The sequence below is a fragment of the Pseudonocardia sp. CA-142604 genome, assembly GCF_050948475.1.
Classification (GTDB): Bacteria; Actinomycetota; Actinomycetes; order Mycobacteriales; family Pseudonocardiaceae; genus Pseudonocardia; species Pseudonocardia alaniniphila.
Genome location: NZ_CP192045.1, coordinates 2,563,779 through 2,677,884, shown reverse-complemented (window position 1 = coordinate 2,677,884; position 114,106 = coordinate 2,563,779). Strand labels below are relative to the sequence as shown.

The 114,106-nt window shown below is 72.3% G+C and carries 108 protein-coding genes (2 of these 108 only partly in view); 30 read left to right on the top strand and 78 right to left on the bottom strand.

All coding sequences use genetic code 11. The features are described 5' to 3' along the window. The 3 genes from glgX to treZ all read left to right on the top strand — a co-directional run. Positions 1-334 carry the 3' end of a glycogen debranching protein GlgX gene (glgX, locus tag ACQPZQ_RS12260; protein ID WP_433295115.1) on the top strand. Its footprint begins 1,835 nt before the window's first position, so 334 of the gene's 2,169 nt are visible here — the last part of the coding sequence; the start codon falls outside the window, past its left edge; it ends in the stop codon at positions 332-334. Continuing rightward, positions 331-2,700 carry a malto-oligosyltrehalose synthase gene (gene treY, locus ACQPZQ_RS12255; protein WP_433295113.1) on the top strand — a complete coding sequence of 790 codons (2,370 nt, stop codon included), beginning with the start codon at positions 331-333 and terminating at the stop codon, positions 2,698-2,700. Before glgX ends, treY begins: the two co-directional genes overlap by 4 nt. 78 nt (positions 2,701-2,778) lie before the next feature. Next, complete coding sequence (treZ, locus tag ACQPZQ_RS12250) at positions 2,779-4,518, top strand: malto-oligosyltrehalose trehalohydrolase (RefSeq protein WP_433295111.1); 1,740 nt, start codon at positions 2,779-2,781, stop codon at positions 4,516-4,518. A gap of 34 nt (positions 4,519-4,552) precedes the next feature. On the opposite strand, the gene ACQPZQ_RS12245 is transcribed toward treZ, so the two are convergent. Next, the gene (locus ACQPZQ_RS12245; protein WP_433295109.1) at positions 4,553-5,149 is read right to left on the bottom strand and encodes a TetR/AcrR family transcriptional regulator; all 597 of its coding nucleotides are present in this window, start codon (positions 5,147-5,149) and stop codon (positions 4,553-4,555) included. Between the two features lie 97 nt (positions 5,150-5,246). Here ACQPZQ_RS12245 and ACQPZQ_RS12240 point away from each other — a divergent pair, with 97 nt between their 5' ends. Continuing rightward, positions 5,247-5,705, top strand: a complete 459-nt coding sequence (locus ACQPZQ_RS12240) for a nuclear transport factor 2 family protein (protein ID WP_433295107.1) — start codon at positions 5,247-5,249, stop codon at positions 5,703-5,705. A 55-nt stretch (positions 5,706-5,760) separates the two neighbouring features. Here the strand turns inward: ACQPZQ_RS12240 and ACQPZQ_RS12235 are convergent, their stop codons facing one another. Then, positions 5,761-6,756, bottom strand: a complete 996-nt coding sequence (locus ACQPZQ_RS12235) for a malate dehydrogenase (protein WP_433295105.1) — start codon at positions 6,754-6,756, stop codon at positions 5,761-5,763. 163 nt (positions 6,757-6,919) lie between these two features. On the opposite strand from ACQPZQ_RS12235, the gene ACQPZQ_RS12230 reads away from it, so the two are divergent. Together ACQPZQ_RS12230 and ACQPZQ_RS12225 are read left to right on the top strand one after the other, a co-directional pair. After that, positions 6,920-8,125, top strand: a complete 1,206-nt coding sequence (locus ACQPZQ_RS12230) for a DUF418 domain-containing protein (RefSeq protein WP_433295103.1) — start codon at positions 6,920-6,922, stop codon at positions 8,123-8,125. A gap of 91 nt (positions 8,126-8,216) precedes the next feature. Continuing rightward, on the top strand, positions 8,217-8,669 hold the full coding sequence (locus tag ACQPZQ_RS12225) for a hypothetical protein (protein ID WP_433295101.1): 453 nt from the start codon (positions 8,217-8,219) through the stop codon (positions 8,667-8,669). A gap of 7 nt (positions 8,670-8,676) precedes the next feature. Here the strand turns inward: ACQPZQ_RS12225 and ACQPZQ_RS12220 are convergent, their stop codons facing one another. Next, a complete protein-coding gene (locus tag ACQPZQ_RS12220) occupies positions 8,677-9,324 on the bottom strand; it encodes a TetR/AcrR family transcriptional regulator (RefSeq protein WP_433295099.1) in 648 nt (215 codons plus the stop codon). Between the two features lie 54 nt (positions 9,325-9,378). On the opposite strand from ACQPZQ_RS12220, the gene ACQPZQ_RS12215 reads away from it, so the two are divergent. After that, a complete protein-coding gene (locus tag ACQPZQ_RS12215) occupies positions 9,379-10,962 on the top strand; it encodes an FAD-dependent oxidoreductase (RefSeq protein ID WP_433295097.1) in 1,584 nt (527 codons plus the stop codon). Here the strand turns inward: ACQPZQ_RS12215 and ACQPZQ_RS12210 are convergent. The 16 genes from ACQPZQ_RS12210 to ACQPZQ_RS12135 all read right to left on the bottom strand — a co-directional run bounded on the left by ACQPZQ_RS12210 (position 10,937) and on the right by ACQPZQ_RS12135 (position 26,134). Next, positions 10,937-11,416, bottom strand: a complete 480-nt coding sequence (locus tag ACQPZQ_RS12210; RefSeq protein WP_433295095.1) for a CoA-binding protein — start codon at positions 11,414-11,416, stop codon at positions 10,937-10,939. The two genes, ACQPZQ_RS12215 and ACQPZQ_RS12210, sit on opposite strands and share 26 nt — an antisense overlap. After that, positions 11,413-12,714, bottom strand: a complete 1,302-nt coding sequence (locus tag ACQPZQ_RS12205; RefSeq protein WP_433295093.1) for an O-acetylhomoserine aminocarboxypropyltransferase/cysteine synthase family protein — start codon at positions 12,712-12,714, stop codon at positions 11,413-11,415. The genes ACQPZQ_RS12210 and ACQPZQ_RS12205 overlap by 4 nt, the downstream gene beginning before the upstream one ends. A 29-nt stretch (positions 12,715-12,743) precedes the next feature. Then, entirely contained in the window at positions 12,744-13,448 is a 705-nt protein-coding gene (locus tag ACQPZQ_RS12200) for a dienelactone hydrolase family protein (RefSeq protein WP_433295091.1), read from the bottom strand. A 17-nt stretch (positions 13,449-13,465) separates the two neighbouring features. Then, positions 13,466-14,659 carry a hypothetical protein gene (locus tag ACQPZQ_RS12195; protein ID WP_433295089.1) on the bottom strand — a complete coding sequence of 398 codons (1,194 nt, stop codon included), beginning with the start codon at positions 14,657-14,659 and terminating at the stop codon, positions 13,466-13,468. Between the two features lie 149 nt (positions 14,660-14,808). Further along, a complete protein-coding gene (locus tag ACQPZQ_RS12190) occupies positions 14,809-15,144 on the bottom strand; it encodes a hypothetical protein (protein ID WP_433295087.1) in 336 nt (111 codons plus the stop codon). A gap of 128 nt (positions 15,145-15,272) precedes the next feature. Then, positions 15,273-15,848 (bottom strand): DUF3558 domain-containing protein, encoded by a 576-nt coding sequence (locus tag ACQPZQ_RS12185; RefSeq protein WP_433295085.1) that lies wholly within the window; start codon positions 15,846-15,848, stop codon positions 15,273-15,275. 116 nt (positions 15,849-15,964) lie between these two features. Beyond that, a complete protein-coding gene (locus ACQPZQ_RS12180) occupies positions 15,965-16,870 on the bottom strand; it encodes an acyl-CoA thioesterase (protein WP_433295083.1) in 906 nt (301 codons plus the stop codon). A gap of 12 nt (positions 16,871-16,882) precedes the next feature. Next, positions 16,883-17,356 carry a GNAT family N-acetyltransferase gene (locus tag ACQPZQ_RS12175; RefSeq protein ID WP_433295081.1) on the bottom strand — a complete coding sequence of 158 codons (474 nt, stop codon included), beginning with the start codon at positions 17,354-17,356 and terminating at the stop codon, positions 16,883-16,885. A gap of 53 nt (positions 17,357-17,409) precedes the next feature. Next, positions 17,410-18,831: a pyruvate kinase gene (gene pyk / locus ACQPZQ_RS12170; protein ID WP_241039153.1), complete on the bottom strand. Its 1,422-nt coding sequence runs from the start codon at positions 18,829-18,831 to the stop codon at positions 17,410-17,412. A 62-nt stretch (positions 18,832-18,893) separates the two neighbouring features. Then, on the bottom strand, positions 18,894-19,532 hold the full coding sequence (locus tag ACQPZQ_RS12165; protein ID WP_433295079.1) for a DUF2461 domain-containing protein: 639 nt from the start codon (positions 19,530-19,532) through the stop codon (positions 18,894-18,896). Continuing rightward, entirely contained in the window at positions 19,529-20,470 is a 942-nt protein-coding gene (lgt, locus tag ACQPZQ_RS12160; RefSeq protein WP_433299150.1) for a prolipoprotein diacylglyceryl transferase, read from the bottom strand. Before lgt ends, ACQPZQ_RS12165 begins: the two co-directional genes overlap by 4 nt. A 402-nt stretch (positions 20,471-20,872) precedes the next feature. Next, positions 20,873-21,682, bottom strand: a complete 810-nt coding sequence (trpA, locus tag ACQPZQ_RS12155) for a tryptophan synthase subunit alpha (protein ID WP_433295077.1) — start codon at positions 21,680-21,682, stop codon at positions 20,873-20,875. Beyond that, positions 21,679-23,007 carry a tryptophan synthase subunit beta gene (gene trpB / locus ACQPZQ_RS12150; RefSeq protein ID WP_433299148.1) on the bottom strand — a complete coding sequence of 443 codons (1,329 nt, stop codon included), beginning with the start codon at positions 23,005-23,007 and terminating at the stop codon, positions 21,679-21,681. Before trpB ends, trpA begins: the two co-directional genes overlap by 4 nt. A gap of 89 nt (positions 23,008-23,096) precedes the next feature. Beyond that, a complete protein-coding gene (trpC, locus tag ACQPZQ_RS12145; protein ID WP_433295075.1) occupies positions 23,097-23,921 on the bottom strand; it encodes an indole-3-glycerol phosphate synthase TrpC in 825 nt (274 codons plus the stop codon). Positions 23,922-23,963: 42 nt separating this feature from the next. Beyond that, positions 23,964-24,545 (bottom strand): Trp biosynthesis-associated membrane protein, encoded by a 582-nt coding sequence (locus ACQPZQ_RS12140; RefSeq protein WP_433295073.1) that lies wholly within the window; start codon positions 24,543-24,545, stop codon positions 23,964-23,966. After that, complete coding sequence (locus tag ACQPZQ_RS12135) at positions 24,542-26,134, bottom strand: anthranilate synthase component I (RefSeq protein ID WP_433295071.1); 1,593 nt, start codon at positions 26,132-26,134, stop codon at positions 24,542-24,544. The genes ACQPZQ_RS12140 and ACQPZQ_RS12135 overlap by 4 nt, the downstream gene beginning before the upstream one ends. Before the next feature lie 76 nt (positions 26,135-26,210). Here ACQPZQ_RS12135 and ACQPZQ_RS12130 point away from each other — a divergent pair, with 76 nt between their 5' ends. After that, positions 26,211-26,873 carry a TetR family transcriptional regulator gene (locus ACQPZQ_RS12130; RefSeq protein WP_433295069.1) on the top strand — a complete coding sequence of 221 codons (663 nt, stop codon included), beginning with the start codon at positions 26,211-26,213 and terminating at the stop codon, positions 26,871-26,873. Positions 26,874-26,876: 3 nt separating this feature from the next. On the opposite strand, the gene ACQPZQ_RS12125 is transcribed toward ACQPZQ_RS12130, so the two are convergent. The 7 genes from ACQPZQ_RS12125 to hisH all read right to left on the bottom strand — a co-directional run bounded on the left by ACQPZQ_RS12125 (position 26,877) and on the right by hisH (position 33,421). Then, a complete protein-coding gene (locus ACQPZQ_RS12125; protein ID WP_241043215.1) occupies positions 26,877-27,536 on the bottom strand; it encodes a response regulator in 660 nt (219 codons plus the stop codon). Continuing rightward, positions 27,533-28,780: a sensor histidine kinase gene (locus tag ACQPZQ_RS12120; RefSeq protein WP_433295067.1), complete on the bottom strand. Its 1,248-nt coding sequence runs from the start codon at positions 28,778-28,780 to the stop codon at positions 27,533-27,535. The genes ACQPZQ_RS12125 and ACQPZQ_RS12120 overlap by 4 nt, the downstream gene beginning before the upstream one ends. Before the next feature lie 1,222 nt (positions 28,781-30,002). After that, positions 30,003-30,737: an alanyl-tRNA editing protein gene (locus ACQPZQ_RS12115; protein ID WP_433295065.1), complete on the bottom strand. Its 735-nt coding sequence runs from the start codon at positions 30,735-30,737 to the stop codon at positions 30,003-30,005. Positions 30,738-30,760: 23 nt separating this feature from the next. Continuing rightward, positions 30,761-31,132 carry a phosphoribosyl-AMP cyclohydrolase gene (gene hisI / locus ACQPZQ_RS12110; RefSeq protein WP_241043218.1) on the bottom strand — a complete coding sequence of 124 codons (372 nt, stop codon included), beginning with the start codon at positions 31,130-31,132 and terminating at the stop codon, positions 30,761-30,763. Then, entirely contained in the window at positions 31,129-31,902 is a 774-nt protein-coding gene (hisF, locus tag ACQPZQ_RS12105; RefSeq protein WP_433295062.1) for an imidazole glycerol phosphate synthase subunit HisF, read from the bottom strand. Before hisF ends, hisI begins: the two co-directional genes overlap by 4 nt. Further along, positions 31,902-32,669, bottom strand: coding sequence for a bifunctional 1-(5-phosphoribosyl)-5-((5-phosphoribosylamino)methylideneamino)imidazole-4-carboxamide isomerase/phosphoribosylanthranilate isomerase PriA (gene priA, locus ACQPZQ_RS12100; protein WP_433295060.1), 768 nt, complete (start codon positions 32,667-32,669; stop codon positions 31,902-31,904). The genes hisF and priA overlap by 1 nt, the downstream gene beginning before the upstream one ends. Before the next feature lie 116 nt (positions 32,670-32,785). Beyond that, positions 32,786-33,421: an imidazole glycerol phosphate synthase subunit HisH gene (gene hisH / locus ACQPZQ_RS12095; protein WP_241043221.1), complete on the bottom strand. Its 636-nt coding sequence runs from the start codon at positions 33,419-33,421 to the stop codon at positions 32,786-32,788. 62 nt (positions 33,422-33,483) lie between these two features. Here hisH and ACQPZQ_RS12090 point away from each other — a divergent pair, with 62 nt between their 5' ends. Continuing rightward, a complete protein-coding gene (locus ACQPZQ_RS12090) occupies positions 33,484-34,845 on the top strand; it encodes an MFS transporter (RefSeq protein ID WP_433295058.1) in 1,362 nt (453 codons plus the stop codon). Between the two features lie 28 nt (positions 34,846-34,873). On the opposite strand, the gene hisB is transcribed toward ACQPZQ_RS12090, so the two are convergent. The 7 genes from hisB to nadA form a co-directional block, all read right to left on the bottom strand. After that, complete coding sequence (gene hisB / locus ACQPZQ_RS12085) at positions 34,874-35,476, bottom strand: imidazoleglycerol-phosphate dehydratase HisB (RefSeq protein WP_433295056.1); 603 nt, start codon at positions 35,474-35,476, stop codon at positions 34,874-34,876. After that, complete coding sequence (locus ACQPZQ_RS12080; RefSeq protein WP_433284162.1) at positions 35,473-36,603, bottom strand: histidinol-phosphate transaminase; 1,131 nt, start codon at positions 36,601-36,603, stop codon at positions 35,473-35,475. Before ACQPZQ_RS12080 ends, hisB begins: the two co-directional genes overlap by 4 nt. Beyond that, the gene (gene hisD, locus ACQPZQ_RS12075; protein WP_433295054.1) at positions 36,600-37,919 is read right to left on the bottom strand and encodes a histidinol dehydrogenase; all 1,320 of its coding nucleotides are present in this window, start codon (positions 37,917-37,919) and stop codon (positions 36,600-36,602) included. Before hisD ends, ACQPZQ_RS12080 begins: the two co-directional genes overlap by 4 nt. Before the next feature lie 70 nt (positions 37,920-37,989). Beyond that, positions 37,990-39,522, bottom strand: coding sequence for a serine/threonine-protein kinase (locus ACQPZQ_RS12070; RefSeq protein ID WP_433295052.1), 1,533 nt, complete (start codon positions 39,520-39,522; stop codon positions 37,990-37,992). A 64-nt stretch (positions 39,523-39,586) separates the two neighbouring features. Next, positions 39,587-40,480 (bottom strand): carboxylating nicotinate-nucleotide diphosphorylase, encoded by an 894-nt coding sequence (gene nadC / locus ACQPZQ_RS12065; RefSeq protein WP_433295050.1) that lies wholly within the window; start codon positions 40,478-40,480, stop codon positions 39,587-39,589. After that, on the bottom strand, positions 40,477-42,090 hold the full coding sequence (locus ACQPZQ_RS12060; protein WP_433295048.1) for an L-aspartate oxidase: 1,614 nt from the start codon (positions 42,088-42,090) through the stop codon (positions 40,477-40,479). Before ACQPZQ_RS12060 ends, nadC begins: the two co-directional genes overlap by 4 nt. 70 nt (positions 42,091-42,160) lie before the next feature. After that, complete coding sequence (nadA, locus tag ACQPZQ_RS12055; protein WP_433295046.1) at positions 42,161-43,168, bottom strand: quinolinate synthase NadA; 1,008 nt, start codon at positions 43,166-43,168, stop codon at positions 42,161-42,163. A 165-nt stretch (positions 43,169-43,333) separates the two neighbouring features. Between nadA and ACQPZQ_RS12050 the strand changes: the two genes are divergently transcribed. Both ACQPZQ_RS12050 and ACQPZQ_RS12045 read left to right on the top strand, forming a co-directional pair. After that, positions 43,334-44,032, top strand: coding sequence for an NUDIX hydrolase (locus ACQPZQ_RS12050; protein ID WP_433295044.1), 699 nt, complete (start codon positions 43,334-43,336; stop codon positions 44,030-44,032). Positions 44,033-44,036: 4 nt separating this feature from the next. Beyond that, complete coding sequence (locus tag ACQPZQ_RS12045) at positions 44,037-44,714, top strand: LON peptidase substrate-binding domain-containing protein (protein ID WP_241039389.1); 678 nt, start codon at positions 44,037-44,039, stop codon at positions 44,712-44,714. A 38-nt stretch (positions 44,715-44,752) separates the two neighbouring features. Here ACQPZQ_RS12045 and ACQPZQ_RS12040 read toward each other — a convergent pair whose 3' ends face one another. From ACQPZQ_RS12040 to ACQPZQ_RS12010, 7 genes are all read right to left on the bottom strand, one after another. Further along, entirely contained in the window at positions 44,753-45,244 is a 492-nt protein-coding gene (locus ACQPZQ_RS12040) for a type II toxin-antitoxin system PemK/MazF family toxin (RefSeq protein ID WP_433295042.1), read from the bottom strand. Between the two features lie 80 nt (positions 45,245-45,324). Continuing rightward, positions 45,325-45,549: a hypothetical protein gene (locus ACQPZQ_RS12035; RefSeq protein ID WP_433295040.1), complete on the bottom strand. Its 225-nt coding sequence runs from the start codon at positions 45,547-45,549 to the stop codon at positions 45,325-45,327. Continuing rightward, entirely contained in the window at positions 45,546-46,571 is a 1,026-nt protein-coding gene (bioB, locus tag ACQPZQ_RS12030; RefSeq protein WP_433295038.1) for a biotin synthase BioB, read from the bottom strand. The genes ACQPZQ_RS12035 and bioB overlap by 4 nt, the downstream gene beginning before the upstream one ends. After that, on the bottom strand, positions 46,550-47,254 hold the full coding sequence (gene bioD / locus ACQPZQ_RS12025) for a dethiobiotin synthase (protein ID WP_433295036.1): 705 nt from the start codon (positions 47,252-47,254) through the stop codon (positions 46,550-46,552). Before bioD ends, bioB begins: the two co-directional genes overlap by 22 nt. Beyond that, complete coding sequence (locus tag ACQPZQ_RS12020) at positions 47,251-48,402, bottom strand: 8-amino-7-oxononanoate synthase (RefSeq protein WP_433295034.1); 1,152 nt, start codon at positions 48,400-48,402, stop codon at positions 47,251-47,253. The genes bioD and ACQPZQ_RS12020 overlap by 4 nt, the downstream gene beginning before the upstream one ends. Before the next feature lie 85 nt (positions 48,403-48,487). Further along, positions 48,488-49,495, bottom strand: a complete 1,008-nt coding sequence (locus ACQPZQ_RS12015; RefSeq protein ID WP_433295032.1) for a GNAT family N-acetyltransferase — start codon at positions 49,493-49,495, stop codon at positions 48,488-48,490. 95 nt (positions 49,496-49,590) lie between these two features. Then, complete coding sequence (locus ACQPZQ_RS12010) at positions 49,591-50,874, bottom strand: adenosylmethionine--8-amino-7-oxononanoate transaminase (protein ID WP_433295030.1); 1,284 nt, start codon at positions 50,872-50,874, stop codon at positions 49,591-49,593. A 54-nt stretch (positions 50,875-50,928) separates the two neighbouring features. Between ACQPZQ_RS12010 and ACQPZQ_RS12005 the strand changes: the two genes are divergently transcribed. Beyond that, positions 50,929-51,792 (top strand): PaaX family transcriptional regulator, encoded by an 864-nt coding sequence (locus tag ACQPZQ_RS12005; protein WP_433295028.1) that lies wholly within the window; start codon positions 50,929-50,931, stop codon positions 51,790-51,792. A 5-nt stretch (positions 51,793-51,797) separates the two neighbouring features. Here the strand turns inward: ACQPZQ_RS12005 and ACQPZQ_RS12000 are convergent, their stop codons facing one another. The 3 genes from ACQPZQ_RS12000 to ACQPZQ_RS11990 form a co-directional block, all read right to left on the bottom strand. After that, positions 51,798-52,130: a GYD domain-containing protein gene (locus ACQPZQ_RS12000; protein ID WP_433295026.1), complete on the bottom strand. Its 333-nt coding sequence runs from the start codon at positions 52,128-52,130 to the stop codon at positions 51,798-51,800. 91 nt (positions 52,131-52,221) lie between these two features. Beyond that, positions 52,222-55,767: a DNA polymerase III subunit alpha gene (gene dnaE / locus ACQPZQ_RS11995; RefSeq protein WP_433299146.1), complete on the bottom strand. Its 3,546-nt coding sequence runs from the start codon at positions 55,765-55,767 to the stop codon at positions 52,222-52,224. A gap of 315 nt (positions 55,768-56,082) precedes the next feature. Then, the gene (locus ACQPZQ_RS11990) at positions 56,083-56,781 is read right to left on the bottom strand and encodes a winged helix-turn-helix transcriptional regulator (protein WP_433295024.1); all 699 of its coding nucleotides are present in this window, start codon (positions 56,779-56,781) and stop codon (positions 56,083-56,085) included. Positions 56,782-56,938: 157 nt separating this feature from the next. On the opposite strand from ACQPZQ_RS11990, the gene ACQPZQ_RS11985 reads away from it, so the two are divergent. The 3 genes from ACQPZQ_RS11985 to ACQPZQ_RS11975 all read left to right on the top strand — a co-directional run bounded on the left by ACQPZQ_RS11985 (position 56,939) and on the right by ACQPZQ_RS11975 (position 60,558). Further along, positions 56,939-58,306, top strand: coding sequence for an FAD-binding oxidoreductase (locus ACQPZQ_RS11985; protein ID WP_433295022.1), 1,368 nt, complete (start codon positions 56,939-56,941; stop codon positions 58,304-58,306). A 108-nt stretch (positions 58,307-58,414) separates the two neighbouring features. Further along, entirely contained in the window at positions 58,415-59,347 is a 933-nt protein-coding gene (locus ACQPZQ_RS11980; RefSeq protein WP_433295021.1) for an alpha/beta fold hydrolase, read from the top strand. Continuing rightward, on the top strand, positions 59,344-60,558 hold the full coding sequence (locus tag ACQPZQ_RS11975) for a glycosyltransferase family 4 protein (protein WP_433295019.1): 1,215 nt from the start codon (positions 59,344-59,346) through the stop codon (positions 60,556-60,558). The genes ACQPZQ_RS11980 and ACQPZQ_RS11975 overlap by 4 nt, the downstream gene beginning before the upstream one ends. 7 nt (positions 60,559-60,565) lie before the next feature. On the opposite strand, the gene ACQPZQ_RS11970 is transcribed toward ACQPZQ_RS11975, so the two are convergent. The 7 genes from ACQPZQ_RS11970 to ACQPZQ_RS11940 form a co-directional block, all read right to left on the bottom strand. Next, a complete protein-coding gene (locus tag ACQPZQ_RS11970) occupies positions 60,566-61,756 on the bottom strand; it encodes a glycosyltransferase (protein ID WP_433295017.1) in 1,191 nt (396 codons plus the stop codon). A gap of 55 nt (positions 61,757-61,811) precedes the next feature. After that, positions 61,812-62,804, bottom strand: coding sequence for a hypothetical protein (locus tag ACQPZQ_RS11965; protein ID WP_433295015.1), 993 nt, complete (start codon positions 62,802-62,804; stop codon positions 61,812-61,814). Then, positions 62,801-63,517: a DUF998 domain-containing protein gene (locus ACQPZQ_RS11960; protein WP_433295013.1), complete on the bottom strand. Its 717-nt coding sequence runs from the start codon at positions 63,515-63,517 to the stop codon at positions 62,801-62,803. The genes ACQPZQ_RS11965 and ACQPZQ_RS11960 overlap by 4 nt, the downstream gene beginning before the upstream one ends. Before the next feature lie 97 nt (positions 63,518-63,614). Continuing rightward, entirely contained in the window at positions 63,615-64,295 is a 681-nt protein-coding gene (locus ACQPZQ_RS11955; protein WP_433295011.1) for a hypothetical protein, read from the bottom strand. An 8-nt stretch (positions 64,296-64,303) separates the two neighbouring features. After that, complete coding sequence (locus ACQPZQ_RS11950) at positions 64,304-65,188, bottom strand: RluA family pseudouridine synthase (protein ID WP_433299144.1); 885 nt, start codon at positions 65,186-65,188, stop codon at positions 64,304-64,306. Positions 65,189-65,225: 37 nt separating this feature from the next. Then, on the bottom strand, positions 65,226-65,819 hold the full coding sequence (gene lspA / locus ACQPZQ_RS11945) for a signal peptidase II (RefSeq protein ID WP_433299142.1): 594 nt from the start codon (positions 65,817-65,819) through the stop codon (positions 65,226-65,228). Then, positions 65,819-67,312, bottom strand: a complete 1,494-nt coding sequence (locus ACQPZQ_RS11940) for a potassium/proton antiporter (protein ID WP_433295009.1) — start codon at positions 67,310-67,312, stop codon at positions 65,819-65,821. Before ACQPZQ_RS11940 ends, lspA begins: the two co-directional genes overlap by 1 nt. A gap of 147 nt (positions 67,313-67,459) precedes the next feature. On the opposite strand from ACQPZQ_RS11940, the gene ACQPZQ_RS11935 reads away from it, so the two are divergent. From ACQPZQ_RS11935 to ACQPZQ_RS11925, 3 genes are read left to right on the top strand one after another with little or no spacing between them, the layout of a single operon-like run. Next, a complete protein-coding gene (locus ACQPZQ_RS11935; protein WP_433295007.1) occupies positions 67,460-68,749 on the top strand; it encodes a sensor domain-containing protein in 1,290 nt (429 codons plus the stop codon). Next, positions 68,746-69,429 carry a response regulator gene (locus ACQPZQ_RS11930; RefSeq protein ID WP_433295005.1) on the top strand — a complete coding sequence of 228 codons (684 nt, stop codon included), beginning with the start codon at positions 68,746-68,748 and terminating at the stop codon, positions 69,427-69,429. Before ACQPZQ_RS11935 ends, ACQPZQ_RS11930 begins: the two co-directional genes overlap by 4 nt. 2 nt (positions 69,430-69,431) lie before the next feature. Beyond that, on the top strand, positions 69,432-70,247 hold the full coding sequence (locus tag ACQPZQ_RS11925; RefSeq protein WP_433295003.1) for a DUF4097 family beta strand repeat-containing protein: 816 nt from the start codon (positions 69,432-69,434) through the stop codon (positions 70,245-70,247). Positions 70,248-70,263: 16 nt separating this feature from the next. Here ACQPZQ_RS11925 and ACQPZQ_RS11920 read toward each other — a convergent pair whose 3' ends face one another. Together ACQPZQ_RS11920 and ACQPZQ_RS11915 are read right to left on the bottom strand one after the other, a co-directional pair. Further along, positions 70,264-71,019 (bottom strand): class I SAM-dependent methyltransferase, encoded by a 756-nt coding sequence (locus ACQPZQ_RS11920; RefSeq protein WP_433295001.1) that lies wholly within the window; start codon positions 71,017-71,019, stop codon positions 70,264-70,266. A 52-nt stretch (positions 71,020-71,071) separates the two neighbouring features. Further along, positions 71,072-71,653 (bottom strand): TetR/AcrR family transcriptional regulator, encoded by a 582-nt coding sequence (locus ACQPZQ_RS11915; protein WP_433294999.1) that lies wholly within the window; start codon positions 71,651-71,653, stop codon positions 71,072-71,074. Between the two features lie 95 nt (positions 71,654-71,748). Between ACQPZQ_RS11915 and ACQPZQ_RS11910 the strand changes: the two genes are divergently transcribed. Both ACQPZQ_RS11910 and ACQPZQ_RS11905 read left to right on the top strand, forming a co-directional pair. Continuing rightward, positions 71,749-72,129, top strand: a complete 381-nt coding sequence (locus ACQPZQ_RS11910) for a DUF4267 domain-containing protein (protein ID WP_433294997.1) — start codon at positions 71,749-71,751, stop codon at positions 72,127-72,129. A gap of 2 nt (positions 72,130-72,131) precedes the next feature. After that, positions 72,132-72,350, top strand: coding sequence for a hypothetical protein (locus ACQPZQ_RS11905; protein ID WP_433294995.1), 219 nt, complete (start codon positions 72,132-72,134; stop codon positions 72,348-72,350). Positions 72,351-72,356: 6 nt separating this feature from the next. On the opposite strand, the gene ACQPZQ_RS11900 is transcribed toward ACQPZQ_RS11905, so the two are convergent. The 21 genes from ACQPZQ_RS11900 to mraZ form a co-directional block, all read right to left on the bottom strand. Beyond that, positions 72,357-72,632: a DUF167 domain-containing protein gene (locus ACQPZQ_RS11900; protein WP_433294993.1), complete on the bottom strand. Its 276-nt coding sequence runs from the start codon at positions 72,630-72,632 to the stop codon at positions 72,357-72,359. 11 nt (positions 72,633-72,643) lie between these two features. Continuing rightward, the gene (ileS, locus tag ACQPZQ_RS11895) at positions 72,644-75,829 is read right to left on the bottom strand and encodes an isoleucine--tRNA ligase (protein ID WP_433294991.1); all 3,186 of its coding nucleotides are present in this window, start codon (positions 75,827-75,829) and stop codon (positions 72,644-72,646) included. A 268-nt stretch (positions 75,830-76,097) separates the two neighbouring features. After that, on the bottom strand, positions 76,098-77,498 hold the full coding sequence (locus ACQPZQ_RS11890) for a hypothetical protein (RefSeq protein ID WP_433294989.1): 1,401 nt from the start codon (positions 77,496-77,498) through the stop codon (positions 76,098-76,100). 59 nt (positions 77,499-77,557) lie between these two features. Beyond that, positions 77,558-78,421: a DivIVA-like cell division protein Wag31 gene (wag31, locus tag ACQPZQ_RS11885; RefSeq protein WP_433294987.1), complete on the bottom strand. Its 864-nt coding sequence runs from the start codon at positions 78,419-78,421 to the stop codon at positions 77,558-77,560. Between the two features lie 49 nt (positions 78,422-78,470). Beyond that, entirely contained in the window at positions 78,471-78,764 is a 294-nt protein-coding gene (locus ACQPZQ_RS11880; protein ID WP_241039419.1) for a YggT family protein, read from the bottom strand. A 4-nt stretch (positions 78,765-78,768) separates the two neighbouring features. Next, positions 78,769-79,479: a cell division protein SepF gene (locus tag ACQPZQ_RS11875; RefSeq protein ID WP_433294985.1), complete on the bottom strand. Its 711-nt coding sequence runs from the start codon at positions 79,477-79,479 to the stop codon at positions 78,769-78,771. Positions 79,480-79,538: 59 nt separating this feature from the next. Further along, entirely contained in the window at positions 79,539-80,282 is a 744-nt protein-coding gene (locus ACQPZQ_RS11870) for a YggS family pyridoxal phosphate-dependent enzyme (protein ID WP_433294983.1), read from the bottom strand. Between the two features lie 73 nt (positions 80,283-80,355). Further along, positions 80,356-81,072 carry a peptidoglycan editing factor PgeF gene (gene pgeF / locus ACQPZQ_RS11865; protein ID WP_433299140.1) on the bottom strand — a complete coding sequence of 239 codons (717 nt, stop codon included), beginning with the start codon at positions 81,070-81,072 and terminating at the stop codon, positions 80,356-80,358. A gap of 2 nt (positions 81,073-81,074) precedes the next feature. After that, complete coding sequence (gene ftsZ / locus ACQPZQ_RS11860; protein ID WP_433294981.1) at positions 81,075-82,448, bottom strand: cell division protein FtsZ; 1,374 nt, start codon at positions 82,446-82,448, stop codon at positions 81,075-81,077. Positions 82,449-82,598: 150 nt separating this feature from the next. Further along, entirely contained in the window at positions 82,599-83,435 is an 837-nt protein-coding gene (locus ACQPZQ_RS11855) for a cell division protein FtsQ/DivIB (protein ID WP_433294979.1), read from the bottom strand. A gap of 137 nt (positions 83,436-83,572) precedes the next feature. Then, positions 83,573-85,006 carry a UDP-N-acetylmuramate--L-alanine ligase gene (murC, locus tag ACQPZQ_RS11850; RefSeq protein WP_433294977.1) on the bottom strand — a complete coding sequence of 478 codons (1,434 nt, stop codon included), beginning with the start codon at positions 85,004-85,006 and terminating at the stop codon, positions 83,573-83,575. Further along, positions 84,991-86,160 (bottom strand): undecaprenyldiphospho-muramoylpentapeptide beta-N-acetylglucosaminyltransferase, encoded by a 1,170-nt coding sequence (murG, locus tag ACQPZQ_RS11845; RefSeq protein ID WP_433294975.1) that lies wholly within the window; start codon positions 86,158-86,160, stop codon positions 84,991-84,993. The genes murC and murG overlap by 16 nt, the downstream gene beginning before the upstream one ends. Further along, positions 86,157-87,482 carry a putative lipid II flippase FtsW gene (gene ftsW / locus ACQPZQ_RS11840; protein ID WP_433294973.1) on the bottom strand — a complete coding sequence of 442 codons (1,326 nt, stop codon included), beginning with the start codon at positions 87,480-87,482 and terminating at the stop codon, positions 86,157-86,159. The genes murG and ftsW overlap by 4 nt, the downstream gene beginning before the upstream one ends. Then, on the bottom strand, positions 87,479-88,891 hold the full coding sequence (gene murD / locus ACQPZQ_RS11835) for a UDP-N-acetylmuramoyl-L-alanine--D-glutamate ligase (protein ID WP_433299138.1): 1,413 nt from the start codon (positions 88,889-88,891) through the stop codon (positions 87,479-87,481). The genes ftsW and murD overlap by 4 nt, the downstream gene beginning before the upstream one ends. Further along, positions 88,891-89,961 (bottom strand): phospho-N-acetylmuramoyl-pentapeptide-transferase, encoded by a 1,071-nt coding sequence (gene mraY / locus ACQPZQ_RS11830; protein WP_241039431.1) that lies wholly within the window; start codon positions 89,959-89,961, stop codon positions 88,891-88,893. Before mraY ends, murD begins: the two co-directional genes overlap by 1 nt. Then, on the bottom strand, positions 89,958-91,388 hold the full coding sequence (locus tag ACQPZQ_RS11825) for a UDP-N-acetylmuramoyl-tripeptide--D-alanyl-D-alanine ligase (protein WP_433294971.1): 1,431 nt from the start codon (positions 91,386-91,388) through the stop codon (positions 89,958-89,960). Before ACQPZQ_RS11825 ends, mraY begins: the two co-directional genes overlap by 4 nt. Positions 91,389-91,433: 45 nt before the next feature. Beyond that, a complete protein-coding gene (locus tag ACQPZQ_RS11820) occupies positions 91,434-92,984 on the bottom strand; it encodes a UDP-N-acetylmuramoyl-L-alanyl-D-glutamate--2,6-diaminopimelate ligase (RefSeq protein WP_433294969.1) in 1,551 nt (516 codons plus the stop codon). 338 nt (positions 92,985-93,322) lie between these two features. Further along, a complete protein-coding gene (locus ACQPZQ_RS11815; RefSeq protein ID WP_433294967.1) occupies positions 93,323-95,236 on the bottom strand; it encodes a peptidoglycan D,D-transpeptidase FtsI family protein in 1,914 nt (637 codons plus the stop codon). Next, the gene (locus tag ACQPZQ_RS11810) at positions 95,236-96,261 is read right to left on the bottom strand and encodes a hypothetical protein (protein WP_433294965.1); all 1,026 of its coding nucleotides are present in this window, start codon (positions 96,259-96,261) and stop codon (positions 95,236-95,238) included. The genes ACQPZQ_RS11815 and ACQPZQ_RS11810 overlap by 1 nt, the downstream gene beginning before the upstream one ends. A 176-nt stretch (positions 96,262-96,437) precedes the next feature. Next, positions 96,438-97,421, bottom strand: coding sequence for a 16S rRNA (cytosine(1402)-N(4))-methyltransferase RsmH (gene rsmH / locus ACQPZQ_RS11805; RefSeq protein ID WP_433294963.1), 984 nt, complete (start codon positions 97,419-97,421; stop codon positions 96,438-96,440). Between the two features lie 165 nt (positions 97,422-97,586). Then, a complete protein-coding gene (mraZ, locus tag ACQPZQ_RS11800; RefSeq protein WP_433294961.1) occupies positions 97,587-98,018 on the bottom strand; it encodes a division/cell wall cluster transcriptional repressor MraZ in 432 nt (143 codons plus the stop codon). 442 nt (positions 98,019-98,460) lie between these two features. Here mraZ and ACQPZQ_RS11795 point away from each other — a divergent pair, with 442 nt between their 5' ends. From ACQPZQ_RS11795 to ACQPZQ_RS11785, 3 genes are read left to right on the top strand one after another with little or no spacing between them, the layout of a single operon-like run. Continuing rightward, a complete protein-coding gene (locus ACQPZQ_RS11795; protein ID WP_433299136.1) occupies positions 98,461-99,432 on the top strand; it encodes an AAA family ATPase in 972 nt (323 codons plus the stop codon). 44 nt (positions 99,433-99,476) lie between these two features. Continuing rightward, positions 99,477-100,715 carry a DUF58 domain-containing protein gene (locus ACQPZQ_RS11790; RefSeq protein ID WP_433294960.1) on the top strand — a complete coding sequence of 413 codons (1,239 nt, stop codon included), beginning with the start codon at positions 99,477-99,479 and terminating at the stop codon, positions 100,713-100,715. Further along, positions 100,712-103,003, top strand: a complete 2,292-nt coding sequence (locus ACQPZQ_RS11785) for a transglutaminase TgpA family protein (RefSeq protein ID WP_433294958.1) — start codon at positions 100,712-100,714, stop codon at positions 103,001-103,003. Before ACQPZQ_RS11790 ends, ACQPZQ_RS11785 begins: the two co-directional genes overlap by 4 nt. Before the next feature lie 544 nt (positions 103,004-103,547). Here the strand turns inward: ACQPZQ_RS11785 and ACQPZQ_RS11780 are convergent. Continuing rightward, positions 103,548-103,931 (bottom strand): DUF3040 domain-containing protein, encoded by a 384-nt coding sequence (locus tag ACQPZQ_RS11780; RefSeq protein ID WP_241039439.1) that lies wholly within the window; start codon positions 103,929-103,931, stop codon positions 103,548-103,550. Between the two features lie 390 nt (positions 103,932-104,321). Then, positions 104,322-105,089: an SAM-dependent methyltransferase gene (locus tag ACQPZQ_RS11775; RefSeq protein WP_433294956.1), complete on the bottom strand. Its 768-nt coding sequence runs from the start codon at positions 105,087-105,089 to the stop codon at positions 104,322-104,324. 54 nt (positions 105,090-105,143) lie between these two features. Here ACQPZQ_RS11775 and ACQPZQ_RS11770 point away from each other — a divergent pair, with 54 nt between their 5' ends. Then, on the top strand, positions 105,144-106,031 hold the full coding sequence (locus ACQPZQ_RS11770; RefSeq protein ID WP_433294954.1) for a ParA family protein: 888 nt from the start codon (positions 105,144-105,146) through the stop codon (positions 106,029-106,031). Between the two features lie 42 nt (positions 106,032-106,073). Here the strand turns inward: ACQPZQ_RS11770 and ACQPZQ_RS11765 are convergent, their stop codons facing one another. Both ACQPZQ_RS11765 and ACQPZQ_RS11760 read right to left on the bottom strand, forming a co-directional pair. Further along, entirely contained in the window at positions 106,074-106,520 is a 447-nt protein-coding gene (locus ACQPZQ_RS11765; RefSeq protein ID WP_433294952.1) for an SAV_6107 family HEPN domain-containing protein, read from the bottom strand. A 38-nt stretch (positions 106,521-106,558) separates the two neighbouring features. Next, positions 106,559-106,876 (bottom strand): hypothetical protein, encoded by a 318-nt coding sequence (locus ACQPZQ_RS11760; RefSeq protein WP_241039443.1) that lies wholly within the window; start codon positions 106,874-106,876, stop codon positions 106,559-106,561. A 192-nt stretch (positions 106,877-107,068) separates the two neighbouring features. On the opposite strand from ACQPZQ_RS11760, the gene ACQPZQ_RS11755 reads away from it, so the two are divergent. Further along, positions 107,069-107,644, top strand: a complete 576-nt coding sequence (locus ACQPZQ_RS11755; RefSeq protein WP_433294950.1) for a GNAT family N-acetyltransferase — start codon at positions 107,069-107,071, stop codon at positions 107,642-107,644. 44 nt (positions 107,645-107,688) lie between these two features. Further along, positions 107,689-108,372: an LppM family (lipo)protein gene (locus ACQPZQ_RS11750; RefSeq protein WP_433294948.1), complete on the top strand. Its 684-nt coding sequence runs from the start codon at positions 107,689-107,691 to the stop codon at positions 108,370-108,372. On the opposite strand, the gene metF is transcribed toward ACQPZQ_RS11750, so the two are convergent. Further along, positions 108,356-109,255 (bottom strand): methylenetetrahydrofolate reductase [NAD(P)H], encoded by a 900-nt coding sequence (gene metF / locus ACQPZQ_RS11745; protein WP_433294946.1) that lies wholly within the window; start codon positions 109,253-109,255, stop codon positions 108,356-108,358. The genes ACQPZQ_RS11750 and metF overlap by 17 nt on opposite strands. 210 nt (positions 109,256-109,465) lie before the next feature. Here metF and ACQPZQ_RS11740 point away from each other — a divergent pair, with 210 nt between their 5' ends. The 4 genes in view from ACQPZQ_RS11740 to ACQPZQ_RS11725 are tightly spaced (at most 28 nt apart) and all read left to right on the top strand, a layout consistent with a single transcriptional unit that may run on beyond the window. Continuing rightward, the gene (locus tag ACQPZQ_RS11740; RefSeq protein ID WP_433299134.1) at positions 109,466-110,548 is read left to right on the top strand and encodes a polyprenyl synthetase family protein; all 1,083 of its coding nucleotides are present in this window, start codon (positions 109,466-109,468) and stop codon (positions 110,546-110,548) included. Further along, a complete protein-coding gene (gene crtI, locus ACQPZQ_RS11735) occupies positions 110,545-112,098 on the top strand; it encodes a phytoene desaturase family protein (RefSeq protein ID WP_433294944.1) in 1,554 nt (517 codons plus the stop codon). Before ACQPZQ_RS11740 ends, crtI begins: the two co-directional genes overlap by 4 nt. Before the next feature lie 28 nt (positions 112,099-112,126). Continuing rightward, the gene (gene mptB / locus ACQPZQ_RS11730; protein ID WP_433294943.1) at positions 112,127-113,845 is read left to right on the top strand and encodes a polyprenol phosphomannose-dependent alpha 1,6 mannosyltransferase MptB; all 1,719 of its coding nucleotides are present in this window, start codon (positions 112,127-112,129) and stop codon (positions 113,843-113,845) included. After that, a protein-coding gene (locus ACQPZQ_RS11725; RefSeq protein ID WP_433294941.1) for a phytoene/squalene synthase family protein crosses the window boundary here: on the top strand, positions 113,823-114,106 show its start. Its footprint extends 658 nt past the window's final position; 284 of the gene's 942 nt are visible here — the first part of the coding sequence; the start codon lies at positions 113,823-113,825; its stop codon lies beyond the right edge, outside the window. Before mptB ends, ACQPZQ_RS11725 begins: the two co-directional genes overlap by 23 nt.

Genomic DNA, 114,106 nt, shown 5'->3' with positions numbered 1-114,106 from the left:
GGACTGGGACTCCGGCTTCGGCAAGTGCGTCACCGCGTTCCTCAACGGCGACGGCATCACCGAGGTGGACACGCGCGGCAACCGGGTCACCGACGACTCGTTCCTGCTCTGCCTCAACGCACACCACGAGGACATCGACGCCACCCTGCCGGGCCCCGAGTACGGCTCGCGCTGGGCGGTCGTGGTCGACACGGCCGAAGGCGAGGTCACCACCCTGTCCACCGCTCCCGGCATCGTGGCGGCCGATCCGCGCACGGTCGATGGCGGGGCGGTGCTCACGGTGCCTGCCCGGTCGGTTCTGGTCCTGCAGCGGACGGAGCACGCACGCGCATGACGGGCCCGGCTGTGCCTTTACCGACCGTTCCCTCGGCCACCTACCGGCTGCAGTTCTCCAAGGACACCACCTTCAGCGACGCCGTGGAGCTGCTGCCCTACCTCGAGGCGCTCGGCGTCGGCGGGCTCTACGCCTCGCCGCTGCTCGAGTCCGGGGCGGGCTCCAACCACGGGTACGACGTGGTCGACCCCACGCGGGTCTCGCAGGAGCGGGGCGGCGAGGAGGGCCGCCGCGCGCTCGTGGCGGCGGTACGGGAGCGGGGCCTGCAGTTCGTCCTGGACATCGTGCCCAACCACCTCGGCGTCGATGTCGCGAAGGCCAACCCCTGGTGGTGGGACGTCCTCACGCACGGCCGCGCGTCCCGCTACGCCGGCCACTTCGACATCGACTGGGATGCCGGGCCGGTGCTCCTGCCGATCCTCGACGCCGACGAGGAGAAGGCGCTCTCGGAGCTGTCGTTGTCCGATGACCGCTCGGAGCTGCGCTACTACGAGCACGCGTTCCCGGTGGCACCCGGCACGGGCGACACCGGCGCGCCGCAGGAGGTCCACGAGCGCCAGCACTACCGGCTCGTGTCCTGGAAGCGCGGCGCGGCGGAGCTCACCTACCGCCGGTTCTTCGACGTCTCCACCCTCGCCGCCGTGCGCGTCGAGATCCCGGAGATCTTCGAGGACACACACCGGGAGATCCTGCGCTGGGTGCACGCCGGAGAGGTCGACGGCATCCGGGTCGACCACCCGGACGGACTGTCCGACCCCGGCGGCTACGTCCGGCGGCTGCGAGCGGCGATCGGGCCGCGCCGGTGGCTTCTCGTCGAGAAGATCCTCGGTGTCGGCGAGGAGCTGCCTCCGTCGTGGCCCGTGAACGGCACCTCGGGCTACGAGGCGTTGCGCGAGATCCAGGGCGTGCTCGTCGATGCGTCCGGGGCCGGGCTGCTCACCCAGTTCGCCGCCGAGCACGTGGGCCGCAAGGAGTCGCTGCACGCGGCGGAGCACACGGCGCGCCGCCAGGTGGCCGACACGATCCTCGCGGCGGAGGTGCGCCGTATCGCCTCGTCGGTGCCCGTGCCCGAGACGGCGCCGGCCACCGAGGAGGAGCCCGGAGAGGCGGCCGAGCGCGTGCGCGCCGCCGTGGCCGAACTGCTCTGCGGCTTCCCGGTGTATCGCAGCTACCTGCCCGAGGGCCGCTCCGCGCTCGAGATCGCGGTCTCGGTGGCCCGCACCCACCGGCCCGACCTCGCCGACGTGCTGAGCACCATCCGCTCGGCGATGCTCGCCGAGCCGCACGGCCTGCTCGCCACCCGGGTGCAGCAGACGTCGGGCATGGTGATGGCCAAGGGCGTGGAGGACACCACGTTCTACCGCTGGAACCGGTTCGTCGCGCTCAACGAGGTGGGCGGCGACCCGTCCCGCTTCGGCGTGTCGGCCGACGAGTTCCACACCGCCATGGCGGCCAGGGAGGCCTCCTGGCCTGCCACGATGACCACCCTGTCCACCCACGACACCAAGCGCTCCGAGGACGTACGGGCCCGGCTCGCGGTGATCGCGGAGATCCCCGGTGAGTGGATCGAGCGGATGCGCCGCTGGGCCGCCGCGCACCCGCTGCCCGACCGGTCGTTCGAGCTGCTCGCCTGGCAGAACCTCGTCGGCGCCTGGCCGATCTCCCCCGAGCGGTTCGCGAGCTATCTCACCAAGGCCTCGAAGGAGGCCAAGCTCGTCACCAGCCACGTCGACGCGGTCGCGGAGGTGGACGAGGCGATCGCGGCCTGGCCCGCGCAGGTGCTGGCGGACGCCGACGTGGTGGCCGAGATCGAGGAGTTCGTCGCGCGGATCTCCGCGCCCGGCTGGTCGAACTCGCTGGGCCAGAAGCTGCTGCAGATCGCGGGGCCGGGCGTGCCCGACGTCTACCAGGGCACCGAGCTGTTCGAGTACTCGCTGGTCGACCCCGACAACCGCCGGCCGGTCGACTGGGCACAGCGCCGGGAGCTCCTCGCCCGTCTGGACGAGGGCTGGCTGCCGGACGTCGACGTGTCGGGGGCGGCGAAGTTGCTGGTCACGGCGAGCGCGCTGCGGCTGCGCCGCTTCCGGCCGGAGGTGTTCACCGGGTACCGCCCGCTGCATGCCGAGGGGCCGGCCGCCCATCACGCAATCGCGTTCGCCCGCTCCGCGTCGCTGGTGGCTGTCGCCACGCGGCTCCCATTGGGGCTCGCGGAGCGCGGCGGCTGGGAGGACACCGTCCTCCCGCTCCCGGAGGGCGCCACCGACTGGCACGACGTGATCACGGGAGCCGCCGTCGCCGGCTCCGCGCCGTCACTGGCGCGGGTGCTGGAGCGGTACCCGGTCGCGCTGCTCGTGCGGCCGGCATAGCGGCCCGTTGATCACGATGCGATACGTCACACCCCTGGACCGGGCGAGGCGCCACGGCGCCGGGAAGGATCATGCGGCGTGACCGATTTCGCCGTATGGGCACCGCAGTGTGCCCAGGTCAGAGTGCTGGTCGACGGCACCGTGCACCCGATGGCCGTCGACGGGGCCTGGTGGTGGCGCGCCACCGTCGAGGACGCGAGCCCGGGCAGCGCCTACGCCTTCCTGCTCGACGACGACGAGACGCCGCTGCCCGATCCGCGTTCGCGCTGGCAGCCCGACGGGGTCCACGGCGCGTCCCGCGTGTACGACGACTCGGCGTTCTACTGGACCGACCACGACTGGACCGGCCGCCAGCTGGCCGGCAGCGTGATCTACGAGCTGCACATCGGCACGTTCACCCCGCACGGCTCGTTCGACGCTGCGGTCGAGCGGCTCGACCACCTCGTCGAGCTGGGCGTCGACCTCGTGGAGGTACTGCCGGTCAACGCGGTCGACGGCCCGCGCAACTGGGGCTACGACGGCGTCGGTTGGTACGCCGTCACCGAGAACTACGGCGGCCCGGACGCCTTCAAGCGGTTCGTCGACGCCTGCCACGCCCGTGGGCTGGGCGTGGTGCTCGACGCCGTCTACAACCACCTCGGCCCGTCCGGGGCGTATCTCGACCGGTTCGGCCCGTACTTCGCCGGCAGCAACCTCTGGGGCCCGTCGCTGAACCTCGACGGTCCGCATTCGGAGCCGGTGCGCCGGTACGTGATCGACAACGCACTGATGTGGCTGCGTGACTTCCACGTCGACGGGCTGCGTCTCGACGCCGTCCACGCGCTGCGCGACACGCGCGCCACGCACGTGCTCGAGCAGCTCGCGGCCGAGGTGGAGGCGCTCTCCACCCACGTGGGCAGGCCGCTGTCGCTGATAGCCGAGTCCGACCTCAACGACCCGCGGCTGATCACCGCGCGGGAGGCAGGCGGCTACGGCCTGCACGGGCAGTGGACCGACGACATCCACCACAGCCTCCACACCGCGCTCACCGGCGAGTCGCAGGGCTACTACGCCGATTTCGCCGCGGCCGGGCTCACCGGCCTGGCACACGTGTTCACCCGGGCCTTCCTCCACGAGGGCACGTGGTCGAGCTTCCGGCAGCGCCGCCACGGCGCCGGCGTCGACACCCGGCGCATCCCCGGCCACCGCTTCGTCGCGTACCTGCAGAACCACGACCAGATCGGCAACCGCGCCACGGGCGACCGGCTCACCCAGACGCTCTCCCCCGGTCTGCTCGCCTGCGGTGCAGCGCTGGTGTTCGGCTCGCCGTTCACCCCGATGCTGTTCATGGGCGAGGAGTGGGGAGCACGGACGCCCTGGCAGTTCTTCTCCTACTTCCCCGACCCGGCGCTGCGAGAAGCGGTGCGCAACGGCCGCACCGCCGAGTTCGCCGAGCACGGCTGGGGCGACGTCGAGGTACCCGACCCCAACGCGGAGAGCACCTTCCTCGACTCCAAGCTGGAGTGGGACGAGGCCACGCTCGAACCGCACGCCACGCTGCTGCGGGTGTACAAGGAGCTGATCGCGCTGCGCAAGGCGTGGCCGGAGCTCTCCGACCCGTGGCTGGACGACGTGGAGGTGGACGTCGACGAGGAGGTGCGCACCGTCGTGCTGCACCGCGGGCGGCTGCGGGTGGCGTGCAACCTCGGCAGCGACGTGGTCACGATCGCGCTCGGCGCCCCCCTCGCGCGGATCCTGCTGGCCTCGGAGCCGGTGGAGGGTGAGGCCGACACCGTCAGTCTGCCGCCGGAGTCGTTCGCGATCGTGCAGCTCGCCTGACCCGTGCGTTGATCGCGCCCGGACACACCACTCGTCAGACAGCGGCCTCGACGCTGCGCGGCGGCTCGCCCGCAGTGGCGGCGTCGAGCAGCGCCGCCGCTGCCCGCTGAGCCTGCTGTGCCGCTCGTGGCTCCGGCAGCACCGCCGCAGCCGTCATGGCCCCTTCTGCCAGGAGCAGCAGGTGCTCGCCGACGCCCGTGGGGTCGGGGACGTCGAGATCGCGCGCGAGGCCCAGCAGGTACTCCCGGAATAGCTCCTTGTGCCGGCGTACGGCCGCGAGGACCAGTGGCGCGCTTCCGCCCATCTCGCCGAAGGCGTTGACGAAGGCGCAGCCCCGGAAGTCCGGCTCGGCGAACCAGAGACCCAGCCAGTCGAAGACGGCGAGCATCCGCTCCCGGGGGCTCCCGCCGTGGCGGGCGACATGGTCGGCGAGCCAGCCGCGCCACCGTTCGTCGCGCGCGTCGAGATAGGCCGCGACCAGGTGCTCCTTGGACGGATAGAGCTGGTAGATCCGCTTGAGCGAGACACCTGCGGCGGTGCGGACCTCGTCGATGCCGACGGCCCGGATGCCGCGGGCGTAGTACAGGGCCTCGGCCGCCTCTAGCAGTCGTTCGGCGTCAGTGCGACCCACGCCACTCCCCCTCCACTTCGAGAACGTGCGTTCTCTAAGCTACTCGCACCGAGCGGGAACGAGCGTTCTCGCCCCCGGAAGCGAGGAGTGTTGAGCCATGACCGGTCGCCCACCCTTCCCTCCGTTCGACGCCGAGACTGCCGCCAAGAAGGTGCAGGCCGCCGAGGACGCCTGGAACACCTGCGACCCCGAGAAGGTCTCGCTCGCCTACACCGAGGACTCGGAGTGGCGTAACCGCGACCAGCACGTCACGGGGCGGGACGAGATCGTCGCGTTCCTCACAGAGAAATGGAAGCGCGAGCTCGACTACGCCCTGCGCAAGGAGCTGTGGTCGTTCACCGGCAACCGGATCGCCGTGCGGTTCCAGTACGAGAGCCACGACGCGTCCGGCCAGTGGTTCCGCAGCTACGGCAACGAGCTCTGGGAGTTCACCGACGACGGTCTGATGCGCCGCCGCGAGGCGAGCATCAACGACCGCCCGATCGACGAGTCGGAGCGCCGAATCTTCGGACCGCGCCCGGAGGACGAGCGCGGGGTACCGTTCCCCTTGTGGTGACCCACCGTCGGTGGGCGGTGCCGTCGGGGGACCGCCCACCGACGTCACGCCACCGTCAGATGAGCCCGAGCTTCTTCACGGCGTCGCGCTCCTCCACCAGCTCGGCCACGGAGGCGTCGATCCGGCCGCGGGAGAACTCGTTGATCTCGAGCCCCTGCACGATCTCCCAAGCGCCGTTCTTCGCGGTCACCGGGAAGGACGAGATGATCCCCTCGGCCACGCCGTAGGAGCCGTCCGACGGGATCGCCGCCGAGGTCCAGTCGCCCTCCACGGTGCCGTTGACCCAGTCGTAGACATGGTCGATGGCCGCGTTGGCAGCCGATGCGGCCGAGGATGCACCGCGGGCCTCGATGATCGCCGCGCCGCGCTTGGCGACGGTGGGAATGAAGTCGTCGCGCAGCCAGGCGTCGTCCACCTGCTCGGCGGCGATCTTGCCGTTGACCTCGGCGTGGTAGAGGTCCGGGTACTGGGTGGCCGAGTGGTTGCCCCAGATCGTCAGCTTGACGATGTCCTCGACCGACACCGACAGCTTCTTCGCGAGCTGCGCGACGGCACGGTTGTGGTCGAGGCGGGTCATGGCGCTGAAACGCTCGGCAGGCACGTCGGGGGCGGCGGCCTGGGCGATGAGGGCGTTGGTGTTGGCCGGGTTGCCGACCACGAGCACGCGCACGTCGTCGGCGGCGCCGGCGTTGATGGCCCGGCCCTGCGGCGCGAAGATCCCGCCGTTGGCCTCGAGAAGGTCGCCGCGCTCCATGCCCTTCGTGCGCGGGCGGGCACCCACCAGCAGCGCGATGTTCACACCGTCGAAGGCCGCGGTGGGGTCGTCGGTGATGTCGATGCCTGTGAGCAGCGGGAACGCACAGTCGTCGAGTTCCATCGCGGTGCCCTCGGCGGCCTTGACCGCCTGCGGGATCTCCAGCAGGCGCAGCCGAACGGGCTTGTCCGGCCCGAGAAGCTGCCCGGAGGCGATCCGGAAGAGCAGCGCGTAGCCGATCTGGCCTGCGGCTCCGGTGACAGTGACGGTGACAGGTGACGAGGTCGACGAAGACACGCAGGCAGGCTAGCCCTCCGACCCGCCCGTCGCCGTCATGGGGAGCACGTTCCGGGCCCGGAGTGGGCAGCGGCACAACGACTTCCGCCGGCGCAAAGGAAACGGATCCAGATCGGTCATCCGATGGATCCGCGGACCGTTCCGTCCTCATTATCCTTTTCGCATGACCGCCGCCGCGTCCTCACCCACCGACCCCGGCGCCACCCCCACCATCGCACGCTCTCTCGCCCCGGACCTGGCGCGCGGCGGCATGCTCCTGCTCATCGCGCTCGCCAACGTGCACGTCTACGTCTACGGGCACCCGCTCGGTCCCCGGGGCTACCCGACGGCCCTCGACAGCGCCGACCAGGCCGTTGCCCTGCTTCAGATGACCCTCGTCGACGGGCGGGCCTATCCGCTCTTCGGACTGCTCTTCGGCTACGGGATCGTGCAACTCGCGTGGCGGCGCAGTGCGGTGGGCCTGCCGGCGCCCGCCGTCACGAAGCTCGTGCGGCGGCGCGGCGCCTGGATGATCGTCATCGGCCTGGCCCACGGTGTGTTGCTCTGGCCCGGCGACATCATCGGCTGTTACGGGCTGCTGGCCGTGCTGATGGCCGGCATGCTCGTGCGCGGCACCGATCGCGCGCTGATCACCACCGCCATCGTCGGCGTCGTCGTGGTGACGCTGCTGAACGCGGGGAGCGGGGTCCCAATGCCCGGCGAACAGAACTCCTTCCTGCCCTCGATGTCCATCGAGAACCCCCTTGCCGCCATGGCTGTCCGGTCCGTGGAGTGGCTCGGAATCGGCCTGCTGTTCCAGTCCATCGGCGTGTTCGCTGCGGTGGCGTTGGGCGCCTGGGCCGCCCGGCGGCGGCTGCTCGACGAGCCGGAGCGGCACCGCCCACTCCTGGTGCGCCTGGCCGTGGCCGGGATCGCGGCAGCGGTGGTGCTGGGGCTGCCCATGGCCCTGATGGCCGCGGAGCTGTGGACCGCACCGCCGATCGGCCTCATCGTGCTCGCCGGGGCGCTGCACACCGTCGGCGGTTACGCGGGCGGGATCGGGTACGCGGCAGCCTTCGGGCTTCTCGCGATCCGGCTCGCGCAGCGTGGTGGCCCCGGACCGGTCGCCCACGCCCTGCAGGCCTGCGGGCAGCGGTCGCTCTCGTGCTACCTCGCCCAGTCCGTCGCGTTCGTGGCGCTGCTGCCGGCCTGGACGCTCGGTCTCGGCAACGACGCCCACCTGTGGCAGACCGCGCTTCTCGCGATCGGGACGTGGCTGGTGATCCTTCTGGTTGCTGACGCGTCGGAGCGTGCCGGCTACCGCGGGCCTGCGGAGATCCTGCTGCGCAGGCTGACCTACGGCCCGCGCCGCACTCCCCAGCCGGCGTGAGCGTCGTGAGACGGACGTGAGCGCGGCCGGTTCGTGATCAACCAGCGCTCCTGTCCATCTCACGACACGTCTACGGGATACCGTCTCTCCGGTGAGCCGCGCTCAGCCGTCGTCCGAACCCTCCGGCGGCGACGGGTCCGATCGTCCCCCGTCGTGGATGGGTGCCCCGGGCTACTCGCCCTACCGGGACGACCTGCCGCCGCACGCCCCCATGCCGGGCGCCCCGCCCTACCCCGCGGCGCCGGAGCCCCCGCCGCCCCCGGTCGGACGGCCTGCGTCCGGCACGAAGTTCCTGACGGCGCTCGGAGCAGCGGCGATCTGGGCCGCGGTCAACGTCGTGCTGGTTCTGATCGTCGCCGGGGCGCCTCCCGCGGGCTCGGACGTTGCCCGACTCCTCGGTGCACTGGTCGTCCCCACCGTGCTGGCCGCGCTGGCGGTGTGGCTGATCGCCCGTCACCGGGGATGGGCGTTCTGGATGCTGGTGGTGACCGCCGCGCCCTTCTTCTGGGTGCTGCGCGCGCTGGCCACGCTGGTAGGAGGGTGAGCCTTGCTCATCCCCGGTAGGGGGCGAGCCCGCCGCTGAGCAGCGCGAAGGCGTGGTCGACCTCCGCCAGTGCGTCCGGCTCACGTTCCTCGACGCTCATGCCGCGGGCGAGGCAGGCCTGGTTGGTCTCCGCCAGGTCTCGCTGTACAAGGAGGATCTGCCCGGCGGCGAGACGTGCTGTGACCTCAGCGAACCGCCGCTCTCCCGGCGTGGTCTCCCGGAGGGCGGCTGCCAGTGCGGCCTCACCGCTCGTCACGTAGCGCGCCTTCGCAGACTGCAGCGCCGGCGTACCGATGACGAGCCGGTAGAACGCAACGACCTGGGGATGGTCACAGAGCCCGGTGATCGGGTCGTGCTCCGCAAGGCGGGCTCGCAGGTGCCGGTGCAGCGCGCCGAGCGGTGCCTCACCATCCCCTCTTCCGCGGACGACCCGCGCGGCCTCGATCTCGTGGTCGGCGATGCGGTGCAGGACCAGGTCGTCCTTCGTGGGGAAGTACGCGAACAGCGTGCGCTTGGACACCTCCGCCGCGGCGGCGATGTCGGCGACGGACACCTGGTCGTAGCCGCGCTCCAGGAAGAGCGCGATCGCCGCCTCCGAGATGGCCTGCCGCGTGCGGAGCTTCTTGCGCTCCCGCAGCCCACCCGTTGATTCCACGCGGCGATAGTACACCGGGTTGATACTTGCACTCGGTCTACTTATGCTCCCGGTGTGAAAAACGACGCGACACTCGACACGGACGTCCTCGTGGTCGGGGCCGGCCCGACCGGACTGACCCTTGCCGGTGAGCTCGCCCTCGCCGGCGCCGCCGTCACCGTCATCGAGCGGCAGGAGATCCCGAGCGGACAGAGCCGGGGTGGCGGAATCTCGGCCAGGACGTGCGAGGTCCTGGCCATGCGGGGGCTGATCGACGCCGCCACCGCGGTGTCCGTCGAGCGGGGGGCCGGGGGCGGGCACTTCGCCGGGTTGCCGGTGCCGCTCGACGCGCGGCCGTGGCGCACCCGCCACCCCGACGGCCTGATGATCCCGCAGGACCGTCTGGAGCAGGTCCTCGAATCGCACGTCCGGGAGCTCGGCGCCGTCGTCCACCACGGCACCGAGCTCACCGCCCTGACCCTCGGCGATGGCGAGGTGAGCGCGACCGTCACCGGACCCGACGTCCCGGCCGTGCTCCGCAGCCGCTACCTGGTCGCCTGCGACGGCGGGCACAGCACCGTCCGGAGGCTGACCGGCGTCCCGTTCCCCGGGCGAGCCGGCACGATGGCCGCGGTGACCGCCGACATCGAGCTGTCCGCGGCGTCCGAGACGGTGCCGCAGACGGTGGGTCACATCAGCGAGCACACCCGCCGTGGTGGCGGCTACTGGATGCTGATGCACCCCCTCGGCGACACGACCGACCCGTCCACGCCGCATCGAGTGGTGTTCGGCGGCCCGGAACAGGCCACGCTGCCGAGGGACGCGCCGGTCACGGAGGCCGAGGTGGCTGCGGCGCTGACGGCGGTGCACGGCCCGGAGACGCAGCTGCGACAGCTGCGCTGGGGCACCCGGTTCAGCGATGCCACCCGGCAAGTCACCAACTACCGGCACGGACCCGTCCTGTTCGCCGGCGATGCCGCCCACATCCACCCGCCGATGGGCGGTCAAGGGCTCAACCTGGGCGTGCAGGACGCGATGAACCTCGGTTGGAAGCTCGCCGCACAGCTACGGGGTGACGCACCAGCGGGGCTGCTCGACAGCTACCACGCCGAACGGCACCCGGTGGCCGCCCGCGTCCTCGCGATGACGCGGGCGCAGAGCGTGCTGATGAGCCCACCACCCGACGCCGACGACGTCCGAGCGCTGCGCGACATCATGACCGACCTGGCCCGGCTGCCCGACGCCAACCGCTACCTGGCCGGGATGATGTCGGGCCTGGACCTGCGCTACGAGACGAGCATCGAACCTCTCGACGATCACCCGCTGGTCGGCACCCGCATGGTCGATCTGTCGCTCCAGACCGCGCACGGGCCGACCACCGTCAGCACGTTGTTGCACTCGGGGCGCGGCCTGCTCCTCGAGCTCGACGCGGCGGACGTGGGCGAGGCAGCCGATGCCGTGCATCCTCGCGTCGATCGGGTCGCCGCCCACGTCGTCGACTCGCCGGTGGGCACCACCGTGGGAGCCGACCGGGTGCTGGTCCGCCCGGACGGCTACGTCTGCTGGGCCGGCAGCGATCCTGCCGACTCGCCGGAGGCCACGCTCCGCCGCTGGTTCGGCGCGGCCGTGCCCGTCAGCTCGTCCGCCGCCGCGCGCTGATCACGCCCGTGTCGAAGCCCGCGACGTGCAGACCGCCGTGGAAGCGCGCGTGCTCCACCTTCAGGCACCTGTCCATCACCACCTCGAGCCCGGCCGCCTCCGCACGCCGCGCGACCTCCTCGTCGAACAGCCCGAACTGGAGCCACAACGTGCGCACGCCATCGAGCGCGAGCACGTCGTCGAGGACGCCCTGGAGATCCTCCCGGCGCCGGAACACGTCGACGAGGTCGGGAACGACGGGGAGATCCGCGAGCTTCTTGTAGACGGGGCGGCCGAGGATCTCGCTGGCGTTCGGGTTGACGAAGTAGACGTCGAAGTCGGTGCTGGCCAGCAGGTAGGTGGCCACGAAGTTGCTGGCCCTCGCCGGGTTCGGCGATGCCCCCACAACGGCGACGGTGCGCGTGGCGCGCAGGATCTGCTGCCGCCGCGTGGCCGACGGGTTCTCCCAGGTCATGAGTCCACCTTCGCGGCCGCGGCGAGAGCCTGGTCCAGATCCCAGAGTATGTCGTCGGGGTCCTCCAGCCCGACGCTGATGCGCACGAGATCCGGCGGCACCCCGGCGTCGCGGAGCTGCTCGTCGGTCAGCTGCTGGTGGGTGGTGGAGCCGGGGTGGATCACGAGCGTCCGGGCGTCGCCGATGTTGGCCAGATGGCTGCACAGCTGCACCGACTCGATGAACCGCTGCCCGGCCTCGCGCCCGCCCTGCACGCCGAACGAGAAGACCGCGCCGGGCCCGAGCGGCAGGTAGCGGGCGGCCCGGTCGTGGTGGGGATGGCCGGGCAGCCCGGCCCAGCGGACGTAGGACACGCGCGGGTCGGCGTCGAGCCACTCGGCCACGACTCGGGCGCCCGCGACGTGCGCCTCCATGCGCTGCGGCAGCGTCTCCACCCCCTGGATCAGCAGGAACGCGCTGTGCGCCGACAACGAGGCGCCGACGTCACGCAGCTGCTCCGCGCGCAGCTTGGTGAGGAACCCATACTCCTGGAAGTTGCCCCACCAGGTGAGCCCGCCGTAGGACGGCACCGGCTCCGTCATCTGCGGGAAGTTGCCGTTGCCCCAGTTGAAGCGGCCCGACTCGATCACCACACCGCCCAGCGTGGTGCCGTGGCCGCCGAGGAACTTCGTGGCCGAGTGGATCACGATGTCGGCGCCGTGCTCGATCGGGCGGCACAGGTACGGGGTGGCGATCGTGGCGTCGACGACCAGCGGGATCCCCGCGGCATGGGCGACTTCGGCCAGCGCGGCGATGTCGGCGATCTCCCCGCCGGGGTTCGACACGACCTCGCAGAACAGCAGCTTCGTGCGCGGCGTGATCGCCGCTGCGAACGCCTCGGCCGCATCGCCGGGGACGAACGTCGTGTCCACCCCGAACCGGCGCAGCGTCACGTCGAGCTGCGTGATCGTGCCGCCGTAGAGCCCAGCAGCGGCCACGATGTGGTCGCCCGCCCCGGCGAGGCAGGCGAACGTCAGGAACTCGGCCGCCTGCCCGCTGGACGTGGCGACCGCGCCGATCCCCCCGTCCAGGCTGGCGAGCCGTTCCTCCAGGGTGGCCACCGTGGGGTTGGCGATTCGGCTGTAGATCAGCCCGTACTTCTGCAGCGCGAACAGGCTCGCAGCGTCGGTGGTGTCCTCGAAGACGAAGCTCGTGGACTGGTATATCGGCACGGCCCGGGCGCCGGTAGCCGAGTCGGGCACGTGCCCCGCATGCACCGCCCGGGTGCGGAAGCCCCAGTTGCGGTCCTGATCGCTCATGTCGTTCATCCTGCCTCGCGGGGCCGGACTCAGCCGAGGTGCTCCCGGAAGAACTCGACGATCCGCCGGTGCGCGTCCTCGGCGCTGGGCGCGTGGTACTCGGCGTGCAGCGGCGAGCGCGCCACGAGGGAACCCATCACACCGGATGTGCGGGTGAAGAACGAATGACCGGCCTCGGGGTAGGTGACGACGTCGTGCGGCACGTCCATCGCCTCGAGACGGGCTTCGAGCAGTTCCGGGTAGCCACGAGTGGTGATGTCCCGCCCGCCGTAGCTGGCGACGACCGGGCACGAACGGGGAAGGTCGACGCGGCCGCTGTAGAAGGGGGCGCTCACCTTGTAGCGGCCGGTGCGCGCGAGCAGCAGCGCGAAGCTGCCACCGAGGCAGAACCCGATGGTGCCGATCCGGTCGCCGTCGACGTCGGGGAGCTCCGCCAGCCAGCGACGTGCTGCCTCGAGGTCGTCGAGCTCCCGGCCTTCGCCACGCTGCGCGGTGCGCATGGCGCGGGCGACGCAGATCGGCTTGATCGGTCCGCGGGCGAACAGGTCGGGGATGAGCACCGTGTAGCCGTCGGCGGCGAGGTCGCGGGCAACCCGACGCATCTCGTCGGTCATGCCGAACGCTTCGTAGATCATCACGAGCGCGGGCCCGGGGCCTGTGACGTCAGTGGGCACGGTGAGCACACCGGGGACGGTCGTCCCGTCGCTCGCGGTGAACGTGACCTCGGTCTGCATCCCGGTGACGGTATCGGTCAACGAGGAGGAAGGGGATCATCGGCGCCGATCACGGCCGTCGTGAACCAGCGATCGTCGGCGAACGCGTCGGTGTCGTCGACGAGGTAGTCGGGCCTGCGGCGTTCCTGACCATTTCCCGCGACAGGCCCCGCCGTCATCGGCGGATAGAGGCCGGGATGCCCCATGGTGGTGCCGCGGCCGGCCGCGCCGGTGCGCCCTCCCGATTCGGCAGCGGCCGCGGGCCGTTCGGCCCCGGGTCCCCGCCCCGTTGGCTCACTCACCGTCCGACTGCCGGCCGGTGGGGGCATCCGGCGCTCCTCGTCGCCGCGGGGCCACGGCCTCGCCGCGCCTGGTTCGGACCCCGGCCGCGCCGGCACCAGATCGCGCCAGCTCGGCTGTGTACCGGTGCGTGGCGGCAGGCCGGGAAGGACAGGACGGACGCCGGGTCGCGCGCCTGGGGTGACCGGCACACGGCTCCCACCGCCGGTTGAGCGATCCCCAGGCAGACCAGCGCCAAGGCGCCCTGCCCCTCCCTGACCGGAGGGAGGTCGCACCGGTATGCCGCCCGCCGGCGGAGCGATCGGTGGTGGCACCAGTCCCGAGCCGACACCACTGCCGCTTGCCCCGACCACCGCCCCGGGCGGCGGTCCTCCGGCCCCGGTGCCGCTCGGCGCGGCGGCACCGACCGTAGGCACCGCCGTCGTCCCGCCTGCCACAGCCGGCGCACCGGCCGGCGCGATCTCCGCCGCCGCCAGAGCCCCGGCTCCCCCACCGAACCCGCCGCCTCCGGAACCAGCCGCCCCGCCGGCCGGAGCAGGCCCAGACGCCTCCACGGTGACCTGCGGAGGGAGGGTCCAGTAATCCATGTGGCGGCGGTTCTCGTAGGAGTTGTTGGTGTAGCCGTTCATCAGGTCGACGGCCCGAGCCGCGCGGTTGGCGCTCTCCTGCTCGGCAGCCTGCAGATCGTCGAGCCCATGAAAGATGTAGGTGGGGTCGGTCAAAGCACGCTCGTACTCGGCATCGAGCTGCGCGGCGTTCGGCTCCGGCATGGCGTTGCGCAGCTCCCGGGCCTGCTCCCCTTGCGACGTCACCGCCTGCGCCGTGATCTTCGCGTCGTTGGCGGCGTCGAGGGCCCACTGCCCGAGCGGCGTCATGGCCGTGCGGCTGGCGTCGGCAGCACTCCCCTCCCAGCCGCCGGCGGACTGGGCCATCGCGGCGGCGATGCGCTCGTCAATTCGCAGAATGGCTTCACTAGTCGAGGCCCAAAGCTCCTCGACGCCCGTAGAGATCGACCGACCGGGCCCCTGGTGTACTGCGGCGTAGATCTCCTCGTGGCTGTACCCCTCCCACCGGATCTCGCTCACACACGCCCCCACAGAGCTGCGTTGTCGCCCTCGGTGCGGCGGTAGTGGTCCTCCAGGATCTGGAGGTTGTCGCGCACCTTGAGCATCTCTGCCTGATAAGCACGCAACGCCGCGTACGGTCCCTCGGCAGCCTCCATTACCTGCGTGTTGTAGTAGTTGACGACCTGGGCACTCACCGGATCGCCGAGCCACGGTTCGGGGATGAACCCGTCTCTCTGCAATCGCAGCAGCTTCTGACCGAGCTCGCTCAGCGCCTCCTCGAAGGAGGCCCTCATGGCTGGGATCATGTGTGGCTCCAGCCGGAGCGTGACGGGCGGGGTCGTACCGGGCATCGAAACGCTCCTCGACTCACGGGAAGGCTCATTGCCCACGCTAGGCACCCAGCCTGCCCATGCGGGAGGAAAGACCGACGATCATGTGCAATTGCAAACGGCCCCAGCCACCCGCCTCCCGAAGCTGATCAGCGTGAGGCCAGCAGCGTCTCCATCACCGCATCTGCCGTCTGCTCCGCATTCTGGCAGAGCTGAGGCTGCGGAATAGGCGGCTGCCGACCGCCATCGGCGAACTGCACGTCGAGCAACTGGCCCGGCGCCACGTCGACGACCACCGTGCAATAGCTGGTGAACCGGGTTGGAACCGCAACGACGGCCGGGAAGCCGTGCGTCTGCACCGGCCGAACCGCCGCTGCCAACCCGCCCGATGTGAACAACTCGATGCCTGCGATCGTGACGATGCTCAGGCCAACCGAAACTGCGCGAGGCTCATAACCCTGAATGAGGCACGCCGGGATGTCGGCGCCGGGGTACAGAAGCGATGGCCCAAGGTCGAAGACAGGCGGCCTGTCCAAACCCAGCCTGGTCCGCTGCTCTTCCGTCAGCAGCGAGCAGGGATCCACCCCGTCGATCCGCACGTCCCGCGGACGCGGCGGAAGCTCAATCCCGCTCGGTTCCACCGGCGCGGCCGCCTGGCCCCCATCCGAACAACCCCCGACAAGCACCGCCGCGGCAACCAGCAGCGCCCCCCACACCCGTCGCACGGGAGGACCGTAGCGGCTTGATCACTCATCCCGACCCGATATGGACACGTAACGCGGAATGCATGCGCTGAAGATCAGCGATATGTGTCCATGTCGCGGCCCGGCCGCCGCCCCGCCTACTTTCGCGGCAGCCGCAGCAGGCCCTCCTGCACCGTGGTGGCGACCAGTTGGCCGTCGCGGCTGGTGAAGCGGCCGGTGGCGAGGCCGCGGGAGCCGGAGGCGGTGGGTGAGTAGCAGGTGTAGAGCAGCCACTCGTCGGCACGGAACGGGCGGTGGAACCACATTGCGTGGTCCAGGCTCGCCATCTGCACCCTGACCGAGGCGAGGTCGTGGCGGGCGACCACCGAGCCGAGGAGGGTCATGTCGCTGGCGTAGGTCAGCAGGCAGACGTGCAGCAGGGGGTCATCGGGGAGTTCGCCGTCGGCGCGCATCCACACCCGCACCGGTTCGTCCGACGGGCGGCGGCGGGACGACCAGACCGGCTCGTCGACGAACCGCATGTCGATCGGGCGGGGGACGCGGCCCACCCAGCCCGCGTTCTCGCCGCGGGCGGTGCGGTCCGCGATGTCCGGCAGGGACTCCGGGTCCGGGACGCCGGACGGAGCGGGGTCGCTGTGCTCCAGGCCCTCCTGCGGCAGCTGGAACGACGCCGACAGCGAGAAGATCGGTTCGCCGTGCTGGATCGCGAGCACCCGGCGGGTGGTGAACGAGCGGCCGTCGCGGACGCGTTCGGCCTCGTAGATGATCGGGACGCGGGGGTCGCCCGGCCGGATGAAGTAGGCCTGCAACGAGTGGACGCCCCGGTCCGGGGGCACCGTGCGCCCCGCCGCGACCAAGGCCTGACCGGCCACCTGGCCGCCGAAGACGCGGGTGGGGCTCTGCGGCGGGCTCACCCCGCGGAAGAGGTTGACCTCGAGCTGTTCGAGGTCGAGCAGCTTCACCAGCTCGTCCAGCACGACCTGGCCGCGCATCGCGCTGTCGTCGGCCGTCTCGGGCGCGGGGGTCGTGGAGGATCTGGTCATCCCGGCATCCTCTCAGCCGGGATTCTCAGCCGCTTCGTGTGGTTGCGCACGGTGGGCCGTGGTGATGTCCAGCACCCACATCTCCTCGCCGACAGCGGGGTTGCTCGGCAGCGGCTGGCGCCTGCCGGTGGGGACGAAGCCCGCGCTCGCGTACGTCCTGACCGCCGCGTCGTTGCCGTCGGCGACCCACAGCTCCAGCTCGTGGGCACCTGCGTCGGCTGCCCAGTCACGGACGGCCACGATCAGCTGCGCCGCGATACCGAGACCCCGGTGGGACGGCCGCACCCACATCGAGATCAGGTGTCGCCGGTTCGGATCCTCATCGGGCCAGCTGGTGCCGGCCACGAGACCGGCCGGCTGGTCATCGACGTAAGCGACGAACCAAGCGCCCCAGCCAAGCCGCTCGAGCCACTGCTCCGGCGAGTTGTCGCGCTCCCGCTCGACGGAGGATGCGAACGCGTAGGGGGCCTCGCCCAGTGCCGCCAACCGAAGGTCGCGCAGGCACTCCCAGTGGTCGGGGGCGAGACGGCGGACGGTGATCAGGCGTGGTCCTCCTCACCCAGGCGGTGGACCCGGATGAGGTTGGTGGAGCCGACGGTGCCGGGAGGCGAGCCGGCGACGATGACGACGAGGTCGCCGGGCTGGAAGCGCTCGATCGACAGCATGGCCTGGTCGACCTGGCGGACCATCGCGTCGGTGGACTCGACGTAGTCGACGAGGAAGGTCTCGACGCCCCAGCTCATCGCCAGCTGGCTGCGCACCTCCGGGGCGGGGGTGAACGCGAGCAGCGGCAGCCGCGTGTGCAGGCGGGCGAGCCGCCGCACGGTGTCGCCGGACTGCGTGAAGGCCACCAGAGCCCGCGCCGACAACCGCTCCCCGATGTCGCGGGCGGCGTAGGAGAGCACGCCCCGCTTGGTGCGCGGCACGTGGTTGAGCGGCGGGACGTTGACCGGCCCGTCCTCCACCGCCTCGACGATCTGGGCCATCGTGCGCACCGACTTGATCGGGTAGCGCCCGACGCTCGTCTCACCGGAGAGCATCACGCAGTCGGCGCCGTCGAGAACGGCGTTGGCGACGTCGGACGCCTCCGCGCGGGTGGGGCGCGAGTTGGTGATCATCGACTCGAGCATCTGCGTGGCGACGATGACCGGCTTGGCGTTCTCGCGAGCGATCTGGATGGCGCGCTTCTGGACGAGCGGCACGTGCTCCAGGGGCAGCTCGACGCCGAGGTCGCCGCGCGCGACCATCACGGCGTCGAAGGCGAGCACGATGGCCTCGAGGTTGTCGACGGCCTCCGGCTTCTCGAGCTTGGCGATCACCGGGAGGCGCGCCCCGCGGCTGTCCATGATCTTGTGGGCGAGGTCGATGTCTGCCGGGCTCCGCACGAAGGACAGCGCGATCGAGTCGACGCGCAGGTCGAGCGCGAACTCCAGATCGGAACAGTCCTTGTCGGTGAGCGCCGGCACCGACACGTTCATGCCGGGCAGCGAGATGCCCTTGTTGTCGCTGACGGGGCCACCCTCGGTGACGCGGCAGACGACGTCGAGGCCGTCCACGCCCACGACCCGCAGACCGACCTTGCCGTCGTCGACGAGCAGGCGGTCGTCCGGCCGCGCGTCGTTGGCGAGGCCCTTGTAGGTGGTGGAGACGCGGTCGTGGGTGCCTGCAACCTCGTCGACCGTGATCCGCACCTCCTCGCCGGTGCGCCACTCGACCGGACCGGTGGCGAAGCGACCGAGGCGGATCTTGGGGCCCTGTAGGTCGCCCATGATGCCGACGGCATGGCCCTCGGCGTCCGCGGCCTCCCGCACCATCTCGTAGACCCGCTTGTGGTCGTCCCGGTTGCCGTGACTGAAGTTCAACCGGGCGACGTCCATACCGGCCTGCACGAGCTCCCGTATGCGATCGGGAGTTGCGGTCGCGGGCCCGATGGTGCAGACGATCTTGGTGCGACGGCTCACGTCGGGAGTCTAGCGCGCGTTCTGGAACGATCAGGAAGCGCGGGGAAGAACAGGAGGGTGTGTCAGCGCCGAGGTTGGTCGCTGGGCCCGACGTGATCGGCCAGCCACTCGCTGAGTGGCCGGAGCGCCCGCCATGCGGAGGTCACCCGCTCCAGGGTGCCGGACTCGTGCAGCACGTCGTCCGGGGGCCAGCTGCGCCAGCCGTAGAGGGATTTGTGGCGCAGCAGCTCGATCCTCGGGTGATCCGGGTCGAAGCCCCGCGGCCTGGTCTTGAGCATCTGCCCCGCGATCGTGATCCCGTCGGCGCGCAGCGCGGCGAGTCGCTTCTCCAGGTCGGTGCCGCGCCGCTCGTCGTCGATGGCGGTGCGCAGGCGCGCCACCTGGTCCGACGCCATCTGGTACTGCCCACCAGCGACCATCAGCCCGTCGGCGCCGATCTGCACGTAGAACGGGCCTGCTGTGGCGCCGCAGTGGGTCTTGTACGGGGTCTTGTCGTTGGAGAACCGGATGTCGCGGTACGGCCGGAAGATCTTGCCCGGACCGAACTCGGGTTCCAGGTCGGCGAGCAGCGCCAGCATGGGCGCCCGGATATCGGCCTCGTAGAGCGCGCGCTGGTCGCTCCAGTAGGCCTTGCTGTTGTCGACGATGAGCCCGTCGTAGAACTCGACGGCGCCCTCCCCGAACCCGGTGAACGCCGTCATGTCGAGCGATCCCCGGGTTCGGCCACCACCCTGTTGCGGTCGCCGGGCTCGTCCTCGTCGGCGTCCGAGGGCGCGGGAGCGGTGTCCTTGGGCTTGTCCTCGCCGTCCGGGCCGTCCGGCGTGTCGCCGGCGGGCACGGCAAGCACCTCACGCGGCTTGCGGACGAGCGCGATGTAGAGCACCGCCCCGATGAAGACCACCCCGGCGACGACGACGTTGATGCGGATGTCGCCGAACACGCGGGTGGCCGGGTCGGTGCGCGCCATCTCGATGAAGAACCTGCCCAGCGTGTAGCCGGCGACGTACGTCGCGAAGGCGCGGCCGTGCCCGAGCCGGAAGCGGCGGTCGGCCCACACCACGAAGGCGGCGACGAGCAGGTTCCACAGGAGCTCGTAGAGGAACGTCGGGTGCACGATCTCGATCGGAGTGTGGTCCAGGGCCACACCGCCGAGGCTGTCGGGGGCACCGGTGGCCGGGTCGACCCGGTTGTAGATCTCCAGGCCCCAGGGCAACGTGGTCGGCCCGCCGTAGAGCTCCTGGTTGAAGTAGTTGCCCAGCCGGCCGATCGCCTGCGCGACGACGATCCCGGGCGCTACTGCGTCGGCGAAGAACGGAAGGGGCACCCCGCGCCGTCGGCAGCCGATCCAGGCGCCCACCGCCCCGAGCGCGACGGCACCCCAGATCCCGAGCCCGCCCTGCCAGATCTTCAGGGCGCCGATCGGGTCGCCGCCGGGACCGAAATAGGTCTCCCAGTCGGTGGCCACGTGGTAGAGCCGGCCGCCCACGAGCCCGAACGGAACGGCGTACACCGCCACGTCCGTGACCGTGCCGGGCTGGCCTCCGCGGGCGACGAGGCGACGCTCGCCCCACATCACCGCGACGATGATTCCGGCGATGATGCAGATCGCGTAGGCGCGGATCGGGATCGGTCCGAGCATCCACACCCCGCGGTCCGGACTCGGGATGTAGGCCAGCAGGGCGGTCGCCACGGCAGAGCTCACCCCGCCACGGTATCGCCAGGTGCGGGAGGCTGGTCGGCGCGGGCCGGACGGGCCCCGCACGAGTGACACTCGTCAAGTGGGCGACGCCCGCCCCGAAGGCGTCCGGGACCCGCTGGGAACGGCCGACTCGCGCAATCGGCGCCCGCAACTCACCAGCCCGAAACCGGCGACTCGCGGGAGCGAGGTCGGCAACTCGCCGGCCGAAGCGCGCGACGCGCAGGAACCGGACCCGCGATCGGCCGGTTCGGAACGGGCGGCTCGCAGGGTGCGACGACGTGACTCGCCCCGCCGCAGCCCGTGGCTCACCAGCGCAAACGGGCGACTCGCGAGGTGCGGGTGTCAGGCGGGGGTGGGCACTGCCGGGCTGCCGGTGCGGCGGACGCCACCGGCCAGTTCCGCGGCCAGTGCGCGGACCTGTTCGGCCCCGCCCTGCTCGGCGGCCGTGACGAACGCCGACCCGACGATCACCCCATCGGCGAACGAGGCGACCTGCGCAGCCTGCTCGGCCGAGCGGACACCCAGACCCACACCGATCGGCAACGCGGTGTGCGCACGACACCGCGCAACCAACTCCGGAGCCACCGAAGCGACACTGTCCCGCGCGCCCGTGACACCCATCGTGGACGTGGCGTAAAGAAACCCACTGCCCGCCGCGGCGGTCAGCGCGATGCGCTCCTCGGTGGACGAGGGCGCGACCAGGAAAATCCGGTCCAGCCCGTGGGCCTCCGACGCGGCCAACCAGTCCTCGGCCTCATCCGGGATCAGATCGGGAGTGATCATCCCCAAGCCACCGGCCGAAGCGAGGTCACGAGCGAACGCCTCGACCCCGTAGCGCAACACCGGATTGAAATACGTCATGACCACCGCACGACCACCCGCGGCCGACACCCGCTCCACGACGGAGAGCACGTCGCGCAGCTTCGTGCCGGCCCGCAACGCGGTGTCTGCGGCCGCCTGGATCGTGGGTCCGTCCATCACCGGGTCGGAGTACGGGATACCGATCTCGAGCAGGTCACACCCGCCCTCGACCAACGCACCCAGCAACTCCACCGAGCCGTCCACGGTCGGGTAACCGGCCGGCAGATAGCCGACCAGCGTGCCGCGGCCCTGCTCCCGGCAGTCGCGGAAGATCTCCTCCACCGCACTCATCGCTGCACGCCCTCTACGTCGGTGCTCGCCCGGGTGCCCCCGACGGGTGCTTGGCCGCCCGGCCCGGTGAGGGAGGCCTCCGCGATGGCCGTGCCGCTCGCGTCCTCCGCGCTCTCCCGGTCCGAGATCATGCCGAACCACTTCGCGGCGGTGTCGACGTCCTTGTCGCCGCGGCCGGAGAGGTTGACGAGGATGACCGCGTCCGGGCCGAGCTCACGCCCGAGCCGCAGCGCGCCCGCGACGGCGTGGGCCGACTCGATGGCCGGGATGATGCCCTCGGTGCGCGAGAGCAGCGCGAAGGCGTCCATCGCCTCCGCGTCGGTGATCGGCCGGTACTCGGCGCGGCCGAGGTCCTTCAGCAGCGCGTGCTCCGGACCGACGCCGGGGTAGTCGAGTCCGGCGGAGATCGAGTGGGACTCCTTCGTCTGCCCGTCCTCGTCCTGCAACAGGTAGGACATCGCGCCGTGCAGCGCACCCGGCGAGCCCTCGGTGAGGGTGGCGCCGTGGCGTCCGGTCTCCACCCCGTCACCGCCAGGCTCGAAACCCACCAGCCGCACCGACGGATCGTCCAGGAAGGCGTGGAAGATCCCGATCGCGTTGGACCCCCCACCCACACACGCAGCCACCGCGTCGGGGAGACGGCCGGTGCGGGCAAGCACCTGCTCACGCGCCTCTAGGCCGATGATCCGGTGGAAGTCGCGCACCATCGTCGGGAACGGGTGCGGGCCGGCGACGGTGCCGAGCAGGTAGTGCGTGTGGTCGACGTTGGTGACCCAGTCGCGCAAGGCCTCGTTGATGGCGTCCTTCAAGGTGCGGGACCCGGTTTTGACCGGCACGACCTGCGCCCCGAGCAGCCGCATCCGCGCGACGTTCAGGGCCTGCCGCTCGGTGTCGACCTCGCCCATGTAGACGAGGCAGTCGAGACCGAGCAACGCGCACGCGGTGGCCGTGGCCACCCCGTGCTGACCCGCGCCGGTCTCCGCGATGACCCGTGTCTTGCCCATCCGCTTGGTCAGCAGCGCCTGACCCAACACATTGTTGATCTTGTGGGATCCGGTGTGGTTGAGATCCTCACGCTTGAGCAGGATCCGCGCCCCGCCCGCGTGCTCGCTCAGCTTGGGCACGTCCGTGAGCGGGGACGGACGCCCCGAGTAGTCACGGTGCAAGCGATCCAGCTCATCGAGGAAGTCCCGGTCACCCCGCGCCTTGTCGTATGCGGCGGCCAGCTCGTCAAGCGCCGCGATCAACGCCTCCGGGACGAAACGGCCACCGTAACGGCCGAAATGACCGCGCTCGTCCGGCTCGTGACCCGACGGGGTCGCGATCCCATCACTGGCCTTGCTGGTGGTGCCCGAACCACTGCTCGTCAACACGACATCCTTGCTACCGCATCCGTGCTAGCGCGTCATTCCTGTTATCGAACCATCCGGGAGCAGGACGGGTGGAAACCCGCTGCCACCAGGCTGCGCACCGCCCCGCGGGGGTCACCGCTGGTGACCAGGCCCTCACCGACGAGTACGGCGTCGGCGCCCCACCCGGCGTAGGTGAGTAGGTCGCCCGGCCCGCGGACGCCGGACTCGGCCACCCGCAGCACGTCGCTGGGCAGGCCGGGCGCGATCTGCCCGAAGATCGACCGGTCGACCTCGAGCGTGTGGAGGTTGCGCGCGTTCACCCCGATGACCTTCGCGCCGGCCTCCAGAGCCCGGTCGGCCTCCTCCTCGGTGTGCACCTCGACGAGTGCCGTCATGCCGAGCGACTCGACGCGGTCCAGAAGCGAGTCGAGCGCGTTCTGCTCCAGCGCCGCGACGATCAGCAGCACCAGGTCGGCGCCGTAGGCGCGCGCCTCGTGCACCTGGTACGGACTCACCACGAAGTCCTTGCGCAGCACCGGAACGTCAACCGCCGCACGCACGGCGGCCAGGTCGGCGAGCGATCCGCCGAACCGGCGCTCCTCGGTGAGAACGCTGATCACGCGCGCCCCGCCCCCGGCGTAGGACGCAGCGAGCTCGGCCGGATCGGCGATCACGGCCAGATCCCCCCGAGACGGACTGCGGCGCTTGACCTCGGCGATCACCCCGATGCCCGGCGCCCGAAACGCCGCCATGACGTCGCGCGGCGGCGGAGCTGCGGCCGCACGCCGCTTGATCTCGGCGAAGTCGACCTCCGCCTCCCGTGCCGCAAGATCGGCCCTGACGCCGTCAACGATGGAATCGAGGACGCTCGCTCTGCCGTGCTCCATGGCGTTGGTCCCCCTTTCCGGATAGGCCGGGCGCGAATCATGCTAGCCAGGCCTTGTGCGACCCCCGTCGCCAGGATCGTCCCCCCTGCTCCCGGGCACGTCGGCAGTGGGGTCCACTCCGGCGTCCAGCGCCTGCCACGCCGCGCGATCCGGATCCGTCTCGACCCGTCGGGCGCCGGGCGCGGCATACCGCGCGCCGAACCTCGGGAACGTCGGCTCTCGCAGCAGAATGAACACCCCGACCACCAGCAGAACGACGACGCCTGCCACGGCGAGAAGCGGCGCCGCTGTACGCGTGATCTGGCCGGCGGGCGGCACCACCACCGACTGCACCACGACGACGCCAACCACGATCCCGACCAGCGCCAACAGCGCGCCGACGGCTCGGCGCAGGAGCCCGCCCGTGGCCACGACAGCCGCGATTGCGGCCAGCGCCAGCAACGCCACACCGGTGAGCGACGGAGCCACCTGTGCGCCGGTGGACTCCGTGGCCGACCGGCCGGGCGGGCCCGCGATGCGGAACCAGACCGTGGCCGACGCACCCCACAGCAGGGCGGCCGAACCCGCGAGGCCTGCGCACGCCACCAGCAGCGCGCGCGGGTTACGGATGGGGGTCTGGGTCACCGCGTCCTGTCCGGAGCGGCGGCGAGGCTGGGCGGTTGCCCCAGCGTCGCCGCGGTCGCCACCGCGGACAGCACGGCCCGCGCCTTGTTGATGCTTTCGGTGTCTTCGGCCATCGGCTCGGAGTCGGCGACGATCCCGCCCCCGGCCTGCACGTAGGCGATCCCGTCGCGCACGAGCGCGGTGCGGATCGCGATGGCGGTGTCGGCGTCGCCCGCGAAGTCGAAGTAGCCGACGATGCCCCCGTAGAGACCGCGCCGGGTGGGCTCCAGCTCCTCGATGATCTGCAACGCCCGCGGCTTCGGTGCGCCCGACAGCGTCCCGGCGGGGAAGCACGCAAGTACGGCGTCGAAGGCGATGCAGTCGTTGCGCAACGTGCCGGTGACCGTCGAGACCAGGTGCATCACGTGGCTGTAGCGCTCGACGGCGAAGAAGCTGTGCACCTTGACCGTGCCCGGCGAGCACACCTTGCCGAGGTCATTGCGGCCCAGGTCGACGAGCATCACGTGCTCGGCGCGCTCCTTCTCGTCGTTGCGCAGCTCCTTCTCCAGGAGCAGGTCCTCCTCCTCGGTGTCGCCACGCCACCGGGTGCCGGCGATCGGGTGGGTGGTCGCCTTCCCGTCGCGCACCGTGACCAGGGCTTCCGGGCTGGACCCGACGATGTCGAAGCGCCGCGCAGGCTGGTCGGGGGTGGCCGCGGACTCCAGGCGCAGCAGGTACATGTACGGGCTCGGGTTGGTGGCCCGCAGAACGCGGTAGACGTCGAGCGAGTCGGCGTGGCACTCCGCCTCGAAGCGCTGCGAGATCACCACCTGGAACGCCTCGCCGTCGAGAATCTGCTCCTTCACGGTCTCGATGGCGGCGTGGTGCTGCTCCGGGGTGCGGCGGCGCGTGTAGGAGGGCTGCGCAGGCCGGTAGACGGCCACCGTCGACGCGGCGGGGGCAGCGAGCTCGGTGGTCATGCGGTCGAGCCGCGCCACGGCGTCGTCGTAGGCCTCGTCGACCCGCTCGTCACTCGCGTCCCAGTTGATCGCGTTGGCGATCAGGGTGATGGTGCCCTCGTGGTGGTCGACCGCGGCCAGGTCGGTGGCCAGCAGCATCATCAGCTCAGGAATCTGCAGGTCGTCGGTGGTGAGGTCGGGCAGCCGCTCGAGGCGCCGCACCACGTCGTAGCCGAGATAGCCGACCATCCCGCCGGTCAGCGGCGGCAGCCCGGGAAGCGGCTCGCTGCGCAGCTCCTCGACAACGGTGCGCAGGGCGGCGAGGGGGTCTCCCGAGGTGGGGAGCCCGACGGGGACCTCACCGGTCCAGGCGAGCTCGCCGTCGACGGTCGTCAGCGCCGCTGCGCTCCGCGCTCCGACGAACGACCATCGCGACCAGGAGCGACCGTTCTCCGCGGACTCGAAGAGGAACGTGCCGGGACGGTCGCCTGCCAGCTTGCGGTAGACCCCGACCGGGGTCTCGTCGTCGGCGAGCAGCCGCCTGGTGACCGGGATGACCCGGTGCCCGACGGCCAGCTCGCGGAACTCTTCTCGGCTGGGGCTGACCGCACCCAGTGCGGGCGCAGGCGCGGTGACGGTCATGGAGCCCATTGTGGCAACCTCCCCCGGACGGGGCACCACGAGAGCCGCGTCACCCCCATCCCGCCCTTCGGGGAAGGATGGGAGCGTGGGCGAACCCGACGACGAGCCGTCCCCGGCGGAGGCCGTGAGAGCAGGTCAGGGAGAGGCGCAGGGAGTCGCTGCGCCACGCCGACGCGGGCGCAGACCGGGCGGCGCAGACACCCGCGCCGAGCTGCTCGCCGCCGCTCGCGTCGAGTTCGCCGAGCGCGGTTACGACGGAGCTACCGTGCGGGTCATCGCCGAACGCGCGGGCGTGGACGCCGCCATGGTCAACCACTGGTTCGGGGGAAAGGATTCGCTGTTCATCTCGGCCCTGGAGCTACCGGTGGACCCCACCACGATCCTCGCCGAGGTGGTGCCCGGTGATCCCGACCACCTCGCCGAACGGATCATCGCGCGGTTCCTGGACCTGTGGGACGGCACGGGCGGAGCTCCCCTCTCCGCGCTGCTGCAGAGCGTGGCCACGCACGACATCGCGGCCCGGCTCCTGCGCGAGTTCGTGGAGCGCGTGCTCGTCGCACGGGTCGTGTCGACGGTGGCGCCGGACCAGGCCGCACTGCGCGCAGGCCTGTGCGGCTCCCAGATCCTGGGCCTCGCGGTGGTCCGGTACGTGCTGAAGGTGGAGCCGCTCGCCTCGGCCGACCACGCCACTGTGATCGCAGCGGTGGCCCCCAACCTGCAGCGCTACCTCACCGGGCCCCTGCCCTGACGCTCAGACGTCGACGGGCCGGCGCGGGTCGATGAATCCCGACTCGTAGGCCGCGACCACCGCCTGGGTGCGGTCGCGCGCGCCCAGCTTGGCGAGGACGTTGCCGACGTGGGTCTTGACCGTCTCGACTCCCACCATCAGCTCCCGGGCGATCTCGGCGTTCGAGAGCCCGCGTGCGATCCACCGCAGCACCTCGCCCTCCCGCTCGGTCAGGCCCGCGCCACGCAGCTCGTCCCCGCCGTTGCGCCCGCGGGTGGCCACCAGGTCCCGCACCGCCGCCGGGAACAGCAGTGACTCACCGCTCGCGACGATGCGCACCGCCTGCACGATCTCCGCGGGCCGCGCCCGCTTGAGCAGGAAGCCCGTGGCGCCCGCCTGCAGTGCGTCGTAGACGTGCCCGTCGTTGCCAAACGTCGTGAGCACCAGCACGCGCGGCGGCTTCGGGAGTTTCGTGACCAGGTGGCGGGTGGCGGCGATCCCGTCCACCGCGGACATCCGCACGTCCATCAGCACTACGTCCGGCGTGAGCCTGCGCACCAGGCCCGGCACCTCCGCGCCGTCGGGCGCCTCGCCCACCACGGTGATGTCCGGTTCGGCGTCGAGGATCGCGCGCAGACCCGTCCGCACGAGCTCCTCGTCGTCCACCAGGAGCAACTTGATCATTGCGTCATCATCTCGGATCCCTGCAGCGGGAGCCGTGCCGCCACCCGCCATTCCCGCTCCCCCGCACCCGCCACCAGGTCACCGCGCAGGACGTGCACGCGCTCGCGCATCCCGGCGAGCCCACGTCCGCCTCCCTGCCGGGCGCGGGTGCCGGCGCCGAGAGGGTTCGTCAGCTCCAGTTCGAGCACGCTCGGTCCCACTGCGACGCGGACGGTCACCGGCACCGGCCCAGCATGCCGCAACGCGTTCGTGAGGCCCTCCTGGACGATCCGGTACGCCTCGCGGGAGACCGCACGCGGCACCGCGTCCATCGATCCTCGTACCTCCACGTCCACCGACACCCCCGTCGACCGGGCACCGGCCACGAGGGCGTCGAAATCGGCCAGGTCGGGTTGGGGCGCCCGGTCCGCCCCGGAGGTGCCGTCGCGCAGCAACCCGAGGACGTGGTCGAGATCCTCCAGTGCACCCCGGCCCGCCTCGGCGATCGCGTCGAGCGCACGGGCGACGAACGCGGGATCGCTGTCGAGCACCCGGGCGGCTGCGCCCGCCTGGAGCGTGGCGACGGTCAGCGCGTGGCCCACCGAGTCGTGCAGCTCTCGCGCGAGCCGGTTGCGCTCCGCCAACGCCCGCTCCGCCTCCCGCACCCGGGCCAGCTCGACGGCCATCCGTTCGGCGGGCGAGGGCCCGAGCACCCGCGGAGCGAGCCGCGCGAGCACCGCCCCACCGGCCGACACCGCGTGGAGGAGGACGAGCGGGAGCGCCAATCCCAGAACCGGCATCCAGGCCGCGGCAAGCCCGGTGGGAAACGGGACGAGCTCGCGCCAAGGCGCGAGGAGGAAGCCGATGCTCGCCGGCAGAACGGCGAGCGTCACGAGCGCGGTGAGCCCGCCTGCCGCGAGATTGACCAGCAACCAGCCGGCAGCTCGCCGACGGCCCGGCCACGCGTCGAGCGTCCCGGGATCGGGATCGGGCACCACAGCGCCGAGCAGGGCACGGGCCGCGGTGATCTCCAGGGCCCGCACGCCCGGCACCAGCGCCACCCCCACCGCCATGGCGGTTGCGGGCACGAGCAACAGCAGGAGATCCAGCGGCCGCAGGTCCCCCGCGTTCGCCGCGGCCACGAACAGCGACACCAGCCCCAGATACGGCAGCAACAGCACCGCACCCAGCAACAGATGCACGAAACGGCGGTAGGTCAGCCCCGACGTGACGGGGGCCAGGAGCAGCCGCAGCGTGCGGGACACCCCTCGATCGTCGCAGAACCGGACATCCAGAGCCCTCCCCCACGGGAGGGAGTCGGATCACTCCGTCGCGGGAGCCAGTCAAACGGGTGATCGTTGGTCGGGCCCGAACTGCTGATCACGGCCAGACGGCCGGGCGCGAGACATGCCTGCCCTAGACACCGGCGACAGGGCGCCGTGATCATCACTTCGGGTCTTGCAGCCCGCAAATGGCACCCTACCGCGCCCGAACTGTCGATCTTGACCAGCCGCCTGCCCATGATCGCCACGCGGTCGGCGGGCTGGGCAATGTGCACCGCACCCGGCCGGAGCCGCCGCACACCATGATCATCAATTGGGGCCCGGCAGCCGCGTATGACACGGTCCCTGGGCCCGAACTGCCGATCTTGAACGGCCTGCGCGCCAGCGGAGGGGTCTTGATCACCACTTGGGGCCCGCCAGCCGCAGATGGCACGCCTGTGGGGACCGAACTGCCGATCTTGACCTGCCAGCGGACTGCCCCGGAGCGCTGCAATACCGGTCACTCAGCCAACTCCGGCCTGGCACCGGGATCGGATGCAGGCCTTCGAGGGGGGACACAGCCGCCGATCACGACCGGCCAGCGAGCCCGCCCCGGACCAGGGCAGGGCGGGGCTCCATGATCGTCGCTTGGGGCCTAGGAGCTGCAGATAGCCCGGCTACCGGCACCGAACCGCAGATCATGGCCAGCCGGCGGACCTGAGGGACATGCCCGCCCTAGACACCGACGACAGGGCACCATGATCATCAGTTCGGGCCTTACAAGCGCGGATAACACGCCTACCGGGCCCAAACTGCCGATCTTGACCAGCCGGCGGGCCCATCAGCCCATGATCGCCACTCGGCCAGCGAGCCTGCGCGACATGCACCGCACCCGGCCTTCGCCGGAGTACGCCATGATCATCAATTGGGGCCTGGCAGCCGCAGATGGCACGCCTCCCGGGCCCAAACCGTCGATCTTGACCAGCCGCCAGGCCTGCGGAGGGGTCGTGATCACCACTTGGGCCCGGCAACCGCGGAGGACACGCCTCCCGAGCCCGAACTGCCGATCTTGACCAGCCGCCAGGCCTGCAGAGGGGGCATGATCACCACTTGGGGCCTGCCAGCCGCAGATGGCACGCCTGCGGGGCCCGAACTGTCGATCTTGACCAGCCGGTGGGCCTTGGGGCGTAGGGATCCCGGCGGGGGGTTGATCGTCGCCGGAAACTCAGGCCGGAGCCGGCGCCTCCACGACCTCGATCCGCACCCGCTTGTTCCCCTTGCCCTTCGACTCCGTGCCGGTCACCCGGACGGCGCCGACCTCCGCGGTGCTGGCGACGTGCGTGCCGCCGTCGGCCTGCTTGTCGAGGCCCACGATGTCGATCACGCGCAGCGGGTCGATCTCGCGTGGGATGAGGTTGGCGGCCGTGCGGATCAGGGCGGGGTCGGCGTCGGCGGCGTCGCGGCCGAGGAACTCCACCACCACGGCGCGGGCAGCGGCGAGTTCCTCGTTGATCCGCCCCTCCAGGCGCCGGCCCAGTTCCGTCGAGATCGACTCGAGCGGGAAGTCCAGCCGACCCGAGCCCGGTTCCATGTTGCCGCCGGTGACGGGAATCGCGAACTCCGACCAGACCACGCCGCAGAGCACGTGCAATGCGGTGTGGGTGCGCATCAGGAGGTGGCGGCGGTTCCAGTCGAGCTCGCCTGCCACCTCGGAACCCTCACCGGGCAGCTCGGGCGCGTCGAGCCAGTGCCAGATCCGGCCGCCCTCCCGTTTGACGCGGGTGACGGCCGCGGGACCGGTGCCCCAGTCGAGCGTGCCGAGATCGTGCGGCTGCCCGCCCCCACCCGGATAGAACGCGGTGCGCGCCAGCGCCACCCGGCCGGCCTCCCGGTCGACCTCGGTGATCGCGGCGTCGAAGGAACGGCGGTAGGCGTCGGTGGCGAAGAGCTCCTCGGTCACGCCCGCAGACTAGGACCGCCCGCTCAGGCGCCGTTGCGGGCGTCGAGCAGGACGTCTGCGTCGAAGCAGGTCCGCTCGCCCGTGTGGCACGCGGCGCCCGTCTGGTCGACGATCACGAGCACGGCATCGCCGTCGCAGTCCAGCCGCACCTCGTGCACGTGCTGGACGTTGCCGGATGTGTCGCCCTTCACCCAGTACTCCTCGCGCGAGCGCGACCAGTAGGTGGCCCGGCCGGTGGTGAGGGTGCGGTGCAGCGCCTCGTCGTCCATCCAGGCCACCATCAGCACCTCCCCGGTGCCGCGCTGCTGGGCGATCGCACAGACCAGCCCGTCGGCGTTGCGCTTGAGCCTGGCTGCGACGGCCGGATCGAGCGCGGAGACCTCAACCCTGGTCATCTCACCTCCACGAGCCCGGTGCGCAGGCCGTCCTTGACGTCCTTGATCCGCAGCTGCCCGAAGTGGAAGACGCTGGCGGCGAGCACGGCGTCGGCTCCCGCCTGCACCGCCGGAAGGAAGTGCTCCACGGCACCGGCTCCACCACTGGCGATCACCGGAACGTCCACCACGGCCCGGACCGCGGCGATCATGCCGAGGTCGAACCCGGCTCGGGTGCCGTCGGCGTCCATCGAGTTGAGCAGGATCTCGCCCACGCCGAGCTCCTGGCCGCGGGCCGCCCACTCGACGGCGTCGATCCCCGTGCCGCGACGTCCACCGTGGGTGGTGACCTCCCAGCCCGACGGGGTCGGCTCGCCGCCCTCCGGCACCGTGCGGGCGTCGACGGACAGCACGATGCACTGCGCGCCGAACCGGCGGCTGGCCTCGTGGAGCAGCTCGGGGCGCGCGATCGCCGCGGTGTTGATGCTCACCTTGTCGGCACCGGCCCGCAGGAGCGTGTCGACGTCGTCGGTGGTGCGGATGCCACCACCGACGGTCAAGGGGATGAACACCTGCTCCGCGGTGCGGCGCACGACGTCGAGCATCGTGGCCCGCTCCCCCGACGACGCCGTGACGTCGAGGAACGTGAGCTCGTCGGCTCCCTCCGCGTCGTAGATGCGGGCCATCTCGACCGGATCGCCCGCGTCACGCAGGTCGGCGAAGTTGACGCCCTTCACCACCCGCCCGGCATCGACGTCCAGGCAGGGGATGACGCGCACGGCGACACCCATCAGCCGGCCGCCCGTCCGGCGGCGTCGACGGCCTGCACCGCAGCCAGCGCCTCGGGGAGGGTGAAGCGGCCCGCGTAGAGGGCCTTGCCGACGATCGAGCCCTCGATGTTGACGCCGGTGGCGGCCACCTCTGCCAGCGCGACCAGGTCTGCGACCTCGGCGATCCCCCCGGACGCGATGACCGGCGCCTTCGTGGCGCCCGCGACGTCACGCAACAGGTCGATGTTGGGGCCGCGCAGCGTGCCGTCCTTGCCGACGTCGGTGACGACGTAGCGGGCGCAACCGTCGCGGTCCAGCCGCTCCAGCACCTCCCACAGGTCGCCCCCGTCGGTGGTCCACCCGCGCGCGGCGAGCCGGTGGCCGGCCTCGGTGATCCGCACGTCAAGGCCCACCGCGACCCGTTCGCCGTGGGCGGCGATGGCCCGTGCGCACCAGTCGGGGTGCTCCAGCGCCGCGGTGCCGAGGTTCACCCGGGCGCAGCCCGTGGACAGCGCGCGTTCCAGGGACTCGTCGTCGCGGATGCCGCCCGAGAGCTCCACCGCGACGTCCAGCTCACCGATGACGCCGGCCAGCAGTTCGGCGTTCGATCCGCGGCCGAAAGCGGCGTCCAGGTCGACGAGGTGGATCCACTCCGCGCCGTCGTTCTGCCACTGCAGCGCGGCGTCCCGTGGCTCCCCGTACGCGGTGGCGGAACCGGCCTCGCCCTGCACGAGGCGCACGGCCTGGCCGTCGGCGACATCGACGGCGGGAAGCAGCGTGAAACTCACGGGGAAAGCCTACCGGTGGCGTATTCGCCTGGCCGCCCGGCGATCATCGCCTCACGGAAGCGCGTGAGAAGGGTCTCGACGGTCCCCGCGGAGCGTCGATCAGGAGGGAACGACGGTCAGCCGACGATGTCACGCAACCAGTTGCGCAGCACCACGGCACCGGCGTCGCCGGACTTCTCGGGGTGGAACTGGGTGGCCGCGAGTGCACCGTTCTCCACGGCGGCGACGAAGTCCTCGCCGTGGTGGGCCCACGTGACCAGCGGCGGACGCAGCACGTCCGACGCCTCCATCTCCCACCGCCGCACCCCGAAGGAGTGCACGAAGTAGAAGCGGGTGTCGGCGTCGAGGCCCGCGAACAGGGTGGAGCCCGTGGGGACGCGCAGGGTGTTCCAGCCCATGTGGGGCAACACGTCGGCCTTGATCCGCTCGACGGTGCCCGGCCACTGCCCGCAGCCCTCGGTGCGCTCGCCCCACTCCACGCCGAGGTCGAACAGCACCTGCATCCCCACGCAGATGCCGAGCACGGGCCGTCCGCCGGCGAGGCGGCGCTCGATGATCCGCGGCCCGTCGACGGCGCTCAGACCGCGCATGCAGGCGGCGAAGGCACCCACCCCGGGTACGACGAGACCGTCGGCCTCGAGGGCGGCGTCGGCGTCGGCCGTGACCGTGACATCAGCGCCGACGCGTTGTAGCGCGCGCTCGGCAGAGCGGAGGTTGCCCGACCCGTAGTCCAGCACGACGATCCGCGACACGGGGCAAGGATAGCCGCAACTCAGTTGACCTCTACCCGGGTTCAACAAGCACGCTCCCCGCCATGACAAGGACCGCCGCTGACGCCGGCCTCATGCACGGACGGCTACGCACGCTCACCCTCGGATCGGTCGCGCTGGTGTCACTGGCCGCGTTCGAGGCGATCGCGGTGGCGACAGCCATGCCGACCGTGGCCGCCGCGCTCGACGGCCTCGCCGCCTACGCCCTCGCGTTCGGGCTGCCCCTCGCCACCAGCGTCGTCGGCATGGTCCTCGCCGGGGTGTGGAGCGACGTGCGCGGGCCCGGCGGAGCGATGCGGGTGGGCGTCGCCGGTTTCGTGCTGGGGCTGTTGCTGGCCGGGCTGGCACCGGCGATGCCGCTGCTCGCGGTGGGGCGGGCGGTGCAGGGTCTGGGGTCGGGGCTGTTCTCGGTGGCGCTCTACGTTGTGGTCGCGCGGGTGGTCCCGTCCGCGCTACGACCGCGGATCTTCGCCGCGTTCGCCGCCGCGTGGGTCCTGCCCGCCGTTGTCGGGCCGCCGCTGGCGGGGCTCCTGGTCGAGACCGTCGGATGGCGGTCGGTGTTCCTGCTCGCCGCGGCGCTCGCCCTGCCTGCGGCGCTGCTCGTGGAACCGGCGCTGCGCGGGCTCGGCACCCCGATCGACGACGGCACGGGCACCGGCCACCGTCGGATGCGTCGCGTCCTGTGGGCGGTCGGTGCGGCAGCCGGCGCCGCAGGCCTGCATCAGGCCGGGCACCTCGGCGGCGTGCCCGCGCTGCTGCTCGGTGTGGTCGCCGTGGCCGCCGTCGTCGTCTCGGGCCCGCATCTGCTGCCGGCCGGCACGCTGCTCGCCCGCCCCGGACTGCCCGCCGTGATCGCGGTACGCGGGGTGCTGTCGGCCGCCTTCTTCGCCGCGGAGGCGTTCCTCCCCCTCCTGCTGTCGCGTGAGCGGGACCTGTCGCCGACGATGTCCGGCCTGGTCCTGACGGTGGCCGCAGTGACGTGGTCGGCGGGCTCCTGGTTCCAGGGCCGCGACCGCGCCCCGTCCCGCACCACCCTGCTGCGCGCCGGAACCGCTCTCGTCGCGCTCGGCGTGCTCGCCGCGGGGGCGACGGTCGTGCCCGGCGTTCCGGTGGCCGTCGCGGTGATCGGCTGGGCCGCGGGCGGGCTGGGGATGGGCCTAGCCTACCCGACGCTGTCGGTGCTCACGCTGGAGCTCTCCGCCCCGTCCGAGCAGGGCACCAACAGCTCCGCGCTACAGATCGCCGACGCCCTGTTCGCCGCGGTCGTCCTCGCGCTGACGGGTGCGTTGTTCGCCGCGCTCGTCGACGCCGGCACGGTCGCCTACCTCGCCGGCACCACGGTGGCCGGCGGGCTCGCGCTGGTGGCGGTTCTCATCGCCGGGCGGGCGCGCGCCGCAATGGAGTGATCCTCGACGCGCAGAGCCGCCACGGCCGTCAGAGAGTGCCCTTCGTGGACGCGATCCCGGTGATCCGGGCGTCCGGCTCGACGGCCGCGCGCAGCGCACGGGCGACGGCCTTGAATTCAGCTTCTGTGATGTGGTGGGGGTCACGCCCGTCGAGCACCCGGACGTGCAGGGCTAGGTGGCCGTGGAAGGCCAGGGACTCGAAGACGTGGCGGTTGAGCACCGTGGGGTAGTGGCCCCCGACGACGAAGCCCTGCATGACGTCGGGTTCGCCGGTGTGCACGGCGTACGGGCGGCCGGACACATCGACCACCGCCTGCGCCAATGCCTCGTCCATCGGAATCCAGGCGTCGCCGAAACGGCGGATGCCCTTCTTGTCGCCCAACGCCTGCCGGATCGCCTGTCCGAGCACGATCGCGACGTCCTCGACGGTGTGGTGGGCATCCAGCTCCACGTCACCTTCGGCTTGCACCGTCAGGTCGAACGCGCCGTGTTTGCCGAAGGCGTCGAGCATGTGGTCGAAGAACGGCACTCCGGTGGTGACCTCGGTGGTGCCGGTTCCGTCGAGGTCGATCTCGACGAGGACCTTCGATTCCTTGGTGACCCGCTCGACGCGGCCGATCCTGCTGGTCATGTGTGTAACTCCCGCTCCACCACGTCCGCTGCGACCTGCAGGAACGTGTCGTTCTCCTCCGGTGTGCCGATCGTGACGCGCAACCGCTGCGCGATCCCGACATCGCGGATCAACACACCGCGGTCGAGGAACGCCCGCCAGGCCCGGGGGGCGTCGGCGAAACGGCCGAACAGTACGAAGTTGGCATCGCTGGGCACCACGTCGTACCCGATGGAGGCGAGATCCGCCACCACGCGATCACGCTCGGCGCGCAACAGCGCCACCGAACCGAGCGTGGCATCGGCGTGCCGCAACGCAGCACGCGCCGCGGCCTGGGTGAGGGAGGAGAGGTGATACGGCAGCCGGACGAGCTGCAGCGCGTCGACCACCGCCGGTGCGGCGGCGAGGTAGCCGAGCCGCCCGCCGGCGAAGGCGAAGGCCTTGCTCATCGTGCGCGAGACGATCAGCTTGCGCCCGTGGGTGGGCAACAGGGTGATCGCGCTGGGACGGTCGGAGAACTCGGCATAGGCCTCGTCGACCACCACCACACCAGGGGCCGCGTCGATCAACGCAGCCAGCTCGGCGGGCTCCAACGACTGGCCCGTGGGGTTGTTCGGGCTGGTCAGAAACGTGATGTCCGGGGCGCGCTCACGCAGCACCGCCACCGCCGCGTCGACGTCGACCGCGAAGTCGGCGCGCCGCGGCGCCGGGAGCCACTCGGTGCGCGTGCCCGCCGCGATGATCGGGTGCATCGAGTACGACGGCTCGAACCCCACCGCCGTGCGCCCGGGCCCACCGAAGGTCTGCATGATCTGCTGCAGGATCTCGTTGGAACCGTTGGCGGCCCACAGGTTGGCCATGCCGAGCGTCACACCGCTGGCGCCGGTGAGGTAGGCGGCGAGGTCGGTGCGCAGCGCCTCGGCGTTGCGGTCCGGGTAGCGGTGCAGATCGACCGCAGCCGCATGGACGGCCTGTGTGACGTCCGCGACGAGCTCGGGCGGCGGCGGGTAGGGGTTCTCGTTGGTGTTGAGCCGCACCGCCACATCCAGCTGCGGCGCACCGTAGGGACTGCGGCCACGCAGGTCGTCACGAAGAGGCAGGTCGTCGAGGGTGACCTCGCCGCCCACTGCCGAGAGAAAACACGTCACCGGCCGAACCTCGCTGTGACCGCCTGGCCGTGCGCCGGCAGATCCTCGGCGGCGGCGAGCGTCACGACCTGGTCGGCCACCTCACGCAGCGCCTCCTCGCTGTACTCCACGATGTGCACCCCACGCAGGAACGTCTGCACCGACAGCCCCGCGGAATGACGCGCACACCCGCCCGTGGGCAGCACGTGGTTGGAGCCCGCGCAGTAGTCACCCAGCGACACCGGCGCATACGGGCCGACGAAGATCGCGCCCGCATTGCGCACCCGCAACGCAACGGCGCGCGCGTCCTCGGTCTGGATCTCCAAGTGCTCAGCGGCATACGCATCGACGACGCTGACGCCATCGGCCAGGTCGGACACCAGCACCGCCCCGGACTGCGGCCCGGTCAACGCCGTGCGGATCCGCTCGGTGTGCTTGGTCTGCGGCACCTGGCGCCCCAGTTCGGCGTCGACGGCGTCGATGAGCTCGGGTGAGGTGGTGACCAGCACCGACGCGGCGTTGGGGTCGTGTTCGGCTTGGCTGATCAGGTCGGCGGCCACGTGGACGGGGTCGGCGGTGGCATCGGCCAGCACGGCGATCTCCGTGGGGCCGGCTTCGGCGTCGATCCCGATGAACCCGCGCAGCAGCCGCTTGGCGGCGGTGACGTAGATGTTGCCCGGCCCGGTGACCATGTCCACCGGCTCCAGCGGCGCGCCGTCGGTGTCGGTGCCCCCGTACGCGAGCAGGGCGACGGCTTGCGCGCCGCCGACCGCCCAGACTTCCTCGACCCCCAGCAACGCCGCCGCGGCGAGGATCGTGGGGTGGGGCAGCCCGCCGTGCTCGGCCTGCGGTGGGGAGGCCACCACCAGCGACTCGACCCCCGCGGCTTGGGCGGGGACGACGTTCATGACCACGCTGGACGGGTAGACCGCCAGCCCGCCGGGCGCGTACAGCCCGACCCGGGCGACGGGCACGAACCGTTCGGTGACCGTGCCGCCCGCCACCACGTCGGTGACGATGTCGCGCCGGCGCTGATCGGCGTGCACCGCACGGGCCCGCGCGATCGAGGTCTCCAACGCCGCCCGCACCGACGGGTCGAGCGCAGCGAGTGCACCCGCGAGGGTCTGCGCCGGCACCCGGATCCCGGCTGGGCGCACCTTCTCGAACTGCTCGGCGAACTCCAGAGCGGCCTCTGCCCCCCGCTGCCGCACCGCGTCGACGATCGGGCGGACTCGATGCAGCACCGTGTCCACATCCACCTCGGCACGTGGCAACAGACCACGCAGATCGGCGGTGCGGGGTAGGGGCGCGGCGCGCAGGTCGAGTCGGCGGAGCATGGGTCCCAGGGTACGGGGGCAACGCCGTAATCGGACCAGGGAGGCGTACCGCACGGGGCTCGCCGCGCCGTCACAAGGTGCGGTGTTCCTTCTCGTCGAACGGTAGGTAACCGATGGCGGCTATCCATGAGATCGTCGCCCCGGAAATGACCCATACGACCACCCCTGCAGGCACGGCGAACCACACGTCAATGTCGGCCACGCCAGTGAGAAGCCCGACAGTCAGGCCTCCGCTCGCGAGGCCGAGAGCAGTGCTGGTCGGCACCGGGCCGTCGAACATCCCCGCGAGCAACTCGCTGAGAACGCTGCAGCTCGCGAGGAGGGCGACCACGGCTCCGATCCCGAAGAGCGTGACCGTCCACCACGCCTGGCCTGTGTCGGCGACCAGCACCACCGCGAGCATCGCGCCCCACGAGATCGACAGCAGGACACACGCCCGCCAGACCCCTCGTTTCTCGACTGTCGGCGACGCAACCTGGCCCGCCCTGAGCGCGAGCAGGGCTACGACCATCACCGCCGCAGCGCTCGGACCGGCGACAGCCCAGGGCGCGGACGCGAACCACGTCAGCTGACCGAAGCTGATCGCAGCCGTCGCCAGCGCGGCACCCCATGCCGAGCTCCACGGCTGATCCTTCGCGCTGCGGTAGTGCGGAGCGGTGCGTGAGCCGCGTCGTGCACGCGCATCGGGCTCGATGCCAACTGTCGTCGCCGTGTCCCCGCTCTGGGCGGTGTCGGGGTCGTCGGCGATCTGCCGGGTCGAGTCGAGCACCCGTGTGCCTGACCTCTCAGCTCCTCCCGCTGGCACGTCGCGGGGAGCAGCGAAAAGGTCGAGCAGTTCCCGGACGTCCGGACGCTCGGCGGGATCCTTCGCCAGGCACCCGGTGGCTACGGACACGAGCCGGCCGTCGACCCCGCTGAGGTCGGGCGGTTCGCCCACCGTGCGCAGCACGACCTCGGCATCTGTCGAACCGGCGAACGGCAGATGCCCGGTCGTCGCGAAGACGATGAGCACGCCGAAGGCGAACACATCGCTGGCCGCGCTCGGGGAGCCTCCCCGAAGCAACTCCGGCGCCAGGTAGCCGATCGTCCCGAGACGCCATCCCGTGGCGGTGAGCGGTGCAGCGCCCGGCGCCACCACGCGAGCGATGCCGAAGTCGATCACCCGCGGGCCATCGGGCGCCATCAGGACGTTCGACGGCTTGAGATCCCGATGGATCAGGTCTGCCTTGTGAATGGCAGTAAGAGCCTCGGCTAGCCCAGCGCCGAGTGAGAGGGCATCGGGCACGGACAACGGCCCGCCACCGGTGACGACGTCATGCAATGTCGGTGCATCGATGAAGGCACTCGCGTACCAGGGCGGGGTTGCGTCTGCGTCGCTGTCGACGATCGCAGCAGTCCAGAAACCGCCGACCGCTTTCGCAGCCTCGACCTCACGGCGGAAGCGGGGACGAAACGAACCATCCTGGTCGAGCAGCTCCTGTTTGACGACCTTGACAGCGACTTGGCGCCCGCTTCTGGACCGTCCCAGGTAGACACGGCCCATGCCACCCGAGCCCAGCCGACCAAGGAGGCTGTAGGGGCCGACCTGCCTCGGATCGTCCACGGTCAGATCGTCCAACTGAACCCCCCTCTACGGCGGGCGCAGATTACGGGAGTTTTCGGACCGGCTACGACCCTCGCAGGTCGAGCCCGATATCGAGCGCCGTGACCGAATGCGTCAGGGCCCCCACGGAGAGATAGTCGACACCGGTCTCCGCGTACTCACGGGCGTTCGCGAGCACGAGCCCGCCGGACGACTCGAGCTGCGTCGGCCGGTCACCGCGCCGCCGCGCGGCCTCCCGCGTCTGGTCCACGGAGAAGTTGTCCAGCAGCACCAGCTCGGCGTCGAGCGCGAGCACCTCGTCGAGCTGTTCCAGCGTGTCGACCTCCACCTCGCACGGCAGGCCGGGTGCGCGGGACCGGGCCGCGGCGAGCGCGGCGCTGACCGAGCCGGCAGCGGCCACGTGGTTGTCCTTGATCAGCACCGCGTCGCCGAGGCCGAGGCGGTGGTTCACCCCGCCCCCGCAGCGCACGGCGTACTTCTCCAGCAGCCGCAGCCCGGGCATGGTCTTGCGGGTGTCGCGGATGCGGGCAGCCGTGCCGGCCACGGCGTCCACCCAGGCCGCCGTGGCCGTCGCCACGCCCGAGAGGTGACACAGCAGGTTCAGGGCCGTGCGCTCCGCGGTGAGCAGGCCGCGTACCGGCGCCCGCACGGTGAGAGCGACGTCGCCCGCCGCGAGCCGGTCGCCGTCGGATCGCGCGTCGAGCACCTCGAAGCCACCGGCTGACCCGTCCCTGCCCAGCCCGTTCTCGCCCAGCACGGCGTCGAGGACGGCCAGCACCGCGGGAACCCCGGCGAGCACACCCGGCTGCCGCGCGGTGAACGCTGCGACTGCCACGGCATCGGCCGGGACGGTGGCCGCCGTGGTCGCGTCGGGGCCGTAGCGCAGGTCCTCCCCCAACGCGGTCTCGACGACGCGCTGCAGGTCGTCCAGATCAGGTCCGATCGTCACCGAGGTCATGCCGCCACCGCCATCTCCTGCACTGTCGGTCGTCCCGCTGCGTCGAGCCCGATCACCAGGCTCGACCGCTGCCAGACGTCGTCCCGCTCCGGGAAGTCGGTGCGCACGTGACATCCCCGGGTCTCCCTGCGGTGCCCGGCCGCCGCGAGCACGGCCTGCGCGAGGAGGGTCAGCGCGGCGTCCTCCACGGTCGTCCGGTCGGTCGGCACCCGCAGCGCGATGGCCGCCTCCACGGCGTCCGACGCCGAGGCGAGCCCGGCCGCGTCACGTCCGATCCCCGCCGCCACCGTCATCGCGTGCTGCACGATCGAGCGCGGCGCGATCGCCACAGCAGGCGCCGGCTCCGGGAGGACGACACCCATGGCCCGCGGCACCTGCCGGTCGGCGGCCACCGCGCGCGCGGCGCGCCCACCGATCACGAGTCCCTCAAGCAGGCTGTTGGACGCCAGCCGGTTGGCCCCGTGCAGGCCGGTGCGTGCCACCTCGCCCGCGGCGTACAGCCCGGGCACGGCGGTGCGCCCGTGCAGGTCGGTGACCACTCCGCCGCACGCGTAGTGCGCGGCGGGCGTGACCGGGATCGGCTCCCGGACGGGGTCGACGCCCACCGCCCGGCAGGCCGCGTAGACCGTGGGGAAGCGCACGGCGAACTGCGGGACGGCCGTGGCGTCGAGGTGGACGTACTCGGCGCCGGTGTCGGCGAGTGTGCGGGTGATCGCCGCGGCCACGACGTCGCGCGGGGCGAGGTCGGCGAGCGGGTGCACCCCCGTCATGAACCGCCGCCCGGCGCGGTCGAGCAGCACGGCGCCCTCCCCGCGGACGGCCTCGGTCACCAGCGGAAGACGGCCGACCGCCCGCGTCCGCCGCCCGTTGCTGGGCGCGGCGACCGGATAGAGGGCGGTGGGATGGAACTGCACGAACTCCAGGTCCGCCACGGTGGCACCGGCCCGCAGGGCGAGCGCGACACCGTCGCCAGTGGCCGTGGCCGGATTGGTGCTGCTCGCGTAGAGCTGCCCATACCCGCCGGTGGCCAGCAGCACCGCGGGCGCATGGAGCACGCCGGGACGCCCCGCGTCGTCCAGCACAGTGAGGCCTGCGACGGCGCCGTACTCGTCCCGCAGCACGTCCGTGGCGACGTGTCCGGCAAGCAACGGCAACTGCCGGTCGTGGACCGTGGCCACCAGGGCCCGCTCGATCTCCGCGCCCGTGGCGTCACCGCCGGCGTGGATCACGCGGAACGCGGAGTGGCCGCCCTCCCGGCCGCGGGCGAGCCTCCCGTCGCCACCGGCGTCGAAGACCGCGCCCCGGGCGCGCAGCCGCGCGACCGCCGCCGGTCCCGTGCTGATGATCTCCCGCACGGCGACGGCCTCGGAGAGCCCGCCGCCGGCAGTGAGGGTGTCGACGATGTGTGCGTCGACGCTGTCTCCGGACACGTCACCGAGCACGACCGCGATCCCGCCCTGCGCCCAGCGCGTCGACCCGGCGTCGGGGGCGTCCTTCGTGACGACGACGACGCGGAGCCCGAGCTCGGCGGCGTCCAGCGCGGCGGTGAGCCCGGCGACACCGGACCCGACGACGACGAGGTCGGCCGCGGCCTCCCAGACCTCGCTCATCGCCATCCCTCGCTGCGCTCGGTCAGCGCTGCGCGGAAGCGCTGTGTCACTGATTCGCTCGCAAGCTCGCTCATTCCCCACCCCCGGGCTGACCGATCTCGATCATGCGCTGGACAGCGGCGCGCCCACGGGCGGCGAGTTCGGGGTCGACGTGCACCTCGTCGGTGCCGTCGCGCAACGACCGGAGCAGCTTGTCCGGAGTGATCATCTTCATGAACCGGCAGGAGGCGCGGTCGTTGACGGCGCGGAAGTCGATCTCCGGCGCCGCGCGGCGCAGCTGGTGGAGCATGCCCACCTCGGTGGCCACCAGCACGCTCTTCGCCGAGCTGGCGCGGGCGGCGTCGAGCATGCCGCCGGTGGAGAGGATCTTCACCCGCTCCTCGGGCACCGCGCCCGTGCCTGCGAGGTAGAGCGCCGACGTCGCGCAGCCGCACTCGGGATGGACGAACAGCTCGGCGTCGGGGTTCGCCTCGACCTGGGCGGTGAGCACGGAGCCGTTGATCCCGGCGTGCACGTGGCACTCCCCGGCCCACACGTGCATGTTCTCCCGCCCCGTGACGCGCCGGACGTGGGCACCGAGGAACTGGTCGGGCAGGAACAGCACCTCACGGTCGGCCGGGATCGACTCCACGACCTCGACCGCGTTCGACGACGTGCAGCACACGTCGGTCTCGGCCTTCACCGCCGCGGTGGTGTTGACGTAGGAGACGACCACCGCGCCCGGGTGCTCGGCCTTCCACGCGCGCAGCTCGTCCGCCGAGATCGAGTCGGCGAGCGAGCACCCGGCGGCGGCGTCGGGGATCAGGACGGTCTTGTCGGGAGCGAGGATCTTCGCGGTCTCGGCCATGAAGTGGACGCCGCAGAAGACGATCGTCGACGCGTCGGACTCCGCCGCGATGCGCGAGAGCGCCAGCGAGTCGCCCGTGTGGTCGGCGATGTCCTGGATGGCCGGTAGCTGATAGTTGTGCGCGAGCAGCACGGCATCGCGGCGGCGGGCGAGCTCACGGACCTCGTCCGCCCAGTCCGAGTCGACCGGCGGTGCCCCGGTCGAGGGGGTGGCGACCTCGGTGAGGGTCACGATGTCCTCCTTCTCCCGTTTTCGACTATGAGTCGTAAACGGGCTCGATCGTAGCAGCGCGTTCAGCCCGCCACACCGCTCTCGTGACCGGGAACTCATCGCGACGCAACCCGTAGTTCACGTGTCCCGCTCGGTAACCGCCCCTGCCGCGCTTACCATCCGCGCATGGCCCGCCCCACTGAGCACGAGGTGCTGGCGGCGGTGCTGCAGATCCGCGAGGGCTCGCTGCAGGTACTCGCCTGGCAGCGGGCGCGCCCGCCGGACGAGGGCCGATGGGCGCTCCCCGGCGGCCGGCTCGGGGACGACGAGGACGTCGAGCGATCGGTACGACGCCAGCTCGCGGAGAAGGTCGACGTCCGTGAGGTGACCCACGTCGAACAGATCTCGGTCTTCAGCAACCCCGACCGCGTACCCGGCTCGCGACTGATCGCCACCGCGTTCCTCGGGCTCGTCCCGTCCGACTCCGACCCCGAGGTCCCCGCCGACACCGCATGGCACGCCCTCAGCGCGCTACCCCCCACGGCGTTCGACCACGCCGCCATCGTCGAGGCCGCCCACGACCGGCTGCGCGCCAAGCTCTCCTACACGAACCTCGGGTTCGCGCTCGCCCCACGGGAGTTCACGATCTCCGCGCTACGCGGGCTCTACGTGGCCGCGCTCGGGCATCCGGTGTCCGCGACCAACCTGCAACGGGTGCTCACCCGGCGCCGGCTGCTGGAGCCGACAGGCGAGGTCGCGCCCCCCGGACCGGCCGGCGGACGGCCCGCGGCGCTCTTCCGGTTCACCGATCGAGTACTTCATGTGACCGATGCGTTCGCGGTGCTGCGGCCGCCGAGCGAGCAACTGCGCGGCGCCGTACCGTAGTTGGGTGGCTGAGACGCTCCCGCTGTTCCCGCTGGGCACGGTGCTGATGCCCGGAGCCTCGCTGCCGCTGCACATCTTCGAACCGCGCTATCGGCAGCTCACCGTCGATCTCGTCACCGGCGCGGTGCCGGACAAGGAGTTCGGGGTCGTCGCCGTCCGTGAGGGGTGGGCTCCCGACGACGACGGCATCGCCGGACTGCACACCGTCGGCTGCACGGCGGAGTTGCGTGATGTCCGCAGGCTGCCCGACGGCCGCTTCGACATCGTCACCCGCGGGGCGCGACGGTTCCGGCTGCTCGATCTCGACGACGAGTCGAAGCCCTACCTGATGGGCTCGGTGGAGTTCCTGCCCGACACCGAGGCGCCCTCCGCCGACGGGATGACGCAGATGCTCACCGCCGCAGCCCGTGCGGCCCACCGTCGCTACTGCGCCACCGCGTGGAAGGCCGGCGACTGGTCCGAGCCCGCCGACGACCAGGAGCCGCAGACCCTGCCGCACCTGCTCGCGGCCGACTGCCTGCTCCCGATCGGCGACCGCCAGCGTCTGCTCGAGCAGACCTCCCCCATCGAGCGCCTACGCATGGTGCGCGCACTCCTGGCCCGCGAGACCGGCCTGCTGAGCCAGCTGCGGGCGGTCCCCGCCCCGATCACCACCTATGCGGTGGAGACCAGCATCAACTGACCTCGCGAGCCGCTCGCCCCGGCCCGCGAGTCACGCGGTCAGCGCCAACCGAAGCGCGTGCGCAGTTCCCCGGCGACCCGTTCGAAGCGGTGCCTGTCCAGGACTGCGCCCTCACGCCGGATGTCGTGCTCCCCGACCTCGAGCACCCGGTCGAGCCGGACGAACGACTCCCGGCCCTGGCGGTCCCACGGGCCCGACCCGATGGAGATCCAGTCCCACTCGCCCGCGTGGTCGAGCTGGCTCGACAACATCAGCCCGACGAGCTCGCCGCCCTGCCGCCCGACGACGAGGATCGGCCGGTCCTTGCCCCGCCCGTCGTTCTCCTCGAACGGAACCCACGCCCAGACGATCTCGCCGGGATCCGCGGTTCCGTCGGGGTCGGGCGAGTAGATGATCGTGCGCGCCCGATCTAGGGACGACGCACTGCGGGCCGGCACTCTCCGAGGAGCAGCCGGCTCCTGCTTGCGCGACGACAGCAGGTCCAGACCGATTTTTGTGGCCTGCCGCAGGACTCCGCTCCAGTTCGACATGGCCACAGCATGCTGGACGCACCTGTGACCCACCATTCCTCATGATCACGAACCGGTTGCTGGTGTCTTGCGACTCGGCCTCAGGCGTGTAGATGATCAGCGTCGCGGCGCTGATCGGCGCTCTGCCGTTCGCCGTGGCGGCTGCACCGCGCCGTCCAGCTCGTGGGCGTCACCTGCACCACCATGCGCCGTGCGCAGTCGGGGCAGAACCGCGGCGGTTCGAGCTCCCGACGGGCGGCGCAGCGCGGGTGCTCGCCCTCGTCGGCCGGCACGCCGCACTGGTCGCAGAACCGCGGCGCGCTCACAGCGTCTCGTTCAGGGCCTTGATCGGCATCTGCAGCTCGCCGAGCAGGTCGATGTCGGACTCCGCCGGGCGTCCGAGCGTGGTGAGGTAGTTGCCGACGATCACGGCGTTGATCCCGCCGAGCAGGCCCTTGCGCGCGCCCAGGTCGCCGAGGGTGATCTCACGCCCACCGGCGAAGCGCAGCACCGTGCGCGGCAACGCCAGCCGGAACGCAGCCACGGTGCGCAGCGCATCCGGTCCGGCCATCGGCTCGAGGTCGCCGAACGGGGTGCCGGGACGCGGGTTCAGGAAGTTGAGCGGCACCTCGTCGGGTGTGAGCGACGCGAGCTGCGCGGCGAACTCGGCCCGCTGTTCGAGGCTCTCCCCCATCCCGAGGATCCCGCCGCAGCACACCTCCATGCCGGCGTCCCGCACGAGTCGCAGCGTCTCCCAGCGCTCCTCCCACGTGTGCGTGGTGACGACGTTCGGGAAGTGCGAGCGTGCCGTCTCGAGGTTGTGGTTGTAGCGGTGGACGCCCATCGCGGCGAGCTCGTCGACCTGCTCGGGGGTGAGCATGCCCAGCGAGCAGGCGATGTTGATGTCGATCGCGTCCTTGATCGCCGCGATGCCCGCGGCCACCTGCGCCATCAGCCGCGCATCCGGACCGCGGACCGCGGCGACGATGCAGAACTCGGTGGCACCCGTCTTCGCCGTCTGCTTGGCCGCCTCGACCAGGGACGGGACGTCCAGCCAGGCCGACCGGACCGGGGAGTCGAACAAGCCGGACTGGGAGCAGAAGTGGCAGTCCTCGGGGCATCCGCCGGTCTTGAGCGAGATGATGCCCTCGACCTCGACCTCGGGGCCGCACCACCGCATCCGCACCTGGTGCGCCAGCTCGAGGAGCTCGTCGAGCGCATCGTCGGGCAGCCGCAGCACCTCGAGTACCTGTGCCTCGGTCAGGCCCGTGCCCTCTTCGAGCACCTGCCTGCGCGCCGTGGCCAGGATGTCGGTCTCGATCGTCGTCACGGTCCTGGAGTCTGCCATTCGCCTCCCAGAGCGCTGCCCAGGCCGTGACGTGCGGCCGCTACGAACTCGCCGGGCGGCAACGCGCCTGCACCGTCGGGCAGTGCCCCGACCAGCGGCACACCGGTGACGGCGGGCAGGTCGGTGAGGTTGCACATAGCCGCGAGGTGGGGGGTGGCGGGCCAGGCGCCGACCACGACACCGGCGCAGATCAGGTCCCGCGCGCGGAGCGCCTCGACGGTGAGCTCGGTGTGGTTGAGCGTGCCGAGCTCCACGGTGGCCACGACCAGCACGGGAGCATCGAGCGCCGCGGCGGTGTCGGCGAGGGTGCCCCCGTCGTCGGTGAACCTCACCAGCAACCCGCCGGCACCCTCGACGAGCACGAGGTCGTGGTCCGTGGCCAGCTTCCGTGCCGCGTCAGCGGCCTCGACCGGCGTGACGGGGGGCAGCGCGGCGCGGCGGGCCGCGGTGGCGGGCGCGAGCGGCTCGGGGAATCGGGCCAGCTCGCATGTGGTGATGCCGGGGACGAGCCGGGCCACGTCGGCGACGTCGCCGGGTTCGCCTGCCCCGACCCCGGTCTGCGCAGGCTTCAGCACGGCCACGCGTCGTCCCCGGGCACGTGCGAGGGCGGCGACCGCCGCGGTGACGACCGTCTTCCCGACGCCCGTTCCCGTGCCGGTGACAACCAGGATCTCGCCGGTCATCGTGCCGCCACGGGTGCGAGCACCTCGGCCAGGACCCTGCGGACGAGGACGATGTCGGCGTCCGTCAGCGTGGCCCTCGCCGTCAGCCGCAGCCGGCTCGTGCCCTCCGGGACCGACGGCGGCCGGAAACAGCCGACCCGGATGCCGCGCTCGGCACACGCCCTGGCGGCGTCGACCGCCCGCGCCGGGTCGCCCAGCACGACCGACACCACGGCCGAGGCGGGTGCGGGCACCCCGGCCGCGTCGGCCAGCTCCGCGGCGGCACGCAGCACGGCCGACGGGCGGTCGGGTTCGGCTTGCACCACCCGCAGTGCCGCGAGCGCCGCGCCGGCCGACGCCGGCGCCAACCCCGTGTCGAAGATGAACGACCGCGCCGTGTCCACGAGATGAGCCGTGACGGCGGCCGGCCCGAGCACTGCTCCTCCTTGGCTGCCCAGCGCCTTGGACAGGGTCACCGTGACGACCACGTCGTCGGCTCCCGCCAGCCCGGCCTGTGCGAGCAGGCCGCGGCCACCCGGGCCGACCACGCCCAGCCCGTGCGCCTCGTCGACGACGAGCAGCGCGCCCCGCGCACGGCACACGGCGTGCAGCTCGGGGAGCGGGGCGAGCCCGCCGTCGACGCTGTTGACGCTCTCGGTGACCACGAGGGCCCGCGGCTCCTCGCGAGCGGCGAGCACGGCGTCGACGACGGCCGGATCGTCGTGCGGCACGACCTCGATCCGGGCTCGTGAGAGCCGGCACGCGTCCACGAGCGAGGCGTGGTTCGCGGCGTCGGAGACGATCAGCGTGCCCGGACCCGTCAGCGCCGTCAGCACGCCGAGGTTGGCCGCGTACCCGGAGGAGAACACCAGCCCGGACTCGGCGCCGCAGAAGCCGGCGAGCTCGCGCTCCAACTCGTCGTGGAGTGCGGTGGTGCCGGTGACCAGACGGGAACCCGTCGAGCCCGCGCCCCACGTCTGCAGGGCATCAACCCCTCCGGCGATCACGCGTGGGTCGCCGGTGAGGCCCAGGTAGTCGTTGCCCGCGAGGTCGAGCACGGAGTCCGCGGCGCCGCGGGGGCGCAGTTCGCGTCGGAGTCCGGCTTCCCGTCTCCGCGAGGCATGCGGTTCGAGCCAGGCCAACGGGTGCGAGGGCGGGAAGGGGGCCACGGGCACCCACCGTAACGACCCGCACGAGCGGGGCGCACACGGCAAGCCCGTCGCGCCGGGGCCGCGATGCGCGGATGGGGTTGGGTCAGGAGTGTGCGGAGGGTGCAGCGAAGGTGATCTCGCGGCGGTGCAGGCGGTAGCCCGCCCTCTCGTAGACGCCCAGGGCACCGGTCGGGTTCTGGGCGTCGACGGTGAGCGACGAGGTGTCGTAACCGAGGCCCGTGGCCGCGTGCAGCACGTGCGCGAGCAGGGCAGCCGCCACCCCTCGTCCCCGATGGGCGGCGACGGTGCCGACGGTCGAGATGTACAGGTCACGCTGCCCGGTGCGCTCGGTGTCGGCGACGTATTCGTAGCTGAGCACGTACCCGACGACATCACCGTCGGCCGTCGTTGCGACCGCCGAGCAGCCCGGCCGGAAGGACTTGCTCCCGGTGCGCCAGTGCACCCAGGCCTGCCGGCTCACCGGCACGGAACCCCAGTGGTCGGCGAAGGCGCTGTTGTGCGCTGCACGCAGCGGCTCGTCCCAGCGCTCCGCGTCGTAGGGCGGGCCGAGCGACGCGACCGTCAGTCCGGCCGGTACGAGAGTGGGCGTGATCGGTTCGGCCAGGTCGCGCTCGAGCTCCGACCACCATCGGACGGGCGCCATCCCGGTCCGCTCGGCAAGGGCGACGGCTCCCGCGTTGGTCTCGGGCACCCGCATGAACAGCGCGGCGTCGAGCTCACGGGCCCTGTCGAGCGCCACGGCCAGGAGCGCGGCGCCGATGCCGCGGCGCCGGTACGCGGGGTGCACGGCGGCGTCCGTGGCCACGAAGGCACCTTCGGCGCCTCCGCTGCGCAGCCGCAGCACCTGGTAGGCAACCGCCACGCCCTCGTCCCCGGCGGACCCGTCGAGCACGATGAGCGTGTCGCGCCCGAGGTCGAGATCCGGGTCGGCGAGCTCCTCGGTGAGGTCGTCGGCGTCGTAGTGCTCGTCGCGGCGGTCGACCTCCTCAACAGCGGCCATCAGCACCGCCCAGCGCGCGGCATCGTCGTGACGCATCGGACGCAGGTGCAATTCCGACCTGAGCTCCGGCGGGAGGACAGCTACGGTCACGCCGCGACCGTAGAGGATCGAAACCGCCCATCGCGCACCATTTCCGGCGTGCCGGACGGCCCGCGCTCACGGGAATCGCGTGACTCGCGGGTGGGTCAGGCTCGGTGGGGGGTGGCGGCTGCTGCGGCCAGCACCGCGGCTCCGATCGCCTCCAGGTCCGCCGGCTCGCAGATGTACGGCGGCATCGTGTAGACGAGATCGCGGAAGGGTCGTAGCCACACCCCCGCCTCCACGGCAGCCGTCGTCGCCGCGACCATGTCCACCGGCCGGTCGATCTGCACCACGCCGACTGCGCCGAGCACCCGCACGTCCACGACGCCGGGCAGATCCCGTGCCGGGGCGAGGGCGGAGCGCAGTGCCGTCTCGATCCCGCGCACCCGGGCGCGCCAGTCACTGTCCAGCAGCAGCCGCGTCGAGGCCGCCGCGACCGCCGCCGCGAGCGGGTTGCCCATGAACGTCGGGCCGTGCATGAGCACCCCGGCCTCGCCCTCGGAGATCCCCCGGGCGACCTCGCCGGTGCACAGCGCGGCCGCCATCGACAGGTAGCCGCCGGTCAGGGCCTTGCCGACGCACATCAGGTCGGGCGCGACGCCGGCGTGGTCGGCGGCGAAGAGCTCGCCGGTGCGCCCGAACCCGGTGGCGATCTCGTCGAACACCAGCAGCACGTCGTGGGTGAGGCACAGCTCGCGCAGCACGTGCAGGTAGCGGGGGTCGTGGAAGCGCATGCCGCCTGCTCCCTGCACCACCGGTTCCACGATCACGGCGGCCAGCTCGTGGGCGTGCCGCTCGACGAGGCCGGCCAGCTCGGCGACGTAGTCCTGTTCGAACGCGGTGGGTGGCACCCCGGCGAACACCTGCTGCGGCAGGACGTCACGCCACAGCGTGTGCATGCCGCCGTCGGGATCGCAGACGCTCATCGCGCCGAACGTGTCGCCGTGGTAGCCGCCACGCCACGTCATCAGCCGGTGCTTCTCCGGGCGCCCGCGCGACCGCCAGTACTGCAGGCACATCTTGATCGCGACCTCGACCGACACCGAGCCCGAGTCGGTGAGGAAGACGTGCTCCAGACCGGCTGGGGTGTTGTCGACCAGGAGCCGCGCGAGATCGACGGCGGGCCCGTGCGTGAGCCCCCCGAACATCACGTGGCTCATCGTGCCGAGCTGGTCGCGCACCGCGGCGTCGAGCACCGGGTGGGCGTAGCCGTGGATCGCCGCCCACCACGACGACATGCCGTCGACGAGCTCCCGGCCATCGGCGAGCCTCAAGCGGACCCCGGAGGCCGACTGGACCACGATCGGCGCCACGGTCGCCGGCATCGGCGCGTAGGGGTGCCACACGTGCGCGCGGTCGGTCGCAATGAGCTCGTCGGTCGTCGTCACGACGAGGCAGCCTATGCCGAGGTCCTTGGGTGGTTCGGGCTAAGGTGGCTGGTCATGTCCACCGCCGCCGAGACTGTGAGCGCGCATCCGGCGCTGTCGCGCCGCCGCGAGCTCGGCGCCACGAGCGCACGTTCTCTCCTGCTCACTGTGCTCGGCGAGTTCGTGCTCCCGCGCGACGAGACGGTGTGGACCCAGGTGCTCATCGACGTGCTCGGCGGTCTCGGGGTCGAGTCCAAGTCGGCCAGGCAGGCGCTCGCCCGCACCGCGGCGGAAGGCCTGCTCGTCTCGGATCGCGCCGGGCGCCGCGTGCGATGGGGCCTCAGCGAGCAGGGCCGCAGACTTCTCTCCGACGGCGCAGCCCGCATCTACGGGTTCGGGTCCGCGGAGCACTCCTGGGACGGGCGGTGGATGGTGTTGCTCGTCAGCGTGCCCGAGGCCCGCCGTCAGCTCCGGCACCGGCTGCGCACCCGCCTGGCCTGGGCCGGGCTCGGGTCGCCCGCGCCCGGGGTGTGGCTCACCCCCGATCCCTCGAAGCAGAACGAGGTGGCCGACGTGATCGCCGACCTCGAGCTGACCGCGGTCAGCAGCTCGTTCGTCGGCCCGTTCGGGGCGATCGGCGCCGAGCGTCAGGTCGTCGAGCAGGCCTGGAACCTCACGGCGGTGGAGGCCGCCTACGAGGAGTTCCTCGACACGTTCACCGACGTCGCGCCGGTCGACCCGGCCGACGTGCTCGCCCACCAGATCCACCTCGTGCACGCCTGGCGGCGCTTTCCGTTCCTGGATCCCAAGCTCCCCGGTGAGCTGCTGCCCGCCGGCTGGGCCGGGTCGCGCGCGGCCGAGCTGTTCGACACGCTGCACACGCGGTGGGACCGGCAGGCCCAGGAGCACTGGCACCATCTGGTCACCAGCGCAGGCTGACGGATCTACTCCCCCGGCGGCGCGTAGGCCCCGCGGGCTGCAGCCGCCCGCTCCAGTACTCCGGCGAGATCCTGGGGCGCCACCAGCGCGCGGGTTTCGACGTGTGAGAAGGCGCCGCTGCTGAGGATGGCGATGGACAGGGCCGCGACGTCCTCGTTGCCCGGGACGTGGACCACGGCGAACCCGTCGCGGTCGCCGAGCATGAAGTAGAGGGACTCGAGAGTGCCGCCCGCACTCTCGATCATCGTCCGGGCAGCCGCGGCCCGGTCGCCGGGCTTGATCATCATGCGCTCCCAGGCCTGCGGGGTGTAGCTGAAGAACAGGGCGTAGGCGGCCATGACGACCCTTCCGGAAGAGATGGCCGGCCCAGTGCACCACCCGCGTCCTGTGGTGTCAGCCGCTAACCGGACGCCGCGCTGCCCCGCCCCGTCAGCCCAGGCAGCCGGGGCCGAGCAGCGCCTTCAGATCGCCCATCAGCGACGGCGAGTGGGTGACCTTCAGTGCGTCGTCGAGGCGGAGCACGGTGGTGCGAGTGCCGTTGACCAGCGACAGATGCACCTCGGAGGTGCCCGGGTGGTTGCTCAGCACGTCCTTGAGCCGCGACACCCGCTGCGGAGTGACCAGCTCGGTGCGCATGCTGACCTTCACCGGGGCGCCCGCGCCGCCGCCGGCCTGGGTGAGGTCGGGCACCGCGAGGTCGTTGACGATCAGCGAGACGCGGTCGTCGCGCCGGTTGACTCTCGCCTTGACCAGCACGATGGCGTCCTCGGCCACGTCGACGCCGACCACCTGGTAGCAGCGCGGGAAGAACAGCACCTCGATGCCACCGGCGAGGTCCTCCAGCTGCGCCGACGCCCACGGCTCGCCGTTCTTGTTCACCCGGCGGTTCACGTTGGCGAGGATGCCGCCGATGGTGACCTGGTGGCCGTCGGGGACGGTGCCCTCGAGGATGGTGGAGATCGCCATGTCCGACTTGGCGGTGAGCACCTGCTCGACGCCGTGGAGCGGGTGGCCCGAGACGTAGAGACCGAGCATCTCTCGCTCGACGGCCAGCTTGTGCTTGGGGTCCCACTCGTCGGTGGGCACCTTGACGTCGAACACGGCATCCAGCTCCGACGGGCCCGACCCGTCCATGGAGCCGAACAGGTCGAACTGGCCCATGGACGCGGCCTTCTTGGTGCTCATGACCGCGTCGATCGCATCAGCGTGCACGAGCAGCAGGCCCTTGCGGGGGTGGCCGAGCGAGTCGAACGCGCCCGCCTTGATCAGCGACTCGATGACCTTCTTGTTGCAGACCACGGCGTCGACCTTGCGCAGGAAGTCGGAGAAGTCGGTGAACGCGCCCTTCTCCTTGCGTGCCGCGACGATCGCGTCGACGACGTTGACGCCCACGTTGCGGATGCCGCCGAGGCCGAACCTGATGTCGTCGCCGACCGGCGCGAAGTTGCGCACCGAGTCGTTGACGTCGGGCGCCAGCACCGTGATGCCCATCCGGCGGCACTCGGCCAGGTAGACCGCCGCCTTGTCCTTGTCGTCGCGGACGGAGGTGAGCACGGCGGCCATGTACTCGGCCGGATAGTTGGCCTTGAGATAGGCGGTCCAGTACGAGACCACGCCGTACGCCGCGGAGTGGGCGCGGTTGAACGCGTAGTCGGAGAACGGCAGCAGGATGTCCCAGAGCGTCTTGACCGCGGCCTCGGAGTAGCCGTGGTCCTTCATGCCCTGGGCGAAGCCGGCGTACTCCTTGTCGAGGATCTCCTTCTTCTTCTTGCCCATCGCGCGGCGCAGCAGGTCGGCCTTGCCGAGCGTGTAGCCGGCGAGCTTCTGCGCGATGGCCATGACCTGCTCCTGGTACACGATCAGGCCGTAGGTCTCGCCGAGGATGTCCTTGAGGGGCTCCGCCAGCTCCGGGTGGATCGGCGTGACCTCTTGACGCTTGTTCTTGCGGTCGGCGTAGTCGTTGTGCGCGTTGGCGCCCATCGGGCCGGGCCGGTACAGCGCGCCGACGGCCGAGATGTCGTCGAACTCGGTGGGGGCCATGCGGCGCAGCAGGTCGCGCATCGGGCCACCGTCGAGCTGGAAGACGCCGAGCGTGTCGCCGCGGGCCAGCAGGTCGTACGTCCTGGGGTTGTCGAGCGGGACGCTCTCGATCTCGAGCTTCGGCTTGCCGTTCCGCTCGATGTTCTCCAGCGCGTCGTCGATGATCGTGAGGTTGCGCAGGCCGAGGAAGTCCATCTTCAGCAGCCCGAGCGTCTCGCAGGCGCCCATGTCGAACTGCGTGATGATGGCGCCGTCGGAGTCGCGGCGCTGGATCGGGATGACGTCGATCAGCGGCTTGCTCGACATGATCACGCCTGCCGCGTGAACGCCCCACTGCCGCTTGAGGCCCTCGAGCCCGCGGGCGGTGTCGATGATCTCCTTGACCTGTGGGTCGCTCTCGTAGAGCGCGCGCACCTCGGTGGCCTCGGAGTAGCGCTTGTGCTCGGGATCGAACACGCCGGAGAGCGGGATGTCCTTGCCCATGATCGCCGGGGGCATCGCCTTGGAGATGCGATCGGCCACTGCGTAGCCGGGCTGGCCGAAGAGCACCCGCGCCGAGTCCTTGATCGCGGCCTTCGCCTTGATCGTGGAGTAGGTGATGATCTGCGCGATGCGATCCTCACCGTATTTCTCGGTGGTGTAGCGGATCATCTCGCCGCGCCTGCGCTCGTCGAAGTCCATGTCGATGTCGGGCATCGAGATGCGCTCGGGGTTGAGGAAGCGCTCGAAGATCAGCTTGTGCTGGATCGGGTCGAGGTCGGTGATGCCCAGCACGTAGGCCACCAGCGACCCCGCCGCGGAGCCGCGGCCGGGGCCGCACCGGATGCCGACGGACTTGGCGTGCTGGATGAGGTCGGCGACCACCAGGAAGTAGCCGGGGAACCCCATCTGGATGATGATCCCGACCTCGTAGTCGGCCTGCTTGCGGTAGCGCTCGGTGACCCCGCCCGGGAACCGCATGTGCAGGCCGCGCTCGACCTCCTTGATCAGCCAGCTCTCCTCCGTCTCCCCGTCGGGGACGGGTGCGCGGGGCATGAGGTCCTGGCCCTCGGTGAAGCCGACGTCGACCCGCTCGGCGACGAGCAGCGTGTTGTCGCAGGCTTCCGGGAACACCGGATCCCACTGGGCACGCATCTCGGCGGGCGACTTGAGGTAGAAGTCGGACGCGTCGAACTTGAAGCGGCCGGGGTCGGCGAGCGTCTTGCCGGTCTGCACGCAGAGCAGCACCTCGTGCGACTTGGCGTCCTCGGCGTAGGTGTAGTGCAGGTCGTTGGTGGCGAGACCCGGGAGGTCGAGCTTCTTCTTGAGGTCGTAGAGCGCGTCACGGACCTGGCGCTCGATCGCGATGCCGTGGTCGAGCAGCTCGCAGAAGAAGTTGTCCTTGCCGAAGATGTCGCGGTAGTCGCTCGCCGCCTGGCAGGCGTCCTCGAAGCGGTCCTGCTGCAACAGCCGCTGGACCTCCCCGGAGGGGCAGCCCGTGGTGGCGATGATCCCCTTGCCGTAGGTCTCCAGCAGCTCACGGTCCATGCGGGGCTTGTAGTAGTAGCCCTCGAGCGACGCGAGGCTGGAGAGCCGGAAGAGGTTGTGCATCCCCTCCGTGTTCTCCGCCAGCAGCGTCATGTGGGTGTACATCTCACCCGGGTTGTCGTCGCTGACCGTCTGCCCACCCAGCGTGGCGCGCTTGCGCTCGTGGCGGCTGCCGGGCGACAGGTAGCCCTCCATGCCGATGATCGGCTTGACCCCGTGGGCCTTGGCCTTGCGCCAGAACTCGTAGGCACCGTAGACGTTGCCGTGGTCGGTCATGGCGATCGCGGGCATACCCATGCGCGCGGCTTCCTTGAACAGGTCGTCCAGTCGTGCCGCACCGTCGAGCATGGAGAACTCGGTGTGCGTGTGGAGGTGGACGAAGCTGTCGCCGCTGCTCGGGCTGGCCATCGGGGTGAAGAGCTCCCTTCCGGCGCGGCCCGCCGGGCTGCGCTCGATCGATGCGGCCGCCGGGTGCGCCCTGGTGGACGACACCGGCCACGAGCCGCTTGGGATGCCCAAGGCTAACCCTGGGGTCCGACAGTCCTCCGCACGCGGGCGACCTTCTGCCGAACGGGCTGCTCACCTCACCGATCGGCGTGTCGAAGGGCACGCCGAGCACCGGCGACCGCACACCCCGAGCCGCCACGGCACACCCGGCCGGTGGTGGGTGCGGTGCGTACGAGATGTGTGCGGGCGACCCGATGGAGCCGTACGTCGTCGATGTCAGCCTGCCAGGCTCGCCGCAGTCCGGGAGGGCGGCTTGATGTGGGCGAAGGCGCTGCGGGCGTTCCAGGTGGGGAAGGCTCGTACGAGCCACGAGGGGCCGTGGAGTTGGATGCGACGGTCGCGGGTGGCTTCGGCCCAGGCGAGCTGGCCGGCGTGCCATCTGACGAAGGCTTCGGCTTCCGACGTGATGTAAAGGTCCTCGTCGAGGCCCGGGTAGGTCTTGCAGATCTCGGTGTCGCCGTGCTCGATCAGCAGCCAGTACCGCTCGGGGCGCCGGCGGCCCGTGAAGTCGAAGCGGATGACGACGCGTCGCGCCGGGAGCCGGTCTCGGCGGAGCATGTTGCACATCGACCAGAGAGCCACAAAGGGGTCGAGGTGCTCGGGGGCGATCTCGAGCCAGTGGGCGCCCCACTCGCCGAGCGACCTGCAGACCGTGAAGAGGTCGTGACCCGCGGGTGTGAGCTCGTAGTGGCGCCCGCGCCCGTCGGGCTTGCCTGCCGACTCGACGATGCCGAGCCGTTCGAGATGCTTGAGCCGCTGCGAGAGCAGCGTGCGGGAGAGCCCGGGGGCGCCCTCCAGAATCTCACCGAAGCTTCCGCAGCCCAGGTACAGGTTGCGGATGATCAGCGGCGTCCACCGCTCGGCGAAGATCTCGGCGCCACGGGCGATCGGGCAGTACTGGCCGTACGTCCGCACGAGACCAGTGTCGCGCCCCTGCCGTCGGGCGTGAAGTCCAGATTCCTGACTTCACGCCAGTTGTCCGCGGTGCTGCGATGAAGCCGTTCGACAGCGGAAGGGCCGATGACGACATCGGCCACCCAGCACGTCGGCGACCTGAGCGAGGAGGTCCGCCATGGAGATCGACGGGTTCCGGGGCCGGCTGATCACCGCTGACCACGCCGACTACGACGCCGCCCGAGCCGTGTGGAACGGCGCCGTCGACCGGCGCCCCCGGCTGATCGCCCGATGCAGCGGCACGGCCGACGTGGCCGCGGCCGTGCGCTTCGCCCGCGACCACGATATGGAGATCGCCGTACGGGGCGGGGGCCACAACGTGGCAGGCACCGCGGTGTGCGACGACGGGATCGTCGTCGACCTCTCGGCGATGCGGGCCGTGTGGGTCGACCCCGCAGGCCGCACGGCCCGGGTGCAGGGCGGTGCGCTGTGGGGAGACGTCGACCACGAGACACAGGCCCACGGTCTGGCGACCACCGGCGGCATCGTGGGCCACACCGGCGTCGCCGGGCTCACCCTAGGCGGCGGCATCGGTTTCCTCATGCGCGCACACGGGCTCACCGTCGACAACCTGCTGGCCGCCGAGGTGGTCACCGCCGAGGGCGGCATCGTGCGGGCGTCCGCCGACGAACACCCGGACCTGTTCTGGGCACTGCGGGGCGGCGGCGGCAACTTCGGCGTCGTCAGCTCGTTCCGGTTCGCTCTGCACCCCGTCGGCCCGACCGTGATGGCCGGGCCCGTCTTCTGGGCGGCCGACGACACCACCGACGTGCTGCGCTTCTACCGGGACTTCGTCGCCGACGCGCCCGACGAGCTCGGCAGCGTGGTCAGGCTCGGCACCGTGCCTCCGCTGCCGGTCATCCCCGAGGACCTGCACTGGCGACCGGCCATCGCCGTCGCCTGCTGCTACGCCGGTGCCGTCGAGGACGGCGAGCGTGCGGTGCGGGCCCTCCGCCAGTTCGGGACGCCGCTCGTGGACCTGCTCGCACCCACGACGTACGCCGCCTTCCAGGGCGGTTTGGACGACACCGTCCTGCACGGGTGGCACTACTACTGGAAGGCCACGGACCTCGCCGGTCTCTCCGACGACGCCGTCGCCGTCATCGCCGATCATGCTTACGCCGCGGGCTCGCCGCGGTCGTACTCGGCGATGTTCCACATGGGTGGCGCCGTTGCCCGAGTCCCTCTCGACGCCACCGCCTACGCCGGCCGCGGCGTGGCACACAACATCATCATCGACGCCGTGTGGCTGCCTGCCGAGTCCGGCGAGCATGCTGCCGCCGAGACCGCGTGGGCGCGGCGGTTCCTCCAGGCCCTCCAACCGCACCGCGCCGGCAGTGTCTACGTGAACTTCCTTGATTCCGACGATGCCGGCCGCATTCGAGAGGCATACGGCGATCCCATCTACCGGCGACTCGCCGACGTCAAGGCCAAGTACGACCCCGACAACGCCTTCCACCACAACAAGAACATCCGCCCCGGTTGAGCGGGGTGCCCGGGATGCCCGCACCCGCCACGAACGACGCGCCGGTGCCCTGATCTGCAACCGGTAGCTCGAAACATCGTTCGGAAACGACCTCATAGACTTTCCGCGATGAGCGAGACCTCCCCGTATGCACCGGTGATCGCGCGCGTGCCCGTGCGAGAGGACGAGGTGGCGCTGCGCGGCGGGCGTACGCGGGTGTGGATCTACGGCGCCGACGACGCGGCGCACCGGATCGTGTTCCTGCACGGCCTGCGCGGCGACCACCACGGGCTGGAGCCGATCGTCGCGCACCTTCGGGACGCTCGCGTCGTGGTGCCGGACCTGCCGGGGTTCGGCCAGTCACCTCCGCTGCCGGACGACCCCCACGATGTCGGGGGCTACGCCGCATGGGCGCGTGACCTCCTCGCCGCCGTCGCACCGGCAGGGGACGCCGTGCTCGCCGGCCACTCCTTCGGCTCGATCGTGGCCACGGCCGCGCTCGCCCGCCGGCAGCCACCGGCATCGGACGAGACGGAGCCGGCGCCGCCGGTACGCGGCCTCGTCCTCGTGAACCCGATCGCCGCGTCCGCGCTGGCGGGCCCGCGGGTGGTGGTCACGCGGCTGACGGTGCTCTACCACCAGCTCGCCGCCGCGCTGCCCGAGCGCGTGGGCACCGCGCTGCTGCGCCACCCCGTGATGACGCGGGTGGCGAGCGTCGCCATGGCCACCACGGGCGACCGCGACCTGCGGCGCTGGATCCACGCCGAGCACGACCGGTACTTCAGCACGTTCGCCGATCGCCGCACGCTGCTCGAGGCCTTCCACGCATCGGTGGGCCACGACGTCGGCGAGTTCGCCGGCGCCGTCACCGCCCCGACCTTGCTGGTGGCCGCCGAGCGTGACGACATCGCGCCCCCCGCGGCCCAGCGCGCGCTGGTGGGGCGGTTCCCGGACGCGCGGCTGGCGATGGTGCCCGGCACCGGCCATCTCGCCCACTACGAGACTCCGGACGCGGTCGCGGCGGCGATGTCGGCGTTCCTGACCGCCCTGCCGGTGACATGAGGATCCTCGTCGACTGCCGCTACGTCCGTATCGACCGGCACGACGGCATCAGCCGATACACCGCGGGGTTGGTGGGTGCGCTGGCGCAGCTGCACGCCGAGCGGACCGCAGGCGGAGCCCGCATCAGCACCGAGCGGAGCCCCGGCGGAGATTTCACCAGCACCGAGCGGGGCGCAGGGGGAGCCCGCAGCGGCACCGGGCGCGGCACAGCTCGCGTGGGCTCCGACGGCGGGGGCGACACCATCGAGTTGCTGGTGAGCGACCGGCGACAGCTCGCGCACCTGCCCTCCGACCTGCCCTGGCACCTGATCGGCAGCCCGACCGCGATCGGCGAGCCGCTGGTGGCCCGGCAGGTCCGGCGCCTGCAGCCGGACGTGGTGTTCTCCCCGATGCAGACGATGGGGAGCTGGGGCCGCGACTACGGCCTCGTCCTCACCGTGCACGACCTCATCTACTACCGCCACCCGGCACCGCCCCCGCAGTTCGCCGCCCCGATCCGGCTGCTGTGGCGGCTGTACCACCTCGCCTGGTGGCCGCAGCGGGTGCTGCTCAACCGGGCCGACGCGGTGGTCACGGTCTCCGCTGCCACCGCCTCACAGGTCGCCGAGCACCGGCTCACCCGGCGGCCGGTGACCGTCGTCCCGAACGCGCCCGACCCCGGCCCCGGGCTCCCCCGGGCACCGCGCACCGGCGCGCTCGTCTACATGGGCTCGTTCATGCCCTACAAGGACGTCGGGACGCTCGCGAGTGCGATGCCGGCACTGCCCGGCCACGAGCTGCACCTGATGAGCCGGATCTCCCCCGACGAGCGGGCCCGGCTCACCGCGCTGGCGCCGGGTGGCCGTCTGGTGTTCCACGACGGCGCGAGCGACGAGACCTATCGCGACGTGCTGCGCGGGGCCACGGCGCTGGTCTCGGCGTCGCGGGACGAGGGATTCGGCATCCCGCTGGTAGAGGCGATGGCGCTGGGCACGCCACTCGTGGTCACCGATATCCCGGTGTTCCGGGAGGTGGGCGGGGACGCCGCGGCCTACGTCGTCCCTGGCGATGTGGCCGGCTTCGTCCGTGCCGTCCGCGAGCTCGACGAGCCCGGGGTGTGGGAGGAACGCTCCGCGGCCGCGCGGGCGCAGGGCCGCCGCTTCAGCTGGGAGAACTCGGCACGGGTGCTGCTCGCCCTGCTGGAACGCGTCGCGGCCGCCCGCGCCCGCTGACCCCGGCTCAGGCCGCCTGTCCGACCTGCAGCCCGTCGCGCTCCAGCAGGTGCTCGTAGATCCCCTCGAACCGGTTCAGCGTGGCGGCGATGGCGTGCTCGGCCACGATCTCCCGGCTGGCGGCCCCCATCCGGCGCCGCTGTGCGGGGTCGGCGAGCAGCGCTGCGAGGCGCGTGGTGAGCTCCGGGACGTCGCCGGGCGTGTAGAGCCAGCCGTTGCGGCCGGGGCGGACCAGGTGCGGCAGCGCCATCGCGTCGGCCGCGATCACCGGGAGACCCGCCGCCATCGACTCCAGCGTGACGAGGCTCTGCAGCTCGGCCACCCCCGGCATGCAGAACACGGCGGCACGGGCGTAGGCGTCGAGCAGCTCATCCTCGGAGACGAAGCCGCGGAACCGCACTCGCCCGGCGAGGCCGAGACCCTGGGCCAGCGCCGTCCACTCCTCGCGGCGCGCACCGTCGCCGACGATCTCGAGCTGCGCCGGCAGTTCCGCCGGCAGGGCGGCGAACGCCTTGATCAGCTCGTCGACCCGCTTCTCCTGGTCCAGCCGCCCCACGAACAGCACGGTGGGGACGGCACCGGGGATGCGCTGGACGGAGCGGTAGCGCTCGGCGTCGATCCCGCAGGACACCGGGATCGCCTCGACGAGGCCGGCGTGACGCACGAGCAGCTCCACCGCGCGCGGCGTGGGCGCCGTGACCACGTGGGCCCGGCCGAAGACGTTGCCGAGGTCCTTCCACGCCACGGTGGTGAACGCCCGCCGCAGCCCGCGCGGGATCGGCGAGTAGGCGACGAGGTTCTCGGGCATGAGGTGGTTGGTCGCCACGAGCGGGCGCCCGCTGCGGTGCGCCGCCTTCACGATGCCGCGGCCGACCACCATGTGGGCCTGGGTGTGGACGACGTCCGGGTTGATCTCGTCCATGAGTTCCGCGGTGTCCGGCCCGGCTTCCCAGGGCATGCAGACCTGGAACCCGGCGTGCATGAAGTAGCGGTGGGAGCGGACCCCGTGGACGGTCACACCGTCGCGCGTGTCGCGCGTGCGGGAGCCCGTGGGTGACGGGGCGACCACGTGAACGTCGTGGCCACGCCCGGCGAGGCCGGTGGCGAGCCGCTCGGCGAAGCGCGCGGCGCCGTTCACGTCGGGTGGGTAGGTCTCGGCGCCGATCAGGATCCGCATCGGTTTGTCGGGCGGAGGCATCACGGGACGTCCTCTCGGGTGTGTACAGCTGTGCGGGTGAAGCCGGTGCTGGGGATCACCGGTCGTGGGGGGACTGCGCCGACCGCGCGTAGGCGGCCGGAGTCTGGGAGCGCTCGGACGAGGGTGGGACGGAGCCGGCGCGGGCGGCGCGGGCCGCCACGGCGTCGGGGTGGTGGCGGGCGAGTGCGACGACCCCGGCGGTGGCGATGACGGCGGCGGTGACGAGCAGCAGCCACGTCTCGGCGGGCGTTGCGGAACCCTCACCGAGCAGGACCGCTCCGAGGAGCACGGCCACGATCGGGTCGACCACCGTGAGGCACGCGATGACCACTTCGGGCGGCCCCGAGGCGAAGGCCTGCTGTACGAGCCAGCCGCCCACCAGCACGGACGCCCCGACTCCGGCGACGGCGGCAACGACGGGCGGATCCAGCACCCCGACGTGGCCGGACGCGACCGACTGGGACACGGCCCGTACCAGCGCGGAGACCAGACCGAACGCCACGGCCCCCGCCATCGCGCAGGCCACGCACCGCACCCAGCCGGACCGGGCCAGGCCGACCCCGGCCAGCACCAGGACGATCAGGGCGACGACGAGGCTCGCGATGAGGGTGGACTGGTCGGGCGGGGGTGAGCTGACCGCGGTGCTCGCGGCCGTGGCGACGAACACGCCCACGCCGCCGACGCTGAGCAGCACGCCGACGAACACTCCGCCGGCCGGCACGCGGCCCCGCTGTACGGCGGTGAGGAGCACCGCGATCGGGACGGCCAGCACGCCGATCGGCTGGACGACCGACAGCGGAGCCAGCACCAGTGCCACGGCGTGCAGTGCGGATCCGGCCGCGGCCACGCCTAGGCCCAGGAGCCAGCCCGGCCGCCTGGTCACCGCGAGCAGTCCGCGCAACGACAGCGCGCCGCTGCCCGCATCGCTGTCGCCGGGCGGACCGGACTCCCGGGAGACCGCGTGGTGCTGCAGGACGGCGGCACAGGCGAAGCAGACGGCACCGAGCACGGCGAGCGCGATCGCGATGCCGGTGAGGATGTCGATCACGCCGCACCCCTGAGCTCGACGCCGGATGGAAGGGCTGCCGGCGCCGGAGCATGCTCGACCGCCAGCCGGGTCGCCCGGGCGGTAACCACAAGTACCAGCATCACTACCGCGTAGAGAACACGTTGTACCCCTCCGAGCAGGGGAAATCCGGGTGAAGTGCCGATAACGATCGGTAGCAGGCTGAGCAGGAAGAGGGCGCACAGTACCGCGGCCACGCCTGAACACCAGGCCACTGCAGGTGCGGCGGCCCGCCATGCCGGTGCGGAACGCGCCCGGCGGGCCACCATCCAGCCGGCCACCGGCACCATCACGAGCACCCAGCCGCCTGCCGCGCGGTGCACTGTGGACACCAGCCCCGCAGTGGTCCGGGGATCGTGGGTGGGGAAGATCCCGACGAGCACCAGAGCCACGGCCACGCTCACGAGCAGCGCGGCCGGTGGCCCGGCATCGGGTAGGGCGCCCCTGCGCAGGCCGCGCGAGAGAACGAAGCTCGCCGTGGCGAGGGCGATCCCGGCCAGCCCGAGCAGTGTGTAGCCACCCGGGAGGAAGACGTAGTCGCTGAGGGTGCGGGTGAGCGGGTCGAGCGTCCCGCTCCCCATGACGTGCAGTAGTGCGAGCGACAGGAGCGCGACCGCAACGCCCCCCGCAACAGCCGTCTCACCCGCCCACATGCTCTTGCGGGGTTCCCGCCCGGCCCCCCCGATCCTGGTCACGCGCTCACCGTGCCAGTCCCACGCTGAGACGAACATCAGGATCTCCACCCAGTTCGCCCTGGGGTATTCCCCCATTCGCCGGTTCGGGGGAATCCGTTCAGGCTGGTGGGACGGGCCCGTCGTCCGGAGGCGGATCTGCGCGCTCCGTCTGCTCGGGCAGCAACGGCGCGAGCGCGAGCTCCCGGATCGTGGCGTCGGGCGGGGCCGCCTCGACGGCGCGCACGCCGGACCGCGCGGCCACCGCCTGCAGCCCGGCGCGGTCGGACCGGACCACCAGCGCGAGCACGCAGCGGCACCCCGGCTCGGCGAGGGCCGCAGCCTCGGCCGCGGCCACGTCGCGCGGGCGGCCTGTGAGCCGGCCTGCGTCCGCGGTGGCCTGCATCTGCGCCCGTTGCCGCGCGGTGTCCAGTGCGGTCGCCTGCGCCACCCCCGGCTCGAGCGGTTCGAACCGCAGGGCGGTCTGCACCCTGGTCAACGGCACTCGCAGGACGGCCTCGTCGATCTCGGTGCCACCGACGGCCGCGAGCGCCTCGGGCGCCGTGAGCTCGTTGCCGAACTGCACCAGAGCGAGCGTCTGGACCCCCGGCGGCGGCAGCTGCGCGGGGAGCTTGGCGAGGTAGGAGCCGACGTCGTCGCCCGGCTCCGGGCCCAGCCGGACCGAGCCGACGTCCGGGGGCGGCGCGTCGGACGGCGTGAACCGCGTGGCGCCGTACCAGGCGAGCAGCGCGGCCACGACGACGCAGGCTGCGAGCACGGCGAGGCGGCGGCGCGCCGTCATCACCGGCATCAGTCGGCGAGCAGGTCCAGCGCTCTGGCCAGGTCTGCCGGGTAGGGGCTCGTGAACTCCACCCACCGCCCGTCGGCGGGGTGCTCGAAACCGAGCGAACGGGCGTGGAGCCACTGCCGTTCCAGGCCGAGGCGCTTGGCCAGCGTGGGATCGGCGCCGTAGGCGAGGTCGCCGACGCACGGGTGGCGCAGCGCCGACAGGTGCACCCGGATCTGGTGGGTGCGCCCCGTCTCGAGCCGGATGTCCAGCAGCGATGCGGCGCGGAACGCCTCGATCGTGTCGTAGTGGGTGACGCTGGGCTTGCCGCCCGCCACCACCGCGAAGCGGTAGTCGTGCTTGGGGTGCCGGTCGATCGGGGCGTCGACCGTGCCGCTGGACGGGTCGGGATGGCCCTGGACGACGGCGTGGTAGCGCTTGTCGACCGTGCGCTCCTTGAACGCCCGCTTCAGCACCGTGTAGGCGTGCTCGGACGTGGCCACCACCATCACACCGGTGGTGCCGACGTCGAGCCGGTGGACGATGCCCTGCCGCTCGGCAGCACCGGAGGTGGACACGCGGTATCCGAGCGCGGCCAGGCCGCCGATGACGGTGGGCCCGGTCCAGCCGGGGCTCGGGTGGGCGGCCACGCCGACCGGCTTGTCGACGACGATGATCTCGTCGTCGGCGTGCAGCACGGTGAGCCCGGCGACCACCGCTTCCGGCCCGGCGATCGTGGCGGGCGCCTCGGGCTCGGGCAGCTCGACCTCGAGCCACGACCCTGCGATCAGGCGGTCGGACTTGCCGGCGGCGCGGCCGTCCACGGCCACGCGACCGCCCTCCGCGAGAGTGGCCGCCACGGTGCGGGACAGGCCGAGGAGCCGCGAGAGGCCGGCGTCGACGCGCATGCCGTCGAGACCGTCGGGAACGGGGAGCTGACGGGTGTCAGGCACTGTCGGCCCCCTCCTCGGCGCCGCCGCGGGAGGAGGTGCGCCTGCCGTCGAGCTCCCGGCCGAGCAGGGCCAGCAGCACGAGCAGCACGCCGCCCGTGACGATCGAGGAGTCGGCCATGTTGAACACCGGCCACACGCGGCCGTCCGGGGCGAAGAGCGACACGATGTCCACGACGTGGCCCTGCAACGGGCCCGGCGCGCGGAAGATGCGGTCGGTCAGGTTGCCCAGCGCACCGCCGAGCACGAGACCGAGCGCGATCGCCCAGCCGACGGAGCGCAGCCGACGGGCCACCCGGATGATCACCACCACCACGGCGATGGCCACGATCGTGAGCACCCACGTGTAGCCGGTGGCCAGGGAGAACGCTGCGCCCGGGTTGCGCACGAGCTGCAGGTAGACAAGACCGCCCAACAGCTCGAGCGGGGCACGGTTCTCGAGCTGTGCGACAGCAACCGTCTTCGTGATGATGTCGGCGGCGAGCACCAGCACCGCGATCACGGCAAGCAACACGACCTTGGGGCCGGCAGCCGTGACGGTCGCACTCGGGGTCGACGGTTCGCTCGCACGCTCGCTCACACGTTCCATCATCCCCTACCGCGCTCGCGCTCCCTCCCGCCGTGCCAGCGTGCGAGCCTGCCGCGCTGGTCGACGGCCCGGATGCGCTCCTCCGCTGCCCGCCGGGCCTCCGCCGTGGTCACGACGAGCAGCTGGTCCCGCTCCCGCAAGCGCGTCTCGGCGGTGGGGGTGAAGGCCTCCTCGTCGCGCACCACCAGGCTGACGGTGGCGCCGCGTGGCAGCCGCAGCTCGCTGAGGTACACCCCGCGCAGCTGGGAGCCGACCGGCACGCGCACCTGCAGCAGGTCGGCGCTCAGCTCGTCCAGCGGGGCGGCGTCGACGGAGAGCTCGCGCGGTTCCGCGGGGCGCGCCACTCGGAGGATCTGGGCCATCCACGGCAGAGTGGGGCCCTGCACCACCGTGAGCACGACGACGAGCATGAACACGACGTCGACCAGTGCCTGCGCGCTCGGTGCTCCCTCGACCAGCGCGATCAGCGCGAGCACGATCGGCACGGCTCCGCGCAGGCCCGCCCACGACAGGAACGCCTGCTCCCGCCACGGCACACGGAACGGCAAGGCCGAGACCACCACCGAGAGCGGACGCGCCGCAAGGAGCAGCACGACGCCCACGATGACGGCCGGCACCACCGCGTGGAGCAGCCGAGGTGGTGAGGCGTAGAGGCCGAGGAGCACGAACAGCCCGATCTGCGCGAGCGAGCCGAGCCCTTCGGCGAAGGACCGCACCCCGCCCCGATGCGGCAGGTCGGCGTTGCCCAGCACGAGTGCGGCGACGTAGGTGGCCAGGAGACCCGAGGCGTGCGCGAGCTGGCCTGCGGAGTAGGCGAGCACGCACACGGCGATCGCGGCCAGCGGGTAGAGGCCGGTGGCCGGCAGGGCCGCCCGGCGCAGTGCCCACGCGCCACCGAAGCCCAGTAGCGCACCGATCACCGCCCCCGCGATGAGCTCGTAGACGACGAGCAGCGGCGTCACCCAGGTGAACGACTCACCCGAGGCCAGCAGGATGACCGCGATCACGACCGGCGCGTCGTTCATGCCGGACTCCAGCTCCAGGGCCCCGGCCAGGCGCGGTCTCACCCGGACGCCGCGGAGAACACTGAAGACGGCCGCGGCATCGGTGGAGGACAGCACCGCACCCCACAGGAACGCCTCTCGCCAGCCGAGATCGAGCAGCAGGTGCAGCGCCACCCCGACCACGGCGATGCTGACCACCACGGCCACCGTGGACAGCACGATCCCGAGGCCGAGGGCAGGCCGCACCGTCTCCCAGCGGGTGGTCAGCCCACCCTCGGTGAGGATGAACACGAGTGCCCCGAGCCCGAGAGACTCGGTGAGCGGGGCGTTGGAGAACTGGATACCGAGCACGGACTCGCCGAGCAGGATGCCGATGGCGAGATAGATGAGCAACGAGGGCAGCCCCAGCCGCACGGAAGCACGGACGGCCAGCACGCCGAGCAGCACCACGGCGGCCACGACGCCGAGCACCACCTCAAGGCTCGCCATCCCCACCTCCGCCAGCACACGGTATCGACGCAGGTTATGGGCTCCGGGGGGAAGGACTCCGCGGAACATCGAACGGGGGATTTCCCCACCCCCGTACGGGCACAAGCTGGATGGCGTCCGTACCAGGCAAATCCCTAATCTGCCTGCATGGTCACGATCTCGTCCACGATGAGCGGGGCACGGCCCGATCCGCTGCGCGCACTGCTGGCGCCGTCCACCTGGCTCGGTGCCGCGCACCTGCTCCTCGACGGCGTGGTCGGCATGGCCTACGCGTTCGTGCTGCTCACCGGTCTCTTCTTCACCGTCCTGCTGCTCCCGTTCGCGCTGCTCGGGTTGCCGGTGTGGATCGTGACGGCATGGGTGAGCGTCGGGCTGGCGCGGATCGAGCGCGCGCGGCTGCGCCTGCTGCTCGGCGTGCGGATCCACCCCCAGCCGATGCCACCCGGCGACCGCAACCCGCTGCGCTACGGCGGCATCCTGTGGCGCGACCCGGGTGTGCGACGCCGGGGCGTGTACCAGCTGGTGGCGCTGCCGCTGGGCCTCCTGACATCCGGCATCGTGTACGTCCTGCTGTCCGGGGCCGTGGCGCTGCTCATGATGCCGCTGCTCCCGCTCTTCGTGCCCTCGGACGGCACCGTCCTGTTCGGCGTCCCGTTCACCGGCACCGGGAGCGGGCGCGCGATGCTCGCCGGCCTGGGGCTGGTGCTCCTGCTCTTCGCGCCCGCCGTGGTGCGCGGGCTCACCGCACTCGACGTCTCGGTCGCACGCGCCCTGCTCGGCCCCGTGCCCGGCGCGCTCGCCCGCCGCGTGGACGAGCTGGAGCGCAGCCGCGCCCGGGTCGTCGACGCAGGGGAGGCCGAGCGCAGGCGCCTCGAACGCGACCTGCACGACGGCACGCAGCAGCAGCTCGTCGCGCTCGGGATGACGCTGGGCCGCGCCAAGGCGCGGTACAAGCAGGACCCCGGGAGTATCGGCGAACTGCTCGACGACGCCCACCAGCAGGCCAAGGACGCCGTCACCGATCTGCGCGGGCTCATCCGCGGGCTGCACCCTCCGGTGCTCACCGACCGTGGGCTCGACGCCGCGCTGTCGGCCGTGGCGGCGCGCTGCCCCGTCCCGGTCGACCTCACCGTCACCCTCGACGAGCGCCCGAATGCCACCGTCGAGGCGATCGGCTACTTCGTGGTCGCCGAAGGGCTCACCAACATCGCGCGTCACTCCCGGGCCGCCCACGCGTCGGTGGTGGTGCGCCGCGAGGGCTCGGGCTCGGTGTGGATCACGATCAGCGACGACGGGGTGGGCGGCGCCGACCCGGACCGGGGCACCGGGCTTCGCGGTCTCGCCGACCGGGTGTCCGGCGTGGACGGCCAGCTGCGCGTCGACTCCCCAGTCGGCGGTCCGACCGTCCTCACCGTCGAGCTCCCGTGCGCCCGATGACGGCAACCCCGCATACAACGGCACCACTGCCCGGCCCGCGCGTCACCGTCGCCGAGGACTCGGTCCTCCTGCGCGAGGGGCTCTGCCGGCTGCTGGCCGAGGCCGGATTCACCGTCGTCGGCGCGGTCGGCGACGGCGAGGAGCTGCTGCGCGCGGTCGCCGCCGACCCGCCCGACGTGGTCGTGGCCGACGTGCGCATGCCCCCCACCCACTCCGACGAGGGGCTGCGCGCAGCGCTGGTGATCCGCGCGCGCTGGCCGTCGGTGGCGGTGCTCGTGCTCTCCCAGTACGTCGAGGAGCGCTACGCCACCGAGCTGCTGGCCGGTGACACGCGCGGCGTCGGCTACCTGCTCAAGGACCGCGTCGCCGACGTCGAGAGCTTCGTCGAGGCGCTGCACCGGGTACGCGCGGGCGGCACCGCCCTCGACCCCGAGGTCGTCTCGCAGATCTTCGCGCGGTCCCGCCGGGCCCAGCCGCTCGCCGGCCTGACCCCGAGGGAACGCCAGGTGCTGACGTTGATGGCCGAGGGGCGCTCGAACAACGGGATCGCGGAAGCGCTCGTCGTCAGCGAGGGAGCCGTGGAGAAGCACATCAGCGGGATCTTCGGGAAGTTCGAGCTCCCCGCAGCACCGACCGACCACCGGCGGGTCCTCGCCGTGCTCAAGTACCTGGAGGACTGACGGTGACCACCACGGAACCCGCTCCGGAGCCGACGAGGGAGCGCCCCACCGAGCCCACCTGGCGGCCGCACCCCGGCGTCGTCGTCACGGCCGTGCTGTTCGTCGTCCTCGTGATCGGCACCGGTGCCCTCCAGCTGCTCTCCCAGGCAGCGACGGGCCACTACGAGCGGACGAGCACGCTCGCCCCGAGCGCCGAGCGGTTCACCGTGGCAAGCGACTCCGGCAGCGTCCGCCTCTCCCCCAGCACCGACGGCGACGTGCACGTCCGCACCACCGTCAGCTACGGACTCGGCGAGCCCGAGCTGGTCGAGGAGGCAACCCCCGCCGGCGTGCGGCTCGACGCCACGTGCAGCGGGGTGCTCGCCACCCACTGCGAGGTCGACTACGTCGTGGAGGTGCCGCCGTCGTTCGCGGTGCTCGTCGAGGGCACGTCCGGCGACGTCACGGTCAGCGGCCTCACCGGCCCGGTCACGGTGGACCGGAGCACCGGTGACATCGCCCTCTTCGACCTGGCGGGCCCGCTCGACGTCACCACCCGCACGGGGGTGATCAGCGGTAACGGCCTGCGGAGCGACGTGGTGCGGGCCGAGACGATGTCCGGCGACATCCAGCTCGGGCTGGTCGAGCCCCCGCACACGCTGGCAGTGGACACCCGCACCGGCGAGGTCGACGTCGCCGTGCCGGCCACCGGCTACCGGGTGGACGCGCGGTCGGGCACCGGCGAGACGACCGTCCTGGTGCCGACGGATCCCGTCGCACCCGGCACGATCGTGGTCGGGAGCGGCTCCGGCGACGTCCGCGTCCGCCCCTCGCTCTGAGCCGCGCGCGCGGAACTCAGTCCACGGTCCACGACAGCGTGGCCGCCAGCATCGAGCGGTCCAGGGTGGCGAGCGCGGCGTCGACCTCCGGGACCCTGTCCTCGGAGAGGCACAGGCGGCGGGTCACCCAGGCCGCGTCCCGCCGGTCGGTCGCGCGCTCCCACCTCCGCACCGTCGGCTCGATCCCGAGCTCGCGCAGCACCGCCACCGCATCGTCCGTGGTGGCCGAGGGCGGGCGGTGCAGGCCGTGGAACCGCACCCAGAGCGGATCGAGCCAGGCCATCGGGTGCTGCGCCATCATCTCCACGACGACGCCCCGGCGCGCGGCCGCTGTCAGGGCCTGCACGAACGCTGGGAGGTCCACGACGTTGTGCAGCACGTGGTGGGACACGACCACGTCGGCCGAGCCGGCCTCGGGGGCGATATCGGGCCAGCGGCCCAGCACCGTGCGGTGGGGGACGTCACGGGCCTCGGCGCCCGCGCTGAACGCGTCGAGCATGTCCTGCTGCTGGTCCACTCCGGTGACCTGACTGATCCGCCCCACCAGCGCGAACGAGGCGGCGCCTCCCCCGCAGCCGACGTCGAGCAGCGTGCCGCCGTCCGCGAGCAGCTCCAGTGCGGCCCGTCGGGAGGGCGTGTCCACCGGCTGTGACGGAGCGATGAAGAGGTCGACGTCGTGGCGGAACGGGTTGCTCGGGGCCTTGGCGAGGATCTCCGGGGGAATGCCCCGGCCCTGCTGACGCTCTGCCCACAAGGTCGCCGCACTGCCCATGTGTCCGAGTATGCGCCGCGCCGATCTCCGGCCGCGCACACCCGGATCGACCTCACCGCGCCGGGCCCGTGAGCTGGTCGACGAGCATCGCCACGCGCTGCTCCTGAGCGTCGGCCGGGATGCGGCCGCCCCGGGCGAGAGTGGCCAGGCCGTGCATGGTGGCCCACCACAGCTCGGTGAACACGCCGCTGTCGTGCTCTCCTGCGAACGGCGCAAGCACGCCGTGGAGCTGCGCGAACCCCGCCTGCATCGGGGCAGGCGTGGTGGCCTGCGCGAACGGCAGGTCGGTGGAGAGGGTGAACATGGCGTCGTAGAGCGCGGGGTTGGCGGCGGCGAACGCGAGGTACGTGCGGAACACGGCGGCCACCGCGGCCTGCTCGCCTTCCGCCTGTGCCCTGGCGGCGGCCAGCGCATCGGCCAGCTCGGCGAACCCTTGCATCGCGACCGCTCCGATGATGGCGTCCTTGCCTGCGAAATGGCTGTAGAGCACCGGCTGGCTGTACTCGATCCGCTCCGAGAGCCGCCTGGTCGTGACCGCGTCCCAGCCCTCGGTCTCGGCGAGCTCACGGGCCGTCCGGACGATCAGCTCGTGGCGTGAAGCGCGCTCCCGCTCGCGGCGGTTCTGGGTCGGCATCGCCAAATCCTAGCATCGCTAGATCTTCTAGCGGTGCTTGTGTTAGCTTCGCTCGAAGTTCTAGCGCCGCTAGATTCTCAGCGAAGGAGTACCCCATGTTCGCGACCTACATCGGCGCCGCCCTCGCCGGTCTCACCGGCGTCGGCATCATCTACGTCGGAGCGCGCTACCTCCTGGCTCCGCTGGCGAGTGCGGCGACCTTCGGCCTACCCGACTGGCCCCACGGGGACGCCGGCGCGTGGCTCCATCTGAAGGGCATCCGCGACATCGTGTCGGGGCTCGTGATCCTCATCCCGCTCGCGCTCGGGCAGTTCCACCTGCTCGGCTGGCTGCTCCTGGCCGCGTCGATCACCCCGTTCGGTGACGCATTCGTGGTCATCAGGAACAAGGGGAGCAAGATCCTCGGGTACGCGATGCACGGAGGCACTGCGGTGGCCGTGGCGATCGCCGGCCTTCTTCTTCTGCTCGGGAGCTGAGCATGTCCTTGATCGTTCCCGGCTTCGACGATTCCGTGGTCGGCCGCTCCGGCGAGGCCGAGGTGGTCGGGCGCACCCCGACCGCGGTCGGATCCACCTCCCACCTCGAACGCATCACCTACGGCAAGGTGCCGCCGGAGAGCCTTCTGGACGTGCAGGAGCGCTACGACAACTGGTTCACGAGCAGCGCGGCGTGGGAGGCCGCCCGTGCCGCGACGTGAGGCCGGTCAGCTCAACAGCGCGGTGTGCCGGGCCGCCAGCACGGCCTCGTCCCCGTCGAGCTCCACCACCTTGTCCCGGCCACGGGCCCCGGAGACGAGCGTGACCTCGCCACGGCGGAGCCCGAACGCCTCGGCGAGGGCCGCCAGGACCGCTGTGTTCGCGGCGCCCTCCACCGCCCTCGCCCGCACGGTGACGAGCAATGCGGATCCGCGCGGTCCGGCCCAGCACCCGCCGACCGAGTCGGTTCGGGCGCCGGGCCGGACCCGGACGGAGATCCGCACCCCGGCGTGCCTCAGGCGGTGCGGCTGACGAGCGCCCGCACCTGCACCGACGCACCGTCCGGGGCGGCGACCGCTCCGGCCAGGGTCGGCTCGGCGACCTCGGCGTACGTCACGGACGACGCCAGCACCTCACCGGCCACGAACGACTCGTGGGCACGCACCGCGTCGAGCACGGCCGCGGGACCGTCGAGGGTGAGCGCCACCCGGTCGGACACGTCGAGACCGGCGTCCCGGCGCGCCTGCTGCACCACACGCACGACGTCGCGAGCGGTGCCCTCCGCCGCCAGCTCCGGCGTGACCGCCGTGTCCAGCACCACGAGCCCCGTGGAGCCGGGCAGCGCCGTGGTCTCGTCCGGGTCGGCCGCCACGAGCTTCTCGGTGAACTCGCCGGGCAGCAGCGTGATCCCCGCCGCCGTGACGGTGTCGTCGTCGTTCGCGGTCCACTCGCCGGCCTTGACGGCCCGGATCACCTTCTGCGTGTCGCCACCCAGCCGGGGCCCACAGGCACGGGCGTTCACCGCGATCTCGAACCGCCCGTGCCGCGCGACGTCCGTGGTGAGCACGACGTCCTTGACGTTCACCTCGTCGCGCAGGATGTCGGTGAACGGCTCCAGCGCCGCCACGTCCTCCGCCGCCACCGTGAGGCGGGCGAGCGGCAGCCGAACGCGCAGCCCGCGAGCCTTGCGCAGCGACAACGCCGCAGACGCCACCTGACGCACGCGGTCCATCGCAGCCACGAGCGCCGCGTCGTGCGGGAGCTCGTCGGAGGTGGGCCAGTCCGCCAGGTGCACCGACCGGCCGCCGGTGAGGCCCTGCCAGACCCTCTCCAGCGTGAGCGGCAGCAGCGGCGCGGCAACCCGTGAGGTCACCTCCAGCACGGTGTGCAGGGTGTCGATCGCGTCGGCGTCGCCCGCCCAGAACCGCTCGCGGGAGCGGCGCACGTACCAGTTGGTGAGCGCTTCCGCGTGGTCACGGATGCGCTCGCACGCACCCGCCACGTCGTAGACGTCCATCGCCTCGGTGACCTCGTCGACGAGCGCCGCCGTGCGCGCGAGGACGTACCGGTCGAGCACATTCGTCGAGTCGGTCCGGACCACGCCTTGGCGCCCGGCCGCCCTCGCATAGAGCGACAGGAAGTACCAGGTGTTCCACAGTGGCAGGATCGCCTGCCGGACGCCCTCGCGGATCCCCTGCTCGGTGACGACGAGGTTGCCGCCACGCAGAATCGGCGACGCCATGAGGAACCAGCGCATGGCGTCGGAGCCGTCGCGCTCGAAGACCTCGTTGACGTCCGGGTAGTTGCGCCGCGACTTCGACATCTTCTGCCCGTCGTCGCCCAGCACGATGCCGTGGGCCATGCACGAGCGGAATGCCGGCCGGTCGAACAGCGCCGTGGCCAACACGTGCAGCAGGTAGAACCAGCCACGGGTCTGCCCGTTGTACTCGACGATGAAGTCGCCCGGGTAGTGGTGGTCGAACCAGTCGCGGTTCTCGAACGGGTAGTGCACCTGGGCGAACGGCATCGAGCCGGAGTCGAACCAGCAGTCGAGCACCTCGGGCACCCGGCGCATCATCGAGCGCCCGGTGGGGTCGTCCGGGTTCGGCCTGGTCAGCTCGTCGATGTACGGGCGGTGCAGGTCGTTCGGGCGCACACCGAAGTCACGCTCCAGCTCGTCGAGCGAGCCGTACACGTCGACGCGCGGGTACTGCGGGTCGTCCGATACCCACACCGGGATCGGCGAGCCCCAGTAGCGGTTGCGGGAGATCGACCAGTCGTGGGCGCCCTCCAGCCATTTGCCGAACTGCCCGTCGCGGACGTGCTCGGGCACCCAGGTGATCTCCTGGTTCAGCTCCACCATGCGGTCACGGAAGGCCGTGACCTGCACGAACCACGAGTCGACCGCACGCTGGATCAGCGGGTTGCCGCAGCGCCAGCAGTGCGGGTACGGGTGGTCGTAGGTCTCGTGGCGCAGCAACACGCCGTTCACGTACGGCGCCCCGTCGCGCAGGTCACGGATGATCTTCGGGTTGGCGTCGAACACCTGCATGCCCGCGTACGGAGCCACCCGGGCGTCGAACTCGCCGCGGGAGTCCACCGGCACGACGGTCTCGATGCCCGCCGCGTCGGTGACGACCTTGTCCTCCTCACCGAAGGCGGGCGCGATGTGCACGAGCCCGGTGCCGTCCTCGGTGGTCACGTAGTCAGCGGAAAGGACCCGGTGCGCGTTCTCCCAGCCTTCGAAGAAGTCGAACGGCGGGACGTAGGACAGACCGACCAGCTCGCTGCCCGGCATCGTGCGCAGCACCTCGAGCTCACCGGCCTCGACCGAGCCGAGCTCGCGCGCATAGTGCGCCAGGCGGGCCGTGGCGAGGACGTAGCGCTCACCGGCGGCGGTGCGCACCAGCGCGTACTCGACCGCCGGGTTGACCGCCATGGCCAGGTTGGACGGCAGCGTCCACGGCGTGGTGGTCCAGACGAGCGCGAGCGCACCGTCCAGGTCCGCCCCGGGAGCACGCAGCCGCAGCCCGACCGTGACGGCAGGATCCTGCCGGTCCTGATAGACGTCATCCATCCTGGTTTCGGTGGCCGACAACGGCGTGCCGTCGTGCCAGCAGTACCAGAGCACGCGGAATCCGGAATAGATCAGACCCTTGTCCCAAAGGGTCTTGAACGCCCACATGACGCTTTCCATGTAATCCAGGTCGAGCGTCTTGTAGTCGTTGTCGAAATCGACCCAGCGCGCCTGGCGGGTGACATAGTCGCGCCACTCGTCGGTGAAGCGGAGAACGGAGGTACGGCAGGCCTCGTTGAAGGCCGCGATCCCCATTTCGTCGATCTCGGTCTTGTCCTTGATCCCGAGTTCGCGTTCGGCCTCGACCTCGGCCGGCAGACCGTGGGTGTCCCAGCCGAACCGTCGCTCGACGTGCTTGCCGCGCATCGTCTGGTAGCGCGGCACGACGTCCTTGACGTAGCCGGTGAGCAGGTGCCCGTAGTGGGGCAGCCCGTTGGCGAACGGCGGGCCGTCGTAGAAGACGAACTCGTTGCTGCCGTTCTCCCCGGCAGGCCGCGCCTCGACGGAGGCGACGAACGTGCCGTCGGCCTCCCAGAAGTCCAGGACCTCGCGCTCCATGGCGGGGAAGGACGGATGCGCAGGAACGGCAGGGTAGCCGGACTTCTCTGCGGCGTCGGGGCTCATCGCTGGCTCTCGCTCCTCGTGCGTGGCTCGTACTGCTGCCTGCACGGGGACGACTACCCTCACGGGCGCCGCGGTACCACCCCGCTTGCCGTCCAGGTGGACGACCTCTCATCGGGCGGCTGTGACGGGCCGTTCCCGTCCGGGTCTACTGGGGTGGCCCGGCCAGGAGGCCGAGCACCTGTTCTTCCGGAGGCTCCCCGGTGATGGCCGGATCGGTGCCTGTGTGACAAGCGTAGCGCCCGGCCGCCACCAGGTATTCCCGCGGGGGCTACCGCGTGGGGGCGGGGTGCCGGCTCGCCAGCGTGCGGTCGGGTGTGCACCAGCCGCACGGTGTGAATCCGAGCTCGATCGCCTCGCGCGCCGGAAGCGGGATCAACGCCTTGCCGACCAACGCCCGGCAGCCCTCGACGTGGTAGCGCGGCTGCTCGTCGACCACGACGACCTCGTCGTCGAGGGCTGCGACCAGCGCGGACGCGGCGACGTCCGGCGGCTCCTCCGGCGGCTCGCCGTCGGCGTCGGCCGCGGGGAACGTCGACTCGGCGGGGACGGCCTCGCCGGCAGTGGCCTCGGGGGCGCCGGTTGCAGCCGGGTCGGCGGAGTCTGCCGCCTTGCCCTCGTCGGCGGTGGCCGACGTGGTGGACGAACCACCCGCGAGAGCGACGGTCGGACCGACGTCCACCGGGCCGCTGCTCTCCTCGGGGGCGCCCGCGGCTGCTGCCTTCTCCGGCGGAGCGCTGTCGGCCCCGGTGCGGGCCGCGGCACCGGCGTCGGTTGCCGCGCCCGGCGTGCCGCGCTCGGCGGGCGGCTGATCCGCGGGGCCGTTCTCGGGGACCGCCGGAGCAGTGCTCGTGGCGGCCTGCAGCGCGTTCATGGCCATGGTGGATTCGAGAGCCGAGGTGTCGGTGGGCTTCGCCGCACCGGTGGCGGCGGGGGTGGTCCCGCCCGGCTTCTTGTCCTGAGCCTCGCCCGTGCCCGCGCTGTCCTTGTTCGCACTGTTCGCGCTGTCCTGCCCGGGCTGCCCCGCCGGAGCGGAGGAAGCGCCGGCTGCCGCGGACTCGCGCACGGGCGTCTGGCCCGCGTCCTTCACCGCGGGGGGCGGGGTCGCGGGAGATCCACCGGCTCCTTGCGCGGGCTCGGGGGTGGGGCCCGAACCGGCCTCACCGGTGACGGTGGAGTCGCTCGACGGCGGGGTGGAGGAGGGGCGATCCCCGCCGCTCTTGGTTACGCTGAGTGACGGATTACTGCTCGATGGGCTGATTCCGCCGGTAGCGCTGGACGGTCGCTCGCCAGAGCCGGACGGTTGCACCGCCGGCATGACCACCGTCTGAGTGCCGTCCATCAGCCGGTCGAACCGGTCATCGGAGGCGCCCTGAGCGGCGCCATTGACGGCCGGACCCCCTGATCCGGCATCACCGGAGGCGGAAATGACCGGCAGAACCTCGGTGACCGGCTCGATGTCGGGCATGCCCGATGCAGCGCCATTGCCTCCCGCGGCCACGGCACCCGCCTTGACCGCGTTGCGGCGCTGTAACCAGTCGACCAGCAGGACTGCCGCCGCAGCGACACTGACCCCCACGGACACCCAGGCCCACAGCACGCTGCCGGACAGCAGCGCGACCACCAGCAGGCCGAAGGCGAGAAGGACCAGGATCAGGACCAGGAGCAGCACGATTCTCTCCGTGTGCGGCGGTGCGGCGTAGCCCGCCACACCGCCCGTGTAGGTCTCGGTCAGCTACCGGCGTCTGCCCGCTGGCCGTAGCCAGTGGAGGCGTACCCGCCGTTCGAGCTGGACCGGCTGTCGGACGGTGCCGCGGACCCACGCTCACCCAGGTCCCTGAGCTGGGACTCCAGGTACGTCTTGAGCCGGGTGCGGTACTCACGCTCGAACGTGCGCAGCTCGTCGATCTTCTTCTCGAGCACCGACTTGTCGCGGGTGATCGTGCCGATGATCTCCGCCTGCTTGCGCTCTGCGTCGCCGACCAGCGTGGCCGCCTTGTCGCGCGACTGGCGCTCCAAGGTCTCCGCCCTGGTACGGGCGTCGTTCAGCATCGTCTCGGCCCGCGAGCGGGCGTCGTTGACGAGACCGTCGGACTTGGTGCGGGCGTCCGACAGGAGCTGCTCGGACTTGGTGCGGGCGTCGCTGAGCATCGCGTCGGCCTCGGACTTGGCCTCGGCGGTGAGCCGCTCGGCCATCTCCTGGGCCATGCTCAGGACCTTGGCCACCTGCACGTGGTGGTCGCCCTGGTCAGCGGCGTCGACCAGCGACTGCGGGCCCAGACGCGGGGGCTCCATCTGGCGCATGGACGGTGGCTCGACCTGCCGCTGGATCTGCTGCGTCGGGGGCGACACAGGCGCCCCCAGCGGAGCCTGCGGACGCGAACGGGCGTCCTCCAGGTCGGCCTGTGCGTTGCCGAGGCGCTGTTCGAGCTGGGAAACCTGCTCGCGGAGATCCTCGTTCTCCTCGATCAGGCGGGCCAGCTCGGCCTCGACCAGGTCGAGGAACGCGTCGACCTCGTCCTCGTTGTACCCCCTCTTGCCAATGGGGGGTTTGCTGAACGCGACGTTGTGGACGTCGGCGGGCGTCAGCGGCATCGGATCACCTCATGCAGTCCTCGGCGGCGGCACCGTGTGTGACTGGGGCTCACAACGGCGTCGGCTGGGCAACGTTCATCAGTATGAACACGACCAACAGCAGAACCATAATCGACAAGTCCAGCCCCACGCCGCCGATTCGGACGACGGGGATCACTCTGCGCAACAACTTCACAGGCGGGTCGGTGGCTGTGAAGATCAGTTCCAGCGCCACTGCGCTCGGACCTCCCGGCACCCACTGCCGGGCGAAGCTCCGTACGAGCTCCGCCACGATGCGCCCGATGAGCAGCAACCAGAAGAAGAACAGCACGTAGTACACGACGAACTGGATGGCGAGGGGCACGCCCTCAATCCTGGCGGAAGATGCCGCGTTCTGCGAGTCTGCGGGCGTCGTCGGCCGACACCTCGACGTCGGCGGGTGTGAGAAGGAAGACCCTGTTCGTGACCTTGTCGAAGCCGCCCCGTAGGGCGAAGACGAGGCCGGCGGCGAAGTCCACGAGCCGCTTGGCCTCGGCGGCGTCCAGCTCGGAGAGATTCATGATCACCGGCACCCCGTCGCGGTAGCGCTCGCCGATCGTGCGAGCCTCCTTGTAGCTGCGGGGGTGCAAGGTGGTGATCCGGGCCAGCGCGGCGGCCCCACGGGCGGCACGGTCGCGCTGTTCGGGCACGGCGGTCGTGACAGGCACGGGCCGTGCGGGTTCGCGGTGCATGGAAGCCTCCGGATCGATCGCGAGCGCACCCCGAACCACGGGGCCCATGCCTGACGGGCCCCCAGGATGGCCTGGGGCGCTGCGAGCGGCGGGCCGGTCCACGGCGACGGGCCGTGGCGTGCGCCGGTCCCAGTCGCCGTCGTAGCGGTCGCGCTGAGGCTCGTCCTCGTAGGTGAAGCGGTCGTCCCACCGGTCGTCGGTGTACTCCCGGGAAGACCGGTTGGAGCGCCGACCGTCGGCGAACCGATCGTCGGCGTACCGGTCCTGGACCGGCTCGTCGGTGTACTCCCCCATCTCTTCGGCGGGCACCATGCCGAAATAGGCCTTGAGCCGGTACATCGCGCCCATTCGCGCTCCCATCATCGACGCCCCCGACGGTCGGCCCGCAGCACACACGGACCCGACGATCACTCCGAGGTTATCCGGCGTTCCCCCACAAGGGCTGTTCCGACACGCACCACGTCCGATCCATGCCGGACAGCCGCCTCCAGATCGCCGCTCATCCCGGCCGACAACGTCCTGGCCTGCGGAAATCGTTCACGCAGCCAGGTTGCGGCGGCAGCGACGTCGGCAAATGCGACATCGGGATCCACCCCGAGTGGGGCTACCGCCATGAGGCCGGTGAGCCGCAGCCCGGCGCAGGATGCGACACGTTCGGCGAGCTCTCCGAGGCCCTCACGGGGCACGCCACCCCGCTCCGGATCGCCGTCGACGCTGTACTGGAGGAGAACGGGCAGCGGATCCGCGCGCCCGCCGGTCTCCTGCTCGCGCCGCACGGCGGTGTCGAGAGCGTCGGCCAGGCGCAGCGAGTCCACCGATTCGACGCTGTGGGCCCACCGCACGACGGATCTCGCCTTGTTCCGCTGCAGGCTTCCGACGAGGTGCCAGTCGGGTGAGCACCCCGGGCGGAGCGCCGCCACGGAGGCGACCTTCGCCTCCGCCTCCTGCACGCGGTTCTCGCCGAACGCCGTGAGGCCGAAGTCGAGCAGAGTCGCGACGTCGGCAGGCGACACGGTCTTCGTGACGGCCAGCAGTGCCACCTCACCGGGAGCACGCCCGGCGGCCACACACGCGGCGTCGATCCGCTTGCGGACAGCCTCCAGCCGCCCGGCTAGCTCTTGCCGTCTCTCGCTGTCCACCTCGCACCCCATCGACACGACTATCGCACTGCTCCAGATCGAGAATGAGCTGCCGGAGCGGACGCGGCGCGTCCACGGTGATGATTCAGCGCGGGTGGAGCCAGATGACCGCGGCGTGCCGCCCGGTCGATGCGTCCCGCCGATGGCTGAACAGATCGCGATCCTCGAGCGTGCACCTCGGATCGCCGCCGACGCGTCCCACCCCGAGATCGATCAGCTGCCGGTAGAGACCGGCGCGCAGGTCGAGGCCCGCGGTGCCGCGCCGGGTGCGGCTCGCGCTGCCGGGAAGGCGAGCGTCCACCTCCGCACGCATCTGCGCAGGGACCTCGTAGCAGGCGCCACAGATCGCCGGGCCGAGCAGCACCTCGAGGGCATCCGCACGTGCCCCCAGTGCCTCCATGGCCGTCACCGTGGCGGGCAGCACGCCCGCGGCGGCTCCGACCCGCCCGGCGTGAACGGCCCCGACGACGCCGGCCCCGGGGTCGGCGAGCAGCAGCGGCACGCAGTCGGCCGCCAGCACCGCGAGACCGACGCCGGGCACGGCCGTGACGGCCGCGTCGGTGGCCGGGAGATCGGGCGCATCGAGACCGGGCAGCGCGTCCACGGTGGCGACCCGCGTGCCGTGCACCTGCTCGAGGAACACGACGGGGACGCCCAGCTCCGACGACAGCCTGCGCCGGTTGGCCCGGACGGCGGCCGGGTCGTCCCCCACTCCCGCGGAGAGGTTGAACGTGGCGAAACGGCCGGTGGAGCGACCACCGGCGCGCGTCGTGACCACGCGCCGGACGCGGGCCTGCGCCATGGTCACCGCTTCATGAACGGCGGAACGTCCACGTCGTCGTCGAAGTCCGCCGCGTCGACCGGCTGGGTGAAGGGCGGCGTCCGGTCCGGTGCCGAGGGACGGGAGCCGTCCGCGGGCTGGCCCGAGGGGTCGTATCCCGAGTCGCGACGCGGGGAGTCGGGCTGACGCGGAGCGGGCGGAGCGTAGGGCCCCGACCCCGGAGCGGACGGCGGCAGCGTGCCGGACTGGTGCGCCGCGGCCGGGCTACCGGCCGAGGGCCTGGTGCCGTTCGCGAAGCCGTTGCCGCTCTGCGGGTGCGGTGTGCCGTTGCCGGCCGCCGCGGGCTGGCTCGAGGACGAGTGCTCCGCGGCGTGCGTGCCGGAACCCGTCCCACCGGTCTGCCGCTCCGGAGAGCGGAACGCCGTGGGCTCCATCTTCTTGTGCGTCGGGCCTCCGGCCTCGAACCCGGCGGCGATGACCGTGACGCGCACCTCGTCGCCGAGGGAGTCGTCGATCACGGTGCCGAAGATGATGTTGGCCTCGGGGTGTGCGGCCTCCTGCACGAGCGATGCGGCCTCGTTGATCTCGAACAGGCCCAGGTCGGATCCGCCTGCGATCGAGAGCAGCACGCCCTGGGCGCCGTCCATCGACGCCTCGAGCAGCGGCGAGTTGATGGCCTTGCCCGCGGCCTGCACCGCCCGGCCCTCGCCGCGCGACGACCCGATGCCCATGAGGGCGCTGCCCGCCCCGGACATGACGCTCTTCACATCGGCGAAGTCGAGATTGATCAAGCCGGGGGTGGTGATCAGGTTCGTGATTCCCTGCACACCGGAGAGAAGCACCTCGTCGGCGGAGCGGAAGGCGTCCATCAGCGACACGCCCACGTCGCCGAGCTGCAGCAGCCGGTCGTTCGGGATGACGATCAGGGTGTCGCACTCGTTGCGCAGCGACTGGATCCCGTCCTCGGCCTGCCCGGCGCGCCTGCGCCCTTCGAAGGTGAAGGGGCGCGTGACCACGCCGATCGTCAGCGCTCCGAGCTTGCGGGCGATCGACGCGATGACCGGCGCGCCACCGGTGCCCGTGCCGCCGCCCTCTCCCGCAGTGACGAAGACCATGTCGGCCCCCTTGAGGACCTCCTCGATCTCCTCGCGATGGTCCTCGGCCGCCTTGCGGCCCACCTCCGGATTGGCGCCGGCACCCAGTCCGCGCGTGAGTTCCCGCCCGATGTCCAGCTTGACGTCGGCGTCGGACATCAGCAGCGCCTGGGCGTCGGTGTTCACCGCTATGAACTCGACACCCTTGAGGCCTACCTCGATCATGCGGTTGACGGCGTTCACGCCGCCGCCACCGATGCCGACGACCTTGATCACGGCCAGGTAGTTGTGCGGGGGCGTCATGGCGCACCTTCCAGTCCAGCTCGGGTCGGACCCAGGGGTCCGGGCCTTCGTGATCGAACGCTAGGTCGCGTCATGGTCGCGGTCCAGCAGGCGCGCCGCGCGACGGCAACCCCCCGACCGGGTCGGAGGTGAACTCATCCACCACCAAGCTCACCGCGTGATCGTAGGCAGGTCCGGGCTCGTCACGTCGAACACGTGGCCTGGCTGCGTGAGCAAGGGCATGAGCACAGCCGCCTTCTCCGGAGAGCGGTCGGGGGACCCCCAGCGGACCTGCCGGTCGCCGGTCAGGCCGAGGGTGACCTGCCCCGGGGCCTCCGGCGCTGTGTCCGTGGCGTCCACGGTCAGGAGCTGAGACCGTAGTGCATCGGGCACCGCGGCGAGCACGCTGATCGCCGCCTGCGTGGATGCGTCGTCCGGCCCGACGGCTCCGAACGTGAAACGCGGCAGCCCCTGCGGGGGCGTGCCGGGGTAGACGATGCCGAACCGGTCCACGAGAGCCAGACCTTGCCCGGTCTGCACCGTGGACACCGCGACCCGCGGGGTGACGTCGATGGTGACGGTGTGGAGCCAGGTGCGTGAGACGCGGACCGACTCCACGCCCGGCAGATGGGCCACCCGGGAGGCGATCGCCGCCGTGTCCACCGCGGCCAGGGGCGTGCCGACGTTGACATCCGCGGCCTTCACCACGTCCTCGGTCCGCACGGCCCCGGTGGCAGCCGCCGCTGGGTTCTCCGAGTTGACCTGCACGTTCTCGATGTCGGCGAACCCGACGTCGTACAGCAGTATCCGACCGGTCAGTCCCAGCCCGACGAGCAGCAGCAGGCCGATCAGCAACGCGGCGAGCCGTCGGCGCCGGTAGCGCGCCGCCGAGTGCGGCCGCGGCACCGGGCGGCCCGGACGCCCCGGCGGGCGCCGGGTGGGCCGGCCTTCCATCGAACGCGGGGCTGCCGGGCGCTCGGCCGGGCGCGGAGTGGTCGAGCTACTCATCGCAACCCTCGCTGCGCTCGGCCGGCCCACCGGGAGACGGCACCGTGCGGAGGCGCTGAGTTGATGATTCGCTCGCAAGCTCACTCATGCGCCCTCCCCGGCACCGTCGCTGCGGGGCGGCCGGCTCGCCCCGCCGGTCACGCCTGCCCCTGCCGCTCCAGTTCGAGCAGGATCTCCGGCGCCAGCACGGTGACGTCACCGGCGCCCATCGTGATCACGAGGTCGCCGGGCCGCGCCACACCCGCCACGACCGCCGGGACGTCCGACCAGCGCGGCACGTACTGCACGCGATCGGGCGGCAGGGTCACGGCATCGGCCACGAGCGCGCCGCTCACACCGGGCTCGGGGTCCTCCCGTGCGCCGTACACCTCGAGGACGACCACCTCGTCGGCGAGCCCTAGTGCCGCGCCGAACGCGGACGCGAACTCCCTGGTGCGCGAGTACAGGTGCGGCTGGAACGCCACCACGACGCGGCCACGGTCCCCCACCACGTCACGGGCGGCCCGCAGCTGCGCCGCGACCTTGCTCGGGTGGTGTGCGTAGTCGTCGTAGACGGCGACACCGCTCACCCGGCCGCGGAACTCGAACCGGCGGCGCACGCCGTCGAATGCGGCGAGCCCGGCCAGCAGGCCGTCGACGGGGGCGCCGAGCTCCACGCCGGCGAGCAGCGCGCCGAGCGCGTTCTGCGCCATGTGCTCCCCCGGCACGGCCAGCCGGAGAAGGTGCTCGACGCCGTCGAGGCGGAGCACGATCCGCGCGCCGGTGCCGTCCGGCCGGAAGTCGACCAGCTGGGCGTCGCGGCCCTGCTCGCGGCCGTAGCGCCGCACCCGGATGCCACGGCTCTCCGCCACGCCGGCCAGCGCCGCCGCCCCGGGGTCGTCAGCGCAGGCCACGAGCGCACCACCGGGCTCGATCCGGCCGAGGAACTTCTCGAACGCCGCGAGGTAGGCCTCGGTGCTCCCGTAGTGGTCGAGGTGGTCGGCCTCGACGTTGGTGACCACCGCGACCACCGGGGAGAACGCGAGGAACGACGCGTCGCTCTCGTCGGCCTCGGCCACAAAAATATCGCCACTGCCCTCGTGGGCGCCCGACCCGGACGCGGCCAGGTCGCCGCCGATCGCGAAGGACGGATCCAGCCCACAGTGCTGCAGCGCGACGGTCAGCATCGAGGTGGTGGACGTCTTGCCCGCCGTGCCCGTGACGGCGGCGAGCCGGCGCCCAGCCGTCAACGCGGCGAGGGCCCTGGCCCGATGGACCACGACGAGCCCCCGCTCGCGGGCGGCTTCCAGCTCCGGGTTGGTGGCGCGGATCGCGCTCGAGACCACCACGGTGGCGGGCGCCTCGGGCAGGTGCCCCGGATCGTGGCCGACCTCCACCCGGGCTCCGAGTGCCCGCAGCGCGAGCACGGCACGGGAGTCCTTGGCGTCCGAACCCGAGACCGTGGCCCCTCTGGCCAGCAGGATCCGGGCGATACCGCTCATCCCGGCGCCGCCGATCCCGATGAGGTGCACGCGCCCCGACAGGTCGACGGGCGCCGACTCCGTGTCCACGTCCGTCACGTCTGCGCCCATGGCTCGCGGCCCCGCCGGGGGGCCTGGGTGTTGGCGCGCCAGAGATCCTGTTCGGGCGCCGGACCGTCGGCGCCTGCGATGCCGAGGACCATGTGCGCCAGCCGATCGGCGGCGTCGGCGTGGCCGGAGGAGCGCGCCGCCCGGCTCATCGCCGCGAGCCGCGGTGGATCCGTCAGCAGCGGCACGAGCTCGGCCGTGGCGCGTTCGCCGGTGAGCTCGGCGTCGTCGACGAGCACCCCTCCTCCCGCGGTGACGACGGGCGCGGCGTTGAGTGCCTGCTCACCGTTGCCGTGCGGGAGCGGGACGTAGACGGCGGGCAGGCCGACGGCGGTGACCTCGGCGACCGTCGTCATGCCGCAGCGGCCGAGCACGGCGTCGGCGGCCGCGTACGCCAGGTCCATGCGCTCGATGTAGGGCGTGGCCACATAGCCGCGGGCGGGCGGCGCGGCGGAGCCGTTCCTCCCGTGGGCGTGCAGCACCGCGATCCCGGCGCGCAGCAGGCTGGGCAGTGCGGCGGCGACGGCGTCGTTCAGCGTGCGGGCACCCTGCGAGCCGCCGAACACCAGCAGCACGGGTCCGTGCGGGGGGAGGCCGAAGAAGTGGCGGGCCTGTGGGCGCAGGGACATCCGGTCGAGCCCGGTGATCGAGCGGCGCAGCGGCATCCCGACGACCTGCTCCCCGGGCAGCCCGCTCCCGGGCACGGCGACCGCCACGAGATCGGCGAACCGCGCTCCCACCTTGTTAGCCAGCCCCGCCCGCGCGTTCGCCTCGTGGACGACGACCGGAACGCGGCCACGGGCCCCCAGGTACGCCGGCAGCGCGACGTAGCCCCCGAAGCCCACCACGACGTCGGCGTCCACCCTGTCGAGCACGTCGCGCGCGCGCATGACGGCGTCGCGCACGCGCACGGGCAGGCGCATCAGGTCGGTGCTGAGCTTGCGCGGCATGGGGACCGGCGGGATCAGCTCCAGCGGATAGCCGCGGGCCGGGATGAGGGCGGTGTCGAGCCCGCGCTCGGTGCCGAGGGCGGTGATCCTCGCGTCGGGGCGCAGCCTGCGCACGGCGTCGGCGAGAGCGAGCGCCGGTTCGATGTGGCCCGCCGTCCCCCCGCCCGCGACGACGACCGAGGGCGCGTGCCGGGCCGCGCGGCTCATCGGACCCGTCCCCGCTGTGCGGGCGGACGGGTGGCGGGGGCCTTGTACGGTTGGGGTAGCGGCAGCCGCAACAGGCGTGCGACCCGCCCCTGACCATGCTGTTTCAGCGCCGCGATGGCCTCCGGCTCGTGGCGTGCGGCGTTGGCGAGGATCCCGAAGACGAACATGGTGACCACGAGCGATGTGCCTCCGGACGAGATCAGCGGGAGCTGCAGCCCGGTCACCGGCAGCAGCCCTACGACGTAGGAGATGTTGATTGCCGCCTGGGCGACCAGCCAGGTCGTGGAGGTCGCCACCACGAGCTTGAGCCATGGGTCGGTGTTGCGCGCGGCGATGCGCAAGCCGGCGTAGGCCAGGGTGGCGAAGAGAGCGAGCACGGCGAACGCACCGAGGAAGCCGAGCTCCTCGCCGATGATCGCGAAGATGAAGTCGTTGTGGGCGTTGGGCAGGTAGCTCCACTTCGCCCGCCCCTGCCCGAGACCGACGCCGAACAGTCCGCCGTCGGCGAGCGAGTAGAGCGCCTGCTGGGACTGGAAACCCGCCTTCAGCGGGTCGGTGCTCTCGGGTGAGAGGAACGCGCTGATCCGGCTGAGCCGGTAGCTCGCGCTGAGCGCGAGCACGACCGCCCCGGCGATCGCGCCGATGCTGAGCGCAACCATCAGCCGGATCGGGGCACCGGCGAAGAACAGCAGCGCGATGAGCACGATGCCCAGGGAGACGGTCATGCCGAGGTCGGGCTGCAGCACCAGCAGGGTGAGCAGCACGACCGTGACGGGCACGACGGGCGACAGCGCGTACCTCCAGCGGTGCATGACCGCCCGCCGCGCGGCGAGCACGTGCGCGCCCCACAGCGTCAGGGCGACCTTGACCGCCTCCGAGGGCTGGAGCGACAGCGACCCGACCACGAACCACGCCCGGGAACCGTTGCGCACGTCGCCGACGAGCAGCACGGCGACCAGCGACAGGGCGCCGATGATCAGCGCGGCGGGCGCCAGCGAGCGCAGCGCCCGGGGTGGGATGCGCAGGCCCAGCCAGAACAGCAGGAGCCCCGGCACGCAGAACATCAGCTGCCTGCTGAACACCGAGTACGACGACCCGTCGGCGGTGAAGGACTCCACCGACGACGCCGAGAGCACCATGACCAGGCCGAACAGCGTGAGCAACCCGAACACGCCGAGGATCAGGTGCAGCGAGGTGAGAGGGCGGCGCAGCCACTGCCCGAGTGCGGTGGCGCTGCGGCCGACCACCGCACGGACGCCGGCGAGCGGCGAGGAGGACCGGTTCCGAGGCGGCCGGGCACGACGGGTGTCCACCCCGGTCATCGCGCCTCCCCCGGTCGTGGCTGCAGCCCTGCCACAGCCTCGGCGAACGCCCGCCCCCGGTCGGCGTAGTCGACGAACTGGTCCATCGACGCCGCGGCCGGGGCGAGCAGTACGACGTCACCCTGCCGTGCGAGGGCGGCGCCACGTCGCACCGCGGTCATCATGGGGCCATCGTTGCCTGCCGTCACCTCTGCGACGGGGACGTCGGGTGCGTGTCGCGCGAGAGCGGTGAGGATCTCTGCCCTGTCGGTGCCGATCACGACCGCTGCACGCAGCCGGCCTGCGTGACGTGCCACGAGCTCGTCGACCTTGGCGCCCTTGAGCAGACCGCCGACGATCCAGACCACCTGCGCGGGCGCCTGCGCGGTGAGCGAGGCCGCCGCGGCGTGTGGGTTCGTCGCCTTGGAGTCGTCGACGAACCGGACGCCCGCGACCGTCGCGATGTCGGCGCCGCGGTGTGGCCCCGGGCGGAAGTCGTCGAGCCCGGCGCGCACGGCGTCGGGACCCACCCCGGCCGCCCGCGCGAGCGCCGCGGCCGCCAGTGCGTCGGTCACCCCCGGCGCACCGCCGGGATGCACGGCGGAGGCCGCGACGAGCTTCCCCCCACCGAAGGCGCGGTCCACGAGCACATCCTGGACCACACCGAGCTGGTCGGGCCCCGGCTCCCCCAGCGTGACGCCCACCCGGCGCGGGGCGGGCGACGCGGCGAGCAGCGCGGCGGCCGCGGGGTCGTCCGCTCCTGCGATCGCGACCGGGCCGAGCAGTGCCCTGGCCTTCGCGGCCGCGTACTCCGCCATCGAGCCGTGCCAGTCCAGGTGGTCGTCGGCCACGTTGAGGACGCAGCCTGCGGCGGGCCGGATCGAGGGCGACCAGTGGAGCTGGAAGCTCGACAGCTCCACGGCGAGCACCGGATGACCGGCCCGGACGGCGTCGATCACGGTGTAGCCGATGTTGCCGCAGGCCACGGCGTCGCGCCCGGCCGCACGCAGGATCGAGGCGAGCATGCCGACGGTGGTGGTCTTGCCGTTGGTGCCGGTGACCACGAGCCACTCCGGCGGCACCGGGCGGGACTGCCCGATCCACCAGGCCAGCTCCGGCTCGCCGACGAGCGGCACACCGGCCGCGGCGGCCGCGGTGACCAGCGGGTGGTCGGGACGCCGCCCCGGCGAGGTGACGATGAGCGCGGTGCCGGGCGGCACGGCATCGGGGTCGCCGCCCGCCTGGGCACCCGCGGGCAGGTCGGTGAGCCGATCCGGGACGGCGTCGGTGACCGTCACCCGCGCGCCGAGCTCGACCAGCGCGGCCGCGGCGGCCAGCCCGGACACGCCCGCACCGGCCACGAGCACAGCAGCGCCGGCGAGGTCCGGCGGTGTGGTGCTCGCGGCGTCCGCGCGTCCCCGGGCGTCCATCACGGTCCCGCCGACGCGGTGAGCCACTCCTGGTAGAACAGCCCGAGCCCGAGCGCCGCGCACATGGCGGCGAGCAGCCAGAACCGGATGATCACCGTGGTCTCCGCCCACCCGGCGAGCTCGAAGTGATGGTGGAACGGTGCCATCCGGAACACCCGTCGCCGGGTGGTGCGGAACACCGCGATCTGCACGGCCACCGACAGCGCCTCCACCACGAACACCCCACCGATCACCACGAGCAGCAGTTCGGTGCGCGTCACGATCGACAGGCCTGCGACGAGACCGCCGAGCGCCAACGAGCCCGTGTCGCCCATGAAGATGCGCGCCGGGGCGGCGTTCCACCAGAGGAAACCGATGCAGCCGCCCATCGCGGCCGCCGAGACGAGCGCGACGTCGAGAGGGTCGCGCACCTGGTAACAGCCGGCGGCGCTGATGAGTGAGCAGTTGTTGCGGAACTGCCAGAACCCGATGATCGTGTACGTGGCGAGCACCATAGCGGCGGTGCCGGCCGCCAGGCCGTCGAGCCCGTCGGTGAGGTTCACGGCGTTGGACCAGGCCGCGACGATCAGGTTGGCGAGCACCACGAAGCCGACCAGGCCGAACGACAGCACAGTGATGTCGCGGACGAACGAGAGGTTGTCCGAGCCGGGCGTGAGCCCGTCGGCGTTGCTGAAGCGCAGCGCCAGGATGCCGAAGATCGTGGCGGTGAGTACCTGGCCCACGATCTTGGACGTCTTGTTGAGCCCGAGGTTGCGCGCCCTGCGGATCTTGATGAAGTCGTCGAGGAACCCGACGACCCCCAGCGCCGTGGTGAGGAACAGCACGAGCATCGCGGACGAGGTGACCGGCTCGCCGGTGAGCGCATGCGAGAACCCGTAGCCGAGCCAGATCGCGAGCAGGATCGCGACGCCACCCATCGTGGGGGTGCCCCGCTTGGCCTGGTGGCTCGACGGTCCCTCGGCACGGATCTCCTGGCCGAAGCCCTGCCGCGAGAAGAATCTGATCAGGTACGGGGTCAGGAGGATCGAGACCGCGAGGGCGACCCCCGCAGCGATGAAGACACCTCTCACCGGGACACCTGCCCCGGCGTGGCGGCGGCGTCCAGCAGGCCGGCGGCCACCCGTTCGAGCCCTGCCGAGCGCGAGGCCTTCACGAGAACGACGTCGCCCGGGGCGAGCTCCGCCCGCAGCAGGGCCAGGACCTCGTCGACGCTGCCGGTGCTGCGTGCGCCCGGGTAGTCGGTGGTCTCGACCGCGACCAGCTGGTCGACGCCCAGCCGGCGGGCGACGGCCGCGACCTCGGCATGGGCGGCGGCGCTGTCGTCGCCGAGCTCGGCGATCCTGCCGAGCACCGCCCACGTGCGGCGCTCCTGCCCGCTGAGTGCGACCAACGCGCGCAGCGCCGCGTGCATCGACTCGGGATTGGCGTTGTAGGCGTCGTTGACGACGGTGACCCCGTCGGGCCGGTCGATGACCTCCATACGCCATCGGGAGGCCGGTAGCGCCGCGCTCAGGGCCGCGGCGACGCCGTCTGCGGTGGCGCCCAGCTCCATCGCCACCGCGGCCGCGGCGAGCGCGTTGCCGATGTGGTGATCGCCCACCAGCCGCAGCGCCACGGGCGCGCGACCGCCGGGGCCGACCAGGGTGAAGCGGGCCCGGCCTGCATCGAGCTCGACGTCCTCGGCGCGCACGACGGCGTCCGGAGCACGGCCGAACGTCACGATCCGGGCGGCGGTGCGCCCCGCCATCGCGGCGACGGCGGGGTCGTCGGCGTTGAGGACGGCCACGCCACCGTCTTCCCCGGCAGGCAGGGCCTCCACCAGCTCGCCCTTGGCGGCCGCGACCGCGGCGCGCGAGCCGAACTCGCCGAGGTGCGCACTCCCGACGTTGAGAACCAACCCGATCCGCGGGGGCACGGCGGCGGCGAGCCGCGCGATGTGCCCTGGCCCGCGTGCCGAGTACTCGAGCACCAGGTGGCGGGTGGCCGCATCGGCACGCAGCGCCGTCCACGGCAGGCCGAGCTCGTTGTTGAACGAGCCCGGCGGCGCGACCGTCGGACCGAGTGGGGCCAGCACCGCGGCGAGCAGGTCCTTCGTGGACGTCTTGCCGGAGCTGCCGGTGACTCCGACCACCGTGGTGGCGGGCAACGCCCGCACCGCGTGGCCGGCCAGCCGGGCGAGCGCGGCGAGCACGGCCGCACCCACGCCGTCCGGGTCGGTCTCGCCCAGGTAGGTGCCGGTGTCGCGCTCTGCGGGCGGGACCACGACGGCGGGGGCGTCCACCTCACGGCCCGCGAGGACCGCGACGGCACCCGCGTCGACTGCAGCGGTCGCGTAGTCGTGCCCGTCGACGCGCTCACCAGGAAGGGCGACGAACAGGCCGCCCGCCCCGATCACGCGCGTGTCGAACTCGACGGCGACGACGCGCTCCTCCCCGGAGGCACGGTGCAACTGCCCCCCGGTCACGGCGGCGACTTCGGCCAGCCGCATCTCGATCATGCTGTGATCCCGGTCATCGGTTGTATCGGATCATGTGTGTTCGGCTCACTGCCGACCGGCCTCGATCGCAGCCGCCAACTCGGCGGCGTCGTCGAACGGATGCTTCACGCCGTCGATCTCCTGGCCTGTCTCGTGCCCTTTACCGGCTACGACGACCGCGTCTCCCGGCCGGGCGTAGGCCACCGCAGCCGTGATCGCGGCGCGCCGGTCGCCGATCTCCATCAGATCACCGTGGCCCTGCTCGGCCTGGGCGCCGGCCATCATGGCGGCCCGGATGGCCGAAGGGTCCTCGGTGCGCGGGTTGTCGTCGGTGACGACGAGAAGCTGCGCCCGGGACGCGGCGGCAGCGCCCATCAAGGGCCGCTTGCCCCGGTCGCGGTCGCCACCGCAGCCCAGCACGACGATCAGGCGGCCCGTCACCTGCGCCCGCAGCGTGTCGAGCAGCGCAGCCACAGCGGCAGGCTTGTGCGCGTAGTCGACCAGCGCGAGATACGGCTGCCCCGCCTCCACGCGCTGCATCCGCCCCGGGACGGCCAGGGTCGCGAAGCCCTCCGCCGCCACCGCCGCCGGCACGCCCACGGCATCCAGACAGGCCAGCGCGACCAGCGCGTTGGCCACGTTGAACGCTCCCGGCAGCAGCAGCCGCACGGGCACGGACGCGCCGTCCGGGACCACCGCGGTGAACGTCTGCGTGCCGTCGGTGCCCGTGGCGGCGTCCACCGCTCGCCACTGCGCCGGCCCGCAGGTGGACACCGTGACCGCGTCCGGGCACCGCGCAGCCAGCCGCCGGCCCCACTCGTCGTCGATGCACACGACGCCGTGGGCGGCCCGCCCGTCGAACAGCGCCGCCTTCGCCTCGAAGTAGTCGTCCATGTCGTCGTGGAAGTCGAGATGGTCCTGCGACAAGTTCGTGAAGGCGGCCACCGCGAACCTGGTGCCGGACACCCGGCCGAGCGCGAGCGCGTGGCTCGACACCTCCATCGCCACGTCGGTGACGCCGTCCTCGGCCATCACCGCGAACAGCGCCTGCAGGTCGGGGGCCTCCGGGGTGGTGAAGGCGCTGGGCAGGTCCTTGCCGTCGATGCGGGTGCCGACCGTGCCGACCAGCCCGGTGGCGCGGCCCGCGGCGCGGAGCCCCGCCTCGAGCAGGTGCGCGACCGTGGTCTTGCCGCTCGTGCCGGTCACGCCGAGCACCGAGAGCCGGGCCGTCGGGTCGCCGTAGACGAGCGCGGCGACCGTTCCCAGTACCTCGCGGGGCCGCGGGTGCACGAGAACGGGAAGCCCGCGCAGCGCCGGACGCCGCGCGCCGTCGGGATCGGTGAGCACGGCGACGGCTCCGGCGGCGAGCGCCTGCTCGGCGAAGTCGGCACCGTGGGCACGGGAGCCCGCCAGTGCGGCGAACAGGTCGCCGGGCTGCGCCTCTGCCGCGCGCAACGTCACTCCGGTGACGCGCGAGGGCCGTGCGGCGCCGGTGGCAGGCGCGACAGTGGTGGCACCGACGGCGCCCGCGATCACCTGCAGGTCAACCGGCCGCACGCACCGCGGCCGGGGACACGCGGCGGCCGTGGAGGCGGCGGCAGGACTGGCTGGTGACACGTCGGGGAGGCTACCGGCGCACCTCGACCGCCCTGCCCTCGCACCGCCACGTGGGCGATGGGAGATACACCACCGGCCGCGGGGGAACGACCGGCAAGCGCATGCTTCCCCGAAAGGGTCTGGACGAACGGCCAGTGGTCGTTCTCACCGCACCGATGATCGATCCGGCTGAGCCGGAGCACCGGCGTGTCGCGCCTGCACCGGCCTCTGTGGACGACCGCAGCGGCCACGACCGGTCGCCGCCCCCACCCGACCACCCGCCGTACACCCGTGCGGGAGCCCGGCCCACGCATCGGCGTCCCCGGCGGGGATGCGGCGACGGGCCGAGCACCCGGGCGCTACGGCGGGGGCGGCAGTGCGGGCGGCGGCGGTGGCGACGCGGGCGGCGGCGGTGGCGTGGGCAGCGTCAACATCTGCACCGGAGCCTCGGTGGGGCTCACCGGCAGCCGCTCGCGCTGCGCCAGGTAGGTGGCGATGTCGTGGAACAGCGGGGCTGCACTCGTGCCCGCCTTGGGCGCATCGAGCATGATCGCGATGACGTACCGCGGATTCTGCGCGGGGAGCATCCCGGCGAACGTGATCCAGTACGTCGACGCCGAGTAGCAGCCGCAGCGCGGATCCACCTGCTGCGCCGTGCCCGTCTTGCCCGCCACCTGGTAGCCGGGCACCGCCGCCGCCGGTCCCGTGCCGGTCTGCCCGGGGGCCTTCTGCGTGACGGCGGTGAGCATCGTGCGCAGCTGCTCGGCCGTGTGCGGCGACACCACCTGCACCCCCTGCGGCGGGGGCGCCACCGTGGGCACCCCGTCAGGCCCGGTGGTGGACTCGATGATCCGCGGCGGGATCCGCAGTCCGTTGTTGGCCACCGCCTGGTACATCCCCGCCATCTGCAGGGTGGTGACCGACAGCCCCTGCCCGATCGGCAGGTTGCCGAACGTCGACCCGGACCACGTCGCGATGGGGGGCACCAGGCCGCCGCTCTCGCCGGGAAGCCCGACACCGGTAGGGGTGCCCAGCCCGAAGCGCGTGAGCATGTCGGCGAAGCGCTGCTCCCCCACCTTCTGCGCCGTCATGATCGTACCGACGTTGGACGACTTCGCCAGGATCCCGGTGAGCGTGAACTGCTCGGGCCCGTGCACCCACGCGTCGTTGATCGTGCGGTCGGCGACCTTGATGTTCCCCGGCACCGTCACGACGTCGGTGGGCTTCGCCACGCCGTACTCGAGCGCGGCCGACATCGTGACGATCTTGTTGACCGATCCCGGCTCGAACGGGCTCTGCACGGCAGGGTTGGCCAGCTGCTGGGGTGTGGCGCCCCCGAGGTTGCTCGGGTCGAACGTCGCCCCGTTCGCGATCGCGAGCACCTGCGCGGTGTGGGCGTCGAGCACCACTGCCGATGACGTCGGCTTCGCACCAGTCTGCGCGACGTAGTCGGTGAGCGCCTTCTGCGTCATGTACTGCAGGTCCGAGTCGAGGGTGAGCTGCACGGTGGACCCCTGGACCGCGGGCCGCTCGTAGCGGGTGCTGCCCGGGATGACGGCGTCACTGCCCTCCGCGGTGTCCACCACCCGCAGGCCCGCCGACCCGGCGAGCGCGTTGTCCTGCGAGCTCTCCAGGCCCACCCGGCCGACGAGCTTGTTCTCGTCGGCGCTCCACGACGCGGCACCGACCACGTTCGCGGCGGCGTTGCCCGCCGGGTACTGCCGATCCTCCCGCCGGTCCGCTGCGATCTCGTTGAACCGCTGGTGCAGGGAATCCGCGACGTCCGGGTCGACGAGCCTGGCCAGCACCACGTAGCCCCGGTCGCTGGTGAGCTGGTTGACGAGCTCGGTGCGGTCCTGGCCGGTGGCCTGGGCGACCGCGGTGGCCATCTCCCCGACGTACTGCGGAGTGTTCTTCCCGTGGTTGGACGCGATGAGGCGGGGATTGGCCGAGAGCGTCCGGGCCTCGACGCTGAACGCGAGCGGGTGGCCGTTGCGGTCCAGGATCTCGCCGCGCTCGGCGGGGAGCGTGATGTCGGTCGTCGACTGGAGTGCCGACTTCGCGCTCAGTGCGGGCGCATAGACCGTCTGGACGGCGACCAGCCTGAGCGTGGCCACACCGAGCGCGAGCACGAGCAGGATCCGGCCGACCTTGAGACGGCGCGAGTAGTTCGCGCCCTTCTTCGCCGCACGACGAGGTGGCGCGGGGGGACGCTGCGTCGGGACCCTCCGGACCGCCCGCGAGGCCCGGGGCCGGGGCGGGGCCGTGGTCATCAGCCGTTGCCCGTCCCGTCCGCTCCGGCGGCGCCCTGCGTGGACGTACCGCCGGTCGTGCGCTGCGTCGCCCCGCCGGTGGCGCCCTGCGTGGACGCGCCCCCGCTGGTGCCCGCCGTGGACGCGTCGTCACTGGTGCCCTGCGTCGTCGCACCCTCGCCGGTCGTGGACGAATCGTCGCCACTGGTGCCGGTTGTGGACGTGCCGCCGGTCGCACCCGACGTGGACGCACCCCCGGTGACGCCTTGCGTGGAGGCACCCCCTTGAGTGTCACCGGTGGACGCGTCGCTCCGGTCGCCTGCCGACTGTCCCTGAGTGCCCGCCGCGCCGCCCTGGGCACCCGTGGCCGATTCCTGCGAGTCGTCGGACGCTGCCGAGTCGTTCGCCGTTGCCGAGCCACCGGCCGCTGGTGCTGCCGGCGTGCCCTGCTGCCCCGCGGACGGGGCGGGCTGCACGGGAGCGGGCGGCAGTGGCGGCGGTGGCGGTGCGACGGCGGCCCGTGGCTGACCGACGACCGTGACCGAGCCGTCCGGCGCCACCACGAGTCGTGCGGAGTCCTGGACCGGGACCATCCCGAGCGCCTCGGCACGCCGGGCCAGCTCGGGCGCGGACTCCAGGTCGGCCACCTCGCGGTGCAGCCGCTCGCTCTGCTGGCTCAGCGCCAGGGCCGCAGCCCGTGCGGACTGCAGATGGTAAGAGCCCCCTGCGGCAGCAGTGGACAGCCACAGCGTCGCCACCAGCCCGACGGCGAGCAGAACCATGACCAGCAGCACGAACTGCGGACGCCTCGGGGCAACCGCGGTACGGGTCGGACGGTTGACGGGCGCCCGCCGCGGCCGATCCTCCCGCCCGGCGTAGTCCTGCGGCGACCGCCGGCCACGCAACGACGACGGCTCCCCCGTACGAGGGGTGACGACCGGTGCGCCGCGTTGAGCCGGGATCGTGGTGGAACGGGTGCGCGTGGCACCACGGGGCGTCGCACTCCGGGTGGCGGTGCGAGTGCGCTCACCGACCGGCGTGCTCACCCCAGCCCTCCATCGGCCAGCGCCTCACCTGGGACGGACCGTCTGCGTGCGACCGCCCTCACCGGTGCCCCGACTGCGCCTGTCATGACCGCCCCTCTCTTGCTGACGCCGCGCGCCGTGCCCGGCGCGGCGACCCTTACGTCGCAACCCTGTGGCGCGTGCAGCCGCGCACGCCGTCACTCGGCCGCCTCGCGGATGCGTTCCGCTGCCCGCAGGCGCACCGAAGCGGCCCGCGGGTTCTCACTGATCTCGTCCTCGCCTGCCTGCTCGGCACCGCGTGTCAGGAGCCGCAGCTCCGGGCCGTGGCCGGGCAGTTCGACAGGTAGGTCCATAGGTGTGCGCGAGCTCGACCGCGCCGCCAGCTCACGCTTGACGATGCGGTCCTCCAGCGAGTGATACGCGAGCACCACGATCCGCCCGCCGACGGCGAGGGAGTCCAGAGCGGCGGGGAGCGCCGTCTGCAGCGCGTCCAGCTCGCCGTTCACCTCGATCCGCAATGCCTGGAACGTGCGCTTCGCCGGATGGCCGCCGGTGCGGCGCGACGCGGCGGGCACCGCCTCGTAGAGCAGCTCGACCAGCTCGCTGCTGCGCTGCAGCGGCGCCTTCGCACGCCGCCGGTCGACGGCCGAGGCGATCCGCCCCGCGAAGCGTTCCTCGCCGTACTCCCGCAGGATGCGGGCGAGCTGCGACACCGGGTAAGAGTTGAGGACTTCTGCGGCGGTGGGACCGGTGGTCGGGTCCATCCGCATGTCGAGATCCGCGTCGCGGGCATAGGAGAAGCCGCGCTCGTCGGCGTCGAGTTGGAGGGAGGACACCCCGAGGTCGAACAGCACGCCGTCGACGCGAGGCAGCCCCAGCTCCGCGAGGACGTCGGCCATGCGGTCGTAGACCGCGTGCACGAGGTGGATGCGGTCGGCGTGAGCCGCGAGCCGCCGCCCCGCCATCGCGAGAGCCTCCGGGTCACGGTCCAGGCCGACCAGAGTGAGCTGCGGGTGCTCCGCGAGCAGGGCCGCGGCGTGCCCACCCAGGCCCAGCGTCGCGTCCACCATCACCGCAGGACGGTCGGACAATGCAGGGCGGAGGAGCTCGCCGACCCGGGGCAGGGCCACGGGAACGTGCTTGGCCCCAGCCGGCTCGCCCTCGTGGTGATGCTGCCCCACCGCACACCTCCCTGCCCCGTGTCGTCGAGCCCCCCGCTTGGCCCGGGCTCCCCAGCCGGGCCACCAGCGATGTCCCCACCCGGCAGACCTGGCACCGGGGAAGGTGCGCCAGGGCTGCCGGGTGGGGACACCGCCGCGTCGATCTCCACCCCGCTCCATCCCGGATCAGATGAGTCCGGGAAGCACCTCCTCCTGGGCCTTCGCGTAGGTGTCCTCGTTTGCATCCTGGTACCGCTGCCAGGCCTCGGCGTCCCAGATCTCGGCACGGGTGAAGGCGCCGATCACGACACAGTCCTTGGTGAGGCCGGCATAACGGCGCAGCTCAGGGGTGATGGCGATCCGCCCCTGGCCGTCGGGGTTCTGCTCGTCGGTGCCGGAGAACAGGTTGCGCTGGAACACACGGGCGGACTCGCTCGTGAGCGGCGCGCTTGCGACCTTGCTGGCCAGTTCCGTGAAAGCCTCGCGGGTGAACACGTACAGGCAGTGGTCCTGCCCCTTCGTGATCATCAGCCCGCCTCGCAGCTCGTCGCGAAATTTTGCGGGCAACGTGAGCCGCCCTTTGTCGTCCAGCTTGGGGGTGTAGGTACCGAGGAACACCGGCCCCACCTCCAACAGTGGCCCCGTTGTGCCCCAGCGAGAACCACATTACCCCACTCTTCCCCACCGTCAACAGGATCGATCGTGGCTCTCCGCCGGCTTCCGTCAGAAAACTGCAGGTCAGAAGGGGTGGGGGAAGGTGGGGGGCGCTGACGGGCCTCACCCGCACACATGGATTCCATCCGGTGTTTCAGTCACTCAGCGTGAGAATTTGCGGCCTCACGCGCCCGCTGATGGCGCCATGTGGGGGTAGCGCGACCGCCGATGGGGTGCCGCGGGGGACAAGGTCATCGCCAGTGGGGCACAGTGGGGACGGCGCGGAGTACCCCCATCGGGCAAAGTTCTCTGCGGGCGTTTGACAGACTGATCGCGTCTCGACGGATCGGGACCGACACGACGAGCGCGAGGAGGTCTGGTGACCACGACGAGCAGCCGCGCCGGGATGGAGGGCGACGCGCCGGCCCTCGCCGATATCGCCGATCTCTGCGGCCGGATCGCGGCCAACATCCAACGGGTCATCGTGGGCAAGCCCGAGGTCGTGCGGGTCGCGCTGGTCACCATGCTCGCTGAGGGCCACCTCCTGGTGGAGGACGTCCCGGGCGTCGGCAAGACATCACTGGCCAAGGCACTCGCGCGGTCCATCGACTGCTCGGTCAGCCGCGTCCAGTTCACGCCCGACCTGCTGCCCGGCGACATCACCGGCATGTCGATCTACAACAGGCAGACCACCGAGTTCGAGTTCCGGCCCGGCCCGGTGTTCGCCAATGTCGTGATCGCCGACGAGATCAACCGCGCCTCGCCGAAGACACAGTCGGCGCTGCTCGAGTGCATGGCCGAGCACCAGGTCACCGTCGACGGCGCCACCTACGCGCTCGCGAGCCCGTTCATGGTCGTCGCCACGCAGAACCCCATCGAGATGGACGGCACCTACCCGCTGCCCGAGGCGCAGCGCGACCGGTTCACCACACGCGTCAGCGTCGGTTACCCCGACCTCGGGGCCGAGCTGGCGATGGTCGACGAGCACGCCGCCAACGACCCGCTCGACATCCTCCGCCCCGTCGTCGACGCACGGCTCGTCCGCTCGGTGATCGACGCCGTCCGCCGGGTGCACGTGAGCCCCGAGGTGCGGCAGTACTGCGTGGAGCTCGTCGGCACCACCCGCAGGCTCCCCGAGATACGGCTGGGCGCGTCCCCACGTGCCACCCTCCAGCTCGTGCGAGCGGCCAGGGCGCAGGCCGCGCTCGCCGGCCGCGGTTTCGTGGTGCCCGACGACGTACAGGCCGTCGCGGTCCCCGTGCTGGCCCACCGGCTGCTGCTCACCCCGGAGGCGCAGGCCTCGCGACGCACCGCCGTCGACATCGTCCGCAGCCTCCTCGCCCGGCATGCCGTACCCGCGCCGGGGCGAGGCCACTGACCGGGGATGTCCCCGGCCATGGGCAGGAGCGGCGGAGCCCGGTCGTGAGCGAGCGGTCCGGGCGGTTCTCCGGCCTCACCACACGGGGCCGCTGCCTGCTCGCGGGTGGCCTCGCCACCGGGGCGTCCGCCATCGCCCTCGACGAGCGCGACCTGCTGCGCATCGGCGCGTTCGTCGCCCTGCTGCCGGTGCTGGCCCTGCTGCTCGCCGCCCGGGCCCGCCGGCGGATCCACGTCGAGCGCGAGCTCACCCCGGCCCGGGTGCCGGTCGGCGCCGCCATCACCGTCGGGCTCCACCTGCACGGCGGCCCGCTGCTCGGTGCCCTCCGGTTGACCGACACCGCGCCCGACGCCGCAGGCCCCCAGTCCGCCGCTCCCCCGCGGTTCACGGTGCACCGGCTGTCCGGCCGGGGCAGCGCCACGGTCACCTATCCCCTTCGGCCGGTGCTGCGCGGTGTGCACCGCGTCGGCCCGCTCAGCGGCACGGCCACCGATCCCCTCGGGCTCGCGGAGTTCGAACGGGAGCTCGCACCGGCCGACCGCCTGGTCGTCCTGCCCCGGGTGGTCGCGCTGCAGGGGCTGCCGCCCGCCATCGGGGCAGGCGAGGGCACGCCGGGCTCCGCGCTGGCCCACCAGGGACAAGGCGCGTCGGACGTCCTCATCCGGCCCTACCGGCAGGGCGACGAGCTGCGCCGCGTCCACTGGCGCAGCACGGCGCGCCACGACGAACTGATGGTGCGGCTGGAGGAGCGGCCGTGGCGCGGCGGGATGACGGTGCTGCTCGACCGCCGCGACGTGGCCCATCGGGGGCGCGGCGCCGACTCCAGCCTCGAGTTCGCGGTGAGCCTCACCGCCAGCATCTGCACCCACCTGCTCGCCCGCGGCGAACCGCTCGATCTCCTCACGGAGGACGGTGTGCAGCTCAGCGGCCGGGGTTCCGGCATCAGCCCGGAGCCGCTGCTCGACGCCCTCGCCGCCCTGCGCCCGTCGGCCCGGCCCGATCTGGCAGGCCCTGAGCTGCGGTCGGGCACCGACGTGCTCGCCGTGCTCGGCGCACTCGAGCCCGGTGAGGTCGAGACGCTGCTCGGCCGCCGCACCGGCGGCGGCAACGCCGTGCTGCTCGACACCTCCACCTGGGACCCCTCCGTACGGGACCGGGCAGGATCCGGTGGCACCGTCGCAGCCAATGCGGCGACCCTGCGCGGGGCCGGCTGGCACGTCACGATCGCCTCGGCCGGATCCTCGCCGGAACGCGTCTGGAGCGACCTGGTGAGCGGACTGTGAGCACCACGATCGCGGGTCCTCCGACGGCCCCGCCCCCCACCGGGCCGCCTCCCAGCGCCCCCGCAAGGCCGCCCGCCGCACGCGGCGCCGGGCTGCCGTGGGTCTCCACGATCGCATCCGGACTGGCCGTGCTCCTCGCGGCCGGCCCCGTCACGGCCATCGTGCAGGGCGGCGCCTGGTTCGGCCACGCTCTCGCCGCGGTCGCCGTCGTCGTCGTCCTCGGGCTTCTGCTGCACCGGCTCGGAGCCGTCGTCGTCGCGGCCGGGCAGGCCGTCGGGGTGCTCGTGCTGCTCACGGTGCAGTTCGCCGACGACGGGCTGCTCGGGGTACTGCCCGGTCCCGGGGCGCTGCAGGAGTTCGGGGCCCTCCTCTCCGGAGCCGGTCAGCAGATCGACACGGGAATCGCGCCCGTGACGAGCACCCCGCAGATCCTCTTCCTCGTGGCGGCCGCCTTCGGCCTGCTGGCGATCGGCGTCCACCTCGCGGCGGTGAGCGCAGCCGCGCCCGCCGCGGCCGGTGTGCCGCTGCTCGCCGTCTTCGCCGTACCGGCAGCGCTGGCCGACACCCTCCTGCCGTGGTGGGCGATGGCCGCCGCCGCTGCCGGGTTCGGGCTGCTCCTCGTGGCCCAGACGGGATTCCGGGGCCGGCTGCCGGGCGCCGCCGCGCTGGTCGCGGTCGCGGTGGTGCTCGCGGTCGGCGTCGGTACGGCCACGAGCTTCGTCGGCACCGCGGGCCGGTTCGACAGCGGCACCGGTGCGGGCGGATCGGGTGGCTCCATCGGCCTGAGCCCCTTCACCGCACTGCGCGGGCAGCTCGACCAGCGTGACCCCGTCGATCTCTTCCGGGTCCGCGGCCTCACCCGCCCCACCTACCTGCGGGCACTGACTTTGCGCCAGTACGTGCCGGACGCCGGCTGGCAGGCCACCCGGCCCGCCCCCGGCGTCGGGCTGCCCGGCCCGATCCAACCCCAGCCGACCGGCTCCGGCGAGGTCGCCAACGTGGAGATCGAGAACCTCGCCTTCCGCGACTACTGGCTGCCGCTCTACGGCGACCCGATCGACGTCGGCGGGTTGCCCGAGGGGCCGTGGCTCTACGACCGGAGCAGCGGCACCGGCTACACCGGCCGCCCGCGGCAGGAGGACGGGTGGCGTGAGCAGGCGTTCCTGCCGGTGCCCACGGTCTCCCAGCTCCGTCAGGCGACCGGGGACTCCGGGGTCGGACCGGAGTACCTCGACGTCACGGGCGTCGACCCGCGCGTCACCGAGATCGCCCAGCAGGTCGTGGCGGGACGCTCCAACAACTTCGACCGCGCGATGGCGCTGCAGGACTACTTCACCGGGCCCGACAGCCAGTTCACCTACAGCCTCCAGACGGCCCCGGGCTCCGGCGACGACGCGCTGGTCGAGTTCCTCACCGTCGGCAAGGCGGGGTACTGCGAGCAGTTCGCATCTGCAATGGCGGTCATGCTGCGCTCCGTCGGCGTCCCGTCGCGGGTGGCGGTCGGATTCACCGCGGGCGCCGACAACGGCCAGTACCGCACGATCAGCACCTCCGACGCGCACGCCTGGGTCGAGGCCTGGTTCCCCGGCATCGGCTGGACGACGTTCGACCCCACCCCCCTGACCGACGGCCGCACCATCGCACCGCCGTACGTCCAGGAGGCCCAGGGCAACCCGCCCGACCCGGAGAACGCCCCGGCCGACGCCGATCTCAGCCCCGGGAACAACGCAGAGCAGCAGCCCCTGCCGGCCCCCGCCGAGACCGAGCAGGCCCCGTCGGTCGCCCTCGCCCCACCGCCTGCCGCCGAGGGGAGCGTGCCGCTCTGGCCGCTCTTCGTGGTGGTCCTGCTGGTTGCCGGCGCATTCGTCCCGGCCGGGCTGCGGGTGATCGCACGGCGCCGGCGCCTCGCTGCGGCAAGCGCGGGCGGCCCGGACGCCACGGGTGCGGCCTGGGCGGAGCTACTCGCGGAGTCGATCGACCGCGGCGTCGACCACCCACCGAGCGACACGGTGCGAGGTGCGGCCCGCCGTATCGTTCGTGAGCACCGGCTCGACGACGACGCGCAACAGGCGCTGCGGCAGGTGGTCACCGCGGTGGAGGCGAGCTGGTACGGCGACGTCCACCCCGCCCCCGGCGATCTGGATGAGCCGGTGGACGCCGTGCGGGCCGGAATCGCCGCCGGTGGCTCGCTGTCGCTGCGCGGACGGCTGCTTCCGAGGTCCGTGCTGCAGCGGACCCCGACCTCGAAGCCCGCGGCGGAACGCGAGAAGGCAACCTCCGGCACCTGATCTCCCAGACCTATCGCACGAAGTGCCGCTCGCCCACCAACCGGCCACCACTCGGCGCCGACCCCGGAGCCCCGCCCGCACGAACGGGTCGCTCGCCCACGGCCCCACAGCCGCGGTCCCCAGAGCGCCCGCCATGCCCCCACCAGGAGCACGCTCGCCCAGACCTGTCGCACGAATGGCACGTTCGCGCAGCATCCCGCCGGGGAGCCGAACCCAAGCCCGGCCCCGCGCGATCGGCCCGTTGATCCAGACCTGCCGGGCGGCCCCGCTCGCTCACCAAGCCGGAATCCGGAACCTGCCCGCACGAACGGCCCGCTCGTCAACATCTATCGGACGAAAGGCCCGTTCGTTCGGCAACCCGACCATCCGGACCTATCGGACGGACGGGTCGCTCTCGTTCATCAACCTGGGCGCGGGGCACGCCTGAAAAGCGAGCGCCCGGTTCGTTGGGCGCGCCGCTGTTCGACGACGCACCCGACGGACCGGGCGCTGGCTCAGACTCGAGCGGAACCCGTCCCATCCAGGGACCGGTTCCGAGTTACTGCTACTCCTGCTCGAACCGGCGGCGGAAGCGCTCTTCCATGCGGCCGGTGAAGCGGTTCTTGTCGGGCTCGGCTTCCTTGGCCTGACCGGGCTGGCCGCCCGACCCGACCGAGGTGACCGCGAGCACGGCACCGCCGAGCATCACAAGGAAGCCGACCACGCTCAGCACCGGGAAGCTGGAGGCCAGCCAGAGTGCAGGTACGGCGACGCCAACGACGAGCAGCACCAGGCCGAGGACGAACAACCCGACGCCCTGCAGGCGACGGCGGCGCGTGGGCTTGCGCAGGCGGCCACCACGAACGGTGGATGCGAACTTCGGGTCCTCGGCGTAGAGAGCGCGCTCGATCTGTTCGAGCAAGCGCTGCTCGTGCTCGGAGAGGGGCACGGCTTCACCTCCGGCACTGGTCATCCTGTCGGGTCATCTTCCATGGTGCCGGAACGACGCGACGAGCGCCCGGGGCTGGGCGTCTACGCGAAAGGATACGAGCCTCACGGCCTGCCGACTAGCCGGACTCGTCAAGCGGAAGGGTCGATCTTCGACCCGGTCGGGTCGCAGACAGTATGAGCAGCACGATTGGGGCGTCAGGATCCCCCGCTCGCGGCTTGCGACGACCGGTCTTGGTGATCCACATGCCGCCGCAAGGCCGTGGGGCCCGTCAGACACACCCCGGGTGCGCCGTCAATCACACCCAGTTGGCCCCACGCCACCAGGAGGGTGAACCGGACGAAGCGGGCCGCGACACGCCGTGAACCGCCGATTCTCGGCGCCGAGCGGTCAGGCGGATCGGCGGGCCAGCGCGTGCAGGCGGGTCGCGATCTCCACCAGCGGGGAGGCGGTCGCGGCGAGGTCCTCCAGTTCGGTGACCGCTCGGGCAGCCGCGGGGCCGCCGTCGCGGACCGCTCCGGGAATCCACCCGTCGAGCACTCCGTCGCCCTGCAGCATCTCGACCCGCAACGCCCCACCCTGCTCCAGCAAGCCGCGCAGCGTCGCCGCGTCGAGCCGCCGGCGAAGCGCGTCGTCGGCCCCGAACCGGCCGTCCGGATCGGTGAGCACCGCTCGCGCCTCGGCGAGCCTGCCGCTGAGGGTGCGCGCAAGGACCGCCGCGTACCGGCCGACGACGAGCACCGACACCGCACCGCCCGGCGCGGTGGCCGCGGCCAACGCCGACACGGCCGCGGCCGCGTCGTCCACGACCTCGAGCAGGCCGTGGCCGAGCACCAGGTCGGCGCCGCCCGGCGGGACGACCTCGGCGAGGGCGTCGACGTCACCCTGCACAGGCGTGATCAGATCGTGGACCCCGGCTTCGCGCGCCCGCCGTTGCAGGGCAGCGAGCGCGTTGGGGCTGTTGTCGACCACCGTGACCGCGCATCCGGACCGTGCCAGCGGCACCGCCCAGGCTCCGCTGCCGCCGCCCACGTCGAGTACACGGGGGGGACGGCCCGGCGTTGCGGCACGCACCCTGGCCACCTCGGCGACCAGCGCCCGGTGCACCGAGCCCTCGCCCACCGCACCGGCCGTCTCTGTCGTCGCACCGCTCAGCATCGGAGCCTCACAACGGCAGACTAGTGCGATCCCGGGCAGGGTAGGTTGATCGCCGTGCAGGTCGTCGCCACGTTGAGCCTCAAGGGTGGAGTGGGGAAGACCACCGTCGTGCTCGGGCTCGCCGGAGCGGCCTTGCACCACGGGGTACGCACGTTGGTGGTGGACCTCGATCCGCAAGCCAACTCCACGATCGCGCTGGACGTGGGCTCCACCACGGCCACGGTGGCCGACGTGCTCGACGACCCGAGCCCGTCGGTGTTGCGTCGCGCGATCGCCCCGAGCGGCTGGGGCACCGGCCTCGACGTGCTGGTGGGTGCCGAGCAGGCCGAGCGGCACAACCACCCCGATCCGGGCCCGAAGCAGCTCATCAGGTTGGCCAGAGCGCTGGAGCGGCTCCACGACGTCGACCTGTTCGGCGGTCCGTCCCCCAACGGGGAGGCAGCCTCGGACAACGGCTCCGACGAGGGGTACAACGCCGAGCCCTACCGCCTGGTGATCATCGACTGCCCGCCGTCGCTCGGGCAGCTCACCCGCAGCGCCCTCGCCGCGGCCCACCGTGCGGTGCTCGTGACCGACCCGACGATCTTCGCGGTGTCCGGCGTGCAGCGCGCCTTCGACGCGATCCAGACCGAGCGGCAGCGCGGCAACCCCGACCTCCAGCCGCTCGGCGTGCTCATCAACCGGGTGCGCCCGCGCAACACGGAGCACGACTTCCGGATCAACGAGCTGCGTGAGCTCTTCGGTCCGCTGGTGTTCACCGGGGTGCTGCCGGACCGCTCGGCGATCCAGCAGGCCCAAGGCGCCTGCATGCCGATCCAGCGGTGGGACACGCCGGGGGCACGCGAGGCCTCCGCCGTGTTCACGCTCCTCCTGGGCCGGGTGCTGCGCAGCGAGCGCGCCCGGCGCACGGTGGCGACGGCGGCCCCGCACGGCGCGGGCTGACGCAGCGCCACCCGGGAGAACGAGCCGCCCGACGGAGAGCGATCAGCGCAGCGGCACCGACCTGCTGACGATGCCGACGAACTGCTCGGCCTGCCGCAACAGGTCGTCGGCATCACGGCGCCCCACGAGCCGCGCGATGCCGGCCTCGGCCGCCGCCCGGGTGTCGGAGCATGCGGCGAAGAACGCCGCCCACTCCGCCAGCTCTGGCGCGACCTCGGCGAGCAACTGCCAGACGTTGCGCGTGGACCCGCGGCGCGGCGCCGGACGGGCGTGCACCGCGAGCACGGCAGCCGCGGCCCGGAGCGCGGCGAGGTAGGCCGCGGGATAACGGAGCAGCGGCTCCTCCGTGCGATGGGCCTCGGCCAGCCCGTCGGTCGCCTGGCGGAGCAGCCCCAGCGCTGCGCGCGAGGTGGGCGCCGGGGGCGGCGGCCCGGCGGAGGCCCGCTGCGGCCCCCGCGGGTGCGGCACCCGCGCGGTGGTGATGGTCATCGTCGCCTCCCCGAGCCTTGTCGTTCCGTGAGCCCTTGTCATTCCGTCACCCGCACCAGATCCCAGACGCCGGGCCCGGCGCGCATCCGCAGCACGAACTCGCGCGCCGGTGCCTCCGGCTCTGCCGCCGACCGCGCCTCCACGCGCCAGCAGCGCAGCCGATCGCCACCGACGGGCATCGGCGACGGGAACGGCCACGGCGACTCCTCGATCCAGCGCTCGTGGACGTCGGTGACCAGGTAGCGCGTGCCCCGCCGGACGGGACGGCGCTCGAACTCGACCGGCTCGCCGTCCTGCCACCGCACCTGGATCGGCGTCGGCCGGCGCGACCCGAACACCCGACCGAAAGCACTCATCCGACTACGCTCCTCCCGCCCAGCAGCGGCACCGGGCTGCCGGTGGCGGGACGCTTCCCCCGCCCCACCACCGACGCCGGAGGATCGAACACATGTTCGATCCATCTCCAGTAGAGCGCTCTTGACCTCCCCCGTCAAGTCGCCGGTCCAACCGGAGCGGCGCGGGTGCGGTCCCCATGGTGTGATGGACGGGTGACAAGGGCTCCGGCACATCAGCTGATTCAGCTCGGTCCGGATGATCTCGCCGACCGACTCGCCGAAGCACTGCACGTGTACGTGACCGCGATGGGCTACCCCCACAGCACCGCACGGCACCGGCGCACGCTCTGGCTCGATCACTCCCGCAGGCCCGGCTGGCGCGCGGTGGGGTGGTTCGACTCCACCGGGGCGCTGCTCGGCATCGCCTACGGCTACACCGGGGGCCCGGGGCAGTGGTGGTTCGAGGAGGTCCGCCGCGGGATCTCCGCCGAGGGTCCCGAGGCCCACATCTGGCTGCGCGACTACTTCGAGCTGACGGAGCTCCACGTCCACCCCGACGCCCAGGGCCACGGGCTCGGCGAGCGCCTGCTGCGGGCCCTCCTCGCCCTCACCGACCGGCCGCGGGTGCTGCTCTCCACGCCCGAGTACGGCACCGAGCCGCCCGGCCGGGCGTGGCGGCTCTACCGGCGCACCGGCTTCCGTGACGTGCTGCGCAACCATCGCTTCACCGGCGACTCCCGCCCGTTCGCGGTGCTCGGCCGCGAACTCCCCATGTCCCCGGTCAGGTAGCCGGAGCGACGGGGCCGCCGGTTGTGGCACACCGGGGTGGCACGATGTCCGCCGTGCCGACGTCGACCGCTGCCCGCCGCCGCGTCCTGCCGTTGCTGCTGCTCGCCCTGCTGGTGGCCGCCAGTCTGCTGAGCGGCTGCGCGCGGGTCCGTGCGGCGCTCGCCGTGCAGCCCGACGACACCGTCACCGGCGAGATCCTCATCGCCACCCCCGAGAAGAGCGCCGACGACCCCGGGCCCACGATCACGATCCCGTCCGAGCTGGAGTCCGACGTCGACGTGTCGCCGTACCGTCAGGACGGCTACGCCGGGTCGGTGCTGCGGTTCTCCGGGCTCACCTTCGCCCAGGTCGCGAGCCTCACGCAGGTGGCGGGCCCCGCGGGCAACGCGGTGAAGTTCGACATGCGCCGGGTGGGCAGCCGGGTGCTGCTGGGCGGCGCCGTCGATCTCACCACCGTGCCGGTCGACCGGGCCGACTTCCAGCTGAAGATCGGGTTCCCCGGCCAGGTCGTCGACACCAACGGCGACATCGACGACAGCACCGTGAGCTGGACGTTCGTGCCGGGCGAGGTCGGCGACACCAACGCGGTGGTCGCGTTCGCCGACCCCAACGCGCCCTCGGCGGTCAACTGGACGATCGGGCTGGGCGCCATGGTGGCGCTTGCCGGTGCGGCGGTGGTGGTGCTCGCCCGCCGCACCCGCAACCCTCCGGTCACCCCTGGACGGTGACGGCGTGGCGCTGGGCCGCCAGCCCGAGCCGCCGCACCAGCTCCACCGTGGCGGTCGACCTGTTCAGCGTGTAGAAGTGCAGGCCCCGCACCCCCTCGTCGAGGAGGCGTGCGCACATCTCCGACGTGACGTCCATGCCGGCGGCCCGGAAGGCCGCGGGGTCGTCGGAGTAGCGCTCCAGGCGCTTGGTCAGCGCCGGCGGCACCGGTGCACCGGAGAGCTCCGGCCCGCGCCGCAGGGTGCGCACGGTGGTGAGCGGCATGATGCCGGGAAGCAGCGGAGCGTCGCAGCCGGCACCGGCGAGCCGGTCGCGCAGCCGGAGGAACCCCTCCGGCTCCAGGAACAGCTGACTGATCGCGAAGTCGGCGCCCGCCCGGATCTTCGCCAGCAGCCGCGTGAGGTCCGACTCGAGGTCGGGCGAGCGCGGGTGGCCGTAGGGGAACGCCGCGACACCCACGCAGAAGTCGCCGAGGCGGCGCACCAGCGTGACCAGCTCGTCGGCGTAGGTCAGGCCCTCGGGATGGGCCACCCACTCCCCGAGCGGGTCGCCGGGCGGGTCGCCGCGCACCGCGAGGATGTTCGAGATGCCGGCCGCGGCGTAGGCCCCGATCACCTGCCGCAGCTCGCTCACCGAGTGCGACACCGCGGTGAGGTGGGCCATCGGGACGAGCGTGGTGTCGGTGGCGATGCGGGCCGTGGTCCGGATCGTCCTGTCGCGGCTGGACCCCCCGGCGCCGTAGGTGACGGAGACGAAGGCGGGGTCGAGCGGCTCGAGCCTGCGGACGGCGCGCCACAGCTCGGCCTCACCGGCCTCGTCCTTCGGCGGGAAGAACTCCACCGAGAAGACGGGACGGTCGCCGCTGATCCTTTGGGTGACCTTCACAGGTTCAGCCTACGGCCGGCGGCGTCGTCGGCGCGCCGCACCGTGCCGACGCCGTTACGCTCCATTCGTGCCTTGCTCACCAGCACATCTGCCTCCCCGATGCCGCGGCGCGATCGGGCCGGGCCCATCGAGGTCCCCCAGGTGACCCGTACCGGAGCCCTCGACACCGAGCGCGACCCCTTCGGGGCCGAGGCTCGGGCCGTCGACCACCTGCTCGACGACACCGGTCTCGTCGTGGCCGTCGAGGCCGCACTCGCCGCGTTCCTCAGGTCGCGCACGACCGACGCCACTGCCATCGACCCCGCGTTCGCCGATGCCACCGACGCGCTCGTCGAATTCGTCCTCCAGGGAGGCAAGCGCATCCGGCCGACGTTCGCCTGGTGGGGCTGGCGCGGCGCGGGCGGGGCGGTCGACTCACCCGAGGCGGTCTCCGTGCTCCGCGCCGTCAGCGCGCTGGAGCTGATCCAGGCCTGCGCACTGATCCACGACGACCTGATGGACGCCTCCGCCACCCGACGGGGCCGCCCGACCGTGCACGTCGAGTTCGCCCGCCGGCACGTCACCGCAGGCTGGACCGGACAGCCGGCGCGGTTCGGCGCAGCCGCGGCGATCCTCCTCGGCGACCTCGCCCTCGCGTGGGCCGACGACATGCTGCGCGCCGCGGGTCTACCACCGTCCGCTCTGCTGCGCGCCGCGCCGCCGTGGCAGGCGATGCGCACCGAGATGCTCGGCGGGCAGTACCTCGACGTGCTGCACCAGGCCACCGGCGACACCTCCACCCGCGCCGCGCTCCAGATCGACCGCTACAAGACCGCCGCGTACACCGTCGAACGGCCGCTGCACCTCGGCGCGGCACTCGCCGACGGCCGCCCGGAGCTGATCTCCGCGTACCGGCGCTTCGGTGCCGACATCGGCGTTGCCTTCCAGCTCCGCGACGACCTGCTCGGCGTCTTCGGCGATCCCGCCGTCACGGGCAAGCCCGCGGGCGACGACCTGCGGGAGGGCAAGCGCACCCTCTTGGTCGCGGTCGCCGTGGAGCGGGCAGAGAAGCGGGGACAGCGGGCCGCGCGCGACGCAGTGACCGCGGCCGTCGGTGATCCGAACCTCGATGCGGCCGGGGTCGCCCGGATCCGCGACCTGCTCACCGACCTCGGGGCCGTGCAGACGATCGAACACCGGATCGCAGCCCTCACCGGCTCCGCACTCGACGCACTCTCGGCGGTCGAGATCGACGAGCCTGCGGCCACCGAACTGGTCGCCCTCGCCGAGCTCGCCACCCGGAGGAGGAGTTGACGCGCACGGTCCCCGGGCCGAGCGATCACGTCGTCGTGGTGGGTGCCGGCCTGTCCGGACTGAGCGCCGCCCTGCACCTGCTCGGCGCCGGGCGCAGCGTCACGATCCTCGAACGGGCGGAGCACCCCGGAGGACGCGCGGGCAGGCTCGACCTGCACACGGAGCGCGGCACCTACCAGGTGGACACCGGCCCCACCGTGCTCACGATGCCCGACCTGCTCGACGAGACGTTCGGCGCGGTCGGCGAGAAGCTCAAGGAGCGCCTGGACCTCGTCGAGCTCGACCCGGCCTACCGCGCTCACTTCGCCGACGGCTCCACCATCGACGTCCACACGGACGGCGCTGCGATGGAGGCCGAGGTCCGAAGGGTCTGCGGGCCCAGGTCGGCGGCGGGCTACCGGCGCACCCGCGAGTGGCTCACCCGGCTCTACGACGCGGAGATCAACTCCTTCATCGGCGCCAACCACGACTCGCCGCTCGACCTGCTCGGCCCCGACCTCGTCCGGCTCGCGGCTCTGGGCGGGTTCGGACGGCTCGGCCCGCGTGTGGCCCGCATGCTGCCCGACGAGCGGCTGCAGCGGATCTTCTCGTTCCAGGCGCTGTACGCGGGTGTGCCGCCACACCTCGCCATGGCCGCGTACGGCGTCATCGCGTACATGGACACGATCGGGGGAGTTTTCTTCCCCCGCGGCGGCATGCGGCAGGTGGCGCAGGCACTCGCCGACGCCGCAGTGGCCGCGGGGGCAAAGATCCACTACGGCCGCTCCGCCACCGGCCTGGAACGTCGTGGCGGCCGGGTCACCGCCGTCCGGCACGCCTCGACCGAGCAGCCGGAGGGCCGGACGGAGCGGCTCGCCTGCGACGCGGTGGTGCTCACGCCGGATCTGCCGGCAGCGCGCCGGATCATCGGGCGCACCCCGCGGCGCGTGGTGCCGTTGCGCCACTCTCCCAGCGCCGTGGTGCTGCACGCGGGGCTCACGCGCAGGCGCCCCGAACTCGCCCACCACACGATCTCCTTCGGCACGGCATGGCGGCGCACCTTCCGCGAGATCATCGACGACGGCCGGCTGATGAGCGACCCGTCGTTGCTGGTCACCCGGGCCACCGCCACCGACCCCGACCTCGCGCCCGCCGGCTGTGACCTGCTGTTCGTGCTCGCCCCGTGCCCCAACACCGACCGCGCCGCGGTGGACTGGGCCCGGGTCGGCCCGGCCTACCGCGACGAGCTGCTCGGCGTCCTCGAGGCCCGTGGCCACCCCGGCCTCGACGGGCTCGCAGGCGACATCGAGGTCTCACGCCTGGTGACCCCGGCCGACTGGGCGGGCGCCGGGCTCGCCGCGGGCACGCCGTTCTCGCTCGCCCACACCGTCGCCCAGACCGGCCCCTTCCGGCCCCGCAACCTCGTCCGCGGCCTGACCAACGTGGTGCTGGCGGGCTGCGGCACCACCCCGGGCGTCGGAATCCCGCCCGTCCTGATCTCCGGACGGCTCGCAGCCCAGCGGATCACGGGCCCGGCCAGGCGTGCTCGCAGGGTCCCCACCGGCGCCTGACAGGGGTCATGCGAGCATGGATCGCGTCATGAAGCCACCATCATCGGTCGACGGATCGACGCTGCCCGAGGCGCTGCCGGACGCAGCGCCCGCGGAGCGCGCATCGGCGTCAGTAGTAGCGCCGGCAGAGGGCGTAGCGGCACCGGGCGGGGGCACGGCGGAGCGGGAGCCACTGGCACCCGAGATCGCGCCGGCGTCCGGATCCGCGTGGCGCGCCCGCCTGGGCAACCCCCCGCGACGGCCACTGCTGCTCGGGCTGGCCGGATCCGTGATGATGGTGATCGGCGGGTACGGGGCGGGCGGGGTGCTCGTCCGCGACCCGTTGCTCACCAACTCCCCGCTCGGCTTCTGGCGCTACGGGCACGGGCGCGAGCTCGCCACCGTGCTCATCTACATCGGCGTCGCCCTCATGCTGTGGGCATGGGTCCAACTGGGCCGCGACGTCCTCGCACGCCGCGTCGGCGGGCGCGCCGTGCTCACGATCGCGATGGCATGGACCGTGCCGGTGCTGTTCGCACCGCCGCTGTTCACCCGCGACATCTTCAGCTACCTCGCGCAGGGCGGACTGTCGCTCGCCGGGTTCGACCCGTACGCGGTGGGCCCGGACGCGATGCCGGGTATCTGGACCGACAACGTCCACTACTTCTGGCAGGACACCCCGGCGCCCTACGGGCCGCTGTTCATCCTTCTCGCGAAGGCGGTGGCCTGGGCCACCGGCGACAACATCATCTTCGGCGTCGTGCTCATGCGGCTCGCGCTGCTGCCGGGGCTGCTCCTGTTGGTGTGGGCGCTGCCCGAGCTCACCCGCCGCCTCGGCGGCCGCGTACCCGTCGCACTGTGGATCGCCGTCGCCAACCCGGTGATGGTCATCCACATGATCGGCGGCGGCCACAACGACCTTCTGGTGGTCGGGCTGCTCGCCGCGGGCTCGCTGGTCGCACTGCGCGGCAAACCGGCGGCCGGGATCGCGCTCGTCACCGGGGCGATGGCGGTGAAGGCCAGCGCAGGCGTCGCACTGCCGTTCCTCGTGCTCGTGTGGGCGGCCCGGCTTCCGGGCACACGCACCGCACGCATCGTGAAGGCCACCGCGGCGGGCGTCGGCGTGTTCGTCGTGGTGTTCGCCGCCTGCACCTTTGCGGCGGGAGTGAGCCTCGGGTGGCTACCCGCCCTGAGCGCCCCGTCCATGATCGTGAACTGGATGTCGTTCCCGACGGGTGCGGGCGAGTTCCTGCACGCCCTCATCGGGCTCGCGGCGCCGACCGTCCCGAAGCAGCCGTTCATCAACGTCGGCCGCGTCATCGGGGCGATCGTCCTGGTCTGGATCGCCGTGCGGCAGTGGCTGGCGGCCCGCGACGGCGGCCCGGACGCCGTCCACCGCGCCGGGATCGTGCTGCTGGCCGTCGCCGTGCTCTCGCCCGCCACCCTCCCGTGGTACGTGAGCTGGGGAATGGCGATCCTGGCGATGGTCGCCTGGTCGCCCCGCGGGCTCGCCTGGGTGGTGTTCTGCTCGCTGATGCTGGTGATCGTCTACTACCCCAACGGCGAGGACGCCCTCTACAACTGGCCCTACCTCGCGGGATGCGCGCTGGTGGCAGCGCTCGCCGCTGTGTCGCTACTGCGTCCCGACCCACTGCGGCTCGCCGCGGGGGCCCGCTCCCGCAAGCCACGGGAGGTCGTGCCGATCACCGTTCCGGCCGCCCCCGCAGCCGCAGTACCGGCCGCCGGTGCCGAGCGCCGGACGGGCTGAGCTCGACGCCGCCGGGATCACCGACCCGGGTCTGCGAGCCGCCTACTCCCGCTGCCGAGACCTCAACGCGCGGCACGGCCGCACCTACTTCCTCGCCACCCGGCTCCTGCCTCGCGAGCGCCGCCCCGCCGTACACGCCCTCTACGGCTTCGCCCGGCACGCCGACGAGATCGTCGACGACCTGGGCGACCAACGGCCTGCCGAGGAGAAAGCGGCCCTGATCGACGCGCTGTCCGCGGAGCTGGAGATCGCCCTCGCGGG

Bases quoted from the DNA above. Each gene is read 5' to 3' on its own strand.
- bioB (WP_433295038.1), bottom strand. From the start codon at position 46,571: ATGGCAGACTCCAGGACCGTGACGACGATCGAGACCGACATCCTGGCC.
- ACQPZQ_RS11955 (WP_433295011.1), bottom strand. From the start codon at position 64,295: ATGACGGCGCGCCGCCGCCTCGCCGTGCTCGCAGCCTGCGTCGTCGTG.
- ftsZ (WP_433294981.1), bottom strand. From the start codon at position 82,448: ATGACGCCCCCGCACAACTACCTGGCCGTGATCAAGGTCGTCGGCATC.
- ACQPZQ_RS12005 (WP_433295028.1), top strand. From the start codon at position 50,929: ATGTCCACCGCCGCCGAGACTGTGAGCGCGCATCCGGCGCTGTCGCGC.
- ACQPZQ_RS11905 (WP_433294995.1), top strand. From the start codon at position 72,132: ATGTCCTTGATCGTTCCCGGCTTCGACGATTCCGTGGTCGGCCGCTCC.
- treY (WP_433295113.1), top strand. From the start codon at position 331: ATGACGGGCCCGGCTGTGCCTTTACCGACCGTTCCCTCGGCCACCTAC.
- hisB (WP_433295056.1), bottom strand. From the start codon at position 35,476: ATGACCAGCAGGATCGGCCGCGTCGAGCGGGTCACCAAGGAATCGAAG.
- ACQPZQ_RS11795 (WP_433299136.1), top strand. From the start codon at position 98,461: ATGGAGGGCGACGCGCCGGCCCTCGCCGATATCGCCGATCTCTGCGGC.
- wag31 (WP_433294987.1), bottom strand. From the start codon at position 78,421: ATGCCGCTGACGCCCGCCGACGTCCACAACGTCGCGTTCAGCAAACCC.
- murD (WP_433299138.1), bottom strand. From the start codon at position 88,891: ATGGACGCCCGGGGACGCGCGGACGCCGCGAGCACCACACCGCCGGAC.
- ACQPZQ_RS12200 (WP_433295091.1), bottom strand. From the start codon at position 13,448: ATGCAGACCGAGGTCACGTTCACCGCGAGCGACGGGACGACCGTCCCC.
- ACQPZQ_RS12195 (WP_433295089.1), bottom strand. From the start codon at position 14,659: ATGGCCCAGTCCGCCGGCGGCTGGGAGGGGAGTGCTGCCGACGCCAGC.
- pgeF (WP_433299140.1), bottom strand. From the start codon at position 81,072: ATGGCGCAGGCCCGCGTCCGGCGCGTGGTCACGACGCGCGCCGGTGGT.
- ACQPZQ_RS11940 (WP_433295009.1), bottom strand. From the start codon at position 67,312: ATGGCGAGCCTTGAGGTGGTGCTCGGCGTCGTGGCCGCCGTGGTGCTG.
- trpA (WP_433295077.1), bottom strand. From the start codon at position 21,682: ATGAGTGCGGTGGAGGAGATCTTCCGCGACTGCCGGGAGCAGGGCCGC.
- ACQPZQ_RS11920 (WP_433295001.1), bottom strand. From the start codon at position 71,019: ATGGGCAGTGCGGCGACCTTGTGGGCAGAGCGTCAGCAGGGCCGGGGC.
- ileS (WP_433294991.1), bottom strand. From the start codon at position 75,829: ATGAGCCCCGACGCCGCAGAGAAGTCCGGCTACCCTGCCGTTCCTGCG.
- ACQPZQ_RS11950 (WP_433299144.1), bottom strand. From the start codon at position 65,188: ATGCGCGTCGACGCCGGCCTCTCGCGGCTCCTCGGCCTGTCCCGCACC.
- ACQPZQ_RS11870 (WP_433294983.1), bottom strand. From the start codon at position 80,282: ATGGGGTGCGAGGTGGACAGCGAGAGACGGCAAGAGCTAGCCGGGCGG.
- ACQPZQ_RS12050 (WP_433295044.1), top strand. From the start codon at position 43,334: ATGGCCCGCCCCACTGAGCACGAGGTGCTGGCGGCGGTGCTGCAGATC.
- ACQPZQ_RS11855 (WP_433294979.1), bottom strand. From the start codon at position 83,435: ATGAGTAGCTCGACCACTCCGCGCCCGGCCGAGCGCCCGGCAGCCCCG.
- lgt (WP_433299150.1), bottom strand. From the start codon at position 20,470: ATGCTCGGACCGATCCCGATCCGCGCCTACGCGATCTGCATCATCGCC.
- ACQPZQ_RS12165 (WP_433295079.1), bottom strand. From the start codon at position 19,532: ATGACGGCGTTCACCGGGTTCGGGGAGGGCGCCGTCGAGTTCTACGAC.
- ACQPZQ_RS11775 (WP_433294956.1), bottom strand. From the start codon at position 105,089: ATGCTGAGCGGTGCGACGACAGAGACGGCCGGTGCGGTGGGCGAGGGC.
- ACQPZQ_RS12090 (WP_433295058.1), top strand. From the start codon at position 33,484: ATGACAAGGACCGCCGCTGACGCCGGCCTCATGCACGGACGGCTACGC.
- ACQPZQ_RS11970 (WP_433295017.1), bottom strand. From the start codon at position 61,756: ATGCCTCCGCCCGACAAACCGATGCGGATCCTGATCGGCGCCGAGACC.
- ftsW (WP_433294973.1), bottom strand. From the start codon at position 87,482: ATGACCGGGGTGGACACCCGTCGTGCCCGGCCGCCTCGGAACCGGTCC.
- ACQPZQ_RS11750 (WP_433294948.1), top strand. From the start codon at position 107,689: ATGTCCGCCGTGCCGACGTCGACCGCTGCCCGCCGCCGCGTCCTGCCG.
- ACQPZQ_RS12125 (WP_241043215.1), bottom strand. From the start codon at position 27,536: ATGATCAAGTTGCTCCTGGTGGACGACGAGGAGCTCGTGCGGACGGGT.
- hisD (WP_433295054.1), bottom strand. From the start codon at position 37,919: ATGCTCCGCCGACTCGACCTGCGCGCCGCGCCCCTACCCCGCACCGCC.
- murC (WP_433294977.1), bottom strand. From the start codon at position 85,006: ATGGGCGCAGACGTGACGGACGTGGACACGGAGTCGGCGCCCGTCGAC.
- ACQPZQ_RS12000 (WP_433295026.1), bottom strand. From the start codon at position 52,130: ATGGCCGCCTACGCCCTGTTCTTCAGCTACACCCCGCAGGCCTGGGAG.
- ACQPZQ_RS11825 (WP_433294971.1), bottom strand. From the start codon at position 91,388: ATGATCGAGATGCGGCTGGCCGAAGTCGCCGCCGTGACCGGGGGGCAG.
- ACQPZQ_RS12060 (WP_433295048.1), bottom strand. From the start codon at position 42,090: ATGAGCGAGGTCTGGGAGGCCGCGGCCGACCTCGTCGTCGTCGGGTCC.
- ACQPZQ_RS11915 (WP_433294999.1), bottom strand. From the start codon at position 71,653: ATGCCGACCCAGAACCGCCGCGAGCGGGAGCGCGCTTCACGCCACGAG.
- ACQPZQ_RS12240 (WP_433295107.1), top strand. From the start codon at position 5,247: ATGACCGGTCGCCCACCCTTCCCTCCGTTCGACGCCGAGACTGCCGCC.
- murG (WP_433294975.1), bottom strand. From the start codon at position 86,160: ATGAGCCGCGCGGCCCGGCACGCGCCCTCGGTCGTCGTCGCGGGCGGG.
- ACQPZQ_RS12040 (WP_433295042.1), bottom strand. From the start codon at position 45,244: ATGTCGAACTGGAGCGGAGTCCTGCGGCAGGCCACAAAAATCGGTCTG.
- trpC (WP_433295075.1), bottom strand. From the start codon at position 23,921: ATGGAGCACGGCAGAGCGAGCGTCCTCGATTCCATCGTTGACGGCGTC.
- ACQPZQ_RS11760 (WP_241039443.1), bottom strand. From the start codon at position 106,876: ATGAGTGCTTTCGGTCGGGTGTTCGGGTCGCGCCGGCCGACGCCGATC.
- lspA (WP_433299142.1), bottom strand. From the start codon at position 65,819: ATGGAACGTGTGAGCGAGCGTGCGAGCGAACCGTCGACCCCGAGTGCG.
- ACQPZQ_RS11975 (WP_433295019.1), top strand. From the start codon at position 59,344: ATGAGGATCCTCGTCGACTGCCGCTACGTCCGTATCGACCGGCACGAC.
- ACQPZQ_RS11910 (WP_433294997.1), top strand. From the start codon at position 71,749: ATGTTCGCGACCTACATCGGCGCCGCCCTCGCCGGTCTCACCGGCGTC.
- ACQPZQ_RS12205 (WP_433295093.1), bottom strand. From the start codon at position 12,714: ATGAGCGATCAGGACCGCAACTGGGGCTTCCGCACCCGGGCGGTGCAT.
- hisF (WP_433295062.1), bottom strand. From the start codon at position 31,902: ATGGGTGTCGCCGTGCGCGTCATCCCCTGCCTGGACGTCGATGCCGGG.
- ACQPZQ_RS12230 (WP_433295103.1), top strand. From the start codon at position 6,920: ATGACCGCCGCCGCGTCCTCACCCACCGACCCCGGCGCCACCCCCACC.
- ACQPZQ_RS11935 (WP_433295007.1), top strand. From the start codon at position 67,460: ATGGTCACGATCTCGTCCACGATGAGCGGGGCACGGCCCGATCCGCTG.
- dnaE (WP_433299146.1), bottom strand. From the start codon at position 55,767: ATGGCCAGCCCGAGCAGCGGCGACAGCTTCGTCCACCTCCACACGCAC.
- ACQPZQ_RS11875 (WP_433294985.1), bottom strand. From the start codon at position 79,479: ATGGGCGCGATGTACCGGCTCAAGGCCTATTTCGGCATGGTGCCCGCC.
- ACQPZQ_RS12190 (WP_433295087.1), bottom strand. From the start codon at position 15,144: ATGCCCGGTACGACCCCGCCCGTCACGCTCCGGCTGGAGCCACACATG.
- ACQPZQ_RS11765 (WP_433294952.1), bottom strand. From the start codon at position 106,520: ATGACCATCACCACCGCGCGGGTGCCGCACCCGCGGGGGCCGCAGCGG.
- ACQPZQ_RS11985 (WP_433295022.1), top strand. From the start codon at position 56,939: ATGGAGATCGACGGGTTCCGGGGCCGGCTGATCACCGCTGACCACGCC.
- ACQPZQ_RS12180 (WP_433295083.1), bottom strand. From the start codon at position 16,870: ATGACCAGATCCTCCACGACCCCCGCGCCCGAGACGGCCGACGACAGC.
- ACQPZQ_RS12135 (WP_433295071.1), bottom strand. From the start codon at position 26,134: ATGGGCTCCATGACCGTCACCGCGCCTGCGCCCGCACTGGGTGCGGTC.
- ACQPZQ_RS11930 (WP_433295005.1), top strand. From the start codon at position 68,746: ATGACGGCAACCCCGCATACAACGGCACCACTGCCCGGCCCGCGCGTC.
- ACQPZQ_RS11815 (WP_433294967.1), bottom strand. From the start codon at position 95,236: ATGACCACGGCCCCGCCCCGGCCCCGGGCCTCGCGGGCGGTCCGGAGG.
- ACQPZQ_RS12210 (WP_433295095.1), bottom strand. From the start codon at position 11,416: ATGACCTGGGAGAACCCGTCGGCCACGCGGCGGCAGCAGATCCTGCGC.
- nadC (WP_433295050.1), bottom strand. From the start codon at position 40,480: ATGACCTCGGTGACGATCGGACCTGATCTGGACGACCTGCAGCGCGTC.
- bioD (WP_433295036.1), bottom strand. From the start codon at position 47,254: ATGACCGGCGAGATCCTGGTTGTCACCGGCACGGGAACGGGCGTCGGG.
- ACQPZQ_RS11980 (WP_433295021.1), top strand. From the start codon at position 58,415: ATGAGCGAGACCTCCCCGTATGCACCGGTGATCGCGCGCGTGCCCGTG.
- hisI (WP_241043218.1), bottom strand. From the start codon at position 31,132: ATGACCAGGGTTGAGGTCTCCGCGCTCGATCCGGCCGTCGCAGCCAGG.
- mptB (WP_433294943.1), top strand. From the start codon at position 112,127: ATGAAGCCACCATCATCGGTCGACGGATCGACGCTGCCCGAGGCGCTG.